At 66.2% G+C, this 113,614-nt stretch carries 108 protein-coding genes and 2 tRNA genes (2 of these 110 running past the window's edge); 53 read left to right on the top strand and 57 right to left on the bottom strand.

The window, feature by feature from the left end; genetic code table 11:
• The 3 genes from rpsP to rimM form a co-directional block, all read left to right on the top strand.
• Positions 1-82, top strand: partial view of a 30S ribosomal protein S16 gene (rpsP, locus tag C8J44_RS08035; protein ID WP_107961785.1) — the final stretch only. It extends 365 nt beyond the left edge of the window; 82 of the gene's 447 nt are visible here — the last part of the coding sequence; the start codon falls outside the window, past its left edge; it ends in the stop codon at positions 80-82.
• A gap of 205 nt (positions 83-287) precedes the next feature.
• The gene (locus tag C8J44_RS18430; RefSeq protein ID WP_183128741.1) at positions 288-428 is read left to right on the top strand and encodes a hypothetical protein; all 141 of its coding nucleotides are present in this window, start codon (positions 288-290) and stop codon (positions 426-428) included.
• Positions 406-906 (top strand): ribosome maturation factor RimM, encoded by a 501-nt coding sequence (gene rimM / locus C8J44_RS08030; protein WP_121904105.1) that lies wholly within the window; start codon positions 406-408, stop codon positions 904-906. The genes C8J44_RS18430 and rimM overlap by 23 nt, the downstream gene beginning before the upstream one ends.
• Positions 907-984: 78 nt before the next feature.
• Here the strand turns inward: rimM and C8J44_RS08025 are convergent, their stop codons facing one another.
• Positions 985-1,890 carry an NAD(P)/FAD-dependent oxidoreductase gene (locus C8J44_RS08025; protein WP_121904104.1) on the bottom strand — a complete coding sequence of 302 codons (906 nt, stop codon included), beginning with the start codon at positions 1,888-1,890 and terminating at the stop codon, positions 985-987.
• A gap of 108 nt (positions 1,891-1,998) precedes the next feature.
• On the opposite strand from C8J44_RS08025, the gene trmD reads away from it, so the two are divergent.
• The 3 genes from trmD to C8J44_RS18425 all read left to right on the top strand — a co-directional run bounded on the left by trmD (position 1,999) and on the right by C8J44_RS18425 (position 3,835).
• Positions 1,999-2,730 carry a tRNA (guanosine(37)-N1)-methyltransferase TrmD gene (gene trmD, locus C8J44_RS08020; protein WP_056052865.1) on the top strand — a complete coding sequence of 244 codons (732 nt, stop codon included), beginning with the start codon at positions 1,999-2,001 and terminating at the stop codon, positions 2,728-2,730.
• Entirely contained in the window at positions 2,727-3,119 is a 393-nt protein-coding gene (rplS, locus tag C8J44_RS08015) for a 50S ribosomal protein L19 (protein WP_031395442.1), read from the top strand. Before trmD ends, rplS begins: the two co-directional genes overlap by 4 nt.
• Before the next feature lie 530 nt (positions 3,120-3,649).
• A complete protein-coding gene (locus tag C8J44_RS18425; protein ID WP_183128740.1) occupies positions 3,650-3,835 on the top strand; it encodes a hypothetical protein in 186 nt (61 codons plus the stop codon).
• A gap of 284 nt (positions 3,836-4,119) precedes the next feature.
• On the opposite strand, the gene C8J44_RS08005 is transcribed toward C8J44_RS18425, so the two are convergent.
• On the bottom strand, positions 4,120-4,659 hold the full coding sequence (locus C8J44_RS08005) for a pseudouridine synthase (protein ID WP_121904102.1): 540 nt from the start codon (positions 4,657-4,659) through the stop codon (positions 4,120-4,122).
• Between the two features lie 461 nt (positions 4,660-5,120).
• Here C8J44_RS08005 and C8J44_RS18205 point away from each other — a divergent pair, with 461 nt between their 5' ends.
• The gene (locus C8J44_RS18205; RefSeq protein ID WP_147453159.1) at positions 5,121-6,050 is read left to right on the top strand and encodes a hypothetical protein; all 930 of its coding nucleotides are present in this window, start codon (positions 5,121-5,123) and stop codon (positions 6,048-6,050) included.
• 105 nt (positions 6,051-6,155) lie between these two features.
• On the opposite strand, the gene rpoD is transcribed toward C8J44_RS18205, so the two are convergent.
• From rpoD to C8J44_RS07980, 4 genes are read right to left on the bottom strand one after another with little or no spacing between them, the layout of a single operon-like run.
• The gene (gene rpoD, locus C8J44_RS07995) at positions 6,156-8,183 is read right to left on the bottom strand and encodes an RNA polymerase sigma factor RpoD (RefSeq protein ID WP_121904100.1); all 2,028 of its coding nucleotides are present in this window, start codon (positions 8,181-8,183) and stop codon (positions 6,156-6,158) included.
• Entirely contained in the window at positions 8,183-10,042 is a 1,860-nt protein-coding gene (gene dnaG, locus C8J44_RS07990; RefSeq protein WP_121904099.1) for a DNA primase, read from the bottom strand. The genes rpoD and dnaG overlap by 1 nt, the downstream gene beginning before the upstream one ends.
• The gene (locus C8J44_RS07985) at positions 10,043-10,432 is read right to left on the bottom strand and encodes an endonuclease domain-containing protein (RefSeq protein WP_310886161.1); all 390 of its coding nucleotides are present in this window, start codon (positions 10,430-10,432) and stop codon (positions 10,043-10,045) included.
• A gap of 42 nt (positions 10,433-10,474) precedes the next feature.
• Positions 10,475-10,927 (bottom strand): GatB/YqeY domain-containing protein, encoded by a 453-nt coding sequence (locus C8J44_RS07980; protein WP_107952276.1) that lies wholly within the window; start codon positions 10,925-10,927, stop codon positions 10,475-10,477.
• A gap of 140 nt (positions 10,928-11,067) precedes the next feature.
• Between C8J44_RS07980 and carA the strand changes: the two genes are divergently transcribed.
• The 5 genes from carA to C8J44_RS07960 all read left to right on the top strand — a co-directional run bounded on the left by carA (position 11,068) and on the right by C8J44_RS07960 (position 17,102).
• Positions 11,068-12,282 (top strand): glutamine-hydrolyzing carbamoyl-phosphate synthase small subunit, encoded by a 1,215-nt coding sequence (gene carA, locus C8J44_RS07975; RefSeq protein WP_121904098.1) that lies wholly within the window; start codon positions 11,068-11,070, stop codon positions 12,280-12,282.
• Position 12,283: 1 nt separating this feature from the next.
• Complete coding sequence (locus C8J44_RS18200) at positions 12,284-12,562, top strand: hypothetical protein (RefSeq protein ID WP_147453158.1); 279 nt, start codon at positions 12,284-12,286, stop codon at positions 12,560-12,562.
• The gene (gene carB, locus C8J44_RS07970) at positions 12,562-15,894 is read left to right on the top strand and encodes a carbamoyl-phosphate synthase large subunit (RefSeq protein ID WP_121904097.1); all 3,333 of its coding nucleotides are present in this window, start codon (positions 12,562-12,564) and stop codon (positions 15,892-15,894) included. The genes C8J44_RS18200 and carB overlap by 1 nt, the downstream gene beginning before the upstream one ends.
• Positions 15,895-15,969: 75 nt before the next feature.
• Positions 15,970-16,446, top strand: a complete 477-nt coding sequence (gene greA, locus C8J44_RS07965; protein ID WP_056052861.1) for a transcription elongation factor GreA — start codon at positions 15,970-15,972, stop codon at positions 16,444-16,446.
• A 5-nt stretch (positions 16,447-16,451) separates the two neighbouring features.
• On the top strand, positions 16,452-17,102 hold the full coding sequence (locus C8J44_RS07960; protein ID WP_121904096.1) for a rhomboid family intramembrane serine protease: 651 nt from the start codon (positions 16,452-16,454) through the stop codon (positions 17,100-17,102).
• Positions 17,103-17,573: 471 nt separating this feature from the next.
• Here the strand turns inward: C8J44_RS07960 and C8J44_RS07955 are convergent, their stop codons facing one another.
• The 5 genes from C8J44_RS07955 to C8J44_RS07935 form a co-directional block, all read right to left on the bottom strand.
• On the bottom strand, positions 17,574-17,801 hold the full coding sequence (locus tag C8J44_RS07955; protein ID WP_056051043.1) for a DUF4170 domain-containing protein: 228 nt from the start codon (positions 17,799-17,801) through the stop codon (positions 17,574-17,576).
• A 64-nt stretch (positions 17,802-17,865) separates the two neighbouring features.
• The gene (locus tag C8J44_RS07950) at positions 17,866-18,345 is read right to left on the bottom strand and encodes a hypothetical protein (protein WP_121904095.1); all 480 of its coding nucleotides are present in this window, start codon (positions 18,343-18,345) and stop codon (positions 17,866-17,868) included.
• 102 nt (positions 18,346-18,447) lie between these two features.
• A complete protein-coding gene (locus C8J44_RS07945) occupies positions 18,448-18,720 on the bottom strand; it encodes a hypothetical protein (protein WP_056486297.1) in 273 nt (90 codons plus the stop codon).
• On the bottom strand, positions 18,717-19,070 hold the full coding sequence (locus C8J44_RS07940) for a phage holin family protein (RefSeq protein WP_235529837.1): 354 nt from the start codon (positions 19,068-19,070) through the stop codon (positions 18,717-18,719). The genes C8J44_RS07945 and C8J44_RS07940 overlap by 4 nt, the downstream gene beginning before the upstream one ends.
• A gap of 4 nt (positions 19,071-19,074) precedes the next feature.
• Complete coding sequence (locus tag C8J44_RS07935) at positions 19,075-19,563, bottom strand: hypothetical protein (protein ID WP_121904094.1); 489 nt, start codon at positions 19,561-19,563, stop codon at positions 19,075-19,077.
• Between the two features lie 175 nt (positions 19,564-19,738).
• Between C8J44_RS07935 and eno the strand changes: the two genes are divergently transcribed.
• Positions 19,739-21,019 (top strand): phosphopyruvate hydratase, encoded by a 1,281-nt coding sequence (eno, locus tag C8J44_RS07930; protein WP_121904093.1) that lies wholly within the window; start codon positions 19,739-19,741, stop codon positions 21,017-21,019.
• A gap of 200 nt (positions 21,020-21,219) precedes the next feature.
• Entirely contained in the window at positions 21,220-21,546 is a 327-nt protein-coding gene (locus tag C8J44_RS07925) for a septum formation initiator family protein (RefSeq protein ID WP_055878455.1), read from the top strand.
• A 98-nt stretch (positions 21,547-21,644) separates the two neighbouring features.
• Here C8J44_RS07925 and C8J44_RS07920 read toward each other — a convergent pair whose 3' ends face one another.
• Positions 21,645-22,469 (bottom strand): alpha/beta fold hydrolase, encoded by an 825-nt coding sequence (locus tag C8J44_RS07920; RefSeq protein ID WP_121904092.1) that lies wholly within the window; start codon positions 22,467-22,469, stop codon positions 21,645-21,647.
• Positions 22,470-22,594: 125 nt separating this feature from the next.
• Between C8J44_RS07920 and C8J44_RS07915 the strand changes: the two genes are divergently transcribed.
• The gene (locus tag C8J44_RS07915; protein WP_121904091.1) at positions 22,595-24,334 is read left to right on the top strand and encodes a DUF885 domain-containing protein; all 1,740 of its coding nucleotides are present in this window, start codon (positions 22,595-22,597) and stop codon (positions 24,332-24,334) included.
• 348 nt (positions 24,335-24,682) lie between these two features.
• Here the strand turns inward: C8J44_RS07915 and C8J44_RS07910 are convergent, their stop codons facing one another.
• Positions 24,683-26,098, bottom strand: a complete 1,416-nt coding sequence (locus tag C8J44_RS07910; RefSeq protein ID WP_121904090.1) for an MFS transporter — start codon at positions 26,096-26,098, stop codon at positions 24,683-24,685.
• A 58-nt stretch (positions 26,099-26,156) separates the two neighbouring features.
• Between C8J44_RS07910 and C8J44_RS07905 the strand changes: the two genes are divergently transcribed.
• Positions 26,157-28,286 (top strand): prolyl oligopeptidase family protein, encoded by a 2,130-nt coding sequence (locus C8J44_RS07905; protein WP_121904089.1) that lies wholly within the window; start codon positions 26,157-26,159, stop codon positions 28,284-28,286.
• Positions 28,287-28,418: 132 nt separating this feature from the next.
• On the opposite strand, the gene C8J44_RS07900 is transcribed toward C8J44_RS07905, so the two are convergent.
• Positions 28,419-28,961: a glycine zipper 2TM domain-containing protein gene (locus C8J44_RS07900; RefSeq protein ID WP_056051024.1), complete on the bottom strand. Its 543-nt coding sequence runs from the start codon at positions 28,959-28,961 to the stop codon at positions 28,419-28,421.
• A gap of 102 nt (positions 28,962-29,063) precedes the next feature.
• Positions 29,064-29,357, bottom strand: a complete 294-nt coding sequence (locus C8J44_RS07895) for a hypothetical protein (protein ID WP_060526871.1) — start codon at positions 29,355-29,357, stop codon at positions 29,064-29,066.
• A 185-nt stretch (positions 29,358-29,542) separates the two neighbouring features.
• Here C8J44_RS07895 and C8J44_RS07890 point away from each other — a divergent pair, with 185 nt between their 5' ends.
• Positions 29,543-29,830 carry a type II toxin-antitoxin system RelE/ParE family toxin gene (locus C8J44_RS07890; protein WP_060526872.1) on the top strand — a complete coding sequence of 96 codons (288 nt, stop codon included), beginning with the start codon at positions 29,543-29,545 and terminating at the stop codon, positions 29,828-29,830.
• Positions 29,830-30,126: a HigA family addiction module antitoxin gene (locus tag C8J44_RS07885; protein ID WP_060526873.1), complete on the top strand. Its 297-nt coding sequence runs from the start codon at positions 29,830-29,832 to the stop codon at positions 30,124-30,126. The genes C8J44_RS07890 and C8J44_RS07885 overlap by 1 nt, the downstream gene beginning before the upstream one ends.
• Before the next feature lie 31 nt (positions 30,127-30,157).
• On the opposite strand, the gene C8J44_RS18195 is transcribed toward C8J44_RS07885, so the two are convergent.
• Both C8J44_RS18195 and C8J44_RS07880 read right to left on the bottom strand, forming a co-directional pair.
• On the bottom strand, positions 30,158-30,436 hold the full coding sequence (locus C8J44_RS18195; protein WP_147453157.1) for a hypothetical protein: 279 nt from the start codon (positions 30,434-30,436) through the stop codon (positions 30,158-30,160).
• A 124-nt stretch (positions 30,437-30,560) separates the two neighbouring features.
• Positions 30,561-32,840, bottom strand: coding sequence for an ATP-dependent helicase (locus C8J44_RS07880; protein WP_121904641.1), 2,280 nt, complete (start codon positions 32,838-32,840; stop codon positions 30,561-30,563).
• A gap of 219 nt (positions 32,841-33,059) precedes the next feature.
• Here C8J44_RS07880 and C8J44_RS07875 point away from each other — a divergent pair, with 219 nt between their 5' ends.
• Together C8J44_RS07875 and C8J44_RS07870 are read left to right on the top strand one after the other, a co-directional pair.
• The gene (locus C8J44_RS07875) at positions 33,060-33,389 is read left to right on the top strand and encodes a UrcA family protein (RefSeq protein WP_121904088.1); all 330 of its coding nucleotides are present in this window, start codon (positions 33,060-33,062) and stop codon (positions 33,387-33,389) included.
• A gap of 280 nt (positions 33,390-33,669) precedes the next feature.
• Positions 33,670-35,307 (top strand): inorganic phosphate transporter, encoded by a 1,638-nt coding sequence (locus C8J44_RS07870; RefSeq protein ID WP_404969207.1) that lies wholly within the window; start codon positions 33,670-33,672, stop codon positions 35,305-35,307.
• Positions 35,308-35,399: 92 nt separating this feature from the next.
• On the opposite strand, the gene C8J44_RS07865 is transcribed toward C8J44_RS07870, so the two are convergent.
• From C8J44_RS07865 to C8J44_RS07840, 6 genes are all read right to left on the bottom strand, one after another.
• Positions 35,400-35,828 carry a DUF6628 family protein gene (locus C8J44_RS07865; RefSeq protein ID WP_056051010.1) on the bottom strand — a complete coding sequence of 143 codons (429 nt, stop codon included), beginning with the start codon at positions 35,826-35,828 and terminating at the stop codon, positions 35,400-35,402.
• 68 nt (positions 35,829-35,896) lie between these two features.
• Positions 35,897-37,210, bottom strand: coding sequence for a folylpolyglutamate synthase/dihydrofolate synthase family protein (locus C8J44_RS07860; RefSeq protein WP_121904086.1), 1,314 nt, complete (start codon positions 37,208-37,210; stop codon positions 35,897-35,899).
• Positions 37,211-37,326: 116 nt separating this feature from the next.
• Positions 37,327-38,178: an acetyl-CoA carboxylase, carboxyltransferase subunit beta gene (gene accD, locus C8J44_RS07855; RefSeq protein ID WP_121904085.1), complete on the bottom strand. Its 852-nt coding sequence runs from the start codon at positions 38,176-38,178 to the stop codon at positions 37,327-37,329.
• Positions 38,175-39,002, bottom strand: coding sequence for a tryptophan synthase subunit alpha (gene trpA / locus C8J44_RS07850; RefSeq protein ID WP_183128739.1), 828 nt, complete (start codon positions 39,000-39,002; stop codon positions 38,175-38,177). The genes accD and trpA overlap by 4 nt, the downstream gene beginning before the upstream one ends.
• A 124-nt stretch (positions 39,003-39,126) precedes the next feature.
• A complete protein-coding gene (trpB, locus tag C8J44_RS07845) occupies positions 39,127-40,365 on the bottom strand; it encodes a tryptophan synthase subunit beta (protein ID WP_121904083.1) in 1,239 nt (412 codons plus the stop codon).
• Between the two features lie 162 nt (positions 40,366-40,527).
• The gene (locus tag C8J44_RS07840; protein ID WP_121904640.1) at positions 40,528-41,163 is read right to left on the bottom strand and encodes a phosphoribosylanthranilate isomerase; all 636 of its coding nucleotides are present in this window, start codon (positions 41,161-41,163) and stop codon (positions 40,528-40,530) included.
• Between the two features lie 21 nt (positions 41,164-41,184).
• Between C8J44_RS07840 and C8J44_RS07835 the strand changes: the two genes are divergently transcribed.
• Positions 41,185-41,589 (top strand): hypothetical protein, encoded by a 405-nt coding sequence (locus C8J44_RS07835; protein WP_147453156.1) that lies wholly within the window; start codon positions 41,185-41,187, stop codon positions 41,587-41,589.
• 24 nt (positions 41,590-41,613) lie between these two features.
• On the opposite strand, the gene pyrF is transcribed toward C8J44_RS07835, so the two are convergent.
• The 9 genes from pyrF to C8J44_RS07790 form a co-directional block, all read right to left on the bottom strand.
• Positions 41,614-42,288 carry an orotidine-5'-phosphate decarboxylase gene (gene pyrF / locus C8J44_RS07830; protein WP_121904081.1) on the bottom strand — a complete coding sequence of 225 codons (675 nt, stop codon included), beginning with the start codon at positions 42,286-42,288 and terminating at the stop codon, positions 41,614-41,616.
• A complete protein-coding gene (locus C8J44_RS07825) occupies positions 42,285-42,647 on the bottom strand; it encodes a LapA family protein (RefSeq protein WP_121904080.1) in 363 nt (120 codons plus the stop codon). The genes pyrF and C8J44_RS07825 overlap by 4 nt, the downstream gene beginning before the upstream one ends.
• Positions 42,648-42,751: 104 nt before the next feature.
• A complete protein-coding gene (locus tag C8J44_RS07820; RefSeq protein WP_121904079.1) occupies positions 42,752-45,040 on the bottom strand; it encodes a patatin-like protein in 2,289 nt (762 codons plus the stop codon).
• 36 nt (positions 45,041-45,076) lie between these two features.
• On the bottom strand, positions 45,077-45,772 hold the full coding sequence (locus tag C8J44_RS07815; protein WP_121904078.1) for an endonuclease/exonuclease/phosphatase family protein: 696 nt from the start codon (positions 45,770-45,772) through the stop codon (positions 45,077-45,079).
• Positions 45,773-45,881: 109 nt separating this feature from the next.
• A complete protein-coding gene (locus C8J44_RS07810; protein WP_121904077.1) occupies positions 45,882-46,190 on the bottom strand; it encodes a hypothetical protein in 309 nt (102 codons plus the stop codon).
• A 14-nt stretch (positions 46,191-46,204) separates the two neighbouring features.
• Positions 46,205-47,083: a type 1 glutamine amidotransferase gene (locus C8J44_RS07805; protein WP_121904076.1), complete on the bottom strand. Its 879-nt coding sequence runs from the start codon at positions 47,081-47,083 to the stop codon at positions 46,205-46,207.
• A gap of 85 nt (positions 47,084-47,168) precedes the next feature.
• Positions 47,169-48,056, bottom strand: a complete 888-nt coding sequence (locus C8J44_RS07800) for an alpha/beta hydrolase (RefSeq protein ID WP_121904075.1) — start codon at positions 48,054-48,056, stop codon at positions 47,169-47,171.
• A complete protein-coding gene (locus C8J44_RS07795) occupies positions 48,056-50,563 on the bottom strand; it encodes a glycoside hydrolase family 9 protein (protein WP_259466771.1) in 2,508 nt (835 codons plus the stop codon). The genes C8J44_RS07800 and C8J44_RS07795 overlap by 1 nt, the downstream gene beginning before the upstream one ends.
• Before the next feature lie 98 nt (positions 50,564-50,661).
• The gene (locus C8J44_RS07790) at positions 50,662-51,636 is read right to left on the bottom strand and encodes an alpha/beta hydrolase (protein ID WP_121904073.1); all 975 of its coding nucleotides are present in this window, start codon (positions 51,634-51,636) and stop codon (positions 50,662-50,664) included.
• Between C8J44_RS07790 and C8J44_RS18190 the strand changes: the two genes are divergently transcribed.
• From C8J44_RS18190 to pbpC, 3 genes are read left to right on the top strand one after another with little or no spacing between them, the layout of a single operon-like run.
• Entirely contained in the window at positions 51,635-51,886 is a 252-nt protein-coding gene (locus C8J44_RS18190; RefSeq protein ID WP_147453155.1) for a hypothetical protein, read from the top strand. The two genes, C8J44_RS07790 and C8J44_RS18190, sit on opposite strands and share 2 nt — an antisense overlap.
• Before the next feature lie 39 nt (positions 51,887-51,925).
• Complete coding sequence (locus C8J44_RS07785; RefSeq protein ID WP_121904072.1) at positions 51,926-57,694, top strand: alpha-2-macroglobulin; 5,769 nt, start codon at positions 51,926-51,928, stop codon at positions 57,692-57,694.
• Positions 57,691-59,796 (top strand): penicillin-binding protein 1C, encoded by a 2,106-nt coding sequence (gene pbpC, locus C8J44_RS07780; RefSeq protein ID WP_121904071.1) that lies wholly within the window; start codon positions 57,691-57,693, stop codon positions 59,794-59,796. Before C8J44_RS07785 ends, pbpC begins: the two co-directional genes overlap by 4 nt.
• A gap of 62 nt (positions 59,797-59,858) precedes the next feature.
• Here the strand turns inward: pbpC and C8J44_RS07775 are convergent, their stop codons facing one another.
• The 8 genes from C8J44_RS07775 to C8J44_RS07740 form a co-directional block, all read right to left on the bottom strand.
• Positions 59,859-61,082 carry a hypothetical protein gene (locus C8J44_RS07775; protein WP_259466770.1) on the bottom strand — a complete coding sequence of 408 codons (1,224 nt, stop codon included), beginning with the start codon at positions 61,080-61,082 and terminating at the stop codon, positions 59,859-59,861.
• Positions 61,083-61,170: 88 nt separating this feature from the next.
• Positions 61,171-61,581 carry a cupin domain-containing protein gene (locus C8J44_RS07770; protein ID WP_121904070.1) on the bottom strand — a complete coding sequence of 137 codons (411 nt, stop codon included), beginning with the start codon at positions 61,579-61,581 and terminating at the stop codon, positions 61,171-61,173.
• A gap of 109 nt (positions 61,582-61,690) precedes the next feature.
• Positions 61,691-62,986 (bottom strand): MFS transporter, encoded by a 1,296-nt coding sequence (locus C8J44_RS07765; RefSeq protein ID WP_220683100.1) that lies wholly within the window; start codon positions 62,984-62,986, stop codon positions 61,691-61,693.
• Between the two features lie 16 nt (positions 62,987-63,002).
• Positions 63,003-63,890, bottom strand: a complete 888-nt coding sequence (locus C8J44_RS07760) for a LysR family transcriptional regulator (RefSeq protein ID WP_259466769.1) — start codon at positions 63,888-63,890, stop codon at positions 63,003-63,005.
• Positions 63,891-64,029: 139 nt separating this feature from the next.
• Positions 64,030-64,314, bottom strand: a complete 285-nt coding sequence (locus C8J44_RS18185; protein ID WP_183128738.1) for a hypothetical protein — start codon at positions 64,312-64,314, stop codon at positions 64,030-64,032.
• A 356-nt stretch (positions 64,315-64,670) separates the two neighbouring features.
• Positions 64,671-64,746 (bottom strand) — tRNA-Thr (locus tag C8J44_RS07750).
• Between the two features lie 49 nt (positions 64,747-64,795).
• Positions 64,796-65,704 carry a hypothetical protein gene (locus C8J44_RS07745; RefSeq protein WP_121904066.1) on the bottom strand — a complete coding sequence of 303 codons (909 nt, stop codon included), beginning with the start codon at positions 65,702-65,704 and terminating at the stop codon, positions 64,796-64,798.
• A 6-nt stretch (positions 65,705-65,710) separates the two neighbouring features.
• On the bottom strand, positions 65,711-66,484 hold the full coding sequence (locus C8J44_RS07740) for a hypothetical protein (protein ID WP_121904065.1): 774 nt from the start codon (positions 66,482-66,484) through the stop codon (positions 65,711-65,713).
• A gap of 152 nt (positions 66,485-66,636) precedes the next feature.
• Here C8J44_RS07740 and C8J44_RS07735 point away from each other — a divergent pair, with 152 nt between their 5' ends.
• On the top strand, positions 66,637-67,710 hold the full coding sequence (locus tag C8J44_RS07735; RefSeq protein WP_147453153.1) for an endonuclease/exonuclease/phosphatase family protein: 1,074 nt from the start codon (positions 66,637-66,639) through the stop codon (positions 67,708-67,710).
• On the opposite strand, the gene C8J44_RS07730 is transcribed toward C8J44_RS07735, so the two are convergent.
• Positions 67,707-68,627 carry a hypothetical protein gene (locus C8J44_RS07730; protein WP_121904063.1) on the bottom strand — a complete coding sequence of 307 codons (921 nt, stop codon included), beginning with the start codon at positions 68,625-68,627 and terminating at the stop codon, positions 67,707-67,709. The genes C8J44_RS07735 and C8J44_RS07730 overlap by 4 nt on opposite strands.
• Before the next feature lie 86 nt (positions 68,628-68,713).
• A complete protein-coding gene (locus C8J44_RS07725) occupies positions 68,714-70,027 on the bottom strand; it encodes a replication-associated recombination protein A (RefSeq protein ID WP_121904062.1) in 1,314 nt (437 codons plus the stop codon).
• Between the two features lie 255 nt (positions 70,028-70,282).
• On the opposite strand from C8J44_RS07725, the gene C8J44_RS07720 reads away from it, so the two are divergent.
• The 4 genes from C8J44_RS07720 (at position 70,283) to C8J44_RS07705 (ending at position 72,683) form a co-directional block, all read left to right on the top strand.
• Entirely contained in the window at positions 70,283-70,867 is a 585-nt protein-coding gene (locus C8J44_RS07720) for a PadR family transcriptional regulator (protein WP_259466768.1), read from the top strand.
• The gene (locus C8J44_RS07715) at positions 70,864-71,169 is read left to right on the top strand and encodes a DUF2218 domain-containing protein (protein WP_121904060.1); all 306 of its coding nucleotides are present in this window, start codon (positions 70,864-70,866) and stop codon (positions 71,167-71,169) included. Before C8J44_RS07720 ends, C8J44_RS07715 begins: the two co-directional genes overlap by 4 nt.
• Positions 71,170-71,367: 198 nt before the next feature.
• A complete protein-coding gene (locus C8J44_RS07710) occupies positions 71,368-72,276 on the top strand; it encodes a hypothetical protein (protein WP_121904059.1) in 909 nt (302 codons plus the stop codon).
• Positions 72,276-72,683: a hypothetical protein gene (locus tag C8J44_RS07705; RefSeq protein WP_121904058.1), complete on the top strand. Its 408-nt coding sequence runs from the start codon at positions 72,276-72,278 to the stop codon at positions 72,681-72,683. Before C8J44_RS07710 ends, C8J44_RS07705 begins: the two co-directional genes overlap by 1 nt.
• A gap of 244 nt (positions 72,684-72,927) precedes the next feature.
• On the opposite strand, the gene C8J44_RS07700 is transcribed toward C8J44_RS07705, so the two are convergent.
• Positions 72,928-73,269 carry a hypothetical protein gene (locus tag C8J44_RS07700; RefSeq protein ID WP_121904057.1) on the bottom strand — a complete coding sequence of 114 codons (342 nt, stop codon included), beginning with the start codon at positions 73,267-73,269 and terminating at the stop codon, positions 72,928-72,930.
• A 55-nt stretch (positions 73,270-73,324) separates the two neighbouring features.
• Positions 73,325-74,476 (bottom strand): glycosyltransferase family 1 protein, encoded by a 1,152-nt coding sequence (locus tag C8J44_RS07695; protein ID WP_121904056.1) that lies wholly within the window; start codon positions 74,474-74,476, stop codon positions 73,325-73,327.
• Positions 74,477-74,591: 115 nt separating this feature from the next.
• On the opposite strand from C8J44_RS07695, the gene radA reads away from it, so the two are divergent.
• The 7 genes from radA (at position 74,592) to C8J44_RS07660 (ending at position 80,459) form a co-directional block, all read left to right on the top strand.
• Positions 74,592-75,962, top strand: a complete 1,371-nt coding sequence (gene radA, locus C8J44_RS07690) for a DNA repair protein RadA (protein ID WP_056052850.1) — start codon at positions 74,592-74,594, stop codon at positions 75,960-75,962.
• 375 nt (positions 75,963-76,337) lie between these two features.
• Positions 76,338-76,670, top strand: coding sequence for a hypothetical protein (locus C8J44_RS07685; protein WP_121904055.1), 333 nt, complete (start codon positions 76,338-76,340; stop codon positions 76,668-76,670).
• A gap of 48 nt (positions 76,671-76,718) precedes the next feature.
• Positions 76,719-77,279 (top strand): YkgJ family cysteine cluster protein, encoded by a 561-nt coding sequence (locus C8J44_RS07680; RefSeq protein ID WP_121904638.1) that lies wholly within the window; start codon positions 76,719-76,721, stop codon positions 77,277-77,279.
• A gap of 96 nt (positions 77,280-77,375) precedes the next feature.
• Positions 77,376-77,942: a CvpA family protein gene (locus tag C8J44_RS07675; protein ID WP_121904054.1), complete on the top strand. Its 567-nt coding sequence runs from the start codon at positions 77,376-77,378 to the stop codon at positions 77,940-77,942.
• Positions 77,939-78,370, top strand: coding sequence for an iron-sulfur cluster assembly scaffold protein (locus C8J44_RS07670; protein WP_121904053.1), 432 nt, complete (start codon positions 77,939-77,941; stop codon positions 78,368-78,370). The genes C8J44_RS07675 and C8J44_RS07670 overlap by 4 nt, the downstream gene beginning before the upstream one ends.
• Positions 78,370-80,133, top strand: a complete 1,764-nt coding sequence (locus tag C8J44_RS07665; RefSeq protein WP_121904052.1) for a cation:proton antiporter — start codon at positions 78,370-78,372, stop codon at positions 80,131-80,133. Before C8J44_RS07670 ends, C8J44_RS07665 begins: the two co-directional genes overlap by 1 nt.
• Positions 80,130-80,459 (top strand): DUF423 domain-containing protein, encoded by a 330-nt coding sequence (locus tag C8J44_RS07660; RefSeq protein WP_121904051.1) that lies wholly within the window; start codon positions 80,130-80,132, stop codon positions 80,457-80,459. The genes C8J44_RS07665 and C8J44_RS07660 overlap by 4 nt, the downstream gene beginning before the upstream one ends.
• A gap of 84 nt (positions 80,460-80,543) precedes the next feature.
• On the opposite strand, the gene C8J44_RS07655 is transcribed toward C8J44_RS07660, so the two are convergent.
• From C8J44_RS07655 to C8J44_RS07645, 3 genes are read right to left on the bottom strand one after another with little or no spacing between them, the layout of a single operon-like run.
• Positions 80,544-80,684: a DUF2256 domain-containing protein gene (locus tag C8J44_RS07655; protein WP_121904050.1), complete on the bottom strand. Its 141-nt coding sequence runs from the start codon at positions 80,682-80,684 to the stop codon at positions 80,544-80,546.
• Positions 80,684-81,784 carry a 3-dehydroquinate synthase gene (gene aroB, locus C8J44_RS07650; RefSeq protein ID WP_121904049.1) on the bottom strand — a complete coding sequence of 367 codons (1,101 nt, stop codon included), beginning with the start codon at positions 81,782-81,784 and terminating at the stop codon, positions 80,684-80,686. Before aroB ends, C8J44_RS07655 begins: the two co-directional genes overlap by 1 nt.
• Positions 81,781-82,344, bottom strand: coding sequence for a shikimate kinase (locus C8J44_RS07645; protein ID WP_060526913.1), 564 nt, complete (start codon positions 82,342-82,344; stop codon positions 81,781-81,783). The genes aroB and C8J44_RS07645 overlap by 4 nt, the downstream gene beginning before the upstream one ends.
• A gap of 103 nt (positions 82,345-82,447) precedes the next feature.
• Between C8J44_RS07645 and C8J44_RS18755 the strand changes: the two genes are divergently transcribed.
• Genes C8J44_RS18755 through C8J44_RS07630 form a run of 4 tightly spaced genes read left to right on the top strand, consistent with a single transcriptional unit; the run spans position 82,448 to position 86,310 of the window.
• Positions 82,448-82,582: a hypothetical protein gene (locus C8J44_RS18755; protein WP_258191373.1), complete on the top strand. Its 135-nt coding sequence runs from the start codon at positions 82,448-82,450 to the stop codon at positions 82,580-82,582.
• Positions 82,566-84,413, top strand: coding sequence for a hypothetical protein (locus tag C8J44_RS07640; RefSeq protein ID WP_259466766.1), 1,848 nt, complete (start codon positions 82,566-82,568; stop codon positions 84,411-84,413). Before C8J44_RS18755 ends, C8J44_RS07640 begins: the two co-directional genes overlap by 17 nt.
• Positions 84,410-85,309, top strand: coding sequence for a tyrosine-type recombinase/integrase (locus C8J44_RS07635; RefSeq protein ID WP_259466765.1), 900 nt, complete (start codon positions 84,410-84,412; stop codon positions 85,307-85,309). The genes C8J44_RS07640 and C8J44_RS07635 overlap by 4 nt, the downstream gene beginning before the upstream one ends.
• A gap of 53 nt (positions 85,310-85,362) precedes the next feature.
• Complete coding sequence (locus C8J44_RS07630; protein ID WP_121904048.1) at positions 85,363-86,310, top strand: acetyl-CoA carboxylase carboxyltransferase subunit alpha; 948 nt, start codon at positions 85,363-85,365, stop codon at positions 86,308-86,310.
• A 101-nt stretch (positions 86,311-86,411) separates the two neighbouring features.
• Here C8J44_RS07630 and C8J44_RS07625 read toward each other — a convergent pair whose 3' ends face one another.
• Both C8J44_RS07625 and C8J44_RS07620 read right to left on the bottom strand, forming a co-directional pair.
• Positions 86,412-86,585 carry a Flp family type IVb pilin gene (locus C8J44_RS07625; RefSeq protein ID WP_055879343.1) on the bottom strand — a complete coding sequence of 58 codons (174 nt, stop codon included), beginning with the start codon at positions 86,583-86,585 and terminating at the stop codon, positions 86,412-86,414.
• A 160-nt stretch (positions 86,586-86,745) separates the two neighbouring features.
• Complete coding sequence (locus tag C8J44_RS07620) at positions 86,746-86,949, bottom strand: Flp family type IVb pilin (RefSeq protein WP_121884600.1); 204 nt, start codon at positions 86,947-86,949, stop codon at positions 86,746-86,748.
• A 31-nt stretch (positions 86,950-86,980) separates the two neighbouring features.
• Between C8J44_RS07620 and C8J44_RS07615 the strand changes: the two genes are divergently transcribed.
• Positions 86,981-87,403 carry a (deoxy)nucleoside triphosphate pyrophosphohydrolase gene (locus C8J44_RS07615; protein WP_060526916.1) on the top strand — a complete coding sequence of 141 codons (423 nt, stop codon included), beginning with the start codon at positions 86,981-86,983 and terminating at the stop codon, positions 87,401-87,403.
• A gap of 99 nt (positions 87,404-87,502) precedes the next feature.
• On the opposite strand, the gene C8J44_RS07610 is transcribed toward C8J44_RS07615, so the two are convergent.
• The 3 genes from C8J44_RS07610 to C8J44_RS07595 form a co-directional block, all read right to left on the bottom strand.
• The gene (locus C8J44_RS07610; protein WP_121904047.1) at positions 87,503-88,501 is read right to left on the bottom strand and encodes a 2-keto-3-deoxygluconate permease; all 999 of its coding nucleotides are present in this window, start codon (positions 88,499-88,501) and stop codon (positions 87,503-87,505) included.
• Positions 88,502-89,159: 658 nt separating this feature from the next.
• Complete coding sequence (locus tag C8J44_RS18180; protein WP_147453152.1) at positions 89,160-89,561, bottom strand: hypothetical protein; 402 nt, start codon at positions 89,559-89,561, stop codon at positions 89,160-89,162.
• Between the two features lie 453 nt (positions 89,562-90,014).
• Positions 90,015-90,088, bottom strand: a tRNA-Cys gene (locus tag C8J44_RS07595).
• A 578-nt stretch (positions 90,089-90,666) separates the two neighbouring features.
• Here C8J44_RS07595 and C8J44_RS07590 point away from each other — a divergent pair.
• From C8J44_RS07590 to C8J44_RS07565, 6 genes are all read left to right on the top strand, one after another.
• Complete coding sequence (locus C8J44_RS07590) at positions 90,667-91,296, top strand: protein-L-isoaspartate O-methyltransferase (RefSeq protein WP_259466827.1); 630 nt, start codon at positions 90,667-90,669, stop codon at positions 91,294-91,296.
• Positions 91,297-91,304: 8 nt separating this feature from the next.
• Positions 91,305-92,831: a TolC family outer membrane protein gene (locus C8J44_RS07585; protein WP_121884603.1), complete on the top strand. Its 1,527-nt coding sequence runs from the start codon at positions 91,305-91,307 to the stop codon at positions 92,829-92,831.
• A gap of 36 nt (positions 92,832-92,867) precedes the next feature.
• Positions 92,868-93,428, top strand: coding sequence for a DUF2497 domain-containing protein (locus C8J44_RS07580; RefSeq protein ID WP_183128737.1), 561 nt, complete (start codon positions 92,868-92,870; stop codon positions 93,426-93,428).
• 123 nt (positions 93,429-93,551) lie between these two features.
• Positions 93,552-95,156 carry a histidine kinase famiy protein gene (locus tag C8J44_RS07575; RefSeq protein ID WP_121904044.1) on the top strand — a complete coding sequence of 535 codons (1,605 nt, stop codon included), beginning with the start codon at positions 93,552-93,554 and terminating at the stop codon, positions 95,154-95,156.
• A 54-nt stretch (positions 95,157-95,210) separates the two neighbouring features.
• Positions 95,211-98,144, top strand: a complete 2,934-nt coding sequence (locus C8J44_RS07570) for a valine--tRNA ligase (protein ID WP_121904043.1) — start codon at positions 95,211-95,213, stop codon at positions 98,142-98,144.
• A 388-nt stretch (positions 98,145-98,532) separates the two neighbouring features.
• On the top strand, positions 98,533-100,044 hold the full coding sequence (locus C8J44_RS07565) for an MATE family efflux transporter (protein ID WP_310886160.1): 1,512 nt from the start codon (positions 98,533-98,535) through the stop codon (positions 100,042-100,044).
• A 125-nt stretch (positions 100,045-100,169) separates the two neighbouring features.
• On the opposite strand, the gene C8J44_RS07560 is transcribed toward C8J44_RS07565, so the two are convergent.
• The 4 genes from C8J44_RS07560 to C8J44_RS07545 form a co-directional block, all read right to left on the bottom strand.
• A complete protein-coding gene (locus C8J44_RS07560) occupies positions 100,170-100,934 on the bottom strand; it encodes an NYN domain-containing protein (protein ID WP_056050921.1) in 765 nt (254 codons plus the stop codon).
• 10 nt (positions 100,935-100,944) lie between these two features.
• Positions 100,945-101,325, bottom strand: a complete 381-nt coding sequence (locus C8J44_RS07555) for a DoxX family protein (RefSeq protein WP_056050920.1) — start codon at positions 101,323-101,325, stop codon at positions 100,945-100,947.
• A 235-nt stretch (positions 101,326-101,560) separates the two neighbouring features.
• On the bottom strand, positions 101,561-102,037 hold the full coding sequence (gene greB / locus C8J44_RS07550; RefSeq protein WP_121904042.1) for a transcription elongation factor GreB: 477 nt from the start codon (positions 102,035-102,037) through the stop codon (positions 101,561-101,563).
• A 90-nt stretch (positions 102,038-102,127) separates the two neighbouring features.
• A complete protein-coding gene (locus C8J44_RS07545) occupies positions 102,128-104,149 on the bottom strand; it encodes a lytic transglycosylase domain-containing protein (RefSeq protein WP_121904041.1) in 2,022 nt (673 codons plus the stop codon).
• Positions 104,150-104,239: 90 nt separating this feature from the next.
• Here C8J44_RS07545 and dapA point away from each other — a divergent pair, with 90 nt between their 5' ends.
• Entirely contained in the window at positions 104,240-105,124 is an 885-nt protein-coding gene (dapA, locus tag C8J44_RS07540) for a 4-hydroxy-tetrahydrodipicolinate synthase (protein ID WP_121904040.1), read from the top strand.
• Positions 105,125-105,133: 9 nt separating this feature from the next.
• Here the strand turns inward: dapA and C8J44_RS07535 are convergent, their stop codons facing one another.
• Complete coding sequence (locus C8J44_RS07535; RefSeq protein ID WP_121904039.1) at positions 105,134-105,784, bottom strand: hypothetical protein; 651 nt, start codon at positions 105,782-105,784, stop codon at positions 105,134-105,136.
• Positions 105,785-106,092: 308 nt separating this feature from the next.
• Here C8J44_RS07535 and smpB point away from each other — a divergent pair, with 308 nt between their 5' ends.
• From smpB to C8J44_RS07505, 5 genes are all read left to right on the top strand, one after another.
• Positions 106,093-106,575, top strand: coding sequence for an SsrA-binding protein SmpB (gene smpB / locus C8J44_RS07525; RefSeq protein WP_055879372.1), 483 nt, complete (start codon positions 106,093-106,095; stop codon positions 106,573-106,575).
• A gap of 40 nt (positions 106,576-106,615) precedes the next feature.
• Positions 106,616-107,164: a DUF2062 domain-containing protein gene (locus tag C8J44_RS07520; RefSeq protein ID WP_404969206.1), complete on the top strand. Its 549-nt coding sequence runs from the start codon at positions 106,616-106,618 to the stop codon at positions 107,162-107,164.
• 83 nt (positions 107,165-107,247) lie between these two features.
• Positions 107,248-109,326 (top strand): M13 family metallopeptidase, encoded by a 2,079-nt coding sequence (locus C8J44_RS07515; RefSeq protein ID WP_121904038.1) that lies wholly within the window; start codon positions 107,248-107,250, stop codon positions 109,324-109,326.
• A gap of 120 nt (positions 109,327-109,446) precedes the next feature.
• Positions 109,447-111,492 (top strand): M13 family metallopeptidase, encoded by a 2,046-nt coding sequence (locus C8J44_RS07510; protein WP_121904037.1) that lies wholly within the window; start codon positions 109,447-109,449, stop codon positions 111,490-111,492.
• 414 nt (positions 111,493-111,906) lie between these two features.
• Positions 111,907-113,614, top strand: the 5' portion of a protein-coding gene (locus C8J44_RS07505; RefSeq protein WP_121904036.1) for a response regulator. 668 nt of this gene lie beyond the right edge of the window; the window shows 1,708 of its 2,376 coding nt (coding positions 1-1,708); its start codon is at positions 111,907-111,909; the stop codon falls past the right edge of the window.

Here is a 113,614-nt window from a genome sequence, read left to right as displayed (position 1 = left end):
GGCAGCACCTGCTACGGGCAGCAACGAAGAGACCGAGCAGGTCGTCGCTGCCGAAGTCGAAGACGCAACGAGCGCTTCGTAAGATCCGGGGGCGGTCGGGACATCCCGGCCGCCCTTGTTCCGTCAGCCCGGGCTCGACCCAGGATCCAGAGCTGGGAACGACCGCGTTCGTGACCCTGGATCCTGGGTCGAGCCCGGGCTGACGGAAGCTGACGACGGGCGCGCAACCGCACCCGAACCGGACTTCATGCGTTCTCTCAATCGGTAACCCCGAACAGGAGCGCATGATGGCCCCCGAATCCGACCCCCGCACAGCCCCCGCACCCGAGGACATCGAAGATGCCACCAACCAAGGCGTCTCCGCCGACGAACCCGCCGAAGGCTACGACGACACTCCCGATCGCGATGAAGGCTCCGCGCAAGGCTGACGTGACGCTCGCCGTCGTCATCGGTGCGCACGGCATCGGTGGCGAAGTGCGGCTGAAGGTCTTCGCCGAGAATTTTGGCAGCTATAAGAGCTTCAACAATGGCGCGCTGTCGCTGAAGTCCGCGCGCAACGGCAACAACGGTATGATCGCGCGCTTTGCCGAAGTCGCTGATCGCAACGCCGCCGAGGCGATGCGCGGAACCGAGCTGACTGTGCCGCGGTCGTCGCTGCCGCCGCTGGAAGATGGTGAGTATTATCACACGGATGTGATCGGGCTCGATGTTGTCTCGACCGATGGCGAGGCGATCGGGCGCGTCGTTGCGATCGATAATTTTGGTGCGGGCGACGTGATCGAGATCGAGCGGCCATCCGTGGATGACAAGCCCGGCAAGCGGTTCATGATACCGATGCGGCCCGAGGCCGTTCCTGAATGGGATGCCGACCGGCTTATCGTCGAGGCTTCGTTCGCCGCCGAGTAAGCCTTGTTCTCCCGCGAAGGCGGGAGCCCAGTCTGGGTCCCCGCCTTCGCGGGGAAACAATCTCCTTCGAGCGTGCGATTACCGCCGCAGCGGGCGCTGCTCAGCGAGCAGATTGCGGATCGTCGTGGCAGCGACGCCGGCTTCCCCCATCGCATGGCTGATCTGATCGAGGCCCTTCACGACGTCGCCGGCTGCGAACAGGCCGGGGATTGAGGTTCGCTGGTGCGAGTCGACTTCCAGGCACCCGTCCTCGGATGCGCGTGCGCCTGCCGCGACGGCCAGTTCCGAACGGATGACTGATCCGAGCGCGGGATAGATGCTGTCGAACGACAACCGCCCTTCGACCGTGTCGAGTGCGAGCTTGTCGCCCTCAATTGCATAGTTGCCGCAGGGGCCTCCGACGCGGATAATTCCGGCTTCGTCTAGTGCCGCTTCGCATGCCGGATCGAGATCGTGGCCGCCCTCGGGCGCGATCAGCGTTACGTCCTTTGTGTAGCCGCGCAGGAACAGCGCCTCGCGCATGCCGTGGTCGCCGGTGCCGATGATGCCGACGCGCTTGTCGGTGACTTCGTAGCCGTCGCAGATCGGGCAGTAGCGGAGCAACCCCGCCTCCAGCGCTTCGTCGTGGAGGGCGTCGGGCATGTTTGGACGGTTGTTCACGACGCCGGTGGCGAGCAGCACGCTGCGAGCTCGCGCGCGGCGATCGCCGAGCCGTACGGTGAAGCCGTCGTCCTCCACCTCGATCGCATCGACTCTCACACCCTCGCGGACTGCGCCATAGGTCTCCGCCTGCGCCAGCATCCGGGCTAGCAGGTCCGTGCCGCGGATACCTTCGGGATAGCCGGCATGGTTGTGCGTGCACGGGATCAGCGCGGCGCGGCTGCTGCCGCAATCGAACAGGCGGATCGAGAGGTGGAACCGCGCGAGATAGATCGCCGCGGTCAGACCTGCCGGGCCGGCGCCGATGATGATGCAATCGTCCATTCGCCGCGAGCGTTTCGCCAGCGTAATTGTTCCACTGCGCCGATCCGTATAGGTGCTGGGCGCATTCGGCGCCGCACGATGGCGCAACCGCATAGAGAATTGGACGCCGTGACTTTCGCTGCCACGATATTGACGCTGTATCCGGAGATGTTTCCGGGGCCGCTGGGGACGTCGCTTGCGGGCCGGGCGCTGGGGGAGGGGCGGTGGTCCTGCTCGCCGGTGCAGATCCGGGACTTCGCGACGGACAAGCACAAGTCGGTGGACGATACGCCGGCGGGGGGCGGGGCCGGGATGGTGCTCCGGGCCGACGTGGTGGCCTCGGCGATCGACAGCGTTGCGGATGGGCGGCCGGTGCTGGCCATGACGCCTCGGGGTAAGCCGCTTACCCAGGAGCGGGTTCGCGAGCTCGCGCAGGGGCCGGGCGTCACCATTCTTTGTGGCCGGTTCGAGGGGTTCGACGAACGGCTGTTCGAGGCGCGCGAGATCGAGGAGGTCTCGATCGGCGACTACATCCTGTCGGGCGGCGAGATGGGGGCGCTGGTGCTGCTCGATGCTTGCATTCGGCTGCTGCCCGGCGTAATGGGCGCGGCTTCTAGTGGGGATGACGAGAGCTTCGAAACGGGGCTGCTCGAATATCCGCATTATACCCGACCTCAATCATGGGAAGGGCGCACGATCCCGCAGGTGCTGCGATCGGGGGATCATGCGAAGATCGCTGCATGGCGCAAACGCCGCGCGGAGATCGATACACGGTCACGGCGACCGGACCTTTGGGAGCGCCATGAGGGCGTTCGGGTCCAGTCGCCCTCTGGCGCGCAGCGACACGAGGACGAGACATGAACCTGTTGCAGACGATCGAAGCCGAGAACATCGCGAAGTTCCTGGCCAACAAGACGATCCCCGATTTCCGCCCTGGCGACACGCTGAAGGTCGGCGTGAAGGTCGTCGAAGGCGAGCGCACGCGTATTCAGAACTACGAGGGCGTGTGCATCGCGCGCTCGAACAAGGGCATGGGCTCGAACTTCACCGTGCGGAAGATGAGCTTCGGCGAGGGCGTCGAGCGCGTCTTCCCGCTCTACTCGCCGAACGTCGATTCGATCGAAGTCGTCCGCAAGGGCGCCGTGCGTCGCGCCAAGCTGTATTACCTGCGTGGCCGCACCGGCAAGGCAGCGCGTATCGCCGAGCGCCGCGACATGCGCCCTGCCAAGGGCACTGCAGCCGCCGAGTAATCGGAGACTGTTCGATTTGAAGAAGGGCGCGGGGGCGATGGTCCCCGCGCCCTTTTTCGTTGTGCGTGGGGTGGGGGCTGGTCGGGGCGGCAAGCTGTTGGAAGTGTTGCCGATTGTTGGTGTCTCGCGTTTATGCTGCAGCACGGAAGTATAGGAAGTGTAGACGCTGGGAAGCTTTCTTGACGTAGGGGTGGCGTCGGGGGGTGGGAGTGGTGTCAAGGTAAAGGGGGTGGGCGCGGGCATTCGGTGACGGTGCGCTTCTCCGGGTGTGTAGGACAGTTGATTAGCTCGCCGGCCAGTGATGCCTGCGGGGTCTCCACGCTTCGTTTGTCCATCGAGGCGTGGGAGGCGGTTATTCGGTCGGACAGGGACGCGCGGTCCTGCGCAGGCCGACTTGCGCTTCCTTGTTCTCCCGCGAAGGCGGGAGCCCAGTCTGGGTCCCCGCCTTCGCGGGGAAACACGTCTTGCTGGCGGATTGCGATGGCTGCCTGCCTGGATTGAACGGACCTTGCCACGCTGAGCGCGCTCGCGTGGACATGCCCCACCCCGACCCTCCCCTGAAGGGGAGGGAGTTTTCGTCGTGCGCCATCATCGCCATCATCGCCATCATCGCCATCGCCATCGCCATCGCCATCGCCATCATGCAACTCCCGCGCGTCATGCAACGCATCGTCATCCCCGCGCAGGCGGGGATCCATATCCTCGGGGGCCGGTGATCATGGTGCGATGCCAGCCAGTCTGGGTTCCCGCCTCCGCGGGAATGACGAGGCTAGGGCGAGCGTGACGTAACCCCCGCCGCCCCGTCATCCTGACGAAAGTCAGGACCCAGGATCACGAACGCCGCGCTGCTTGGCTCTGGGTCCTGACTTTCGTCAGGATGACGGCGTGGGTGGGGAGGCGTTCCGCTTGCAGTCGCGAACGCTGTCGTCTGAAGGGTGCCCATGAGGCGCACGCGCCTCAGGCGGCCCACAGGCGGTCGTGAGCCCGCCTCAAGCGCCCGTCAGGCGTCGCGCCACGTGCCGGGCGCCAGATCCGCCACGGTCCAGTCGCCGATGCTCCACCGGACCAGCCGCAGCGTGGGGTGGTCGATCGCGGCGGTCATGCGGCGGACTTGGCGGTTGCGGCCTTCGCGGATCGTTATCTTCAGCCAGCAATCGGGGATGCTCGCGCGGACCCGGATCGGCGGCACGCGCGGCCAGAGGTCGGGGGTGGCGATCCGCTCGACGTCGGCGCGGGCAGGGCCATCCTTAAGCAGGACGCCGTCGCGCAACCGATCGAGCGCGACCTCGCCGGCATCGCCCTCGACCTGCACCAGATAGGTCTTGGCCAGCTTGAACTTCGGGTCCGCGATCCGCGCCTGGAGGCGGCCGTCGTCGGTCAGCAGCAACAGCCCTTCGCTATCGCGGTCGAGCCGCCCCGCCGGATAGACGCCCGGCACATCGACGAACTGCGACAGCGTGGCGCGCGGCGTCGGACTGTTCACGTCGGTGAACTGGCTGAGCACATCGTACGGTTTGTTGAACAGGATCAGGCGGGGCATGGCGGGGCTTTAGAGCGATTGTCGACCGGGTTCGACCGTAATTCCTCCCCTGCTAGGGGAGGTGGCAGCGCAGAGCGCTGACGGAGGGGTGACCCGCTCACGATGGTCGACACCCCTCCGTCGCTTCGCGACACCTGCACTTATAGGGGAGGATCAGGTGTTCGGAGCGCGGCAGTGCGTACCATCATTCCCGAACGTCGAAGCCAACGATCCTCCCCCGCCAGGGGGAGGTGGCTGGCTCTTGCCAGACGGAGGGGGAGGCCAGGGATAACCTCGGTTCCGTATCCTCCCCCTCCGTCACCTTCGGTGCCACCTCCCCCTGGCGGGGGAGGATCGCAAAGTCCGATGCCGACTCTTGCCATTAAGATTGACGCCAATAGCGATCGGATAGCGTCGCCGCCGGAATCCGTATTCAAACTATCGATTGACCGCTTTTGCTACGGGTAATCTATAGTAGCGGAATGAGCAGCGAACGCATCTTCAACATATTCATATTCTTTGATGACGGAACTGCTAGCGAATTTGGCATACGGCATTGCCGTCGTGACGGATCGGATGTTGAGAAGCTTGCGTTTCTGCAATCGATAGTAGTCGAAGAATATCCGAAGGCGCGTCGTTTTCCATTAAGACGATCTTTTACCTCTGCGCAGTGGCTATCTCAGCAGCGCCTCGGAATGGACCTCGGACTTTTCGAGGAAGGATTTTCTTATTACAATGCGCCAAAAGCGCCGGTCGTATGTCTAACAGCCATTGTCGATGGGCTTCCACAAATCGATCTTTCAACCGACCTTTCTCCGTTCTGGGGTAATAAAATCGGTAAGGAATTACCAGGCGACATGGAAGACTGGCTAATCAAGTACACGGAAGGAAATTCATTCCGTTTTGACAAATTGATCCGTGATGACTATTTCATTGCAATTAGGACATTATTTAATATTCGGCATCTCGCTTCGGCCTCGAAGCTATTGATGTCGTGTATCGATACAATTGCCTTTGTCGAGTACGGCGATGCTAACGGGAATTTTGTTCGCTGGATCGACTCATATGTCGATATCGCTCGCGTCGGGATCACATCCGCAGAGCTTTGGGAGTTCCGCAATTCCATAGTTCACATGACCAATATCGCATCGCGTAAGGTTCTTGCCGGAAAAGTAGCTGCGATAATGCCATACATAGGCTCGGATGATATGGCGTCGAAGATGGCTCCAATGGAATTTAAGCCATTCAATATCTACAATTTGATATTGGCAATCAATGGTGGCGTTGGAAAGTGGGCCGAAACATACAATACCGATCGCGATAAGTTTCTAGTTTTTATCGAACGATACGATTCGATTATCTCGGACAGCAGACTTGCTGAATTTACTACTGCTCCAGTGGCTGCATGTTAGTAGCCTTGGTATCTAGCTAGATAATGAACAATCCATGTTAACGAGAAAGGGCTGCGGTGTTTCTACCACAGCCCTCTGATACATTCGATCGGCTTATACCCACCCTTACTGGTCGAGAAAGCTCCGCATCTTCCGTGACCGGCTCGGATGCTTCAGCTTCCGCAGCGCCTTCGCCTCGATCTGGCGGATGCGTTCGCGGGTGACCGAGAATTGCTGGCCGACTTCCTCGAGCGTGTGATCGGTGTTCATGCCGATGCCGAAGCGCATGCGCAGCACGCGCTCTTCGCGCGGCGTCAGCGACGCCAGCACCCGCGTGACCGTCTCCTTCAAGTTCGCCTGGATCGCGGCGTCCACCGGGATGATCGCGTTCTTGTCCTCGATGAAGTCCCCGAGATGCGAATCCTCCTCGTCGCCGATCGGCGTTTCGAGGCTGATCGGCTCCTTGGCGATCTTCATCACCTTGCGCACCTTCTCCAGCGGCATGGAGAGGCGCTCGGCCATCTCCTCCGGGGTCGGTTCGCGGCCCTGCTCGTGGAGGAACTGGCGGCTGGTGCGGACCAGCTTGTTGATCGTCTCGATCATGTGGACCGGGATACGGATGGTCCGCGCCTGGTCCGCGATCGAGCGGGTGATCGCCTGGCGGATCCACCACGTCGCGTAGGTGCTGAACTTGTAGCCGCGGCGATACTCGAACTTGTCGACCGCCTTCATCAGGCCGATATTGCCCTCCTGGATGAGATCCAGGAACTGCAGGCCGCGGTTCGTGTATTTCTTGGCGATCGAGATCACCAGCCGCAGGTTCGCCTCGACCATCTCCTTCTTGGCGATACGCGCCTCGCGCTCGCCCTTCTGGACCATGTTGACGATCCGGCGGAACTCGGTGAGCGCCATGCCGGTCTGCTGCGTGATGTCGGCGATCTCTGCACGGATGCGCTCGACCGCCTCGCCCTCGTTGGCGACGAACGCGGTCCACCTCTTGTCGACCTTGTTGACCGTCGTCAGCCAGTTCTCGTCGATCTCGTGACCGATATAGCGATCGAGGAAGTCCTTGCGCGGCACCTTGTGGCGCTCGGCGAGGCGCAGCATCTGGCCGCCCAGCGCGGTCAGGCGACGGTTATAGGCATAGAGCTGATCGACCAGATATTCGATCTTCGCGTTGTGGAACTGGACGCTCTCGACTTCCGCCGTGAGTTCCTCGCGCAGCTTCTGGTATTTCCGCTCGTCGGCAGCCGAGAAATCGCCGCCGATGCCCATCGCGTCGACGCGGCTCTGCTGGATCTTGCTGAACTTCTTGTAGAGCGCGGTGATGCTGGCGAACCGCTCGAGCGCGATCGGCTTGAGCTGCTCCTCCATCTGCGCGAGGCTGAGGGTGTTGTCCTCCTCCTCGTCGTCCGATGCGCGCGGGGCACGACGCTCGCCGTCCTCGTCCTCGTCAGCGGACGGCTCTTCGGGCTCGGCCTCTTCCTTGAACGAGGGGCCGGCGTTCTTCTCGCTGATCTCGCCGTCGTCGGCCTCGCCGTCCTCGGCCATCGCTTCGGGCGCAGGGTCCTTCGACAGCATTGCGTCGAGATCCATGATCTCGCGCAGCTGCATCGTGCCCTCGTTCAGCGCGGTCGACCAATCGATGATCGCGTTGAAGGTAATCGGCGATTCGCACAGACCGAGGATCATCGTGTCGCGACCCGCCTCGATACGCTTGGCGATCGCGATCTCGCCCTCGCGGCTGAGCAGCTCGACCGCGCCCATCTCGCGCAGGTACATGCGGACCGGATCGTCGGTGCGATCGATGGTCTCTTTCTTCTTCTCGATCGCAGGCCCTGTGTCGGCATCCGCGTCGGCGGCCTCCGGCTCGTCCTCGTCGTCCTTGGCGGGCTCGGTCTCGCCGTCCTCGCCGGCTTCGTCGTTCTCGACGATGTTGATGCCCATCTCGCTCAGCGCGGCGCTGATGTCCTCGATCTGGTCGGACGACATCTCGCCCTGCGGCAGCGCTTCGTTGAGCTGCTCATAGGTGATGTAGCCGCGCTTCTTGGCGCGCGCGATGACCTTCTTGATCGACGCATCGTTCATGTCGATCAGCGGCGCATCGCCGGTTTCGTTCGTCTCGGCGGGTTCCGCCATGTTCGCCTTAGCCATCAATCGCCCTCGGTACCCAACGCTCGGGCGTCTTCGTTCGACTGTACAAGATTTGCAAGTCGGACTTCCAACGCCAGTTTTTCTTTCACCAATGCCATCTGTCGCTCAAACGCGGCCGCAGAAAGAGTGACCTCTTCCTTATTAACCCCAGCCAACGCCGCATCTACCTCAGGTCTAGCCACCATAATCATGATGGCCTCGTCGAGATCGGATCGGACACGTGCTGGATCAGCTACGGTCTGCGTAAACGAAAAAGGCATCGTATCGGCTCTCAACAGGTCACTCGCGACTGATTTGAAACCGGACCCTGCCAATATGGTAAGCAGTCGTCCGCTATCAAGCTTTTGGTCCTCAAGTGCAACATCTACGACCGTTTCGAACAGCCGCCCGAGCTCACCATCTAGCAGGCGAAGCGATCCTAGAACCTCCATGTGGCGAGTAATCTCGGCTGGATGGCGGATAAGGCCGGCGAGAATGGGCTTTGCCAGCGCGTGGTCAATACCGATTGCCCGGAAAGCCTTCGCGTCGGCGGTGACCGGCGCAGCGGGGGGCTTCCAGCCGCCACTGGGCCGCTCGCCGCGGGGAGTGAACGGAACACGCGCGGGTTTGAAATGTTCGTAGAAGCGGTTCTTGAACTCGGCGTGATATTGCTGCTTCACCGACGGGTCGGCGATGCCCTCCGCAAGTTCGTGGAGGCGGCGCTTGAGGCCGGCGCGCTGTTCGGGGGTGTCTAGCGCCTCGGCGGCGACTTCGGACGCCCAGAGCCGGTCGACGAGCTGTTCGGGGGTCTTGAGCAACGCCTCGAACGCGCCGGGGCCGCCGGCACGGACGAGGTCGTCGGGGTCCTGGCCTTGCGGGAGCGTGACGAAGGCGAGGCTGCGGCCGGGGGCGAGCAGGGGGAGCGCGCGGTGGGCAGCCCGGAGCGATGCCTTCTGGCCGGCGCCGTCGCCGTCGAAGCAGAGCAGCGGCACGTCGACCATCCGCCACAGTCGTTCGAGCTGCGCTTCGGTGAGCGCGGTGCCGAGCGGGGCGACGGCTTCGCCGAAGCCCGCCTGCGCGAGCGCGATGACGTCCATATAGCCCTCGACGACGAGCACGCGGCCCGACTTGCGCGAGGCGGGGGCGGCCTTGTCGAGGTTGTAGAGCGTGCGGCCCTTGTCGAAGAGCGGCGTGTCGGGGGAGTTGAGGTATTTCGGCTCGCCACCGTCGAGCACCCGCCCGCCGAACGCGATCGTCCGACCGCGGGGGTCGCGGATCGGGATCATCAGGCGGCCGCGGAACCGGTCGTACGGGTCCTTGCCCTCGACCGAGATGAGCATGCCGGACTCGACCAGCATCGGGTCGCCGTAATCCTTCAGCGCGGTCTTGAGCTTGCCGCGGCTGTCGGGGGCGAACCCCATGCCGAACGCGCGCGCCGTCTCGGGCTTGATCCCTCGGCGGTCGAGGAGCGCGCGGGCGTCGGTGCCGGGGAGGCCGTTGAGCTGCTCGGTGAACCAGTCGGCGGCGTCGGACATGACCTCGTGCAGGCCCTTGGCGCGCTCGGCCTTGGCGGCGGACTGGCGGTCCATCGCGGGCATGTCCATCCCGGCGGCCTGGGCGAGCTCCTTCACCGCGTCCATGAAGGGCAGGCCGCGCTGATCGGTCATCCACTTGATCGCGTCGCCGTGCGCCGAGCAGCCGAAGCAGTGGTAGAAGCCCTTGTCGTCGTTGACGTAGAAGCTGGGTGTCTTCTCGTTGTGGAACGGGCAGCAGCCCTTATGCTCGCGACCGGCTTTGGTGAGCTTGGTGGTCTTGCCGACGAGCGCCGAGAGCGACGTGCGGCCGCGGAGTTCGTCGAGGAATTGCGGAGTTAGGGCCATCTAACTCCCCTCCCGCTTGCGGGAGGGGCTGGGGGAGGGCGTGTCCGCCAAGACGCGCTCGATTTCGAAGACCACGCCTTCAAGTCGCTCCATGACATCGTTGTTCCAGAAGCGAATCACGCGGTAGCCCATCGTCTCGATGTAGCGCGTTCGGTGTTGATCGGCACGTTCGCTGTGGCCGTGGCTATCGCCGTCGATTTCGATCACCAGCTTTGCCCCGCGCGACACGAAATCGCAGATGAAGGGACCGATCGGGAATTGCGTGTTGAAGCGTATTCCGGCGACTTTGCGCGCGCTCAGGCATTCCCACAGACGGCGTTCGGGCTGCGTCATGTTGACGCGCAATTCGCGGGAGCGGGCTGTCGGACGTTTGTAGCCTTTGTCCAACATGCCCTCCCCCGACCCCTCCCGCAGGCGGGAGGGGAGCAGAATTTACGACAGCGCTGCCTTTACCAGGCCGCTCGCCTTGCTCATGTCCAGCTCGCTGGCGTGGCGCGCCTTCAGCTCCGCCATTACGCGGCCCATGTCCTTCATGCCCGTGGCGCCGAGTTCCGCCTTGATCGCCTCGATCGCCGCCGATGTTTCCGCCTCGCTCATCTGCTGGGGGAGGAAGCGTTCGATCACCGCGACCTCCGCCGTTTCCGCATCGGCGAGCTCCTGGCGGCCACCCTTCGAGAACATCTCGATCGACTCGCGGCGCTGCTTGACCATCTTCTGGAGGACTTCGACCACCAGCGCGTCGTCGCTCTCGGGCGCCTTCCCCGTCCGCGCCTCGATGTCGCGGTTCTTGATCGCGGCCTGGATCAACGAGATAGCGTTGCGGCTCTGCTTGTCGCCGGCCTTCATGGCGGTCAGCTGCGCAGCCTTGATGTCGTCGCGAATCATGTACTGGTCTTTCAGGCGGTTCGGGATAGCCCGACGGGATAGCGCGTCCGCCGTCCGTTTAACAGATTGACGCTGCGGCACGCCGGCCTTAGCGGACACCACTTAGCGACATCGTCAACGTAAAGAGAGTGCCCAGCCTGATGGCCGACACCAATCCTACACCCATGTCTTTGGCAATGCCTGCTGGCGCCACCGGCGTGTTGGTCCTCGCCAATGGCGACGTGATCTGGGGTCGCGGGTTCGGCGCAGAGGGCAGTGCGGTCGGCGAAGTGTGCTTCCACACCGCGATGACCGGCTATCAGGAGGTGCTGACCGACCCGTCCTTCGCCGGGCAGATGATCTGCTTCACGTTTCCGCACATCGGCAATGTCGGCGCGAACCCCGACGACGTCGAGGCGGACGACCCGCACGCGCTCGGCATTATCGTGCGCGAGGACGTGACGCAGCCGTCGAGCTTCCGCGCGGTCGAGGGGCTGGATGGCTGGATGAAGCGGCATGCACGGATCGGCCTGTCGGGCGTCGACACGCGTGCGCTGACGCGGCGGATCCGGGCGGTGGGGGCGCCTAATGGCGTGATCGCGCATTCGGCTAGCGGCGAGTTCGACGTGGCGGCGTTGCTGGCGATGGCGCGTTCGTGGCCGGGGCTGGAGGGCATGGACCTCGCCAAGGACGTGTCGACCGAGATGCATTATGGCTGGGGTGAGGATGCTCCGGGCGGTGTCTGGAAGCTGGGCCTTGGGTATGATGCGCCGGCCAAAGGTTATGAAGGTGTCACCAAGGACGGTTTGCGCCCGCATGTCGTTGCAATCGATTATGGCAGCAAACGCAATATCTTCCGCAACCTTGTTGAGGCTGGGGCTCAAGTATCGGTCGTAAGTGCGACCGCGACGTTCGACGAAGTTATGGCGCTCAAGCCCGATGGCATTTTTCTGTCGAACGGTCCCGGCGATCCCGCGGCGACCGCCGAATACGCCGTGCCGGTGATCCGCCAGCTGCTGGAGACGGGCAAGCCGCTGTTCGGCATTTGCCTCGGCCACCAGTTGCTCGGCCTCGCGGTCGGCGCGACCACGACCAAGATGTTCCAGGGCCACCGCGGCGCCAACCACCCGGTCAAGCGCCTGTCCGACGGCGCGGTCGAGATCACCAGCATGAACCACGGCTTCGCGGTCGAGCGGGAAAGCCTGCCGGCAAACGTCCGCGAGACGCATGTGTCGCTGTTCGACGGGTCGAATGCAGGGCTGGAGCTGACCGACAAGCCGGCGTTCTCCGTGCAGTATCATCCGGAAGCGAGCCCGGGGCCGCAGGACAGCTTGTACCTGTTCGAGCGGTTCGTCTCATCGCTGAGTGATAAATGAGATGCTGCTGGCGCTCGTCATTGCGATGCAGGTTGCTACGTCAGGCACGCCGGAAACAACGCATCCAAACCAAACCTTGCTCGATGCGATGTCAGCCAAATGCCACACACCCAAAAAGTGGCTAAGGTACGTCGGCAGCGATGAATTTCGCTTCAGACCCCCGGCAAGCGCAAAGTACGGAAAGATCGAGTGTCTTCTCGCACAGCTACGGAAATCTAGCGTTCCAATGAACCTAGGTTTCGTTGGAAACGAAGCCCTCCCCGAGAGCAAAAAGAAATAATGCCAAAACGCACCGACATCTCCTCGATCCTCGTCATCGGCGCAGGACCTATCGTCATCGGCCAGGCGTGCGAGTTCGATTATTCGGGCACGCAGGCGATCAAGGCGTTGAAGGAGGAGGGCTATCGTATCGTCCTCGTCAATTCGAACCCCGCCACGATCATGACCGATCCCGAACTGGCCGACGCGACCTATGTCGAGCCGATCACGCCCGCGATCGTCGCCAAGATCATCGAGAAGGAACGCCCGGACGCGATCCTGCCGACGATGGGCGGGCAGACCGCACTGAATACGGCGTTGGCGCTATTCCATGATGGGACGCTGGAGAAGTTCGGCGTGACGATGATCGGCGCGGATGCCGACGCGATCGACATGGCGGAGGACCGGCTGAAATTCCGCGACGCGATGGACCGCATCGGGCTGGAAAGCGCGCGCTCGGCGATCGCACATACTGTCGAAGAAGCCTTGGAAGGCCTTGAGAAGACGGGGCTTCCGTCGATCATCCGGCCGAGCTTCACGATGGGCGGCTCGGGCGGCGGCATCGCGTACAACCGCGAGGAATTCATCGCGATCGTCCGCAACGGGCTCGATCTGTCGCCGACCACTGAGGTGCTGATCGAGGAATCGCTGCTCGGCTGGAAAGAATACGAGATGGAGGTGGTGCGCGATCGCAACGACAACGCGATCATCATCTGCTCGATCGAGAACGTCGATCCGATGGGCGTCCACACCGGCGACTCGATCACGGTCGCGCCGGCGCTGACGCTGACCGACAAGGAATACCAGATCATGCGCAACGCATCGATCGCGGTGTTGCGCGAAATCGGTGTCGAAACAGGCGGTTCGAACGTCCAGTTCGCGGTGAATCCGAAGGACGGCCGGCTGGTCGTCATCGAGATGAACCCGCGTGTCTCGCGCTCGTCGGCGCTGGCATCGAAGGCGACTGGCTTCCCGATCGCGAAGGTCGCGGCGAAGCTGGCGGTCGGTTACACGCTCGACGAGATCGAGAACGATATTACAGGGGCAACGCCCGCCGCGTTCGAGCCAACGATCGATTATGTCGTGACCAAGATCCCGCGGTTCGCGTTCGAGAAGTTCAAGGGCGCGTCGAACACGCTCGGCACCGCGATGAAGTCGGTCGGCGAGGTGATGGCGATCGGTCGCAACATCCACGAGTCGATGCAGAAGGCATTGCGTGGGCTCGAGACAGGCTTGTCGGGGTTCAACCAGGTCGATCATCTGGTCGGCGCGCCACGGGCGGAGATCGAGGCGGCGCTGGCCGTCGCGACGCCGGACCGATTGCTGGTGGCGGCTCAGGCTTTGCGCGAGGGTTTCACGGTCGCTGAGGTGCATGCGATCGCCAAGTATGATCCGTGGTTCCTGGAGCGGATCGCCGAGATCATCGCGGCCGAGGCCGAGGTGATGAAGGACGGCCTGCCGATCGACGCGCCCGGTATGCGCCGCCTGAAGAGCATGGGGTTCAGCGACAAGCGGCTCGCGTGGCTGGCGCTGCAATCCGCCAACCTGCGCGGGATGAACCGCGGGATCGCGCGTGGCTCGGGGCTGATCCACGAGGTCGTCAAGGCAATGACCGGCGGCGTGACGGAGGAGGAGGTGCGCCAGCATCGCCTGAAGCTCGGCGTGCGGCCGGTGTTCAAGCGGATCGATACGTGCGCGGCGGAATTCGATGCGAAGACGCCGTATATGTATTCGACTTACGAGGCGCCGAGCTTTGGCGAGCCCGAGAACGAGTCCGAGCCGACCGACCGCAAGAAGATCGTGATTCTCGGCGGCGGGCCGAACCGGATCGGGCAGGGGATCGAGTTCGATTACTGCTGCTGCCATGCGTGCTTCGCGCTGGCGGATGCGGGCTATGAGACGATCATGGTCAACTGCAACCCGGAGACGGTGTCGACCGACTACGATACGTCGGACCGGCTGTATTTCGAGCCGCTGACCGCCGAGGACGTGCTGGAGATCCTGCATGTCGAGCAGCAGAACGGCACGCTGGTGGGCGTGATCGTGCAGTTCGGCGGGCAGACGCCGCTGAACTTGGCGCGGGCGCTCGAGGCTGCGGGCATTCCGATCCTCGGGACGACGCCGGACGCGATCGATCTGGCGGAGGACCGTGAGCGGTTCGCGGCGCTGATCACCAAGCTCGGGTTGCTTCAGCCGGCCAATGGTCTGGCGCGGAGCCGGGACGAGGCGGTCGCGGCGGCTGAGCGGATCGGCTATCCCGTGCTGATGCGGCCTTCGTATGTGCTGGGCGGACGGGCGATGGAGATCGTCGACACGATCGGGCAGCTCGAGCATTACATCGCGACCGCGGTGCAGGTGTCGGGCGACTCGCCGGTGTTGATCGACCAGTATCTGCGCGATGCGATCGAGGTCGATGTCGACGCGATCTGCGACGGCACCGACGTGGTGGTCGCGGGCGTGTTGCAGCATATCGAGGAGGCGGGCGTCCATTCGGGCGACTCTGCGTGCTCGATCCCGCCATATTCGCTGTCGGCTGAGATCGTCGCCGAGATCGAGCGGCAGACGGTGGCGCTTGCGCATGCCTTGTCGGTGGTCGGGCTGATGAACATCCAGTTCGCGGTGAAGGACGGGCTGGTCTATCTCATCGAAGTCAACCCGCGCGCGTCGCGCACCGTGCCGTTCGTCGCCAAGGCGATCGGCGCGCCGATCGCCAAGATCGCCGCACGCGTGATGGCGGGCGAGAAGCTGGTCAACCTCCCGAAAATCGACCGGCATATCGACTATTATGCGGTGAAGGAGGCGGTGTTCCCCTTCAACAAGTTCCCAGGTGTCGATCCGGTGCTGTCACCGGAAATGAAGTCGACCGGCGAAGTCATGGGAATCGATCCCGATTTCACGATCGCGTTTGCGAAGGCTCAGCTTGGCGCGGGGACGATCCTGCCGACCAAGGGCAATGTCTTCGTCAGCGTGAAGGACGGCGACAAGGCGATGATCGTCGAGGCGGTGAAGGCGTTGGTCGATACGGGCTTCTCGATCGTCGCGACCGGTGGCACCGCGGATCATCTCGCACTTGCCGGCTTGCCGGTCGAGAAGGTCAACAAGGTGGCGCAAGGCCGGCCGCATATCGTCGACCGGATCAAGGACGGCGACATCGCGCTGATCTTCAACACCACCGAGGGGTGGCAGAGCCTGAAGGACTCGCAGCCGATCCGCGCTTCCGCGCTTGGCCAGCGTATTCCGTACTTCACGACCGCGCCCGCTTCGCTCGAGGCGGCGAAGGCGATCGCCAAGCTTTCGACGCACAGCCTTGAAGTACGGCCGCTGCAATCCTATTATTCGCAGTCGCACGACTGATCCCGACATGAGAATGATGTGTGGGCGGGGCTGGTACAGGGCCTCGCGCGGGGAAATGGATTTGGGGACGAGATGATGGCGACCGTCGAAAAGATGCCGATGCTGCAGGAAGGCTATGAGACGCTGAGCGCGGATCTGAAGCGCCTGAAAGCCGAACGTCCGACGATCGTCGACGCGATCGAAGAGGCGCGCGCACACGGCGACCTGAGCGAGAACGCGGAATATCATGCCGCGAAGGAGCGCCAGGGCCAGGTCGAGGCATCGATCTCCGACATCGAGGACAAGCTGTCGCGCGCGCAGATCATCGACCCGAAGGACCTGTCGGGCGACAAGGTCGTGTTCGGCGCGACGGTGACGTTGCTCGACGAGAACGACAAGCCGGTGAAGTATCAGATCGTCGGCCAGACCGAGGCTAACGCGAAGACCGGGCGCATTTCGTACAATTCGCCGCTGGGGCGCGGGCTGATCGGGCGCAAGCTCGACGAAGAGGTCGAGGTTACGGTGCCGGCCGGCGAGCGGTACTACGTCGTCTCCAAGATCGAGTTCATCTGAGCCTTATGCAATTCTTCGAGACGCGGGCGACGGCGATCATCACGATCGTGACGGTCATCGTCTCGGGATTTTTGGTCCTGAGCGGGTCGCTTGGCTATTGGGCGGTGAACGCCGGGTTCATCCCTTTGCGGATGACCGATCTCGGTATTCCGAGCGAGCATATGTTTGTCGTGCCGTCCTGGGCGACGCCGCTGACCGCGACGTTGATCCATGGCGGCTGGGCGCACATCGCGCTGAACCTCGTGATGCTGGTGTATTGCGGGCAGTTCGTCGAGAAGGCGCTGGGGACGGCCGGGTTGGTCGTTCTGTACGTGCTGGGCGCGTATGCGGCGGCGGCGGGGCATTGGGCGTTCGGGCCTGACTCCACTGCGCCGATGATTGGCGCTTCCGGGGCCATTTCCGCCGTCGTTGGGGCTTACGCGCTGCTGTATGGCGAACGGCGGGCGCAGGCGATCGGGCCTGTACCGGCTGGGGTCGTGCATGTTGTGTGGCTGGCTGCGGCGTGGATCGGGATCCAGCTGCTGATGGGGCTGGCCGGGTTTGGGGCTTCGGTTGGTGCTAGTGGGCCGATCGCCATTGGCGCGCATATCGGTGGGTTCTTGGCGGGGCTGGTGCTGGCTCGGCCGTTGTTGCTCTGGCATTACCGGGCGGCTTGAGCCTGCCGGCTCCTAACTACCGCCACTCGATCCACGCAAACCCCGTTCGTCCTGAGTAGCTGCTGAGCTTGTCGAAGCGGCGTATCGAAGGATGGGTTGGCGCGCTGGGCCTGTGCTTCGATACGAGCCCTCGATACGCTCCTTGCGGAGCTATTCGGTCTCTACTCAGCACGAACGGGGGTGGGGGAAAGGGCTAATGCTCCAAGCCGCGAACTGGCGAGGCCGCGGGAGCACGTTGCCGTAGTCCTGCTTGGCGTGCCCTCACCCATCGCCGCCTTTGGCGTCTCTCCCTTCCCGAACGGGAGAGGGGCGGGGGGCGCCGTTTCATGCGAAATTGATCGTCAGATCGGCCTTGCCAAAACCGTCATCCCCGCGAAGGCGGGGATCCATAGCCTATGTCGTTGCGATCAGATCGCTACGGTAGCCGGTATGGGTTCCCGCCTTCGCGGGAATGACGGTAGGTGGCGGCCGTTACGCTACGGTCGCGCCCAGGTTAGGTTCGAGCATCCGGTGCAGGTGCACGACCACAAACTTCATCTCGGCGTCATCGACGGTACGCTGCGCCGCAGCACGCCAGGCCTTCTCGGCGCTGGCATAGTCGGGGAATACGCCGACGAACTCGATCTTGCTCAGATCGTTGAAATCCAGGGTGCGCGGGTCGCTGACGCGGCCGCCGAATACGAGGTGGAGCTTGCTCATGCGCTTGCTTTCCTAGGGAGGTGGTTGCCGCCTCCCTAGCGTGTTCGACCCGCGGTTTGAACCCTTAGACGGTAGGCTTTTGCGAAACCGCCTTCGCACCTGCGGTACCGGCCGTCGTGACCGCCTTGACGATACCCTCGAGCAAGCCCTTGGCCTGATCGCGTGCATTGTCCTTGGTTAGGCCGAGTTCGCCAAGTTCCGAGCGGCCGGCGTCCTTTGCCGCCGCGGTCGCTGCGACAAGGGTTTCGCTGAGGCGCTTGCCGACGGGGGCGAGCAGTTCCTTCTCACGCGCGGAACGCGGAAGCAACGCGCCGGCTAATGCACCGACAGCTAGGCCGCCGACGAGGATGCCGAGCGGGTTGGATTCGAGGTTGCTGACGACGCGCTTGGTCTTCTCGCGCGAGACTTCGAGAACCTCGGAGGCCTTGTCGCCGGCGTCGTGATAGACCTTCGAGGCGGTCTCGCGGACGGTGTCGAGGCCTTCGCGCAGGCGGCTCTCGGTCTCGTGGGCGGCTTCGTTTGCAGTGGTCTTTGCGTCGGTCATGGAATTGTCCTTCTGGTGGCAAGCTGCTCGCCGTTCAATGCAATGAGGGTTCAACGCGAGCCGGGACTTCTAGATTCAATACGGTGACCGTGGTCAGGGCGGTCACCGCCCGCGGCGGAAGAGTCCGACGATCCGGTGGCGCGCGAGGAACAGTCCGGCGACCGCGGCAAATCCCGCGGTCGGTCCCGGATTGCGCTTCACGGTCTCGACGCTGGCGCTGAGCGCGGCGGTGCCGGCATCGGCGACGTCGCGGCTGGCGTTCAGCGCGAGCTTCCGCGGATTGAGCCGGTCCTGCAACTGCCCGAGCGTCATCATGACGCGCTGGCGGGCGAGGGCCGATTCGATCTCTGCGGCGGCGACTTTGGCGGATGTCATGATACGGGCTCGCTCTTCGTCTGAAGCTTCGACTTGCCGATCATCGCCAGGATCGCCGCCACTGCGAGGACGGCCACCACGACGATGGCGGTCGCCCATCCTGGCCCCACCAGCGTCGCCACCGTCAAGATCGCACCGACCAGCAGTGCGATCAGCGCGGCGAGAGCCAGTACGCCGGCGACCGCGAAGAACATCGCGGCCGACTTGTACGCACTGGCGGTCTCACCGAACTTCGCCTTGTAGACAGCGACTTCCGCGGTCGCGAGACTCTTCGTCTCGGTCGCGAGGCGACCGACGATCGACACGAGGCTCTCGTCCTCGCCGGTCGCGAACGTCAGTGGATCGACCAAGACGTCAGACCTTCGAGTTGGCATCGACGCCCGACTGCACCAGTCGCGCGACGACGAAGCCGATGGCCGCTGCTGCACCCACCGCGATCGCGGGCGACTTCCGCACGAGCTCGCGCGCGTCGTCGAACAGCTCGTCGATGTCCTTCGCCTTCACCTGGTCGGCAAAGCCCGAGACGCTGTCGGCCGCGCTGCGGGCATAGCCGCCATATTGCGAGCCGAGCTTCTCATCGACCTGGCCGGCGGCGTCGGTCAGCAACTGCGCGACCTGCTCCAGGGCGCCGCTTGCACGTGCCTTGCCGTCCTCGGCGAAGGTGCGGACCTTGTCGGTCGCCTGCGCGGTGTACTTGTTCGCGCCATCCTTGATCGCCTGCTTGGCGTCGCCGGCCTTGGCCGAGACATCGCCGTTATCGATCGTCTTGCTGAGCTCGGTCCCGACCTCGTTCGCGGTCGTTTTCAGGTCGTTGACGGTGTCGTTTACGCTGGTGTCGGCCATGACGGTCCCTTTCAGAATTGTTACGCCCTCAACACCGTCGTTGGAGCACGGTTCCCGAACCGCCGCGCGATTGCACGACACTATTCTCGGATGTCCGCGCGATTGCCCGATATGGCGTGAGACGGTAGAGGCGGCGCGAACGACCCGGCACCGGGATTTGTAGGAGCATCGTTACGTGACCGCAATCATCGACCTTCATGCACGCCAGATCCTCGACAGCCGCGGCAATCCGACCGTCGAGGTCGACGTGCTGCTCGAAGACGGCAGCTTCGGCCGCGCCGCCGTGCCCTCGGGCGCGTCGACCGGCGCGCACGAGGCGGTCGAGCGCCGCGACGGCGATAAGACCCGTTGGGGCGGCAAGGGCGTCGATGGCGCGGTCGACGCGGTCAACGACGAGATCACCGACACGGTGCTCGGCATGGACGCGGAGGACCAGTCGGATCTCGATCGCGCGATGATCGAACTCGACGGCACCGAGAACAAGGGCCGGCTGGGCGCGAACGCGATCCTCGGCGTCAGCCTCGCGGTTGCCAAGGCCGCGGCCGAAGCGCGTGGCCTGCCGCTGTACCGTTATGTCGGTGGCGTGCAGGCGCACCTGCTGCCGGTACCGATGATGAACATCATCAACGGCGGCCAGCATGCCGACAACCCGATCGACTTCCAGGAGTTCATGGTCGTGCCGGTCGGCGCGTCGAACATCCTCGAAGCGGTCCGCTGCGGCTCGGAAATCTTCCACACGCTGAAGAAGGGCCTGAGCGAGAAGGGCCTGTCGACCAGCGTCGGCGACGAAGGCGGCTTCGCGCCGAACATCGGCAGCACCACCGAGGCGCTCGACTTCATCATGTCGAGCATCGAGAAGGCAGGGTACAAGCCCGGCGAGGACGTGATGCTCGCGCTCGATTGCGCGGCGACCGAGTTCTACAAGAACGGCAAGTACGACATCTCGGGCGAGGGCCGGATCCTCGAAAGCGCCGAGATGGCGGAATATCTTGCGGACCTGACGCGCCGTTACCCGATCTTCTCGATCGAGGACGGCATGGGCGAGGACGATTGGGAGGGCTGGAAGACGCTGACCGACCTGATCGGCGACAAGGTCCAACTGGTCGGCGACGATCTGTTCGTGACCAACCCGAAGCGTCTGAAGCGCGGCATCGACCAGGGCATCGCGAACTCGCTGCTGGTCAAGGTCAACCAGATCGGCACGCTGACCGAGACGCTGGAGGCGGTGTCGATGGCGCAGCGGGCGAAGTACACCGCGGTGATGTCGCATCGGTCGGGCGAGACCGAGGATTCGACGATCGCCGATCTGGCGGTCGCGACCAACTGCGGTCAGATCAAGACGGGCAGCCTTGCGCGGTCGGACCGGTTGGCGAAGTACAACCAGCTGATCCGGATCGAGGAAGAGCTGGGCGATGCGGCGCGTTATGCGGGTCGCGACATCCTGATCGGGGGGTGACGGTAAGCCCTTTCGATATCCAACTCTTGTCATCCCCGCGGAGGCGGGGACCCATATTCTCGAACGGCCGTGTTCCTGATGCCAGGTCTGCCAATATGGGTTCCCGCCTTCGCGGGAATGACGGTTGGGTGTATGAGGGTATTAGTATCTGATCGGTCCGGAGTGATCGACCGATCAGGGCGCGAGTACCGGAGGACGACATGGCACGCGTGACGACGAAGACCAGCAAGTTGCGGAAGACGATGCGCAAGGCCGCGTGGCCGGCGCTGGGGCTGACGCTGATGGCGTTCTTCGGCGCGTATGCCGTGCTCGGGCCGAACGGGATGTTCGCGTATGGCGATTACAAGCGCCAGCTTGCGAAGCGTGAACAGGATTACGCCGCGCTCGATCGCAAGCGCGAGGTCTTGAAGAACCGGGTGGCGTTGCTGAACCCGGATCATGCGAACCCGGATATGGTCGACGAGATGGTCCGCAAGGAACTGAACGTCGCGCATCCGGACGAGGTTATCGTTCCGCTGGGGAACTGAGCGCGCCGTCATCCTGGACTTGATCCAGGATCCAGAGCCATTTGCGATTCCGCTCGTGGCTCTGGATCCTGACTTTCGTCAGGATGACGGGCGGGGCGTTACCGACCCAGGAACGTCAGCAGGTCGTTGGTGAAGCGATCGCTTTCGGTGATCGTCAGGCCGTGCGGGGCGCCGTCATATTCGACCAGCTGCGAGTCCGCGATGCCCTTGGCGGCGGCGCGGCCGGTGGCGTCGATCGGGACTGTCTTGTCGCTCGTCCCGTGGACGACCAGCGTCGGTACGCGGAAGGCCGCCAGGTCGCCGCGGAAGTCGGTGTGGCCGAATGCCTTGGCGCATTCCAGCGTCGGGTGAAGGCCCGCCTGCATCGCTAGGCTCCACACCCAGTCGACGACCTCGTCGCTGACCGGCGAGGTGATGAACCCGACGCCGAGGAATTGCTGGAGGAAGGTCTTGAAGAACGCCGGGCGGTCGTCCTCGATGTTCGCGCCGATGCTGGCCAGCGTTTCCTCGTCGACGCCGTCGGGATTGTCGTCGGTCTTGAGCATGTACGGCACCACCGACGAGATGAGCCCGGCGGCGACCACGCCCTTGCCGTCGTAGCGGCTCATGTAGCGCGCGATCTCGCCGCCACCCATCGAGAAGCCGACGATCGTCGCGTCGGTGTTCGCGCCGGTGGCTTCCATCACGTCGGCCAGATCGTCGGTCAGCGTGTCGTAGTTGTAGCCGGTCCAGGGCTGGCCCGAGCGACCGAACCCGCGGCGGTCATACGCGATCGCGCGGAAGCCGGCGTGCGCGAGCGCCATCGCCTGCGCGTCCCAGCTGTCGGCGTTGAGTGGCCAGCCGTGCGTCAGGATCACCGGGCGTCCCGTGCCCCAATCCTTGACGTAAATATCGGTACCGTCACGGGTTTTTACGTAGGGCATCAAGCTATCCAGTCTCTCTAGGGAGGTGTGCGCTCAACGGCTCATCGCGCGCGCCGTTCCGCACGCTGGCGTACCGAGGCTTCGACTGGCAGCATGGTCCCAGACGAATCGGAATTGGAGACAGGATGCGGATCGGACTTTTGACGACGGCGCTCGGCGCGGTCCTCGCCTTGAGCGCGTGCGGCCCTGCGCAGACGACCGCGAACACGCAGGCTTCTGCCGCGCCGACCACCGCTGCGAAGGGCGACTGGGCGGGGTTTCGCGATGGCTTCATCGACGGCTGGTTCAAGATCGATCCGGCGAATGCGGTCTATCAGGGCAAGCACGAATATGACGGCGGCTTGGGCGACTGGAGCGCGGCGGGGCTGAAGCGGCAGGCGGACTTCCTGCATGGCGCGATCGACAAGGCAGGGGCGTTCAAGAATCTGAAACCCGCCGAGGCGTTCGAGCGCGACTATCTGGTGCAGGTCGCGAAGGGGAAGCTGTTCTGGCTGGAGGATGCCGACCAGCCGCACCATAATCCGGCCTGGTATGTCAGCGCGGGGCTCGATCCGAACACGTACATCGCGCGCAACTATGCCGATGCGCCGACCCGGATGAAGGCGCTGACCGCGTTCCTGCAGAAGATCCCGGCGGCGGCGGGGAACATCAAGGCGAACCTCAAGACGCCGATGCCGCTGAGCTACGTCAATTACGGGACGGCGGCGTTTAACGGGTTTGCCGATTATTATGCGGGCGACGCGGTGAAGGCGTTTGCCGGCGTGAAGGATGCGGCGGCGCAGAAACAGCTGACCGATGCGGCGCAGGCGGCGTCGAAGGCGATGCGCGATCTGGGGACGTGGACCGAGGGCCAGCGCGCGACCGCGACGCAGGATTTTGCGCTCGGGGCGGACAAGTTCTCGCGGATGGTGGCGATGACCGAGGGCGTCGATACGCCGCTCGACCAGCTCGAGGCGGCGGGTGTCGCCGACTTGAAGCGCAACCAGGCGGCGCTGGCGCAGGCGTGCGGGGTGTTCGCCAAGGGGCAGACGATCCTCGCGTGCATGGATAAGATGAACGCTAACAAGCCGGTCGGCGGGCCGGTTGCGGAGGCGCGGCGGCAGATCCCGATTTTGCGGAAATTCGTGATCGATCATGACCTGGTGACGATCCCGGGGACCGAGCAGGCGCTGGTCGAGGAATCTCCGCCGTATAACCGGCAGAACTCGGCGTATATCGATCCACCGGGGCCGTTCGATAAGGGCGTGCCGTCGATCTATTACATCTCGCCGCCCGATCCGAGCTGGACCAAGGCGGTGCAGGACGCGTTCGTGCCGGGCAAGAACGACCTGCTGTTCACGTCGGTGCACGAGGTCATGCCGGGGCATTTCGTCCAGTTCCTGCATGCGAACCGCTCGCCGTCGCTCTTCGGGCGGCTGTTCGTGGGGTATGCGTTTGCGGAAGGGTGGGCGCATTATGCCGAGGAAATGATGTGGGAGGCGGGGCTCAACAACGGCGATCCTGAGACGCATGTCGGGCAGATCTCGAACGCGTTGCTGCGGGATTGCCGGTATCTTTCGGCGATCCGCATGCATGCGAAGGGGATGACGCAGGAGCAGTCGTTCCGGATGTTCGTCGACGAATGCTACCAGGACGAGGGGAACGCGAAGCAGCAGGCGGCGCGGGGGACGTATGATCCGGCGTATCTGAATTATACGATGGGTAAGTTGATGATCCGGAAGTTGCGGGCGGATTGGACTGCGACGCGGGGTGGAAGGAAGGCTTGGAAGGCGTTCCATGACCAGTTCCTGAGTTATGGGGGGCCGCCGATTCCCTTGGTGCGGGCGGCGATGATGGGGGAGGCCAAGGCGACGGCTGCTTTCTGAGGGGGGAGCGCAATCGGTTCCCCGTCCACCCCGGCGAAGGCCGGGGCCCAATTGGGGAGCGTCGCTAACGAAGCGCAGTCCTCCGTTACGCCGACCTTTCCAATTGGGCCCCGGCCTCCGCCGGGGTGGTAGCTCTCGGTGTTAGGGCGTCCCAAACCAAAGCATGTGTCCCCGCGAAGGCGGGGACCCAGACTGGGCACCCGCCTTCGCGGGTGAACATTCTTCTTCTTCTCGTGCTCCCTCTCCCCCTTCCGGGGAGAGGGCTGGGGTGAGGGGGAGCCAAGCAGTGTGGCGTTTGGGGCTTCCCCTCACCCCGACCCTCTCCCCGGAGGGGAGAGGGAGCAGCGGTCACCGCGTTTGTTGCGCCGGCTGGACGTCCTGCGTTTCTTCGGTTGGTGGATTGCGGATCGAGGGGCGGAGGCGGCTTAGGCTGCATAGGCCTGCCACTAGCGCTAGACCGGCAGCTACGAGCGGCGGGGTCATGCCCGCGCCTACGCCCATCGCCAACAACGCGGCGACCAGGGTGGCGCCGGTGGTCTGGCCTACCAAGCGGACCGTCGAGACGAGGCCGCCTGCCGCTGCGGCGCGTTCGCGGGGGGCGGAACCGATGATGAGGCGCGCGTTCGGGGCCATGAACATTCCGAACCCCGACCCGCACAGGGCCATCCGCCATGCGATGTCGAAATACCCGGGATCGGCCGGCATGTACGCGATCAGCAGCAGCGCGCAGATCGACACGCCCATGCCGATCCCGCCGAGCAGCCCGGCCGGATAGCGATCCGACAACCAGCCCGAGAGCGGCGCGACGAACATGTTGGCGAGCGGCCACGGCGCGATCGCCGCGCCGACTTCCGCCGCGCTGAACCCGTAGGCGTGCGTCAGGCGGAACGGGGTCGAGAGCAGCAGCGTCATTTGCGCGATGAACGCGGTGTAGGCACCGATCGCGGACAGCGCGAGCACCGGGCGGGCGAGCAGGTCGATCGGCAGGATCGGCTTGGTCTCGCCTTGCTCGCGCTTCACGAAGAACCAGCCGATCACCGCGCCGGTCAGCACGATCGCGGCGGAGACGATCGGGCTGTCGCCGTGGACCGCGCTCTCCGCACCGCCGATGACGAGGCCGATCATCGCCGCACACATCACTGCGCCGAGCACGTCGAAGGGTTCGTCGTGTTTGCGCGGTTCGGGCAGTGCGCGACCGAGCAGGAGCGACGCGATCGCGAACGGTACGGCGCTGGCGAACACCCAGGGCCAGGGGGCGATGGCGAGGACGAGGCCGCCGATCGTCGGGGCGAGTGCCGCGGAACTGGAGACGACGACCGAGTTGATACCGAGCCCGCGGCCGAGTTGCTTGGTCGGGTAGATCGAGCGGATCAGCGCCGACGAGACGCTCAGTGCCGCCGCCGCACCCAGGGCCTGCGCGGCGCGGACGACGAGCAGGAACGGCAGGCTCTTGGCGAAGAAGCAGAGCAACGTCGCGACGGTGAAGAGCAGCTGGCCATATTGGTACATGCGTTTCAGGCCGATCCGGTCGCCGAGCCCGGAGAACGGGAGCAGCGCCATCGCCAGGATCAGCTGGTAAACCGTGACCACGGTCACCACCGCGCTGCTGCCGACGTGCAGGTCGCGCGCGATCGTCGGGAGCGCGACGGTGGCGATGCCGCCGTCGATGATCGTCAGCGCCGTGCCTGCCGAGATCGCGGCGATGGCGACGAAGCGGCGCGGCTTGGGGAGGCCGTCGGCCGCTGATATCTGGTCCGGTTGCATTGCGGACCGCGATAGACCCCGGCATGTATCGCGCCAAGCAAATCAGGGAGATACGGTGATGCGGGTTCTGGCTTCGATGCTTGCGGCGACGATATTGAGCGGTGGCGCCGGACTTGCGGGCGGCGCGGCGCTTGCCCAAGTCGCACCGATGACCAAAACGAACACCGCCGTCGACCCGTATATCTGGCTCGAGGAGAAGGATGGCGCGAAGCCGCTGGCCTGGGTCGAGGCGGAGAATGCGAAGACGTTGCCGCGGCTCCAGAACGATCCGCGCTACAAGACCTTCTACGCCGAGGCGCTGGCGATCGCGTCGGCGAAGGATCGCATCCCGATGCCGAACCAGATGTTCGGGCGTATCTATAATTTCTGGCGCGATGCCGATCATCCGCATGGGCTTTGGCGCTGGACGAGTGCTGCCGATTACGCGAGCGCGACGCCGAAATGGACGACCGCGCTCGACCTCGATGCGCTGGGCAAGGCGGAGGGCAAGCAGTGGGTGTGGAAGGGCTCGACCTGTCTCGAGCCCGAGCAGCGGCTGTGCCTGGTCGCGCTGTCGGAGGGCGGCGAGGACGCGGTGACGTATCGCGAGTTCGATCTCTCGACCGGACAGTTCGTCGAAGGCGGTTTCCTGCTACCACGGTCGAAGCAGGATGCGGCGTGGGTCGACAAGGATACGCTGCTGGTCGCGCGCGACTGGGGGGCGGGGACGACCACCCAGTCGGGCTATGCGTTCGTAATGAAGACGCTCAAGCGCGGCCAGCCGCTGACCGCCGCGACTGAAGTCTATCGCGGGGCGGCGACCGACCAGGGCAGCACCGCGACCAATGTGCTGACCGACGAGAGGGGCAACCGCCTGATCGTGATCCAGCGGCGCAAGACGTTCTTCGGCGCGGACAAGCTGGTGTGGACGCCGACGGGTACGCGGCCTCTCGCGCTGCCCGATCGGACGTTTCCGGCGGGGATGATCGACGGGCAGGTGATCTTCTCGACCAGTGACCCATGGGGCAAGATCCCGGAGGGGGCGGTTGCCTCCGCGCCGCTTGCCGAGGTCGAGAAGGGGACGATCAACCCAACGATCGTGTTCGCACCGGGGCCGCGTCAGTCGGTCGATGGGATGGCGCTGACTAAGTCGAAGCTGTTGCTGGTCGTGTCGGACAACGTCCGTGGGCGCGCGTCGGTCTATTCGCACGGCGGAAGCGGCTGGACCGCCAAGCCGATCGCGCTGCCCGACAACGCCTCGATCGATGTGGCGAGCACGACCGATCGCAGCGACGACGCGTATCTGACGGTGACCGGGTTCCTGACTCCGACCTCGCTCTATTCGCTGGATGCGGCGACGGGTGCTGCGCCGAAGCCGATCAAGACTTTGCCGGCGAAGTTCGATGCGTCGAACGATGTCGTCGAGCAGTTCGAGGCGACCTCGACCGACGGGACGAAGGTGCCGTATTTCGTCGTCCACAAGAAGGGCATCGTGCTCGACGGCCGCACGCCGACGATCATGACCGCCTATGGCGGTTTCGAAGTGTCGATGACGCCGAGCTATTCGGGCAGCACCGGCAAGCTGTGGCTGGAGCGGGGCGGGTCGTACGTGCTCGCCAACATCCGCGGCGGCGGCGAGTTCGGGCCGAAGTGGCATGACGCGGGGCGCAAGACCAAGCGGCAGGTGATCTATGACGACTTCGCGGCGGTGGCGAAGGACCTGTTCGCGCGGAAGCTGACGAGCCCGGCCAAGCTCGGCATCTATGGCGGCTCGAACGGTGGTCTGCTGATGGGGGTCGAGTTCAACCAGCATCCCGATCTCTGGAAGGCTGTGACGATCCAGGTGCCGTTGCTCGACATGATCCGGTATGAGGGGATTGCGGCAGGGGCCTCGTGGGTCGACGAATATGGCTCGGTGACGGTCCCTGCGGAGAAGGCGTTCCTCGAGACGATCTCGCCGTATCAGAACATCAGGAAGGGCGTCGCGTATCCGGAGCCGTATATCTGGACGACGACCAAGGACGACCGCGTCGGGCCGCAGCATGCGCGCAAGTTTGCGGCGCGGTTGAAGGAATATGGACTGCCATATCTGTATTATGAGGACACGGCGGGCGGGCATTCGGGCGATGCGGATATCGAGCAGGGGGCCCGGTTGCAGGCGTTGCAGATGACGTATTTCACGCAGAAGCTGGTCGGGCCGGCTAAGTAGGGGCGCGGCTCCTGCCGTCATCCTGGACCTGATCCAGGATCCAGAGCCACGAAGCGTTATGCTTGTGGCTCTGGATCCTGACGTTCGTCAGGATGACGGAGGTTCGTCAGGATGACGGGATGGGGGTGCGGATCAGCGGCAGCGGACCTGGCTGTTGTTCTGGTCGACTGCACGCCCGGCGAGGCCACCGACCGCTGCACCCAGCAGCGTACCCACGGTCCGCGAACGACCGCCGTCGATCACGTTGCCGAGGATACCGCCACCGGCTGCGCCGATGATCAGCCCGGTGGTGCCGTCGCTGCGCTTGCAGTAATATTTGCCGTCCTGCCCGGCGTAGACGCGGTCGTTGGTCGACAGCGTGCGTTCCTGATAGTTCGGGCCCGCGCGATAGTAGCGCGAGGGGTCATAATTGCCTTCGTCGCGCTCGTCCGGATAGGCTTCCTGATAACCACGGTCGGGTGCGGTGCGATAGCCGCCCTGTGGCGCATAGCCGCCGCGATTGCGGACCGACTGGTAGCGATCGAATTCCTGGCGGAAGATCTGCAATTCGCTGTCGAGGCGTGACTGGGCGGCGGCGAAACGGGCGTCGTCGGCGCTGCTCTGCGCGAGCGCGGGTGTCGCAACGGAAAGGCACGTCGCCGCAATCACTGCAACCGTACCGAACAAACGCTTCATGACTGAAATCCTTATCGAGGGTCGAACGCAACGGCGGACGGCAGCACGATACCACCGTCCACCTTTCCCGGCGCGCGATTTCACGCGCCGGATCGCCTTACATCAGCGGCAGATCTGCACGCGACGATGGTTGCGCCATTCGGTGCGGCAGCGGCGATTGTTGTTCCAGTTGCGACGATCATGGTCGCGACCACGATAGCGACGGTCGTCGTGACGATCGCCGCGGTGGTCGTTGCGGCGGAAATCACGGCGGTCGCCGCGATGGTCGCCACGGTGGTCGTTGTCGCGATACTGCTCGCTATGGCCGCGATCGCGCTGCGCCTCGGCCGGTGCGGCGGCGCCGAGACCGAGCGTTGCAAGGGCCAGCCCGGCGGCGATGAGATGGGTAAACTTCATGAGATGTCCTCTCGAACCCGACAATCGGGATGTGCCAGTGATACGGCTATCGAGTGACATCGTTCCTGAACGAATTTGTCGGCCGCGGTACAGGTTTGGCATCATTCTAGTCCCCGATTGCAGTTCGTGATCGTAAAGCGACAAGCGACGGTTGACGCACCGTCTCGAATGGCGTACGTTCCATCATGGTGATCGAAAGCATTCGGCATAAGGCGTTGCGGTCGTTCGCCGAGACCGGCCGGTCGAGGGGATTGCCGGGCAATCTCGTCGATCGATTGCGAAATATGCTGGCGTATCTCGCCGCTGTCGAAGCCGGGGACGAACTGACGGTGCCACCCAATTTCGGCGCGCATCGCTTGGCGGGTGATCGGGCAGGCCTATGGTCGCTGACGGTGACGAAGAACTGGCGGATGACGTTTTGGATCAACGATGCGGGTGGCGTCGAGGATCTCGATCTGGAGGATTATCACTGATGGCGATCAAGCTTCATGCGAGTTTTGCGGTTCACCCAGGCGCTTGGTTGCGGGCTGAAGTTGTCGCGCCGCATGGGTTGAGCGTGACCGACGCGGCCGCCAAATTGCGCGTGACGCGGCAGGCGATGAGCAACTTGCTTGGCAGCCGGGCCGGGTTGTCGGCTGAAATGGCGATCCGGTTCGAGAAGGCGTTCGGTCTGCAGGCTGAAACGTTGATGCGGATGCAGGCGGCGTATGATCTGGCGCAAGCTCGGACGCGTGAGGGCGAGATCGAGGTGGAGCGAGTGGCGGCTTAAGCGGCTCAACATCGATCACATCAGGATTGTTTTACATCTGGTGGGTCAACGCCTCGGATACTCGTCCCGGATTTACGTTGAATTTCTGTGCCACGTCACGTTGATGTAGCTTTGGATACTTGGCAACGAATGCCCTGATATCCTCCGCGAGTTCTGGCGTGAAGTGTGCGCTTCGCGCCGAGGCACGCGTGACTGGCGAATTTCGATACGTTTCGTCGGCTAGATCGTGAAGTTCTTCGATTCCGGACTCGTCCGCAATCTCGCGAAGTCGAGAACGGATCTCAGGAATCGTTCGCTTGTTGTCCGACATGTACCCATCCTCGACTCGAAGTCTTGGAGGGATGATCTCAAACTTGACCGAAAGTTGCAAATTTACGGGAACGTGCAAAAAATTCCTGTTCAGTTCGGCATCGGGCGCCTCTCGACGCTTTACTTCATCCTATCGTAACAAAGCTGTCCATCACCCGCTTGCGCCCGGACTGTTCGAAGTCGATCTCCAGCTTGTTGCCCTCGATTTCGGCGATCGCGCCGTAGCCGAACTTTTGGTGGAACACGCGCATGCCGAGCGAGAGGTCGTCGCGGCCCTTGTTGCCGAGGCTGATCGCGCTTGATCGGCTTTCGACGACGCGGGCGGGTTTGGTGGAGAAGGTGCTGCCGGTGCCCGAGGCGCGCTGCCAGCCGGGGCCTCGGCCGGTGCCGCGGGCGACGTCGGCGAAGGGGTCGGCGCGGTCAGACCAGTTAGCCTGCCAGAGGCTCGCGCCGCCGGACATCGTGGTTTCCGTGTCGATATGCTCAGGCGGAAGTTCGGCGACGAAGCGTGAGGGGATCGACGAGTTCCACTGGCCGTAGATGCGGCGGTTGGCGGCGTGGATGATCACCGCGAGCCGGCGGGCGCGCGTGATCGCGACATAGGCGAGGCGGCGTTCCTCTTCGAGGCTCTTCACGCCGCCTTCGTCCAAGGAACGCTGCGACGGGAACAGGCCTTCCTCCCAGCCGACCAGGAACACGGTGTCGTATTCGAGGCCCTTGGCGGCGTGGATGGTCATGATCGTGACCTGCGGATCCTGCGCGCCGCCCTCGTTGTCCATCACCAGCGACACGTGTTCGAGGAATGCGCCAAGCGAGTCGTATTCCTCCATCGCGCGAACGAGTTCGCTTAGGTTCTCCAGGCGGCCGGTCGCCTCGACCGACTTCTCGGCCTGGTACATCGCGGTGTAGCCGCTCTCGTCGAGCAATTGCCGCGCGAGTTCGGCGTGCGGCAGGCCGGTCGCCATGTCGCGCCAGCGGGCGATGTCGCCGACCAGCCGGCCGAGCGATTTCTTCGCCGCCCCGGTCAGTTCGTCGGTGTCGAGGATGCGCGCGGCGGCGGTGGTCAGCGGTGTGCCGGTGGCGCGCGCGAGCTGGTGGATGCGTGCGACCGCCTTGTCGCCGAGGCCACGCTTTGGGACGTTGACGATGCGTTCGAAGGCGAGGTCGTCCGCCGGCTGGTTGACGACGCGGAGATAGGCGAGCGCGTCGCGGATCTCGGCGCGTTCGTAGAAGCGGAAGCCGCCGACGATCTTGTACGGCATGCCGATCGCGATGAAGCGGTCCTCGAACTCGCGCGTCTGGTGCTGCGCGCGGACCAGGATCGCCACTTCGTCCAAGGACTTGCCCGAGCGGCGGACGATGTCGATCTCCTCGCCGACGCGGCGCGCTTCCTCGGGGCCGTCCCAGACGCCGATGACCTTCACCTTCTCGCCGACATCGCGCTCGGTCCAGAGCTGTTTGCCGAGCCGCCCGCCATTGTTGGCGATCACGCCCGATGCAGCGCCCAGAATGTGCGGCGTGCTGCGATAATTCTGCTCGAGGCGGATGACCTTCGCGCCCGGAAAGTCGCGCTCGAACTTCAGGATGTTCTCGACCTGCGCGCCGCGCCACGAATAGATCGACTGGTCGTCGTCACCGACGCAGGCGATGTTTTTGCGCTCCTGCGCGAGCAGCCGCAGCCAGAGATATTGCGACGAGTTGGTGTCCTGATACTCGTCGACCATGATGTATTTGAAGCGCTGCTGATACTGCGCCAGCACGTCGCGATGCGTCTTCAGGATGACGAGCATGTGGAGCAGCAGGTCGCCGAAATCGCACGCGTTGAGCGCGATCAGGCGCGCCTGATATTGCTGGTACAACTCGCCGCCGCGACCATTGGCGTAGCGCTCGCTCTCGCCCGCATCGATGTCGGCAGGGACGAGGCCCTTGTTCTTCCACTGGTCGATCAGCCCGGCGAGGCTGCGCGTCGGAAAGCGCTTCTCGTCGATGTCAGCGGCGAGGATCAACTGCTTCAGCAACCGCAACTGGTCGTCGGTATCGAGGATCGTGAAGTTCGATTGCAGCCCGACCAGTTCGGCATGACGCCGCAGCATCTTGGCGGCGATCGCGTGGAACGTGCCGAGCCACGGCATGCCCTCGACCGCATCGCCGACCAGACGACCGACGCGCTCGCGCATCTCGCGCGCGGCCTTGTTAGTGAAGGTGACGCTGAGGATTTCGGACGGCCACGCCTTCTTCGTGAAGATCAGGTGCGCGAGCCGGGCGGTGAGCGCCGCGGTCTTGCCGGTGCCGGCGCCGGCGATGATCAGCACCGGGCCGTCGGTGGTCAGCACCGCCTCGCGCTGCGGCGGATTGAGGCCGCGCAGATAGGGAGGCTCTGCTTGCGGCGCGGACGTTTGGGCGATCTGGTTCACCGGTGAACAGGTAGGGAACGCGGCGCGATCGGGCAACCTTTGAAACGTCGCCGAATCGTCGCGCGGGCGTCATGAAGCGCGCCTAGAGACGGCGCAGCGACGTGGTTCGTGGTCGGAGTAGCCCCATGCAGAAAGGCTGCCCGACGCACTGGCGCCGTCGTCCCGCAGGCAGCGCCCTGCGGACCGCAGGACCATTTGAGGACCATCATCATGAAGCTTTTCAACAGCGTCGTTTCGGCGGCGATCCTTGGCGCGTGCCTGTTCTCGGCGGGGGCATCGGCCAGCGCGGTGCGCGAGCCAGTGTCGGTGCGCGTGTCGCATCGCGGACTCGACCTGACCAGCGACGCCGGGCGCACCGCGTTCCAGCGCCGCCTGCGCTCGGCGATCGCCAGCGCCTGCCAGCCGCGTACCAACGGTCTCGATGCGCTCGCCGACGCGCGCCAGTGCCGTCAGGAGATGACCGACGATGCGCGCGTCAAGTTCGCCGCGATCCTCGGCCGCAACGGGACGCAGCTCGCCAGCATCGGCGCGGGGCGGTGAGCTGTAGCGGTCGTTGAGGAGGTCGGCGCCTAGCGACCCTCCCCGGCAAGGGGGAGGTGGCGCCATAGGCGACGGAGGGGGAGGACGCGGAACAGGATTTACCCCTTCCTCCTCCTCCGTCTGGCAAGAGCCAGCCACCTCCCCCTGACGGGAAAGGATCAGTGACGGCCTCGTCCCAAATCAGGGCGGAACGTCGCTTGATTTACATCTGTCATAAGATTGTCATCGTTAGGGCCGACTGCACATCCTCATGGCAACCTCCACATTTGCACCCGATGCGATGACGGCTGATTCGAGCGCTACGGCGTCGGCCCCGCGCACCGGTCCCAAGCTCGATCATGCGATTCATCCGTCCGGCCGCTGGATTTTCCTCGCGGTCCTGATCGGCGGGCTCGCTTATGCCGGGTTCAGCATCGCGATCGATACCGCGCAGGTCGGCGAGTCGCTGGCGGGCGGCGCGTTCGCATTCCTGGCGCTCGCGCTGCTGATCGCGCTGGGGTTCGAGTTCGTGAACGGGTTTCACGATACCGCCAACGCGGTCGCCACCGTCATCTACACGCATTCGATGCCCGCGCCGCTCGCGGTGGTGTGGTCGGGGTTCTTCAATTTCCTCGGTGTGATGCTGTCGTCGGGGGCGGTCGCCTACGCGGTGATCACGTTGTTGCCGGTCGACCTGATCCTCAACGTCGGCAGCGTGGGCGGGTTCGCGATGATCTTCGCGCTGCTGCTCGCGGCCATCGTCTGGAACCTCGCGACCTGGGCGGCCGGACTGCCCAATTCGTCGAGCCATGCGCTGATCGGCTCGATCCTCGGCGTCGGCCTTGCCAACCAGATGATCAAGGGCGGCGCTGACGGCACGTCGGGCGTCGACATGGCGCAGGTGTGGAAAGTGTTGTCCGCACTCGCGTTCAGCCCGGTCGTCGGCTTCGTCGGTGCGCTGCTGATGCTGCTGGTGATGAAGCGGTTCCTGCGCGATCGCGCGCTATATGAGGCGCCCAAGAGCGATACGCCGCCGCCGCGCGGCATCCGGGCGCTGTTGATCGGCACCTGCACCGCGGTCAGCTTCGCGCATGGCAGCAACGACGGGCAGAAGGGGATGGGGCTGATCATGCTCATCCTGATCGGCTGCGCGCCGACCGCCTATGCCTTGAACCGGACGATGCCCGAGAGCGCGACGCCGGCGTTCGTGCAGGCCGCGCACGACGCGTCGACCGCGTTCGTGGCGCATGCGAATGGCGCGCCCGGCGACGTCGCCGCCGCGCGGATCGACGTGACGCGCGCGCTGAAGACGAAGCAGGTCGCCGATCCGGTCGTCTATGGCGCGTTGGCGACGCTGTCGGACGACGTGTCTACGCGGATCGCGGGCTATGGCTCGCTCGGCAAGGTGCCCGCCGCGGCGACGCCGAACCTGCGCAACGACATGTATCTGCTGCTCGATACGACCAAGCTGATCACCGCCGATACGGCCGCGCAAAGCCGCTTCACCGCGCAGGAGATCACGACGCTCAAAAGCTATAGCGGGCAGCTTGAGCAGGGCACGCGCTACATCCCGACCTGGGTCAAGATCTCGGTCGCGCTGGCGCTTGGGCTCGGGACGATGGTCGGCTGGAAGCGGATCGTCGTCACGGTCGGCGAGAAGATCGGCAAGTCGCATCTGACCTACGGCATGGGCGCATCGGCCGAACTGGTCGCGGCGGCAACGATCCTGCTGGCGGTCCGCTACGGCCTTCCGGTGTCGACAACGCACATCCTGTCGTCGGGTGTCGCCGGGGCCAGCGTCGCCAATGGCGCCGGGTTGCAACGCCGGACGGTGATGAACATGGCACTGGCCTGGGTCATGACGCTGCCGGTGGCGATGCTGCTGTCGGGCGGGCTGTACTGGCTGCTGCTGACGCTGGCGCACGCGCTGGGATATTGATCGAGGACCGCAACGATCCTTCGATTTTGCCGCACCGTGGATGCCGGCACTCGTTCGGCATCAGTAGATCGATCGCCGCAGACTGACCCGCGCTAGGCGGTGACGGGGCGCCCTTCGTCGGCAAAGGCTGCGGCGACGGCGGCGGCGCTCGCCAGGACGCCATCGACGCGACGTACGCCGAGCAGATCGGCCATCAGCAGGCGGGCGGTCTCGGGCGCGGTCTCGATACGCGCCAGGATCGACAGCATCGCTGCCTCCGCCGGCGTCATCCGCGCGCAGCAGCACGGCGCGATCGCGATCGTTCCCGCCGACGTGCCCGCGAGATCCGCCATCAACGCGCGCAGCAGGACGAGCGGCCGCCGGAAGCTCTGGCCGAACGCGGTGAACAGGGTGTGCGCGGCGCGCGCATCGGCAAGGCCGTTCGCGCCCATCCGCCGCATCGCGAACAGCGCGATCCGCGCGTTTTCACAGTCGGGCAACGCGTGCGGAAGCAGGGCGGTGGCGGTTCGAACATCGGTCATTCACGCGACTCCGTGGTGGTCGCGCCAAACTCGCCTGTTGGTTATTGATAGTCAATAGCAATAAGAGATCAGTCCGGCGGCTGGTCGTTTCCGACGAGCGCTTCGCCTGCAATGTAGAGCGATCCCGCGATCAGTACGACGCTGGGGCCTTGCTGCGACAGGCGATCGAGCGCGTCTGCGATGCCCGGTGCGCCATCGCCGGGAACGCCGTAGCGCGCGGCGATCTCGACCAAGGCGTGCGGAGGATAATGCGCATGGCCCTCGACGGGGATCGCGACGATGCGTGCCAGCGACGGCGACAGGATGCGGAGGACGGCGTCGGCATCCTTGTTCGCCAGCATCCCCATGACGAGCGTGACGGGGCGTCCCTGCGCGATCCGGCGCAACGCGGCCTCGACGGGCTTGGCGGCGTTGGGATTGTGCGCGCCGTCGAGCCAGAGTTCGCTGCCGGCGGGGAGCCGCGCGACCAGCGGGCCGTCCGCCAGCCGCTGCATCCGCGCGGGCCAGTGCGCCCAGTCCGCGGCGGCGCGCATCGCGGCTTCGGGGACGTGCAGCGCGCCCTGATGGCGGAGCATCGCGATCGCGAGCGCGAGGTTACGCGACTGGTGCGCGCCGACGAGGCGGGGGCGGTTGGTGACGAGCGAGAAGCCGGTGTCCTCGTAGCGGACGGTCGAGCGTGCGGTCTCGCTGGTCCAGGCAACGCCGCGGGCGTGGACGGGCGCGCCGACGGCCTCGGCGATCGCGGCGATCCTGGCGCGGAGGGCCTTGGGATAGTCCATCGTCACCAGCCGCACGCCGCGCTTGGCGATTCCCGCCTTCTCGCCGGCGATCTCGAGCAGCGTGTGGCCGAGGAACGACTGGTGATCGATGCCGAGCGCGGCGATGCCGGTGACGACCGGGTTCGGGATGACGTTGGTTGCGTCGAGTCTGCCGCCGAGGCCGACTTCGACGATCGTTGCTGCCGCCGGCGTGCGGGCGAAGGCGAGGAAGGCGGCGGCGGTGGTGACTTCGAAGAAGCTGGCCTGGAGGTCGGCGGCTTGGTCGAGCACTTCCGACAGCAACGCGGCGAGCAGGTCGTCGTCGATCAGCTTCCCCGCGAGGCGGATGCGTTCGTTGAAGCGGACGAGGTGCGGTGAGGAATAGACGTGGACGCTGTGCCCGGCGGCCTCGATCGCGGCGCGCAGGAAGGCGCAGGTCGAGCCCTTGCCGTTGGTGCCGGCGACGTGGAACACCGGGGGTAGATCGAGGTGGGGGTCGCCGAGGCGGCTCAGGAGCGCGGTGATGCGCTCGAGGCCGAGGATGTCGGCGCCGGGCGACAGCGCGGTAAGGCGGTCGAGCTGGGCTTGCACTGCGGGAGACGAGGACGTCGCGTGGTCGGGCATTCTTCTAGGCTCCCTCTCCCCTCCGGGGAGAGGGCTGGGGTGAGGGGTAGTTCCGAGCACCGCGTCTGTGGCTGCCCCTCACCCCGACCCTCTCCCCGGAGGGGAGAGGGAGTGCGTCACGCGGTCTCGCGCGCGCTGAGATACCCGATCACCGTACCGAGCTGTTCGCGCAGGTCCTTCCGGTGGACCACCATGTCGATCATCCCGTGCTCGAGATAATATTCCGACGTCTGGAAATCCTCGGGCAGCTTCTCGCGAATGGTGCTCTCGATCACCCGGCGGCCGGTGAAGGCGAGCGTCGCCTTGGGTTCGGCGATCTGGACGTCGCCGAGCATCGCATACGCCGCCATCACGCCGCCCGAGGTCGGGTCGGTGAGCACGACGATATACGGCAGGCCGGCGTCGTGCAGCATCTGGATCGCGACCGTGCTGCGCGGCATCTGCATCAGGCTGAGGATGCCCTCCTGCATGCGCGCGCCGCCGCTCGCGGTGAAGATCACGTAGGGCACGCGGTCCTCGATCGCCGCCTCGACACCGCGCACGAACGCTTCGCCGACCGCGAGGCCCATCGAGCCGCCCATGAAGCCGAAATCCTGCACGCCGACGACGACGCGGTGGCCGTCGATCGCGCCGCGTGCGTTGATCAGCGCGTCCTGCTCGCTGTTGTCGGTACGCGCGGCCTTGAGGCGATCGGTGTAGCGCTTCTGGTCGCGGAATTTCAGCGGATCCTCGGGCACTTTCGGTGCGGGGAGTTCGCTGCAGCTGCCCTCGTCGAACAACTGGGCGAAGCGGATCTTCGGCCCGATGCGGTCGTGGTGATCGCATTTCGGGCAGACGTAGAGGTTGTCCTCGAGCTCCTTGGTGAAGATCATCTGCCCGCAGCCCTTGCACTTGTGCCAGAGATTCTCGGGCGTCTCGCGCTTCGCGACGAAGGGCAGGACGTTGCGGACGCTGTTGAGCCAGCTCATGCGCCAATCTCCATAGGGGCGACCTTCCGTGCGGACGCGACGGCGTCGGCGAGAGACTTGATATAGGCGCGGACCGGCTCGGCCGCAGCGGCACCGTGCTGCGCGACCAGCTCGACGATCGCCGAACCGACGACGACGCCGTCCGCGACGCGTGCGACGTTGGCGGCCTGCTCGGGCGTGCGGATGCCGAAGCCGACCGCGATCGGGATGTCGGTCTGTGCCTTCAAACGGGCAACGGCGTCCTCGATCGAGGATTGCTGCGCCTGCTGGAGCCCGGTGATCCCTGCGACCGAGACGTAATAGAGGAACCCGCTGGCGCCATCGAGCACGGTCGGCAGGCGGGCGGCATCGGTGGTCGGGGTGGCGAGGCGGATCAGGTCGATCCCGGCGGCGCGCAACTGGGGCCCGAGCGCGTCGTCTTCCTCGGGCGGCACGTCGACGCAGATCACGCCGTCGACACCGGCGTTGGCGGCGGCCTGTGCGAACCAGTCCGCGCCGCGCCGGAGCATCGGGTTGCCGTAGCCCATCAGGACCAGCGGCACGTCCGGATGCCGCGTGCGGAAGGCGGTGGCGGTCGCGAGGATGTCCGAGGTGCGCGTACCTTGCGCGAGGCTGCGGATGTTCGCGGCCTGGATCGCGGGACCGTCGGCCATCGGATCGGTGAACGGCATGCCGAGCTCGATCGCATCCGCACCGCCCGCGACGAGCGCGTCGAGGATCGGGCCGGTCGCCTCGGTGGTCGGATCGCCCGCGGTGACGAACGCGACGAGCGCGGCGCGGCCGGCGGCGGCGGTGCGCGCGAAAGTGGCGGCGAGGCGGCTCACAGCTCCCCTCCCGCTTGCGGGAGGGGTTGGGGGAGGGGCTGACATAGCCGCATGTCCGAGGTCTGAGGAGCGTTCAGGCCCTCCCCCGACCCCTCCCGCAAGCGGGAGGGGAGCAGAAGCGAAGTCATATCGCTACCCCAAGCGCTTCGGCGACGGTGAAGATGTCCTTGTCGCCGCGGCCGCAGAGGTTGGCCAGGATGATCTGGTCCTGCCGCATCTCGCGCGCCTTCTTCGTCACCGTCGCGATCGCGTGGCTTGGTTCGAGTGCGGGAATGATGCCCTCGGTCCGGCACAGCAACTGGAACGCGTCGAGCGCTTCGGTGTCGGTCGCGCTGTCATACTGGACGCGGCCGATATCGCGTAGCCAGGCGTGCTCCGGCCCGATTCCGGGATAATCGAGACCCGCCGAGATCGAATGCGCCTCGGTGATCTGGCCGTCCTCGTCCTGCAACAGGTACGTCTTGTTGCCGTGGAGCACGCCGGGGAAGCCGCCCGCGAGGCTCGCTGCGTGCTGCTTGTCGAGACCATGACCCGCGGCCTCGACGCCGAGCATCTGCACGTCGGCATCGTCGAGGAACGGATGGAACAGCCCGATGGCGTTCGAGCCGCCACCGATCGCCGCGACCAGCATGTCGGGCAGGCGTCCGACGCGCTCGAGCATCTGTGCGCGTGCCTCGGTGCCGATCACGCTCTGGAAATCGCGGACCATTTCGGGATACGGGTGCGGGCCGGCGGCGGTGCCGATGATGTAGAAGGTGTCGTGGACGTTCGCGACCCAGTCGCGCATGCCCTCGTTCATCGCGTCCTTCAGCGTGTGTGCGCCGCTCGTCACGGGGCGGACTTCGGCGCCGAGCAGCTTCATGCGGAACACGTTGGGCGCCTGACGCTCGACGTCCTTCGCACCCATGTAGATCACACACGGCAGGCCGAAGCGCGCGCAGACCGTGGCAGTCGCGACGCCGTGCTGGCCCGCGCCGGTCTCGGCGATGATCCGCGTCTTGCCCATCCGCATCGCGAGCAGGATCTGGCCGATGCAGTTGTTGATCTTGTGCGCGCCGGTATGGTTCAACTCGTCGCGCTTGAACCAGACTTGCGCGCCCATGCCCTCGGGAGCGGACTCGCGGAGCGCCTCGGTCAGGCGTTCGGCATAATAGAGCGGGCTCGGGCGGCCGACATAATGTTCGAGCAGATCGTCGAACTGCGCCTTGAAGGCGGGGTCGGCCTTGGCGGCGCGGTACGCCTCGTCGAGTTTGAGGACGAGCGGCATCAGCGTCTCTGCGACATAGCGGCCGCCGAAGTCGCCGAAATGGCCGCGCTCGTCGGGCTGGGCGCGGTAGGAGTTGGGGGCGAGGGGAGCATTCATGCAGGGGCGTTTAGCACTTCGTAAATCGCTGTCACCCCTTCCGTTTCCGCTAAAGACCACCCCGGCGGAGGCCGGGGCCCAATTGGGAAAGGCTTTTTGGCGAGTCGGATGCTCTGTTACCTCGACCTTTCCAATTGGGCCCCGGCCTTTGCCGGGGTGGTGCTAGCGCGCGGCGACCGCCTTCAGAAACGCCGCGATCCTGGTTTCGTCCTTGGTACCGGGTTCGCTTTCGACCCCGGAGGACACGTCGACGAGTTCCGCGCCGGTGCGGCGGATTGCCTCGGCCACGTTCGCCGGATCGAGCCCGCCCGACAGCGCCCAGGGCAGCGGATGCTTGAACCCGTCGAGCAGGTCCCAGTCGAACCGCAAGCCCATCCCGCCCGGCAGCGCGGCCGAGTCCGGCGTCTTCGCGTCGTACAGTATCCGGTCGGCGATCCCGACGAACCCGTGCGCCGCATCCAGATCGCCGCGCGTGCGAACTGCCACCGCGACCCAGGTCTCGATCCCGAATTTCGCGCGGATTGCGGCGGCGCGTGGCGGTGTCACCTTGTGGAGTTGGAGCACGTCGAGCGCCGCAGACCCGACCGCCTGTTCGAGCATGTCGTCCTCCGGATCGACGAATACGCCTACCTTGGAGACGTGGCTCGGTACGCGCGCGGCAAGTTCGGCCGCCTTCGCAAACGTCACGTGACGGGGTGAGGCGGGAAAGAAGACGAACCCGACATGACTCGCCCCGTGCCGGATCGCAGCGTCGAGCGTGGCGGGCGTGGAGAGGCCGCAAATTTTCGTTTTCTTCATGCGCGTCTTGCTAGTGCGTTCGTGGAGGCCAAACCAGTGCAGTCTGATCCAGACCATTCCACCGACCTGTCCGAATATCGTCAATTCGCGATGGGCGCGGGGCGCTGGATACCGCCGGTCGTCATCATCCACCTAGCCGTGATCAATGGATTGGTGCGTATTTATACCGGCTATTCGCTGACGTCATGGTTGCCAACCGATCGGCTGGTACCGTGGGCATGGGTGAATGGCGGTATGTTCACGATCGCCGCGTTCGCGGTTCGGCGGGGCCGCTGGAACGTCGGCGCTGGGGCGTTGCGAGGTTGGCGGGCGCGGATGGTGGCCATCACCTGGATCGCACTCTCGGCCGTGTGGTTCTGCCTTCCCGAGATACTGACTGCTATTCGCGCGATTGCCGTCCCAACTGGTAACGGCGGCGAATGGTAAAGGGGGCCAGGTACGCCCCCCTCGTCATAGCGTCGCGCCGATCGCGCGGGCGGCGGTGTCGGGGTCTTCGGCTTGCGTGATCGGGCGACCGACCACCAGGATCGACGCGCCTGCGTCCATCGCCTGGCGCGGCGTTACGACACGCTTCTGGTCGCCGATGTGGCCGTCGGGCAGGCGTACTCCCGGCACCACGAAGAAGCCCTTCGGCCAGATCTTCTTCGCCGCCGCGACCTCCGCGCCCGAGCAGACGATACCGTCGACCCCCGCCGCGCAGGCCAGCTCGGTCAGCCGCGAGACCTGGTCGTGCGCGCTGCCGACGACGCCGGTCGCGGCGAGATCGGATGCGTCGAGGCTGGTGAGCATCGTCACCGCGATCACCTTCGTGCCGATCGGCGCGGCCGCCTTGGCATCCTCGAGCATCGCCCGGCCGCCGCTCGCATGGACGGTAAGGATCGCGGGTTCGAGCGCGCCGAGCGCCTGCACCGCTTTGGCGACGGTGTTGGGGATATCGTGCAGCTTCAGGTCGAGGAAGATCGGCAGGCCGAGTTCGGCCATCGCGTGGACGCCGGCCTGGCCGTGTGCGGAGAAGAATTCGAGCCCTAGCTTGATGCCGCCGACGTGATGACGGACGCGCGATGCGATCGCCTTTGCCTTGGCGAGATCGGGCGTATCGAGCGCGACGTAGATGCGGTTGCTCACAGGAGCGAGCCCGGCGGGGTCGTGGTCGACAGGTCGGAGGCGGGGCCAGCGGCGGTGATCGGCGCGACCGGCGTCTCGGCGTGTGCGAAGGCCACCGGCTCGGGCCGCGGCGCGCGCAGTTCGACCAGCTCGCGTTCGCACGTCGCGAGGCGTTGCCGCAGCCGCCACCGGATCGCGTGATTGTACAGCATCGTCGGCACGAACCCGATCAGGAACGTGACGAACAGCAGCAGCGGCAGGTTCACGTCGGCGATCAGCCCACCCCAAAGCTGGATCTGGACGGCATTCCAGTTCGATATCGTGAAGACTGCGGCGATGAACGCCAACAGACACCAGAACAGGATTTTCAGGAACTGCATGCGGCCACCTCTATCGCGTCCCTCCGCGCCGAAGCGCCGATGGGTGTGCCAGAGCTACCGCCAAGCGGCCGGTTTGGCCAGTCTTGTGCCGAACAAGTCGGGTTTCAGCCGATTTCGGTCCTGATCTGCGCGATCAGTGGCAGGACCGCGGTGAGCCGGGGTTCCTCCTCGTCGAGGATCGCGACGAACGCGGCGCGCTTGATCGCGGCGACCCGGCCGGGCTTCATCCGCACCGTCTTCGGCAGCGTCGAGACGGTGATGTCGATCATCCGCTCGGCGCCGTGGAGGCGGCCCCAGAGATAGTCGTTCTCGCGGTAGGCACGGCTGAAGAACGCGCCGAACGTGCCGAACTGGATTCCCTTCAACGTCGCGTCGGCACCGCCCGAGCGGATCGCGGTAGCGTCGTCGGGGGCGATCCGGTCGACCTTGATCGGGTCGAACTCGTCGAGTCCTTCGCCCTGCAACAGCGGCAGCGTGGCGGTGTCGAAATACGGAAAGCCGAGATAGGCAAGCAACATCGTGCGCCGTGCGGGCTTGGCGAGTTGCGCGAACGCCGCGGCGAGGCGCTGGTCGGTCTCGGCGTCGAGCCGACCGAGGTCGAACGTCCGGCCGAGCGTCGCCAGCACCTCGGTCGCATCGCCGCGCATCGCGCGGACCGCGTCATGCTGTCCGGCATGCATCTCGCCGCGCATCCGATCGAGATACGGCGACAGCGATTCGTAGATCGCGTCGCGCATCGGCGCGAGTTCGGGCTCGTCGGCCTGCGTCTCGACCTCCGCCAGCCGGCGCGCCATGAGCCGCAGCCGACGAATGCGAAAGCCGATGTCGAAGGTGCGCAGGAACGCGATCGACGCGGGGCTGGCGCCGCCGGGATAGTTCGAGCCGAGCTGATCGGCGCCGGTCGCGACGACGCTCGCCACGATCGCCGACCTGATCTGGGCGAGGCGGCGTGGGCGATGATGACGGCCCGCGTGAAACAGCAGGCTGGCCATCGTCTCGATCACCGCGCTGCGTTTGACGTGCCCGTAGGCGACGAAGCCGTACCCTGCCTTCGACGCGGCCGCCTTTTGCGCGCGCCGTCGCCAAGCGATCAGCCGGGGGGCGGTCGGGCGGTCGAGAAACAGCGTGTGGCCGAACAGCGATTCGACATCGGTCTCGACATCGGGGCGGATCGCGGTGACGATCCCGCGCATCCGGTCGATCCGCGCGGAGCGTTCGGCGATCGCCTCCAGATTGTCGCGGATCGGCTGCTGGCGCGGGATGTCGCTGATCGCGGCGATGATGGTCTGGAAGAAACCCGGCGTGCCTTCGCCCCGATTGAGCCGCAGCTTGATGCCTGGCGAGGGGTCGATGTAGATGAAGCGTCGGTCGATCTGGCGCCGTGCCGGCCGCTCCTTGAGCGCATCGAGCGCCGGCCGGAACGGCGCGTTGGCGAGCACCGATCCGTCGATCAGCACCGCGGTCTCCGCCGCTTTCGCCGCGGCATGACGTGGCAGAACGCGCTTGAGGAAGGCGCCACGCCCGGGCCATGCGATCTGGCGGGTCTGGAGAACGGTATCGAGTTCCGCGACGGTGAACGGCGGGAACGCGCCGGGAAAACTCGACGTCGCGCGGGCAGCGAACGCGAGTTCCGCGCGCGGCGCGAGCGTATCGGTCGCGCCGCCATTGTCGGTGAAGTCGACCACCAGCCGATGCTCGGTCTCGACCACCTCGGCGGGCGAGTTGAGCTGCAACCGCTCCGGGTGGCCAGAGAAATCGGTGACGGTCACGAACAGGTCGAGCGGTTGCCCGGGCGGCAACAGGCGGGGGCCGCGCGTGCTTGCCGCCATCGCGTCGAACGCGTCGAGCAGCAGGTTGGTGAAGGTCTTCCCCCCGAACGGCGGCTCGAACCAGCGCGAGCGGATGAAGTGCGACAGCTTGGCCCGCACCTCTTCGCGCGTCGGCTCGTCGAGCTCCTCGACCTTGTCGGTGCTGCGTCCTGCCGCCATCCAGGCGAGCGGCATCGCCCAGACCTTCGACAGCCGCGATTTCGGCGCCGCTTCGGTATCGATCAGCGCCTCGACATCGGCCGAGGTCATCCAGAGATCGGTCAGCGGATCGAGGCTCTGGCCGGTGGCGATCGCCTGCGCGAGGAAGATGCCGTTGATCCCGCCCGCACTCGCGCCGGCGATGATGTCGGCAAGCACGCGGACGCGGATCGACGCGTGCTCTTCGATTTCCTGGAGCAGCGCGTGATAGACGCCCTGGCTGCCGCCGACCGCGGTTTCGCCGTCGTGGAACGCGCGGCTGGCGCAGACGAGGCGCCAGATCTCCTTGGTGATGCCGTGCATGTAGACCGCCAGGCTGATCCCGCCATAGCAGACGAGCGCCAGTCGCAGTTCCTTCTCGCGCATCCTAGATCCCGTCCCGCATCGTCGTTCGCATCGCGCTTATGTCGGCTGCAGAATAGCCCAGATCGGCAGATGATCCGATGCCTTCCGCGCCGCCGGGCTTGCATGCACGCCGCAGTCGGCGACGTGCAAGTCACGCGAGACCATGATCCGGTCGAGCCGTGCGATCGCCCGTCTGGAATGGAAACTCGCGCCGGTCTCGGCAAATGCGTAGTCTCGCCCGAAATCGCGCAGGCACCCGGCGCCGGCGCTCCATTCGTTGAGATCGCCCATCATCACGGTCGGATGGCGGTGCGCGCAGGCGTCGACGTGGTTCATGATCGCGGCGGCCTGCTTGCGGCGCCAGAGGCCCGACAGGTCGAGGTGCATGCCGAGTACGCGCAGCGTCGCGCCGGCGAGTTCGATGTCCGCCATCACCGCGCCGCGGGGTTCAAGCGCGGGCAGATGCAGCGGTTCGCACGCGACGATACGCGCCGACTTGCGGACGAGGATGACGTTGCCGTGCCAGCCCATGCTGAGCGCGCGGAGGCCGAAATCCACCGGTTTCCAGTCGCTATGTTCGTCGAGAAGATGGTGCGGGAGGACGCAGGCCTTGGCGCCGAAGCGTCGATCCGCCTCCTGCAGCGCGATCACGTCGGCATCGATTTCGCGCAACACCTCGACCACGCGCTCGGGGTTGCGCCGCCGGTCGAGCCCGATGCCCTTGTGGATATTGTAGCTGGCGACCTTGATCATGCGTGGGGGCTTAACGCGGCGTCCGGGAAATGGGTTGCGGCGTTATGCTCGCGAAACGACAAAGCGGTAGGTGGGCCGACGCGGGATCGACCCGCGTCGGCGTGCGCGTTCAGCCTTGCGCGATGTCGCTCGCGTCGAACTCGGCGAACGCGGCCTTGACCTTGGCGGCCTTGGCCTCGTCCGCGATGTCGACCGAGACAACGATCTTGTCCTCCAGCGCCGCGTCGTCGCGCGATGCGGGCGAGGGGTCCTGGCCTTCTGTGTCCGCGCCCGCCGTCTCGCTGCCGACGCTGTTGGCGGGGCCGTCGGTGGTGATGAAGATGTCGGTCCGCTCGATATGCTGCTCCTGGACGAGGCGCTCGACGGTCATCTCGGCCTCGCGGCGGGTGTCGAACTTGGCTTTGAGGGTCGTGGGCATGGGAACTCCTTGGGTTAGGCGGGAAGGGGGGTGGGGTGATTCGGACGATCGGCGCTCGTCGCGGCAACGAAATGATCGAGGAAATTGGTCAGCTCGATCCGCCGACTCGCTTCCTGCGCGAACTCCTTGTCGACGCCGAGCGCCCAGAGGATCGATCGGCGACCGGGGTCGTCGTGCAGCGCGTCGAGTTGCGCGGCGCGGCGTTCGACGTCGTCGGGCGTGTCCGCGAGACCCGCCTCGATCAGGTCGTCGGACTGGCGGCGTAGCGCCACCGCGATCTCGCCGGGCGCCAGTTCGGGATGGTATTGCACGCCCCAGAAGATCCCGCCGTCGTGACGAATTTCCGCCGCCTGGATGGTCGTGACGGCGTTGCTCGCAAGCAGGGTGGCATCGTCGGGGAGGTGCTCGACCTCGTCGCCGTGGATCGCGGGCGCATCCCAGCTGGGCGCCCGGCCCGCGAGCAACGGATGGCTGCGCCCCGCATCGGTCGGCGTGATCCGACGGGCCAGCCCGGCCTCGAGCTTGCCGGGCATTTTCCGCACCGCGCCGCCCGCTGCGGCCACCGCGAGTTGCAGGCCGGCGCAGGACCCGAACGACGGCGTGCGCGATGCGAAGACGTTGCGCATGAAGCTCAGCTGGCGGCGGACTTCGGGGGTGTCGTCGTAGACGTGGAGCGGCGAACCGGTGACGAACACTGCATCGAACGCCGCGATCTCGGTCGCGTCGTAGACCTCCGCATCGTCGTCCGCCGGGGCGACGATCGTGATACTGGCATCGGGACGAAGCTGTTCGAGCGTGGCGGCGTAGCTTTCGCCCGAACTCTTGCCGGTATGCCGCCGACGCGCGTCACGCTCGTCGGCGGTTTCGCTCTCGGCGACGAGAAAATGCGGCACGCTGCGTCCTTCGTCCAGTATCAGACATCCCCCAACGCATGGCCCGGCGTTTGGTCCGCGCGTCCGCGAACAAATATGGATCGCGCTACTTCTGCGGTGCCGCGGATTTGGCGGACAGCCAGCCGCTATCGGCGAGCCAGTCGTTCAACCGGTCGGGCCAGTGCAGGATCGAGATGCGGTCGGACTCGTCGAGATTGAATGCGTGATCGCTGTCCGCATACATGTGCAGTTCGGCCGAGACGCCTGCCTTGCGCAACTGTTCGTACAGCGCGACCGGCGGTGCGGCACAACAGGCGTCGCGACTGCCGGCGATCAGGAAGGCGGGGGGCGCGGTGCTGATCGCCTTTGCCGGAATGCCACGCGGTCCGGGGAACACCAGGACCTGGAAATCGGGGCGCGCGGACTGGCGGTCGATCGCGTCGACCACGGGCCGGGCAGGTGGCTCTGGATTGTCGGCGATCAGCGATACGAGTTCGCCGCCTGCGGAAAAGCCCATCACGCCGACGCGGTGCGGATCGATTCCGTAGTCGGCAGCGTGCGCTCGGACCCAGCGCACGGCACGCCGCGCATCGTCGGCAGCGTCGCCTTCGACCGAATAGTGCGAGCCCGGTTCGTTCGCCAACCGGTACTTCAGGACGAACGCGGTGACGCCCATGCGATTGAGCGCGGTGGCGACTTTCGTTCCCTCGTTGGTCCAGACGAGCAGCTTGTGGCCGCCGCCGGGGATGACGACGATCGCCGCGCCGTTGCGGTGCGCAGGCGCGGCGGGGAAGGCGATCAGGGAGGGATCGTGGATGTTGCGGACCCAGTAATCGCGGCCGACCTCCGCCTCCTTTCGACGTCCCGTCGAACCGGGCGCGCCGTTCGGCCAGAGCGGGATCGACCGATAGGTCGGGGCCGGCACCGGCGCGGGGTCCTGTGCCGCCGCGGGCCCCGCCATGACCACCGCCGCAATCGCCCAGACGGCGCGCATCACTTGGCTTCCGCCGCGGCGGCCATCGCCGCGCGCGCGGCGAGGATATAGGCCGAGGTCGTGCTGACGGTGTATTCGTTCTCGAACCACAGGAACGGCCAGTCGGTCTTCAACTCGGGAAAGTCGGGTTTGACGATCAGCACGCCCGGCACCATCCCGCCCGGGATGAAGCTGTAGTCGGCGCGGTTGTGACCATAGCCGATCAGTTTCGAATCGGTGCCGACGGTCGACACCAGCGACAAATTGTTGGCGGGGTGGCGCCCGAGCACATAGTCGAGCGCATCGAGCGTGTAGCCCGTACCGATCAGCTCGGGGAACGCCTTGTGCATGAGGTACATCGAGGTGCCGAAGCTGACGACCTTGTTCGATCCGGCCCAGGAGCCGTCGCTGATCGGCACCCCGAACGGATTGCGCGCCCGGTCGCCGTCGGCCTTCGCCTTGAACTGCTGGACCAGCGGCGCGAGCTGCGCGCGATAGTCCGCATCCATGAACGGGATCGCGCGCACCGCGACGCCGCCGATCCAGCCGAAGTTCTGGCGGATCACGGGCAGCAACTGGCGCAGGCGATCGGCATAGGCCTTGTCGCCCTTGCTGGTGATCAGCAGTTCGATAGTCGCCGCGACGTTCGCCGCCTCGGCCGAGCGCGGCGAGGAGGAATCGTCGCGCCCATCGCCCGACTTGGCGATGCCGCGCTGCTGTTTGGCCCACATCGCCGTCGCCGCGGTGAGCGCGTCCTTGGCCATCGCCGGATCGCTGGCTGCCAGTGCGCGCGACGAGGCGGCGAGCGCGGCGGCGACGAGCAAATTGTTGGCGGGCAGGTCGGTGGTGAACGCCCAGCGATCATCGGGAGCGCCCGACGTGCCGCCCTTGCGCTCGACCGGCTTCAGCGCGGCGTCGTAAAGCAGGCCATCGGTCTGCGATCCCGCTTCGCCGAGATGCGCGTATTGGCGCAGCGCCGGGTCGACGATGCCGACGATCGCGTGCCCGAACACCTTGTACTGCGCGAGCAGCTGGAGCGTGCCGTGGCGGATCTGCTGGGCCGCGTCCTCGACGCCGTCGGGCTTGCGGATCTCGACCGCTCGCGCCGCCTCGTCGACGCTGGTCTCATCCCAGTCGAGCCCGAACAACTCGCGCGCCCAGACGAGATCGCGCACCACCGAGGCGTTCTCGGGAGTCTGGATATCGTAATCGCCGGCATCCTGGAAACCGCCGACCGCGAGGCCGGGGATGTGCTCGCCCGCCTTGAACGGCGAGTCGAGGTTCGCGCCCATCTTGTAGCCGTCGAAATGCGTGATGTTCGGCGGCGCCTGGCGCGCATCGTCGAGATGCGACGGCGCCGACCAGACGCGATACTGCTCCCTGATCCCGACATGATCCATCTGTTCGGCGATGAAGGTGTCGAGCGAGGTCTGCCAGATCCGGTCATACGCGTCGGCGGCGATCCGGAACGGGTTGGTCGTCTTGCCCGCGTACGAAATCGCGTAGATGCCGGGCTCGCGTACCGTCGAGAAATCGAACGCCGCGTAATCGTAGCGCGTCCAATGGCCGCGCGATTGCGTCCGGGCGCGCAGCACGGTCTGCTGGCCGCCATCGGCGGTCAGCCTGACGAGCGCGGCGTCGGCGGGCGCCTTGAACTTGGGATCGAGCTCGATCAGCGCGATCTTGGGCCGGTTCGGCGTATACCCCGCCTGGTTGAACGACACGACCGGCTCGCGCACCCAGTTCTTCACGACATTGGGCCGGACATGCCAGACGACCGCATTCTCCTTCGCACCCACGGCGATCATCGAGCGGACGACGAACCAGCCGTTCTGCGCACGATTGCGCGCGTCGTAGAGCGACAGCGGCCCCTGATCCGAGGTGATCGTCACGCGGGTCAGCGGATCCTCGGGCGACAGCGTTACCGACTTGCCACCGCTCGCCATCGGCAGCGGATCGCCCGAGCCGTCCTTCGCCATCGGTCCGGTCGGATGGCGCGGGAACAGGCCCGGCGCGGCATCCATCAGATAGGTCTTGCCGAAATAGGCGGTCGGCAGGAAATCGAGGTTGAAGCCCGCCTTGCCCGCGAGGCTGGCGGGCAAAGGCTGATCGAGATCGACGGCTATCCGGAAGCCGTCGCCCTCAGCCGTCACCTTCACCGCATAAGCGAGGTTCACGTCCTTGTAGGTCGAGCGGACGACGATCTGGTTGGGTTCGCTGCCCTTGATGCGGCTGACGAACGCGGGCACGCGCGCCCATTGTTCGGGGGTGGGATCAAGCCGGACGGCGCCGTCGGTCGCGAGGCGATTGCCGTGCAGGACGATCTGGATACCCGCATTCTTCTCGTCGAAGAAGATCGGGCTGAACTGGTTCTGGTCGATGATCACCGACAGCCCTTGAGTCTCCAGCGTCCCGGCAGGCGTCGCGGTGAGCGATTGGGCGGAGGCCGTTCCGGCGCCCCCAAATAATGCTGGAACGACGCACGCACCGACGGATGCGAGCAAAGCGATAAACGCCGATCTTGGCACAGGCCTCTCCCTGATGATGTCTGCAGTTTCGTCCGGCGGCGGCGCTTCTATCGAGCGCTCGCGGGGCCGCCGGGTATTGGTGTCAGGCGTTGGTGGGGTTACTTCGCGGGCTTGAGCAGGCCGTGCATCGCCATCCAGCGGACGAACTCGTCGAACCAGCCGGTGCTGGTGGTGGTCTTGGGGTACATGCCGAAGCCATGGCCGCCCTGTTCGAACAGGTGGAATTCGACCGGACGCTTGGCCGCATGCCAGCTTTCGATCAGCCCGAACCCGCTATTGCCGAAGAACGGATCGTCCGCGGCGAGCGCGACGAACAGCGGCGGGGCGCTGGCGGGAACGGTCATCGCCGCGAGCGGCCCGTAGATGTTGCCGATGAACGCGGGTTTCGCGTCGCCGCCCGCGACGGTGGTCGCCATCGTCAGCATCGCGCCGGCGGAGAACCCGACCATGCCGATGCGAGTCGGATCGACATGCCATTCGGCGGAGCGTTTGCGGACCAGCGCGAAGGCGGCGCGTGCATCGGCGATCTGCGGCGCGAGTCCAGCCATCATCGCATCGGGCTTGGGGCGGGGCGCCCGCGCGATCGAGGAGAACATCGCGGCCATCGACTTTTCGAACGCGGGCATCGCCTCGGGCGTCGGGTTGAGCCGGTATTTGAGCACGAACGCGGCGACGCCCTTGGCGGCCAGCGCGCGCGCGACGTCATAGCCTTCGTTTTCCATCGACAGCGTCTTGAAGCCGCCGCCCGGCGCGACGATCACCGCGGTGCCGGTCGCCTTGGACGGATCGGGCAGGAATGGGGTCAGCGTGGCGATCGTGACGTTGCGCGCGAACACGCTGCCATATTGGCTGTGCCAGGCTTCGGGTGCAGTCGCGCCGGGCAGCTTGCCGGTGCCGAGAACGATCGCGCCGGTCTGCGCGGGAATCGCGATCGGGGTCATCTGGTCGGACTGCGCCTGGACCGGAGTCGCCAGGATCATCGCTGCGGCGAAACCGAGTCGCGCCAGCCCGAATCCCGAACGGCGACGGCGCACGTCCCCACCTGACGCGTTGTTGCTCATCACGTGTAACATGATCGCTCTCCCCTGTTTTATCGTTATTGGTCGTCACGATAAAGAGAGCGCTACCATTGCGCAATTTATACTTTCGATCCCGCGCGTTGCCGTCGAACATACTGAGTTATCGGGACGCTCCGGCGATGCCAGCCCAAGAATCCTGCGTTTATTCAATGCCATCATGGCCATCCACGCCCCTGCCGAACGGGCTATTCTTGGGTACAGCGCGGCGCCGTATTCCAATCTCGATGGGAACGGTCTGGACTAGCGCTCCCGGATCCCTATTCTGGCGGCGGGGAGAGCGGGGATGCGATTTGCTAGACTGTGGGCGGCGCTAGCGATCGTCGTCGCGCCGGTTGCCGCGTTCGGGGGCGATACGCCGCACGTCACGCTTGCCACGCCCAACATCTCGGACGGCGCGATCACGCGCTTTACCGTGCGGTTCAGCGACGCGATCGTACCACTCGGCGATTCGCGCGCCGCCTCGCCGCTGAAGGTCGAGTGCGCGGTGCCGGGCGAAGGGCGCTGGGCCGATCAGCAGACCTATGTCTGGGACTTCGCGCAAGGCCTGCCCGGCGGAACGCGCTGTACTCTTGCGACGCGCGAAGGGCTCAAGAGCGCGGCGGGCTACGGCGTCGATGCGGAGAGCTTCACCGTTGACGCCGGCGGTCCGATCGCCCGCGCGGTACTGCCCGGCGAAGGCGATATCGAGGAGGACCAGGTGTTCCTGGTCGCCGCGAATATGCTCGCGACCCGTGAATCGATCGCCGCCAACGCGTATTGCGCGGTCGACGGGATCGGCGAGAAGATCGCGGTCGACGTGCTCGCGCCCGACTTGCCGGGCAAGCTGCTCGCCGGGTTGGGAAACAACTACTCGGTCACCAATTTCCTCGAAAGTGCCGGACTGCCCAAGGCGGTCCCCGCCGATGCCGCATCGCGCCAGCGCGCGCTGGCCGGCATTACCGCGCTGAAATGCCGTCGCCCCCTGCCGCCGGGCCGCGACATGGCGCTGGTGTGGGGCGCGAACATCGCCAGTGCCGGGGGCAAGCTAGCCGGCGCCGATCAGCGGTTCGATTTCACCGTTCGGAAACCGTTCACCGCGCGGTTCGAATGCTCGCGCGTCAACACCGCGGCGGGATGCAGCCCGGTCGAGAAGGCGTATCTGCGGTTCTCCGCGCCGGTGCCGATGAGTGCGGCGACGCAGGTCCGCCTGACGCTCGCGGACGGCAAGTCGATCGCGCCGGTGTTCAGCGATGAAGAGAAAAACCGAGCGACGATAGAACAGGTCACGTTCGCCGCACCGTTGCCCTTCGCGACGCGTGGCAACGTGTCGATCCCCGCCGAGCTCAAGGACGAAAGCGGCCGGATACTCGCCAACCGCGAACGCTTTCCGCTCGAGGTGAAGTTCGACGAAGCGCCGCCGCTCGTCAAGTTCGCGGCCGATTTCGGCATCCTCGAGGCGAAACAGGGCGGCGTGCTGCCCGTCACCGTCCGCAACGTCGAGCCTTCGCTGCAAGGCCAGACCGCGGGCATCGGCGGCCAGCGGCTGCGCGTGGGCGGTACAGACGGCGAGATCGCCGCGTGGCTGCGGCGCGTCGAGGATGCGAGCAAGACCGACTATCAGACGATCGAGCGCAAGGGGGCAGAGCCGCTCCAGATCAACCATACCGGTGAGAAGCCGCTGCTGTTCGGGAGCGGGGGCGGCGGGGATAGTGGCGGGGCGGGCGATCCGTTCAAGCTCGACCTGCCGGGCAAGGGCAAGGACTTCGAGGTCGTCGGCCTGCCGCTCGGCAAGCCCGGCTTCTACGTCGTCGAACTCGCCAGCCCGACGCTGGGCCGAGCGCTGCTCGGTCGCGACGTGCCGCGCTATGTCGCGAGCGCCGCGCTGGTCACCGATCTGGCCGTGCATTTCGAATGGGGGCGCGATCGCTCGCTCGCCTGGGTCACGCGGCTGTCGACCGGCAAGCCGGTCGCGAACGCGGTGGTGCAAGTCAGCGACAGTTGCACGGGGAAGCCGCTCGCGCGCGGCGCGACCGACAGGAGCGGCGGGCTGATGGTCGCGCGCGGACTGCCCGAACCCGAGACCTATGGCAGCTGCAAGGGCGAGGGTTCGTCGCATCCGCTGATGATCTCGGCGCGTACCGGCGACGATTTCAGCTTCACGCTGACCGATTGGGGCGAGGGCATCCGGCCGTTCGATTTCGACCTGTCCTATGGCTATTCGGCGGCGACCGATATCATCCACACCGTGTTCGATCGCGCCTTGGTCCGCCAGGGCGAGACGATCCACATGAAGCACATCCTGCGCCGCCCCGACGCGCGGGGCTTCTCGTTGGCGCCGGGCTTTACCGGCACGCTCCGGCTGTCGCATCGCGGCTCGGACACGCAGTTCGAAATACCCGTGACGATCGGCGCCAACGGCACCGGCGAGACGGTCTGGACCGCCCCCAAGGGCGCGCCGATGGGGGATTACGACCTCGTCTTCGTGGTCGGCGACACCACCACCGAATCCACGCAGTCGTTCAAGGTCGACGAATACCGCCTGCCGACGATGCGCGCGAGCGTGACCGGGCCCAAGACCGCGCTCGTCAAGCCGCGCACCGCGCAACTCGACCTGTTCGCGGGGTATCTCTCGGGCGGCGGTGCCCCCGGCTTGCCGGTCGACGTCCGCATCGGCTGGTTCGCGCACAGTGCGACGCCTGTCGGCTACGACAAATTCAGCTTCGGCGGCGAACCGATCAGCGAAGGCGTCAAGCCGCTCGATGGCGAGGGCGAGGATGCGAAGACGCCGTTGCCGCCGACGCAGATGCTGCCCGCGACGCTCGGCAGCGACGGCACGCGGCGGATGACGGTCGACATGCCGCAGACCCTACCCGGCACGACCGATATGCAAATCGAGATGGATTACCGCGATGCGAACGGCGAGACGCTGACCGCCTCGAAATCGATCCCGATCTACGCCTCGGGCGTGCAGCTCGGCGTCGCCACCGATGGCTGGATGATGCGCGCGGACGATCTTCGCCTGCGCTTCGTCGCGCTCGATACCGACGGCAAACCGATCAAGGGCCAGAAGCTGTCGGTCGCGCTCTACAGCCGACAGATCCTGACCGCGCGGCGGCGGCTGATCGGCGGGTTCTACGCCTATGACAACCGGATGCGGACGACCAAGCTGTCGGCGTCGTGCAGCGCGACGACCGATGCGCAGGGGCTCGCGCAGTGCAAGGCCGATCCAAGCGTCTCGGGCGAGATCTACGCGGTCGTCACCACCACCGACGCCGACGGCAACGTCGCGCGCGCGGTGAAGTCGGTGTGGCTCGCGGGGAACGACGACTGGTGGTTCGGCGGCGACAATGGCGACCGGATGGACGTCGTGCCAGAAAAGCTCACCTATGCGTCGGGCGAGACCGCGCGGTTCCAGGTACGGATGCCGTTCCGCTCGGCGACCGCGCTGGTCAGCGTCGAGCGTGAGGGGGTGTTGTCGAGCTTCGTCACCGAATTGTCGGGCAAGGACCCGGTGATCGAGGTGCCGATGGACGCCGCCTATGCGCCCGACGTCTATGTTTCTGTGCTGGTCGTGCGCGGTCGTGTCGAGAGCGGCTTCTGGAGCTGGATCCACCGCATCGCGCGGACGCTGGGGCTGTCGGATACGCCGGAGGACGCCGCCGAACCGACCGCGTTGGTCGATCTCGCCAAACCCGCCTACCGCCTCGGCATCGCCAAGGTGAAGGTCGGCTGGGAAGGCCATACGCTCGCCGTCGCGGTCAAGGCGGACCGCGAGCGTTATGCGCCGCGGGGCACGGCCAACGTTGCGATCCAGGTGCGGAAGCCCGATGGCAGCCCGGCGCGCGAGGCCGACGTCGCGTTCGCCGCGGTCGACCAGGCGTTGCTGCAACTTGCACCGAACGACAGCTGGAACATCCTCGACGCGATGATGGGCGATCGTCCGCTCTCGGTGCTGACCGCGACCGCGCAGATGCAGGTCGTCGGCAAGCGGCATTATGGCCGCAAGGCACTCGAAGCGGGTGGCGGCGGTGGTGGCGGCGACCTTTCGGGACTCAATCGCGAAAATTTCCAGCCGGTGCTGCTGTGGAAGGGCCATGTCCCGCTCGATGCGCAAGGGCGTGCGCGCGTTTCGGTGCCGCTGTCGGATGCGCTGTCGTCGTTCAAGCTCGTCGCGATTGCCACCGACGGCGCGCAGGCGTTCGGCACCGGCAGCACCGACATCCGTACCGCGCAGGATCTGTCGCTCTATGCCGGGATGCCGCCGCTGGTCCGTTCGGGCGATTTCTACGGTGCGCGGTTCACGCTCAGGAACGGATCGGACCGCGCGATGACGGTCACGGCGAACGTCGACGTCTTTCCACGGATTGCACAAGGCAAACCGCTGACCGTCACCATTCCCGCGGGTGGTGCGGCACCGGTGGCGTGGAACCTCACCGCGCCGTCCGGAGTCGATACGCTGCGCTGGACGGTGCGGGCGAAGAGCAACGACGGCCGTGCGACCGATCAGGTGACGGTGACGCAGGACGTCATCCCGGCGGTGCCGACCGAGATCTGGGCGGCGACGCTCGCGCAAGTCGGGGAGAATACGCTGATCCCGATCGCGCCGCCGATGGGCGCGCTGCCGGGGCGTGGCAGCGTCGACATCCACCTTGCCGATACGCTGGCGCCGTCGCTGGCCGGGGTCCGCGACTATATGAGCCGCTATCCGTTCAACTGTTTTGAGCAGCGGCTGTCGCGGATCGTCGTGCTTGGCGACATGCCGGGCTGGGCGACGCTGGCGGGCGAGATCCCGACCTATCAGGCACCCGATGGGCTGCTCCGGTATTTCCCCGGCGACAGCCTGCAGGGGTCGGAGGCGTTGACCGCCTATGTCCTGTCGATGGCGGGCGCGGCGAACCTGTCGCTACCGCCGGTCCAGCGCGCGCGGATGATCGAGGCGATGAAGGCGGTGCTCGACGGACGCTTGCGACACGAGGATTACGGCGATGTCCGCCTGACCAAGGTCGCGGCACTGGCGGCATTGGCGCGGCAGGGCGAGGCGACGGCAGCGATGCTGGGCCAGATCGGCATGACGCCCGCGGAGATGCCGACCGCGAGCCTCGCCGACTACATCACCGCACTGACCGCGATCCCCGGCGCGTCGACCGAAGCGAAGGCGCAGGCCGAGGCGGTGTTGCGGACTCGCCTCGTGTTCGAGGGCACGCGGCTCGATCTGTCGGACTCGGCCAACGCGTCGTGGTGGCTGATGTCGTCGGCGGACGAAGCCGCGAACAAGGCTACCGCGGCGGTGCTTGGACGGCCGGGGTGGCAGGACGATGCGCCGCGCCTGATGGTCGGGACGGCGCTGCGCCAGTCGCGCGGGCATTGGGATACGACCACCGCCAACGCGTGGGGTGCGATCGCCGCGCGGCGGTTCGCGCAGGTCTATCCGGCGCAGGCGGTGACGGGGACGACGATGCTCTCCTATGCAGGACGCAGCGTCGCGCGCGGATGGCCGCTGGCGGAACCCGCGCGAACGGTGTCGTTCCCGCTCGCCGCCGCCGGACCGCTGCGCTTGGCGCAAGGCGGCGGGGCGGGGCCGTGGGCGACCGTGTCGATCTCGGCGGCGGTGCCGCTGCGGCAGCCGCTGTTCGCCGGCTATCGCCTGACGCGGAAAGTCGACGTCGTGCAGGCGCGCAACCCAGGGCGGCTGACGACGGGCGACGTGCTCCGCGTGACGATGTCGGTCGAGGCGACCGCCGAGCGCAACTGGGTCGCGATCAGCGATCCGGTGCCCGCCGGCGCGACCGTGATCGGCGACCTCGGCGGCCAGTCGCAATTGCTCCAGCAGGGCGGTGCGGTAGATGGGGAGGGCGGCGGTGAGGGCGGGGGGCCGAGCTATGTCGAACGCGGCCGCGATACGTGGCGCGCCTATTTCGCGTGGCTGCCCAAGGGGACCACCACCGTCTCGTACACGCTGCGGCTCAACGGTGCCGGCCGGTTCCAGATGCCGCCTAGCCGGGTCGAGGCGATGTATTCGCCCGCAATTCGCGCCGCGGTGCCGAACCAGACGATGGTCGTCGCGGATCGATGAAGCAGCGCGCGGCGCTCGCCGGACTGCTGGTGTTGATCCTCGCCGCGGTCGGGTTCGACTGGGCGACGTTCCCGCCGCCTTTGCCGGGCTATGCGCAGGTTCGCGCTGCGTGGAAGCCGTCGGAGGCGTGGCTGTACGACCGCCACGGCGTGCTGATCGACAGCGCGCGCGTCAATTTCGCCGCGCGGCGGCTGGCATGGGTACCGCTCGACCAGATCGCCCCGGTCGTGCCCGCCACCGTCGTTGCGGCGGAGGACGCCCGCTTCCGCAGCCACGGCGGCGTCGACTGGCTGGCGATCCTCGGTTCCGTTGGCGCGCGCGCGAAGGGCGAGCGGGGCAGGGGTGCCAGCACGCTGTCGATGCAGGTCGCGGCGTTCCTGTCGCCGACGCTAGCCATGCCCGGCGCGCGCGGCTGGCGCGACAAGCTTCGCCAGATGCGCGCGGCACGAGCGCTGGAGATGACCTGGAGCAAGGACCAGATCCTCGAGGCGTATCTCAACCTCGCGCCGTTCCGCGGCGAGGCGCAGGGGATCGGTGCGGCGGCGCTGTCGCTGTTCGGCAAGACCCCCGCGGCGATGGCGCGCGACGACGCGCTGCTGCTGGCCGCGTTGCTCCCCGATCCCCAGGCGCCCGCTCCCCGTATCGCCGTGCGGGCCTGCCGATTGGGGGGCGTGGGCGATTGCGCACGGTTCGCGAGCGAGGCCGCGTCGATGCTCGGGCCGGTGCGAACGCTGGCGCTCGATCCGGGGCTCGCGCCGCATCTCGCCGATCGCCTGCTGACCAAGCCCGGCCTGCGGATTACCACCACGCTCGATGCCGCGCTCCAGCGTACCGTCGCCGCTGCGCTGCGCCGCCAGCTGCTCGGGCTCGGCGGATCGCGCGCGCGCGACGGGTCCGCGGTGGTGATCGACAATGCGAGCGGCGACGTCCTCGCCTATGTCGGCGGGATCGGCGGCGCATCGACGGCGCCCGCGGTCGATGCCGCCAACGCCTATCGCCAGGCCGGGTCGACGCTGAAACCGTTCCTCTACGCGCAGGCGATCGAGCGCGGCTACCTGACCCCGGCCTCGGTGCTCGACGATTCGCCGGTGCAGCTCGATACCGCGTCGGGGCTGTACGTGCCGCAGAATTACGATCGCGGGTTCAAGGGGCGCGTGTCGGTGCGCAGTGCGCTGGCGGGGTCGCTCAACGTGCCCGCGGTGCGCACGCTGCTGCTGGTCGGGGTCGAGCCGTTTCGCGATCGGCTGTGGGATACGGGGTATCGTGGTCTCGTCGAGGACGGCGATTATTACGGGTTCAGCCTCGCACTCGGATCGGCGGAGGTGACGCTGCTCGAACAGGCCGACGCGTACCGGTCGCTCGCGAATGACGGCCGCTGGTCTCCGCTGCGGCTTACGGCCGATGCGCCCCGCCGCGCACCCCGCCCGGTCACCACGCCCGCCGCTGCGTGGATCGTCGGCGACATGATGGCCGACCCCAACGCCCGCGCCGCCACCTTCGGCCTCGATTCGGCGCTACGCCTGCCGTTCTGGACCGCGGTGAAGACGGGCACCTCGAAAGGCATGCGCGACAATTGGTGCGTCGGGTTCTCGCGCCGCTATACGGTCGCGGTCTGGGTCGGGAACGTCGAGGGCGATCCGATGCGCGCGGTCTCGGGCACCAGCGGCGCGGCGCCGGTGTGGCGCGACGTGATGCTGGCGCTCGGACGCGACGACGAACGTGGGCCCCCCATGCCCGCTGGCGTCGAGCGCCGCCGCATCGCGTTTGCCGACTCGATCGAGCAGCCACGCGTCGAATACTTTCTCCGCGGCACCGGCCAGTCGCTGATCGCCGCGGCGCCAGCCACCGCCCGGCGCGCGCGGATTGTCAATCCCGCCTCGGGCAGCGTCTACGCGATCGACCCCGACATCCCCGCCGACCGCCAGCGCCTCGCGATCGAGACAACCGGCGATGTCCGCGCGCACCATGTGTTCCTGGACAATCGCGACCTCGGCCCCGCCGCGCAGCAACTGCTGTTCTTCGCGCCCCCCGGCCGCCACCGCCTCCGCTTGGTCGACGCGGCCGGGCGCGCCACAGACCAGGTGATCGTCACGATCCGCTGAGCGGGCTGCATGTTCGGACGCGCGGGCGCGCAGGGATCAAGCGCGAGCCTGCCGTTCGCCGTTCATAGGGCCTGCTTGCCCGGCGTGTCCGATCCTCGCGCCGGTCCCAAGTCGATCACCCGCAACCGATAGCGTCCTGCCGGCAGCATCAGCGCGACATCATCGCCCGCGCGGATCGCGATCCGGTCCAGCGGCACGGAGGCGGCGGGTTCGCCGACCGGGCGGGCCTCGACGACGCGCCAGCCGCTTGCCGGATACAGCCCGCGCGGGATGCTGACCGGCAGGTCGCCAGCCCGCTGCCGCCATAGGGGGCGCCCGCGGACGAAGCGCGCGGTGGGGTGATCGACGACCAAGTCGAACGTGCCGGGCGGCTCGTCGTTCGGCAGCGCGGACAGCCGCACCTCGCCGCCGCCGCCGCGACACGTCGTCTGCGAGATCGTGAGCGGATCGATTCCGGTCGTCGCCTTGAGCCGCGCGGCCATCCACCGGGTGCCGTCGGCGCGTGGCACCTCTGCGGCGTGCGAGTAGCCGACATGGACCAGCAGCTTGGCACCGGGATGATCGTGTACGTAGGCGGCGAGGTTGCGCGCCTGCCCTTCCTCGCGCGTTGCGATCCGCTGGTCCATCGTCGCTTCCGCCGCCGGATGTTCGTCGATGAACTCGTAGGCCAGGAGATGATAGCCGAGCGCCTTGGCACGTCGACCGAGCCGCCCGTATCCCGCCTCCGAGAGATAATGGCCATCGCCGTCCTCGAAATACGGCAGCGCCGGCTGTCGGACGAACGCTGGCAGATATCGCGTCGGCGTGCCGGGCATCGACGCAGACAGCGTCTCGATTGCCAGCGTATCGTACCCGAGCGGCCGCAACCGCGTCGCGACCGCGGTGCTGAACCCGCGATGGTCGGTGCGTTCGTGGCTCTCGGTGATGATGACGATTGAGGTCGTCCGCGCGCGTCGCTCGATCTCGGTCAGGACGTCCGTCGCGGCCTCGACCGGCGCGCATCTCTTCGCCTGATAATCCTTGCTGCTCGCCGCGATCAGGTCTTCCCGGCCGAACAGGCTCAGCGTCTGTGCGGTGCCCCCGTCGCCCAGCGGCTGCGCCGGATCGATCGCTGCCAGCCGGGCCAGACTAGAGGACAAGTCGGGGAGGCTGGCGGCGGTAACCCGCTCGACCGGTCCCACGAAGCGGACGCTGCGCACCGGACGTTCTTCCCTGGCCATGACCGATGCGCCGAGCGTCGTGAGCACCAGCAGGGAAGCGATGCGCGTGGCGGGAATTATAGGCATTGCCCAAGCTATCAAGCCGGGCATCCGTGTTCCACACCTTTAGCCGTTTCGCGATCCTGGTGGATGGGTCGAGCGGCGCGGCACGGTCTCAGGCATCGTCCCGAACGCCGGCATATTGCGCATCCGTGACGGGTTCGAGCCACTCGACGTTCTTGCCGTCGAGCGCCTCCTGAACGGCGATGTGGGTCATCGCCGTCGTCGGGGTCGCACCATGCCAGTGCTTGTGGCCTGGAGGACACCAGATCACGTCGCCGGCGCGGATTTCGACGATCGCCTCGCCCTCGCACTGCGTCCAGCCGCAGCCGGCGGTGACGATCAGCGTCTGGCCGAGCGGATGGGTGTGCCAGTGCGACCGCGCGCCGGGCTCGAACGTCACCGCCGCGCAGGAATGACGGGCGGGAGCGGGCGGCACGTTCAGCGGGTCGATACGCACGCTGCCGGTGAAATACTCGGCTGGGCCGGGCTGCGACGGTTGCGATCCTGCGCGCTTGAGGTGCATCGAACGACTCCTTTGTGGGTTATCTTGACGAGATATCGCCGCATGTCTCGCGGGCTTCGGTGGGTTCGTCGGCCGTGAGAGATAGTGCGCGTACGGGCGCGGGACGCGGTCAGGCGGCGGCGCGGTCGGTGCCGCAGAACAGCGCGACCGCTGCTGCCGCGCCGAGGATCGCCGCGCAGCCGAGAAACTCCGTGCTCGGTCCGGTGGCATCATACGCCAGGCCGCCGATGGTCGCCCCGGACATGATCGCGAACTGGACCACCGCGACCATCAGTCCGCCACCGGCTTCGGGATGGTCGGGGGCGGCGCGGGTCAACCAGGTCCACCATCCGACCGGTGCCGCGGTGGCGACGAAGCCCCACACGGCGAGCAGGACCGCGACGATGGCGACCGATGTCCCGAAGATCGCCAGGCCAACCGCGACGAGGGCCATGACCGCCGGAATTGCCGCGAGCAGGAGGTGGAGCCGGCGGCCGATCAGGCGTCCGATCAGCGTCGTGCCGACGAACCCCGCGACACCGACCACGAGCAGCAGCGTCGACAGCGTGCCCAGCCCGACGCGCGTCACCTGTTCGAGGAACGGACGAAGATAGGTGTAGAGCGCGAACTGGCCCATGAAGAGCAACACCGCGCCGGCCAGCCCGAGCAGGACCGTCCTGCGCCGCAACAGGACCAGCATGCCGCTGCCCCCAACGCTTCGTTCGGCGGGTAGCGACGGCAGGGCAAAGGCCTGCCACGCGGTAGCGGCGATCGCGATCGGCACCACGCAGAAGAAAGCGCCACGCCAGCCGATCAGGCCACCGAGAAAGCTGCCCAGCGGCGCGCCGATCACCGTGGCGAGCGCGTTGCCGCCGTTGAGCATGGCGAGCGCCTTGGGCACCGACTCCGCCGGCACCAGCCGCATCGCGATCGCCGCGGACATCGACCAGAAGCCGCCGATGGCGATCCCGAGCACCGCGCGTCCGAGCATCAGCATCGCGTAGCCCGGCGCGCCGGCCACCACGGCGCCGGACACGATCAGCAGGGCGGTCAGCCCGAGCAGGACGAGGCGGCGATCGATGCCGTTGATCACCCGGCCGAGCGTCAGGCTGGCGATCATCGCGAACAGGCCCGAGATCGCGATCGCCTGGCCCGTCTGGCCTGTAGTGAGCCGGAGATCGGCTGCAATGGGGCTTAGCAGGCTGACCGGCATGAACTCGGATGCCACCAGCACGAAGGTGCAGAGCGTCATCGCGTACACGGCGCCCCATGCGGGGGCTTGCGACGCGTGGCCGTGCTCGGCGTCGATCAGGGTTGCGGTGGTCAGCGAAGCTCTCCTCGGAACGCGGCGGCGTCTTTCCCGGGCGAGATAGGCCTGTTCACCGGCGGCGATTAGCCCCGATGCGCTCCAAGGACCTGTGAACAACGCTCAACGTTGCGTATCACCGCCCGAGCGGCTGCAACTCCTTGATCAGGTCGATCAGCGCCCGGAGCCCGGTCGGCACATGGCGGCGGCTCGGGTAATATAATTCGTAGCCGGGGCCGGTCGTCGACCAGGACTCCAGCACCAGCGACAACGCACCGGATGCGACATGGGGCGCGAAGATCGGCGCGATGCCATAGACCAGTCCGGTGCCGCCGAGCGCCATCGCCAGCATGGCGCGGCCATCGTCGGCGGTGATCCGGCTCGCGACCGGCACCGCGAACTCTCCGTCCGGTCCCTCGAATTCCCAGCGATAGATGCGATCGTCCCCCAGCCGCACGCCGATGCAGCGATGCCGAACGAGATCGGCGGGGGTCGCCGGCGTACCAAACCGCGCGAGATACGCCGGCGCCGCCGCGACCACCCAGCGCAGGTCGGCGGACAGCCGCTGCGCGATCATGTCCTCCGGCACGGTGCCGCCATGACGAATGCCCGCGTCGAACCCGGAATCGATCACATCGATCATTCGGTTGCTGGCGACGATGTCGACCTCGACGTCGGGATAGCGGTCGGCGAACGCCGACATCACCGGCCCGAGCAGCAAGGTCGCAGCGTCGGCGACGACGTTGAGGCGTATCCGCCCGGCCGGCGTGTCGCGAAAGCGGTTGAGGCCTTCCACGGCCACAGCGATCTCGGCGAACGGTCCTTCGACCGCATCGCGCAGCGCTTCCCCGGCCGCGGTGAGCGTGACGCTGCGGCTGGTGCGGTTGAGCAGACGCACGCCAAGCCGTCCTTCCAGCCCCTTCAGCGCATGGCTCAGGCCCGAAGCGGTGACGCCGAGTTCGAGCCCCGCGCGACTGAAACTGCGATGTCGCGCGATCGCCAGAAAATAGGTGAAATCGGCCATGTCGGGTCGGCTGGAAGGCATGGCTTACGGTGTGAAGCGTCCCCCCGGCGAAGACAATATGCGCCGGGGGCAGAGGGATCAGGTACGCGGCGCGGCCCGTGGCTCGCCGAGCCGGGTGGCGTGGATGTCCGATTCCGGGTCAGGCCGCCGAGGACAAGATGCAATACACCAGCACCGGCACGCCGATCAAAAGGATTAAAAGCAGAAGGTTCAGCTCCATAAGTCTACCGAGCCAGTTCCGCTTCCCCTCCGGTGCGCCCGCAGCATCGGCTTTCGAATAGTCCTCGACGATTTCCATGTCGAATTTGTTCGAGAAGAAGTGTTTGGGGCGCATTCTGAGAAAAGGCTGGGGCGACGGGCTGCGAACCGGCGGCTTATGGTCGTTCGCAGAAGGATCGTCGGATTTCGAGATATTGTCTGCCATTTTTACGGTTTCCGCACATTCGAGATCATGGGCGCGCAGCACGCGTCCCAAAGGTCAGATCGAATAAAGCCCGAACTCGAGCGGCATTGGCCGCGAGCTCGGGCTAACCGCGTGCGGCGAGTTGGCCAGCGTGGTCGCGAAAACGCTTATGTGTCGCAGGTGCGTACATGCGAATACCATCGTGGACCCACGCCGTAATGTCAACGCGCGCAAGATTCCGGCGCAACCATATTGTCTTCGACCGGTGAACTCTTCGGTTCGACGAGGCGGGGCGGGCGCTTTGGCGCTCGGCTTCAGGGCGTTGAGATATAGGCCGTGTCCGTCGAAGAGTTTCGACTTCCCGTGGCGGTGAAAAGTGGTGCCGGTTGCAGGAATCGAACCCGCGACATCCAGTTTACAAAACTGGCGCTCTACCAACTGAGCTAAACCGGCCCACGTGCGCGGTGGCGACAAGGCGCCAGCGACGTTGCGCTCCAATGCTTCAAGAAACGCCGAAGGTCCAGCCCTCGGTGCGGGCGATATCGCGCGTCATGCCTGCCGGCGCCCAGAGATCGGCGCGATCCGCGTTCGCGCGCAGCCACGCCGCGGTCAGGATCGCGTCGGTGGCGTGATCGTCGTAGCGCGGCAGCGGCGTATGCGGATCGCTGCCGAGCCCTGCCAGCGCGGTATCGAGCGCGGTGGCATCGCGCATCTTGCTCAGGCCCTTGCGGATCCCGGCGGCACGCGCGGCGATGGTGGTGTAGATTTCAACGATCGCCGGACCGTGATCGGGCAGCGGATCGAACGGCCATACCGGGATCCGGCCCGCCAGCCGGTGCAGCACGCGCATCCCCGTCAGGCTCGATTTGCCGACCTGCGCCGCGCCGACCAGGTTGAAGCAGCTCGTCGGCGCAAAGCCCATCGCGCGCTGGCCCAGCTCGCACACGCGCATCCGGCCCGCACCGCCCGCGAACAGATCGCCGCAATCGCGGTGCTGGCGGAAATGGCGGCGGATGTCGGGATCGCGCAACACGCTGTCGACCGCGAGATGCGGGTCGCTCGCCGACAGCGAATCGACCACGTCCCACAGCGCGCGCGCATCGCCGGGGCTTTGTTGCCAGCCGGGGAAATAGCCGCCCTGATCGACGAACGGAAACGCCGGCGAGAGATCGAGCCCGATGAGCATCGCTGAACCGCGCTGATCGAGCAGCCACTCCAGCACGTCCGCGCGTGACCAGGCCGCCGAGTCGGGGGGCGACACCAAGATCGGCGCTGCATCCCCGACCCCGCAGGTCGCCACCGCGATACCCTTGTGGCGATGGCCCTGCGCACCCGACCAGTCGATCGCGGTGAACCGGGTGAACCGCGTTGCCTTGCCGAAGTCGGAATTTACAGGCGGCGGGCTCGGCATCGCGGTTCAGGTGGCGCGGCGTTCCGATGGGTACAAGGGTTTGAGCAGCACCAGGACGACGATCGCGATCACCAGCGCCGCGGATGCATAGGGGCGGCTGAAGGCGAGTCCGCCATGATCGATCGGCTTGTCGAGAAAATCGCCGACCGCGGCGCCGAGCGGGCGGGTGAGGATGAACGCGCTCCAGAACAGGACCACCCGGTCGACCGCGGTCCATAGATACAGCGCGGCTACCCCTGCGAGCACGATGCCGAACAGGATTGCGGCACCGCCGTAGCCGAGCCCGCCGGTATCCGCGGTCCAGTCGCCGAGCGCGGTGCCCAGCGTCTGCGAAAACGTGATCGTCAGCCAGTAGAACAGTTCGGCGCGCGGCTCGTGCACGGTCGCGACCGACACCGAGCCGAGCCGGGTGTGCCATAGCGCCAGCGACGCGACGACGCAGCCGAGGAGGAGCAGCGATCCGCCGGGATAGCCGATCCCGAGCGACCGGGTGGCGAAGTCGGCGAGCGTCGTGCCCGCGGTCGTCGAGGCGATGATCGTCGCCCAGTAGAGCGCCGGGCGGTAGCGGTCTGCCGCGACCTGTCGCCACACCAGCAGCAGCAGGATCGCGACGAAGACGATGGTGGCGGTGAGGTAACCGAGGTTCAGCGTCATGCTGACCGTGTCGCCCGCGGTTTCGCCGAGCGTGGTGGCGAGGATCTTGATGATCCAGAACGCCATCGTCACCGCCGGCACCTTGGCCAGATCCTTGGCGAGCGTGGCGCGATCGCGAGCCGTCATGATGTTCTCCCCCTCTTTGCTTGGGAGACGCCGACGAGGCGATCGATCCGCAGTGTCGCACACCGGAAAATCGCGGAAGTTTTACTCGGGACATGTGGAACTGATGCTGCGGCGGCGTCTCGTCGTCGAAGCAAGAGCAGGGAGATCGCACGGTGTCGGTACGGATCGCGAGTTTGGGTGTTGGTATCGCAGCGCTGGTCGGAAGCGCTGCACCCGCCGCCGTTGCACCGTCCCCAGCCGTGATGACCGCGCCCGGCACGAGCGTATCGGTGATGACCTACAACGTCCACGGCGTGCCCTGGCCCGTCGCGGAGGACCGACCGAGCGCGTTGTCGGCGATCGCCGCGCAGCTTCGCACGATGCGCGCCGAGGGGCGGCAACCCGGAATTGTCGCGTTGCAGGAGTCGTTCGTGCCCGAGGCCAAGGCGATCGGTGCCGCGGCAGGCTATCGCTACGTCGCGTTCGGCGCGCCGGCCGAGGCGACCGCGGACCCCGCAACCGCGCAGGACCGGCAGTTCGTCGCGGATGGCAGCATGCTGCGCGGCGAGCGGGTCGGCAAGCATGTCGGCAGCGGTCTCGCGATCTTCTCCGACTACCCGATCCTGGCGGTGCGGCGGATCAGCTATCCGGTCTGCGCGGGCTATGACTGCCTTGCGAACAAGGGCGCGATGGCCGCTCTGATCGCGGTGCCCGGTGTCGCGGGCCCGGTCACGGTGATCGACACGCATCTCAACTCGAACGGCGCGACCGGCGTGTCCGAGCCGCGCGCGCTGTACGCGTACCGGCGCCAGATCGACGTGCTCAGCGGGTTCATCGGTTCGATGGCCCGGCCCGGTGGGACGATGCTGGTGGCGGGCGACTTCAACGTCGGCCGCGACATCGCACGGCGCGCCTATTTCGCGCAGCACATGTTCGGGGGCGCGACCGCGCTGACCGGCGGGTCGCTGAAGTGCCGGGAGTCGCGGACTTGCCTGGTGACGCAGCCCGCCGACATCGCCTACTCGACCGGTCGCGCGAGGGATTTCCTGCTGTATCGTCCGTCGACGGCCGCCGCCATCCAGCCGCTCGCGCTCAGCGCGCCGTTCGGCCGCGGTCCCGACAACGCGATGCTGTCGGATCATATCGGCGTGATGGTGCGCTATCGGATCGACGGCTCGGCCGGGCGTTCGGTGCCCGGCAGCACGCTGGCCAGCCGCCGGGCAAAGGGTGCCGCGACCCGGGCCTAATCCTCAAGGCGGCCTGTGAAGAGCAGGTGGCGGGCGTCGTCGGCGACCTGGTTGGCGGCGCCGAGCCGTTCGATCAGCTGCGCGGGGCGGCTGCCGCGCAGACCCGCGACCGTCAGCGCCCCGTCGCGGACATAGGTGTACACTCCGCTGACCGCGAACGCCGAGGTGTAGGCGATATGCGCCTTCTGACCCTCAGTGGTGCGCTGGAACGCGTCGGACGCGTAGAATGTGCGGCGCGTCATCGGCGTGGCGAACGCGATGTCGAGGATCGCGACCCGCGCGCGTTCGGGCGGCACGCTGTGGTTTACGTTCGGCGCGGGCGGGGCGGGATCCGCATTGTCGTAGCGCTCGGGCAAATGGAGCCGCACCTTCAGCACCGCCGGATCGCCCGCCAGCGTCTCGGCGAACTGCGTCATGTACGCGGCAAAGTCCGCCGCGTCGTCGTGGCGCGCGCCGAAATGGACATGGAGGCGGTCGAGACCGTCGTCGCTGTTCGGGATCGGGTCCGGGGCGCGGTCGACCAGCGTCCGCGACCCCTGCGGCAGCGCATAGGCGACGGTCGCCGCGAACATGTTCTGTTCGTCCGCGAACAGGATCGCGCAAGCATCGTTGAAAATGTCTTGGTCCTCGGCGGAGGCGAAGCCGATCTCGACGCCGCCATCCAAGACATAGTCGTCGAACGGCGCGATGCCGTCGATCGCCGGCCACAGATGCGCGTCCTGCTCGCGGTCCAGATGCGTCTGGACGTACCAGCCGAGCCCCGGGATGCGCGAGCACAGCGGGCCGTGCACGTCGCGCCAATAGGTCGCGAACACCTCGTGCGGAACGCCGGGGCGGCGGAGGACGGTGGTGTAGCTGTTGACGACGATGCTGGCGTCGCGCGTCGCATAGTCGCGCGCGGGGTCGATGATGGACATGAGGATCTCACGGCTTGGGGATGGCAGGACGAGCACCCCCAACGCATCGCCGCGCAGATCGGCGCGCGCCGCTGCCCAATCGCCCGTCAGTCCTTGGCTTCGGGCGCCTGTTTCCGGCGGCGGTTCCAGAATTCGAGGCGCTTCTTCACGTCGCGCTCGAAGCCGCGCTCGTTGGGTTCGTAGAGCACCGGATGATCGTGCCCGCCGAGTTCGTCGGGGAAGAAGCTCTGCCCCGCGAACGCATCGGGGTGATCGTGGTCGTAGCGATACCCATCGTGGTAGCCGAGTTCCTTCATCAGCTTGGTCGGCGCGTTGAGGATGCGTTTGGGCGGCGCGATCGACCCGGTCGATTTCGCCAGCGCGCTGGCCTTGTCGAACGCGCGGTACGAGGCGTTCGATTTCGGCGCGGTCGCGACATAGTTGATCGCCTGCGCGAGGAACAACCGCGCCTCGGGCAGGCCGACTCGCTCGAACGCCTGCCAAGCGGTCATCACCTGGACCAGCGCCTGCGGATCGGCCATCCCGACATCCTCCGACGCCGCGCAGCACAGCCGGCGGAACACGACCGACGGGTCCTCGCCGCCCGCGATCATCCGCGCCGCCCAGTACAGCGCCGCATCGGGATCGCTGCCGCGCAGGCTCTTGTGAAAGCAGCTGAGCAGGTTGAAATGCTCTTCCTGCCCCTTGTCGTAGAGCGGCGCGCGTTGCTGCACCAGGGTGGCCAGCGCGATCGTATCGAGATCGGACGGGTGATCGGTCGCGACGATATCCTCGCACAGCCCGAGCAGATAGCGCGCATCGCCGTCCGCCATCGCCACCAGCGCGTCGCGCGCATCGTCGGTGAGGGGCAGAGGGCGTTCGAAATGCGCTTCCGCCCGCGCGATCACGCGGTGCAGGTCGGCGGCGGCGAGGCGGTTGAGCGTGTAGACCTTCGCGCGCGACAACAGCGCGGATACCAGGCTGAAGCTCGGATTCTCGGTGGTCGCGCCGATCAGTACGATCGTCCCGTCCTCGACCGCGGGGAGCAGCGCGTCCTGCACGGGTCGCGAGAACCGGTGAAGCTCGTCGACGAACGCGACGGTCGGTTTCGACGCCGATTCGCGCAGCCGCGTGGCCTCGGCGAGCGCCTTGCGCAGGTCGGCGATACCGGTCGACACCGCCGACAGCTGGATGAAGTTGTAGCCGACCTCATCCGCCATCAACCGCGCGATCGTCGTCTTGCCGACCCCGGGCGGGCCCCAGAGGATGAACGACGACAGCCGCTTGGCCGCGATCATCCGCGCGAGCGCGCCCTCGGGGCCGACGAGGTGCTCCTGGCCGATGATGTCCGAAAACCGGCGCGGACGCAGGATTTCCGCGAGCGGTCGCGGTGCGTTGGCGCTGAAGAGCGTGTCGGACATCGGGTCTCGGGTTCCACGGATCGAGGGGGGGCGCAGCGGGCGATACCGCGGCGCACGATAGTCGCCGACATCGCTGCGGCAGGTCTTTCTCTGCAAGAACATAAGGGGTGTGGCGCCGACATTGAACCCTCGGCGGCGCGGTGCGGCCTCTGGACTGCTGCTAGGCGAGATCGAACAAAATTCAGCCCATCCCTTGAATTCCGAATATTCTGCGATATATCTCAGATCATCTTAGAGATATCGGAGAACACTCAAATGCGTAACGAAATGGGATTTGGACCGTGGAGCGGTGGCCCCCGGCATGGTGGCCACGGCCGTCGCGAGCATGGTGACGATCATGCCCATTGGAAGTCGGGCGGGGGGCCACGCGGTCGCGGCCGCCGGGTCTTCGACGGCGGCGAGATGAAGCTCGTGTTGTTGAAGCTGATCGCGGATGCGCCGCGGCACGGCTACGACCTGATCCGCGAGATCGAAGGACTGGCGGGTGGCAGTTATGCGCCGAGCCCGGGCGTGATCTATCCAACGCTCAGCACGCTCGACGACATGGGACTGATCGACGAGCAGAAGTCGGAGGGCGCCAAGAAGCGCTTCGCGGTGACCGACGAAGGGCGTCAGTTGCTGAAGGACAATGCCGAGATCGTCGAGGCGCTGTTCACCCGGTTGGCAGCCGTCGGCGCCGAGTCCGAACGGACCGACGGCGCGCCGATCCGCCGCGCGATGGGCAATCTGCGCCAGGTGCTCCAGACGCGGCTGATGCGCGAGGACGTGAACGAGGATACGCTGCACACGGTCGCGGGCCTGCTCGACGAGGCGGCACAGAAGATCGAGCGGCTCAAGTGAGCGTCTCGCCCATCATTTCGGTCGCGCGCGTGCCGACGCAGTCCGCCAGCAAGTATCTCCAGCAGCTCGCCAAGCACTGGAGCCACAAGATGGAGGTGACTTTCTCGGCCGAAGAAGGGCGCATCGCCTTCCCGAACGGCGCGGTGCTCGACATGCGCGCCGACACCGACACGCTCGACATCGCGCTGACGGTCCCGGCGGGCGAGGATGTCGACCGCATGCGCGACGTGGTTTCAAGCCACCTCGACCGCTTCGCCTTCCGCGAGGCGCCGCTGACGTTCGACTGGACGGAGGCGGTCTGAACGTAAAGCTCTCTGCGGGGGGGGACGCCGCTACAGGCCTTCGCCAGCAGACAAGTATTTTAGCAGAATGATATTCCAATTGAGGCATTGCATCGATTACACGACCGCAGCGCCTTCTAAAGGCGCCCATTGAGGCTGTGTGCGCCGCTGATCGTGTTTATCGCTGCGTAAGATCGGAAAAAGCGTGGGAGAAAGTATATGGCCAGCGCTGCTCAGAATATCGGGGTAGATACGCATCGTCAGAGCAGCCTGTCGAACCGAGCCGTATTGTCGCGGCATCTGTTGCAGGTAGTCGATAGAGTTCCAGAGACGCGCGGGCTGGGCGTAGTATTGATCGATTTCGGACGGATGCAGCGGCTGCGCGCACCGTCTCCGGGCACGGCAACGGTAGTGTTCGAACGGCGCATGAAGCCGGTGGTGGTGCCTCCGATGCTCGCGAAGCCCGGCACGGCTGCCCCGCGCCAGGCGCAAGCTCCCCAGCGTCAGCGCACGACGGAAACATCTCCGGCGACGGAATGGATCAATCTTGGGCTGAACTGCGGCGGTGCTGCGCTCGCATGGATAGGTGTGGCGGGTCTCACCTCGCTTGCACCGGCTACTGGTGGTCTTAGCGGGTGGGGCGCCGCAATTCTCTATGGGGGCGCGGCGGCATCCACCGGCCAGTGCGTGGTTTCCGTCGCGCGCGTTGCCAACGTCCAGCGGGGCCGCACGGACGTGAACCAAAATTGGGACGCGAACCGCTGGTATGTCCGCACCATGTTGGCCGCAGATGTAGTCGGCTTGGTGGGTGCGGGTGGCGCGTTGAAGGAACTCAAGGCGACCAACGCCGTGCTACGCGAGGGCGGCTTCTCCTTCATCCGTTCCACTCGCGGTGAGACGATCAGTCGTCCGATGCGCCGCGCTCTAACGACGGCGCTGGAGTTGCAGGGCGGGCGCCGCGTGCCCGGGGTTGTGATCAACCACGTCGTGCGACAGCGGCTGATGGACGGCGTTGGCGGAGTGATCGGGCTGTTCGCTAGCAGTTATTCCGGTGCCCTCGGCGAGACGGGTTCCGGCTTCTGGGACGTGGTGGTTTGGATCACAGAGGAAATGGAGCAGCGTTCGTGATGCGGCGGGATCAGGATTATTGGCAGCGCCTTCGCAAGGACCGGCGTTCCAACTGGGCCGCCGGTTTCGCGGGGGTCGCGACCATCACCGCGACGGTGTCGCTGATCGGCCTGTTGGTTGATGGAAGTCAGTACCAAGCACGGGGCAATCCGCTCTACTGGGTGCTGATGCTACCCGTAGTGTGGTGGTTGAGCGGATTGGGCGGATTCGAGCCACGCGCAGTCCGCTGGTGGAAGCCTATCCTGTTATTTAGCGTGCTGATCGCTGCCATTGCCCTGTTCGTTGCGGTAAGGCGCGCCGATTGGGCGCCGGAGGCCGTCGGGTTTGCGGTCACCCTTCTAAGTGCGGCGACAAGCCTAAGCCTGCTTCGCGGCAGCTTGGTAGCGCGCGAAGGCCCCGCGCGCTGAACGTCACGCCACATGATGCAGGTGCGAGCGGAGGGGCACACGATCGGGCTTTAGGCTGACCTATGCATGATGCCCGGCGGGTGCGGCCGATACTTTTGCCTTTAGCGCGCGGCTAGTATTCTGGACGGAGGGGCGCGAGGTTCGGGGGCAATCGATCGTACGTTGCGAACCAATGCCGTCTGTTAGCTGGCGCTGGAACAGACAAGTGTCCGCAAGATCGCTTCAGTTGAATAACCAGACTTCGTTATTTGGCATTCCTGTGAAGCGTCTTCTCGATCATCCAGAGGTGGAAAGCTTCGATGGCGAGGAACACGATCCCGATTCCGATGACTGTCGGAAGCACCATGCCGTCTTGACCTGGGCTAGGCTGCATGCAGAACGACAAGATAATCAGGCTCGTAAAGACGAGGAAAGCCAATACAGGCAAGAGGGTGAGGGCCATTCGACGCGGGGCGGACCACGTCACTTCGCCGGTGAGCCACCACTGCATCGGTAATCGATCTTCGTCGCAAAATCGGGTGTTCGCGCGCAATGCTAGACCAGCGAGCGCGGCGATGAAGACAATGGCGGTGACGATCAGGGTCATGAGCTACCTCCGGAACCGGAGATAACACAGATCGCGACGTCCGCACATGAGCGAACTACGCCCCTCGGCGGGCCATCACCTGCAGATACGTGTCGAGCACGGCCTGGTTGATCGTATCCCACAGATAGCCCGCGGCCTTGTCGTGGCCGGCCCAGCCCATCGTCTCGCGCAGGCCCGGTTCGGTGACGATCCGGCCGATCGCGTCGGCGTAGCCCGCGATGTCGCTCGGCGGCACGAGGAAGCCGGTGACGCCGTCGTCGACCAGTCCGACTGCGCCCGAGGCCCGGGCAGCTACGACCGGTACGCCCGAGGCCATTGCCTCCAGCGTGACGTTGCCGAAGGTCTCGGTGACGCTGGGGTTGAAGAACACGTCCATCGACGCGACCGCGCGGCCTAGATCGTCGCCCGACTGGAACCCGGCGAAGACCGCGCCGGGAACGCGCTCGGCGAACCAATTGCGCGCCGGACCTTCGCCGATCACCAGCACCTTGTGCGGCACGCCGCGCGTCTCGAGCGTGCGGATCACGTCGGCGAAGACGTCGAGACCCTTTTCCTTCACGAGCCGGCCGAGGAACCCGACCGCGACCTCGCCGTCGGCGATGCCGTGTTCGCGGCGCCAGCCGAGATCGCGGCGGGTCGGCGTGAAGCGATCGTGGTTCACGCCGCGCGACCAGATCGCGGTCGGTGTCGTCACGCCCCAGTCGTGGACGATCTCGGCCATGCCGCGCCCCGGCACCAGCACTTCGTCGACGCGGTTGTAGAAGCGCGTCAGGATCCTGATCATGACGGGCTCGAAGAACGCCATCTTGTAATAGCGGAAATACGTCTCGAAGCGGGTGTGCAGCGACGCGACCGTGGCGAGGCCGTGGCGGTGGCCATAGGCGATCGCGCGGTGGCCGAGGAAATCGGGCGCGGAGACGTGGATCAGGTTCGGCGCGAACGCATCGAGATCGCGGCGAATCGCGGCGGGCAGCCCGCGCGCCATCTTGTACTCGCCGCGCCCGGCCGGCAGCGGCAGCGACGGCACCGCGACCAGGTCGCCGGTCGGCGGGAAGGCAGGCTTGGCGTTGGTTGGCGAGTAAATGCGGACTTTTGCGCCCTGCGACAGCAAATGGCCGACGAGCAGGTTCAGCGCCTGGTTGGCGCCGTCGCGAACATAATTATAATTGCCGCTGAACAGGGCAATACGCAGGTCGGTGGCGTCCATCGCCGCGCGGATAACGCCGGGTGCGGTGAAGCGCCACTAAATCCGCACGATAGCGTGATCACCGTACACCCCGGCAACCATTGATGTTCCCGTATCGTTCTCGTACATCGTCGATATGGCGAAACCTCAGAAGCGTTATGTATGTCAGGCCTGCGGATCGGTGTCGCACCGCTGGGCGGGGCAATGTGCCGACTGCAACGAATGGAACACGCTGGTCGAGGAGGCGAACACCGCCGCGACGCCGTTCCATTCGAAGCACAATCTGCAGACCGGCGGGCGGGCGATCCAGCTCGTCGGGCTCGATGCGGAGATCAAGCTGCCCGATCGGATGGCGACCGGGATCGCCGAGCTCGACCGCGCGCTGGGCGGCGGTTTCGTCGAGGGCTCGGCGACGCTGATCGGCGGCGATCCGGGGATCGGCAAGTCGACGCTCCTGCTTCAGGCGGCGGCGAAGATGGCGCTTGCGGGGCAGTCGGTCGCGTATGTTTCGGGCGAGGAGGCGGCGGATCAGGTACGCCTGCGCGCGCGCCGGCTGGGCTTGGGCAACGCGCCGGTGCAACTCGCGGCGGCGACCTCGACGCGGGACATCCTGACGACGTTGCAGACCAAGCCGCCGGCGATGCTGGTGATCGATTCGATCCAGACGATGCACTCCGACCTGATCGAGGGCGCGCCCGGCACGGTCAGCCAGGTCCGCGCGTCGGCGCAGGAGCTGATCCGTTTCGCCAAGGAGCGCGGGACGGCGGTAGTTCTGGTCGGGCATGTAACGAAGGACGGCTCGATCGCCGGCCCGCGCGTGCTCGAGCATATGGTCGACACGGTGCTGTCGTTCGAGGGCGAGCGCAGCCACCAGTATCGCATCCTCCGCGCGATCAAGAACCGGTTCGGTGGGACCGACGAGATCGGCGTGTTCTCGATGCAGACCGAAGGGTTGGCGGAGGTCGGCAATCCGTCGTCGCTGTTCCTGACGCACCGCGACGATGCGATGACGGGGGCGACGGTGTTTCCGGCGCTGGAGGGGACGCGGCCGGTGCTGGTGGAAATTCAGGCGCTGACCGTCCGGTTGGCGTCGGGCGCGACGCCGCGGCGTGCGGTTGTCGGTTGGGATTCGGGCCGGCTTGCGATGATCCTGGCGGTGCTCGAGGCGCGCTGCGGGCTGAGCTTCTCCAACGCCGAAGTTTATCTCAACATCGCCGGCGGCTACCGGGTGCAGGACCCGGCGGCTGATCTCGCGGTGGCGGCGGCGCTGATCTCGGCGATGTCGGAGCGGCCCGTGCCGGTCGACGCGGTGGCGTTCGGCGAGGTCGCGCTGTCGGGCGAGATACGCCCGGTCGCGCATGGTCCGTTGCGGCTGAAGGAGGCGAGCAAGCTCGGCTTCGAACGCGCGTTGGTGCCGGCGTCGATGACCGGCGAGAAGAGCGGGATGAAGCTTTCGGGCTTCAAGACGCTCGCGTCGTTCGTCGATCACATGATGGGACGGGGGTAGGCGCTCAAAACCTTGTTTCCCCGCGAAGGCGGGGACCCAGACTGGCCTCCCGCCTTCGCGGGAGAACAAGGCAGCGTTAGTGACCGCGTTCGGCTTTGCTTTTGCGGCCGGTCGGGCAACTGGCGCTCAAAGCAGCGTACCTAGTCACCCTTTGATTGTTCGGCACGGTTTATCCAAAGGACCACCCCGGCGAAGGCCGGGGCCCAATTGGAAAGGTCGCGGTGGCCACGCGCAACGATCGCCAGCAGCGTTTCCCAATTGGGCCCCGGTCTACGCCGGGGTGGTGCTCTGACTGCGTTCATCACGCACCGATCGGCATCCCAGGATGCAAATTCGCCGCAACGTCAACGCATGGCCTCTCGCGACAGCCATGCTATGGCCGCCGCCATGGCGAACACCAAAAGCAACACCGGCACTGTCGAGGTCGACGGCACCAGATACGACTGGAACCTGGAGCGCGAGCCGCAACACACGGATGCCAACGGGTGGAAGGGTATGACGATCTCGCTGTTGCAGGACGATGCGCAGCGCGAAGCCCTGCTCGAATTCCCCGCGCCGAAACGCCTGTTGAAGGGGTTGCCGCGCGGGCGGCTTCAGATCGACGACGCGACGATCGCGCGCGGCGTGCGGGCGGCGTTGGCCGCGGGATGGGAGCCGATGTCGCGCGGCAAGCCGATGGTCTTCACGGTGGATTCCGAAGGGAACTGAGTCTTGGATCGGCGTGACACCCCGACCCCGGTGGACCCACGCGCGCAGATGCAGCCTCAGGCCGACGTGGAAACGACGTTGCTGGGGCCGATCCTGCCCGATCGAGAGTGCGGCGATTGCACCGCGTGCTGCACCGAACTGACCGTGGACACGCCCGAGTTCGCCAAGCCCGCGGGAACGCCGTGCATCCATCTCTCCGGCCAGGGCTGCGGTATCCACGCCGTCCGCCCGCGCATCTGCCGAACCTGGTTCTGCGCGTGGCGACGCGTCGCGAGCTTGCCTGACGAAGCGCGGCCCGACCGGTCCGGGCTTCTCGTCTCGCTCAATTTCGTCGACAGGCCACAGAACTGCCTTGAGGGCGTCTCGATCCATGTACGCATGCTCGCTGGCAGCGACGCGATCGGCAACGGTATGGCGGCCACCGTGTTGGACGCGGTTTGCGATCAGCTAGTTCCGGTCTGGTTCAGCGATGGGTCGAAGAAGATGCTGATGCATCCCGACAACGACGTTGCGCGCTTCGTTCTCTCGGGAGGCTCGGCACCCGCACATTTGCAGGACGAAGTCGCCGCATGGCGCGAACGCTACGCTGTCTTTGGTTCGAACCGCTAGGATTCCGGTTTTCGCGGTCAGCGGAATGACCGGTCTGAACACGTCGCTCGCCGCGTGCACTAGCGGTTCGCGCGCCGCGTCCCTATTCCAGAGACCATGAACCTGACCGCCCTAGACATCGTCGTCCTGATCGCCGTCGCCGGGTCCGCGGTGCTCGGGCTGATCCGCGGGTTCGTGACCGAAGTGCTGTCGATGTTCGCCTGGGTGGCTATGGTGGCGATGTTGAAGCTGTTCCACATCCCGCTTGCCGCCGCGCTGTCGCCGATGATCGGCACGGTCGGTGGGGCGGCCGTACTCGCCTTCGCGATCATCACCGGCGTCACCTATATAGGCGGCCGGCTCGTCGCGAACGCGATCGGCGCGCGGACGCGGACCTCGATCCTCGGCCCGGTCGATCGTGCGCTCGGCTTCGGGTTCGGCGCGCTGAAGGGCCTGATCCTTGCAAGCCTCGTCTTCCTGCTCGCGACGCTCGTCATCGACACGATGAGCGGCGGACCGTCGCGCCGCCCCGAATGGATGACGCGGTCGCGGACCTATCCGCTGCTCAACGCGACCAGCGCGGGAATCGCCGATTTCGTCGACCGCCGTCGCCGCGGTCAGCCCGTGTTCGGCGCCCGCACGCCGCCTTCCCGATCCGACAACGCAAGCGACCCGAAATCATGAGCGCGCCCCTCTACAATGCCGAGATCCTCCGCCTTGCCGCGACGATCCCGCATCACGAACGCCTGGCCAAGCCGATGGCGACTGCGGAGAAACGCTCGCCGATCTGCGGCAGTCGGGTGACGATCGACGTCGCGGTCGATGATGAGGGCCGGGTCAGCGAGGTCGGGCTGCTGGTTCGTGCCTGTGCGCTCGGCCAGGCTTCGTCATCGTTGCTGGCGTCGAACATCCTCGGTCGCACCCCCGCCGAACTCGCCGCCGCGCGCGATGCGCTGACGGCATGGCTTGCGCGCGAGGGCGATGCGCCCGATTGGCCGGGGATGGATATCTTCACCCCCGCGCTCGACTACACCGCGCGGCATCCGTCGATCCGGCTCGCGTTCGAAGCCGCGGCCGAAGCTGCCGACATCGCTGCAAAGGCGAAGGTCTGATGGCGGAGGGTACGGCCCCGTCGCTGCTCCGCGACGGCGTCGTATTGCTCGGCTTCGGGCTGATGTTCGTGCTGCTGTTCCGGCGGCTCGGGCTCGGCGCGACGCTGGGGTATCTCGTCGCGGGTGCGGTCGTCGGGCCGCATGTTCTCGGTCTGGTCGGCGATGCGGAGTCGAAGCTCGGGTTCGCCGAACTCGGCATCACGCTGCTGCTGTTCATCGTCGGTCTCGAGCTGAACCCGTCACGGCTGTGGAAGATGAAGGAGGAGATCTTCGGTCTCGGCCTTCTCCAGGTCGCGATCTGCGGCCTCGCGATCACCGCGATCGTCTGGATCGGCGCGAAGTTCTCGCTGCCCGCCGCGCTCGCGCTTGGCCTCCCGCTCGCGCTGTCGTCGACCGCGCAGGTGCTGCCGATGTTGCGGTCTTCCGGGCGGATGCGGACGCCGTTCGGTGAACGCGCCTTCTCGATCCTGCTGTTCCAGGACCTCTCGATCGTTCCGCTGATCACGATCGTCGCCGCGATGAGCCGCAACCCTGCCGACGCGAATGCGCCTCCCGGCTGGCTGCTCGCGATCTATACGGTGCTGGCGGTGGTCGGGCTCGTCGTCGCAGGGCGCTTCCTGTTGCGCCCGTTTTTCCGGCTGATCGGCAATCTCGGCGAGCGCGAGATGTTCGTGTTCGCGGGGCTGTTCACGGTCATCGCCAGCGCCGCGATCATGGAATGGCTAGGACTGTCGACCGCGCTCGGCGCGTTCATCGCTGGCGTGATGCTCGCGGACAGCCCCTATCGGCATGAACTCGAAGCCGACGTAGAGCCGTTCCGCTCGATCCTGCTCGGGCTCTTCTTCCTCGCGGTCGGCATGGTGCTCGATCTCAACGCGATCGCCGAGCGGCCGGTGTTCGTCATGGCGATGGCGGCCGCGCTGATCGCGACCAAGACCGGCGTCATCATGCTGATCGGCATGGCGTTCAAGATGACGTGGCGGCAGGCGTTCGCGCTGGGGCTGCTCCTCAGCCAGGGCGGCGAGTTCGGCTTCGTGCTGTTCGCGCAGGCGCAGGCCGGGCTACTGATCGAACCGCAGGCGGCGAGCCTGTTCGGCGCGATCATCACGCTGTCGATGGCGACGACGCCGTTCCTGATGGGGATCACGCGGCGCTTCCGCACCGAACCGCTGGCGAAGAACCAGGAACGCGACGGGCCCAAGACCGATGGCTCGAATGCGATCATCGTCGGCTATGGCCGGTTCGGGCAGACGGTCGGGCAGATGCTGCTGACTCAGGATATCCCGGTGACGCTGATCGACACCGATATCGAGATGATCGACATCGCCGGCGAGTTCGGCGCGAAGGTCTATTACGGCGACGGCACGCGGCTCGACCTGTTGCGGCAGGCTGGGGCGGCGGAGGCCGAACTGATCTGCTTCTGCATGGATGGCGATCAGCTCGAACCCGACACGATCGAGGGCGTGCACGAGGCGTTCCCGAACGCGGCGATCTATGTGCGCGCGTTCGATCGGCGCGCGCTGGTCAAGCTGAAGAACACGTCGGCGCAGTATGTCATCCGCGAGGTGCTCGAATCGGCGGTGAAGATGGCGCGGCTGGCGATGGACGGGCTGGGCGTCGCGAGCGCGGATATCGACCGTGCGGAGGACATGTACCGCGCGCGTGACAAGGAGCGGTTGCAGCTCCAGATCGATTCGGGCGACATGCGCGCGGCGCGTGCCGAAACCGCCGAACGCTTTCCGTGGGGGAACGACGCGACATGATACTCGTCATACTGGCCGCCTTGTCGGGCGCGATCGCGGTCGCGGCGGGAGCATTCGGCGCGCACGGCGCGAGTGGCTCGGCGGCGGAGTGGTTGAAGACCGGCGCACAGTATCAGCTCGTCCATGTCGTGGCGGCGCTGGTTGCGGTGCGGATGGAGGCGCGCGGGCCGGCATGGCTGTTCTTAATCGGCGCGGCGATCTTCGCGTTGACGCTCTATGCGATGGCGCTGGGCGCGCCGCGCTGGTTCGGCGCGATCACGCCGATTGGCGGGGCGTTGCTGATCGGCGGCTGGTTGTGGCTGGCTTGGAGCGCGGCTCGCCCCTAGCAGAATTGTTTCCCCGCGAAGGCGGGGACCCAGTCTGGGCACCCGCCTTCGCGGGTGAACAAGCTTGTTTCTGGTTCTCGGGTTCTACCGCTTCTTCCGACACGCGTCGGAGCAGTAGATCACGCTGTCCCAGTCGCGCGCCCATTTCTTCCGCCACGTGAACGGCCGCTCGCACGCCGGACACATCTTCGTCGGCAAATTCTGCTTGGCGACACCGTTGGGCATTAGCGGGGCTGCGCGTCGAGGAAGGTCTCGACGTCGGCGAGGTCGACCGTCTTGTCGAGATACGTCTGGCCGATCCCGCGCGCGAGCAGGAAGGGGAGAGTGCCCGCCGCCATCTTCTTGTCGTGCCGCATGTGATCGACCAGCCGCGCACCGTTCGCGCCGACTTTCGCCGCCGCGAGACCGTCGGGAAGCCCTACGTCCCGCCAGTGCGCCGCAACGCGCTGAGCATCTTGCCCCGAACAAATCCCCTGCGATGCCGAGAACCCGAACGCCAGCGAACAACCCGCCGCGACGCCCTCGCCGTGGATCAGCGCCTGCGAGAACCCGGTCTCCGCCTCCAGCGCATGGCCGAAGGTATGGCCGAGATTGAGCAACGCCCGGATGCCGTTCGTCTCATGCTCGTCCGCCGCGACGATCCGTGCCTTCGCCGAAACGCTGTGCGCGATCGCGTACTCACGCAGGCCGATGTCACCGCCCAGCAACGCGGCGCCATTCGCCTCACACCATTCGAAGAACGCGAAGTCGTCGATCAGGCCGTATTTGACGACCTCGGCGTAACCCGCGCGCAGTTCCCGGATCGGCAGCGTGCCGAGCACCTGCGGATCGATCAGTACCATCACCGGCTGGTGGAACGCGCCGATCAGGTTCTTGCCGGCTTTCGTGTTGATCGCCGTCTTGCCGCCGACCGAGCTGTCGACCTGCGCCAGCAGCGACGTCGGGATCTGCACGAAGCTGCACCCGCGCTTCAGGATCGAGCAGGCGAACCCGACCAGGTCCCCCATCACGCCGCCACCCAGCGCAACGACGTGATCGCCGCGCTCGACGCCGAGTTCGAGCAGCCGGTCGCACAGCATCTCCAGCGTCGCCCAGCTCTTGCTGCCTTCGCCGGGTGCCAGAACGATCGCCTCCGACGCGATCCCCGCCGCGGTCAGCGAGGTTTGCAACGTCGCAAGATGAATCGCCAAATTCTCGTCGGTAACAATCGCCACCCGCCGACCCTTCGCGAGCGGCGCGAGAAACTCGCCAGCCCGCGCGAGCAACCCAGCCTCGATATGGATCGGGTACGTCCGCGCACCCAGTTCGACAATAACGGTCTTCATCGGCCAAGCGCTCTCAGGATAGCGGCGACGGTCGCTTCGTGCGGCGTCTTGTTGCTGACAATATGGATGTGCGCCTGCGCGTAAATCGGGTTGCGGACGCGCGCCAGTTCGGTGAGCACTTTCCCCGCATCGCGGTTGCGCAGCAGCGGGCGGCTGTCGCGGCGGCCGACCCGCTCGACCAGGATGTCGGGATGCGCGCTGAGCCACACCGACACCGTATCGCGCAGGATCAGCGCGCGCGTGTCGTCGTTGATGAACGCGCCGCCGCCGGTCGCGATGACCTTCGGCGTGCCGTCGATCAGCCGCGCGATCACACGGCGCTCGCCGTCACGGAAATACTCTTCGCCGTATTTCGCGAAGATCTCGGCAACGGTCATCCCCGACGCCGCCTCGATCTCGTGGTCGGCATCGACGAACGGCAGGTTCATGCGAAGCGCGAGGCGGCGGCCGACGGTGGTCTTGCCGACGCCCATCAGCCCGACGAGCACGATCGGGCGATCGATCGGGGCAGGGCGTCGACTGCCCGAGGGCCCGCCTGAAGGGTTGTGGCTTTGCAACATCGTAGCCCGCGCTATACAGCGGCTCCGCGCGAGGGCAAAAGCTCTTGGCGTGCGATCTGTCATTGCCCGTTCACTACCCCCGTTCACTACAAGGTTACGTCGTATGTCCCGTTTCATCGTCTCGGTCGTCGTCGTTCTTGTGGTCGTGGTCGGCGGCCTGTTCCTGCTGGCGGGCCGCGCGACGGAGCGTCCGCAGAGCCACGTCGAGAAGGCCGTGACGCTTGCGAACCTCTCTTAAGGCCACGCTGGCGGCGGCCGTCGCCGTCGGGGCGCTCGTCGCGCTGGCACCCGCGATCGGGCAGGATCGCCCCGAATCGATCCTGCCGCCGGGCTTCGGCGATACGACCCCGTCGCCGGCCCCCGCGTCGCGACCGAACGCGCCTGCAAACGCACCGCAGCCGACGCGCCCGACCACGCCTACGCAATCATCGCCCCCCTCATCGACAACCCCATCGCCTTCCAGCGCGATGATCCAGCCACTGCCGTCGACGACGCCGGACGGGCTGCCGGTTCCACCGCCCGTCGCCGCGCCCGCACCGGTCGATCCGAGCGTGCTCGCGCGCTACGAGATGCCCGAATCCGCGCGGCGTTCGCTCGAGACGGTCGGACCGGTCACCGCGAGCGAGGGCGGGCTGGAGACGGATGCGTTCGGCGATGCCGATGGTCAGTATGTCGAGACGCTGATGCGCCGGCTGACCGCGCCGCTGCCGTCGCGGTGGATGTCGATCCTGCTGCGGCGCGCGCTGGTGTCGCATGTCGATACGCCCAGCCGCACCAACGGCGCGGACTTCGCCGCCGAGCGGGCGTGGCTGCTGTTGCGGATGGGCGAATCGGTTGCCGCGCGCGCGGTCACGCAGAACGTCGATACCTTCAACTACACGCCGAAGCTGTATCAGGTCGCGATGAACGCGTCGCTGGCGACCGGCGATCCTGCCGGGTTCTGCCCGCTGGTTCCCGGCGCGATGCGCTATGCCCCGTCGCGCGGCTGGACGATGGCGCAGGCGATATGCGCCGGGCTGTCGGGCAATCCGGCGCAGGCGACCCCGCTGATCGCGACCGCCAAGCGCCGCAATGTCGCAAGCGGCGTCGACATGCTGCTCGCGCAGAAGGTCGTCGGTGCCGGGGCGCAAGGACGCCAGGCGGTGACGATCGAATGGGACGGCGTCGACCAGCTGACCGCCTGGCGGTTCGGCCTGGCGATGGCGACCGGCGTTGCGGTGCCCGATGAACTCTATGCGAGCGCCGGGCCGCAGGTGCGGTACTGGCAGGCGCTCTCGCCATCGGTCGCGCTGGGTGACCGGCTGGCGCCTGCCGAGGCGGCGGCGGGGCAGGGCGTGCTGTCCAGCGCCGCGCTGGTCGACCTGTATGCGGCGACCGCGACCGACGACGACGCGCAGAGTGGCGCGAGCGCGACGGCGAACGATCTTCAGACCGCCTATGCCGATCGCAATGCCGAGACGCGACTGACCGCGCTGCGTCAGTTGTGGGGCGGCAAGGACGCGGAGCCTGCCTATGCGCGGCTGGTGCTGACCGCGCGGGCGGCGGCGCGGATCGACCCGACCTCGGGCAAGGCGGATGCCGATCATCTGGTCGCGTCGATGCTGACCGCCGGGCTCGACCGGACCGCGGCGCGCTGGCTTGGTACGGTGCCGAGCGGGAGCGACGCCTGGGCGATGATCGTGCTGAGCGATCCCGATACGTATCGCCGGCTGAGTTATGGCGACCTCGCTTCCTATTCGGGCGGCGCGGGCGATTCGGCGCTGAAGCAGCGGATGCTGTTCGCGGGCCTCGCCGGGATGGGCCGGCTTTCGCAGAGCGACATCGAGCGCGCCGCGCAGACGCTCGGCGTGCGGATCGGTGCCGCCAATGCCTGGACGCGCGCGCTGGATCGTGCCGCGCGCGACGGTCAGGCGGGGACCGTCGTCCTGCTTTCGGCGATCGGCATGCAGGCGCCGAACTGGAAGGGCATCCCGCCCGAGGCGCTCTACCGGATCGTCGGCGCGCTGCGCGCGGTCGGGCTCGACGGCGAAGCGCGGATGATCGCGGCCGAGGCGATCGCGCGGGCGTGACGCACGGTCGGGATCGCGCGCTGATCGATCGCTTCCTGGAAATGATGACGGCGGAGGCCGGCGCGGCAGCGAACACCGTCGCGGCGTATCGCAGCGACCTGTCGCTCGCGTCGCAGGCACTCGAAGGCGGGCTGGTCGAGGCGAATGCGGATGCGCTGGCGACGCTCGCGGGTGAATGGTCCGCGCTGTCGAACGCGACCGTCGGACGAAAATCGGCATCGCTCCGGCGTTTTTTCGCGTTCCTTGCCGATGAGGGACACCGTCCCGACGATCCCGGCAACGCGCTTCCTCGGCCCGGCACCGTCCGCGCGTTGCCCAGGATATTGAGTCACGCCGATGTCGACCGGCTGTTCGCGGCGATCGCCGAACGGGCAGCGCGCGATCCGCTCGATCCCAACGACCTGCGCCTGTCCGCGCTGTTCGAACTCCTCTACGGCTCCGGACTGCGCGCGACCGAACTGGTCAGCCTGCCGCGCAACGCGGTGCATCCCGATCGCCCGTTCCTGATCCTGCGTGGCAAGGGCGGGCGCGAGCGGCTGGTGCCGATCTCCGACCGTGCGCGCGCCGCCGTCGCGCTGTGGCGGACGTATGTCGCGACCGATCGCGCCTGGCTGTTCCCGTCGGGCAAGGGGCACCTCTCGCGCATCCGGCTGTACCAGATCGTCAAGGCGCTCGCCGCCGAAGCTGGCATCCCGCCCGACCGCGTCAGCCCCCATGTCCTGCGCCATGCGTTCGCGACGCACCTGCTCGCTGGCGGTGCCGACCTGCGCGCGCTGCAATCGATGCTCGGTCATGCCGATATCGCGACGACCGAGATCTACACGCACGTCGATTCGAGCCGCCTCGTCGAGCTCGTCAACACGCATCACCCCCTCGCGGATCTGCCCCCGCGCTGACGCGAACGGGGCGGCGCGTTGACGCGGACGGCGCCGCGCCGTAACCGCCGCACATGCCTAGCTTCCTCGACTTCGAGAAACCGATCGCCGAACTCCAGGGCCGGATCGACGAACTCCGCGACACCGCCGCCGAAGGCAGCGTCGACCTGTCGGTCGATATCGCCCGTCTGCAAGCCAAGTCCGACAAGCTGCTGAAGGACACCTTCGCGCGGCTGACGCCGTGGCAGAAGACGCAGGTCGCGCGCCATCCCGAGCGCCCGCACTTCAAGGATTACGTCGCCGCACTGTTCGACGAGTTTGTGCCGCTCGCGGGCGATCGCGCGTTCGGCGACGACCAGGCGATCATCGGCGGCTTCGCGACGTTCCGGGGCCGCAAGATCATGGTGCTCGGCCACGAGAAGGGCGACGACACCGCCAGCCGGCTCCGCCACAATTTCGGCATGGGCAAGCCCGAGGGCTACCGGAAAGCGATCCGTCTGGTCGAACTCGCCAACCGATTCGGCCTGCCGATCGTCACGCTGGTCGACACCTCGGGCGCGTTCCCCGGTATCCAGGCCGAAGAGCGCGGCCAGGCCGAGGCGATCGCCCGCTCGACCGAAGCGTGCCTCAACGCCGGCGTGCCGATCGTCGCGGTGATCGTCGGCGAGGGCGGTTCGGGTGGTGCGGTCGCATTGGCGGCGGGCAACCGCGTGCTGATGTTCGAGCATGCGGTCTATTCGGTGATCAGCCCCGAAGGCTGCGCGTCGATCCTGTGGCGCACCTCCGACAAGGCCCCCGAGGCCGCCGAAGCGATGCGGATCACCGCACAGGACCTCAAGGCGTTCGGCGTGATCGACGAGATCGTCGCAGAACCGCTCGGTGGCGCGCACCGCGACTCGGTGGTGGCGATCGAGTCGCTCGGCAACGCGGTGTCGTCCGCGCTTGCCGAGCTGGCGCCGCTCGATCCCGCCGACCTGCGCAAGGATCGCCAGGCGAAATTCCTCAAGATGGGCCGCCTCTGACGCGGTCGCTCGCCCGGCGGCATTTCGCCGAACAGCGCAACGAAAAAGGGCGGCGAAACCGAAGTTTCGCCGCCCTTTTTCGTACGCTACTGGTAACTCGATTACGTGGTCGAGGTGTTCAGCTTGGTCGAAACGTTGTTGAACGTCTTGTTCAGGCTGTTGCCCAGGCCCTGCATCGCGGCGATGGCGGCGACGGCGATCAGCGCGGCGATCAGGCCGTACTCAATTGCGGTTGCGCCCTTGGAGTTCTTGAAAAACTTGCGGATCGTCTTCATTCCGGTCTCCATTGTTGGATTGCTTCAGTGTCACCCGGCTGGCCGGATGGACCGGAACAGCGCATCGACAGATACAAGTGTCTGGTTGAGAAAGGTTTAAGGCCGCGATCGATAGTTTTGGCGGTGCCGATACAGGGGGGCCGCGATGGCGCCCCGCGGGTCAGCGCGCCTGCGAAACCTTGGCGTCGACGGTGTTCCACATGCCGATCGTCGAGCCCGCCATGGCGGACAGCCCGACGATCATCGCGATCACCACGAGACCGAGGATCAGGCCATATTCGATCGCCGTCGCACCGCGTGAATCGCGGACGATGCTAACGACGGTGCGGGGCACCCGGTTCGATCTGGACGACAGGAAACGCATGCTCGCACGTGTAGGTGCAGGAGATTAAAGAATGACCAACGACGACAGTGTTCCCGTGCGATTGTTACCCGTGGTGGCCGCGGCGCTGGTCGATTTTGAGGGGCGGGTGCTGCTCCAGCAACGGCCCGAGGGAAAGTCGCTCGCCGGCCTCTGGGAATTCCCCGGCGGCAAGGTCGAACCGGGGGAGACGCCCGAAGCCGCCTTGATTCGCGAACTCGAGGAGGAACTCGGGATCGCGGTCCCGCACGCCTGCCTGGCCCCGGCGACGTTCGCCAGTGCGCCGCTGGGCGATCGCCACCTGCTGTTGCTGCTGTACGTCACCCGCAAATGGAGCGGTGTCCCGCGTGCGCTCGAGGCGACCGCGTTGCGCTGGGTCAGGCCGGTCGAGATGCACGCGCTGGCGATGCCCCCCGCGGACCGTCCGCTGATCGGCCTGCTCGACGCGCTGATCTGACTCGGCAGTCCGGTACGGTCAGCCGCATCGGCGAACGGGCTGCAACCGCCGGGCAAACGTCACTGCCGTCGTATGGCGTCCGACCGACCCAGGGGACGTCTAGGGAAGAAGACCTAGAGAATGTTGGACGCCCTTTGCGGCGTTGCTGCCCTGGCCGAACCGCTTGTGCCAAAGCCCGGTAATGATCGGCACTATGATCGATGTCATGATCACGCAGATAGCGACCAACGTCGTGGCATCTTTCGCGACCGGCATGAATTCCGGTGCGACGGCTGCGATTGCCAGAGGATTGGCTACTGCGGCGCCGGCAGTCGACGATGCGGCGATGCCAGCAGTACCGGTGCCTCCGCCGACCAGGATGTCCGCAACGATCAGCGGCACGCCGGTCGCGACGATTACGAAAAGCGCGAAAACGATACCAAGCGCAGCCAGTGGTGACATGAGCGTATGCAGATCGATGGTATTGCCGAGCGCAAACGCGAAGAAGGGGATCAAGATCTTGCATCCCGGCGAAAAGAAATCGCGTAACTTCGGATCGAGGTTCCCGAGAGCAAAGCCCACCACAAATGGCAATACGGCGCCGATAAACACCGCCACTTTGAAATGCGCTACTCCCGTTGCGCCGAGTATGAGCATGCTCATCAGCGGACCGGACTCGATCGAGAGCAGGACGAAAGCCCCGGATTCCTCGCTGCTTCCGAAACTTTGCATCAGCGATGCGTACAGCCCACCATTGGTCATATCGACCGCGCACACGAGGGCGAGAAGCGACATGCCCGCAAAAAAGCCTGTCTGAACACCGTCCGGTGGAATGTACCGGGACGCGATGGCGACGATCACCCAAGCCGTAAGAAGCTTGGTCAGCAGCAGAGAACCGGATTTGCGGAGCACTGTCGTGGTCGTGCTGAGATGGACGGACGCGCCGATGCAAAAGAACCAGATCGCAAGGATGGGGATGATCCCGGTCATGAGCCCCTGGGTAAAGCCGCTGAAATACGTCGGCGCGCCTGGCGCAAGCGTTCGGCACAACGCGCCAATGAACAGTGGCACTATCATCATGCCACCTGGAATGCGGTCGACGCAGTCCTTGATATTCATCGGGGCACTGCCACCGTAGCCTTGCCTAGCTCGATCTTCCGACGGTCGTAAGCGTCGAATTTCTTGAGAATGCTGGTCATGTCGGGAGCACCTCGTTCGGTCGCCGCGGGAGAAAATGGCCCCGGCGGCGAGCAGAGCACGGAGCAGGCTTCTACAGGGCAACTACCCCGGCCGCATCTGGCCGAATCGGTACTTTATCGCGAAGCCCAACCGTTTCGACTGGCCTCGCCAATCCTGCATGAGCCGAAGGTCCAAGGCTGTGGCAGCCAGTAAGGGTGATCGATCAGCACTGCGAGAAAGGCGGCCCCGCCGCGCAGTGGCAGCGATCGCCGCTGACGTGTTCGAAAGCGGCCCTTCCGCTTACTTCCCACACCGGCCATTCCGCTTAAGGAACGCCCACTTGCAGACATTCGAGAGACGTTCGATGATGCTCGAATGGCCTCTACGGAAAGAAGCGACCTAATCCCTACTCTACGAGCGCGGCACAGGGATGCGGCGGAGCAACTCAAAAAGGCCCGTGACGATGGCGATCGTGCGCAAACACGAGCTTGGGAAGCCGCGTTCAAACGGATTAGCACGTTGAGATATGAGGCCGGAGACGATTTGAATGCACCGATCTGGTAATGTGCGCTTTCGCCCACACCCGGTCGTTCCATACTTATGGCCGGGGCGTGCGGGCTTGGCGGGCAAAGTACTCGCCGTAGTCGCCTCGACCTTCGAATGCCTCTGCGTGAAAGCCAGTTGGTTGCAGAACCAGTGATCGTGTCTCCATCGCTTTGGCAAGATTTTTCGAAACGGCGTCATCTTCGAAGATCCACGGTGTTATCGCGACCATGATAGCTCCCACAAACAGGAACTCCGCGTCCGATGAGGCTTCACCCCCGAAGTGGTCGAACACATCTCGCCATAGTTTGGGAGCGGCCGGATCATGAGAGAGTCCGGTAAGAAAATCGGGCTCCGCCCAATGCCACCAAGTCAGGAATAGCAGATGCAGGGCTGATCCTCGATCGCGATCGCCCGCGTCCCATCCCGCGCGAAGGCGTTGATACGTCTCTTCCATGGCTTGGCCGCACCCCAAACTAAGGGTGCGTTATGGCCGAAGGTAGTTATGTCCGCTATCCTCCCCATTCCGGCCGTCCGCTTTCGCCCACAAGCGGACGTTGCGCGAGGCGGGGGGCGGTGGCAGTCTAACCCGATGCTGGCCGTAACAATCCTCATCGTTTGTGTCGCAGTCTTCTCGGCTGCCGCGATCAATGCCGTCGTTCAACAGCGGCTTCTGGAACAAGGCGGACGCTGGTTCCCTAGCACGGTTAAGTCAGGCCTATCTGGGATTGCCGTTATGGTCGGCGTCTTGGCTCTTTATTTCGGGATAGGCAGCATCATCGTTCGCCTGGCGGCCTAACGTCCGCTTTCCTCTCCATTTCAGACATTCCAGCCGACCAGCAGTCGACGAAATTCGCGATTAGAACTAGTTAGCCAGCGCTAAGTAACTGAAAATCAAGGTTAGACAATTTGGAGGCCCGACCGGGAATCGAACCCGGGTGCGAGGATTTGCAGTCCTCTACGTCACCACTCCGCCATCGGGCCCCGATGCGTGAAGGCGGCGCAAATGCTTCGTTTTGCGCGGCGGGTCAACCGGGAGTTTGCGGATCGCGTCGAATTGTCGGGATCGGCGTGGCAGGGGCGTGCAAGCAGACCGGCCGTTGCTCGATGCGCGGTCTGGTCGCGACGGTCGCAGGGCAGTGGATGCGGTGAGCCGCAGCGCGCGAGGGCGATTTGCGCGGGACGACGGTCGGTTTGCTTGCTAGAGGAGCCGCAGAGGTGTTGCCGTGGACTTCCGCATGCGCCCTCGACGTCCCGCCCGCGGCATCTCGGTGTCACACGGGCGGGCGGGGCGTCACCCTCCCAGCATTGGTCATCTTCCGCACTTCGTCGCGTCGTGCGGGGGCTTCCGCCTGTTTTGAACCAAACGCGCGCTTGGCGTAGCGCGGGGCGCGCGATATCAGGTCATCACGACAACTAGTGTATTGCACATGTAAAACAGCTGTGCGACAGGATAAGCCATGACGACGATGAGCATCGACACCGCCCCCCTCGCAAGCCAGGCCGCCACCCCCCCGATCGGCGGCGCAGACACCGGCCCCACCGCATCGGCATTCGACGGCATGCGCCACGCGATGGTCGCCAGCCAGTTGCGCACCAACGCGGTCAACGACCAGCGCGTGGTCGCGGCGATGGCGCGGGTGCCGCGCGAGACGTTCATGCCCGAGGCCGTCCGGTCGATCGCGTACCGCGACACCGCGATCCCGCTCGGCGGCGGTCGCTATGCCAACCTGCCGATGGCGACCGGCCGGCTGCTGACCGAAGCGTATCTGACGGCCAGCGACCGCGTGCTGCTGATCGGCGCGGCGAGCGGCTACACCGCTGCGGTGTTGTCCGAGATCGTCGCCTCGGTGGTCGCGGTGGAGAGCGATCCGGGCTTGGTCGCGACCGCACGTACGGCGCTGGCCGGGGTCGGCAACGTCGAGCTCGTCGAGGGGGCGATGACGGACGGCAGCGCTGCCGGGGCGCCCTATGACGTGCTGATCGTCGACGGCGCGGTCGAATCGGTGCCCGAGGCGCTGATCGCGCAGGTCCGTCCGGGCGGCCGTGTCGTCGCCGGGATCGCCGAGCGCGGGCTGACCCGGTTGGCGGCAGGACGAAAGACCGACGGCGGTTTCGCGCTGGTGGCCTTCGTCGACGTAGAATGCATCACGCTACCCGGCTTCGACACGCCCAAATCCTTCAAGTTCTGAGGCAGACCATGCCGCGCACCGCTCATATTCGTCGTTTGTTTCTGGGTGTTGCGCTGGTTTACGGCGCTGCACCGGTTGGCGCCGAAACGCTGCGCGAGGCGCTGGTCAAGGCGTACAACACCAACCCGACGATCACCGGTCAGCGCGCCGCGCTGCGCGCAAGCGACGAGAACGTGCCGATCGCGCGCGCGACCGGACTGCCGTCGGTCAACGCGACCGGCGACTATACCGAGTTCGTCGTCACCGCGCAGAACAGCTTCATCGCGCCCCCTCGGCAGGCGGTGGCGCGCGCGAACGTATCGATCCCGTTGTATCTTGGCGGTCAGGTCCGCAATTCGGTCGCGGCAGCCAAGACGCGCGTCGAGGGTGGTCGCGCGACGCTGCGCGGGACCGAGGCGGATCTCTTCACCAACGTCGTCAGCGCGTACATGAACGTGATCCGCGACGAATCGATCGTCGGGCTCAACACGCAGAACGTCCGCGTGCTCGACGTCAATCTCCAGGCCAGCCGCGACCGATTCCAGGTCGGCGACCTGACCCGTACCGACGTCGCGCAGTCCGAGGCCCGTCTCGCGCTCGCCCGCGCGCAGCTCCAGTCCGCCCAGGCGCAGCTAATCTCCAGCCGGGAAAATTACATCCAGCTGGTCGGCACGCCGCCCGGCACGCTCGAGCCGCCGCCGGTATTGCCGCATCTGCCCGACAGCCCGGCATCGGCGGTGACGGTCGCGATCGACAATAATCCGACCCTGCTCGCCGCCGCCAAGGAGCGCGACGCGACCCGCTACGACATCGGCGTGGCGCGCGCGACTCGCCTGCCGCAGATCAGCGCGACGGGTGGTGCTGGCTACACCAACTATCTGGGATCGATCAGCAAGACCAACGGCGTCGCCGCGTTTCCCAACGCGAACAAGACGGTGCAGGGCGGGCTGTCGCTGACCCTGCCGCTGTTCCAGGGCGGGCGTCCCGCGGCGCAGGTCCGGCAGGCCGAGGCGCTCAGCTCGCGCGCGATCGAGAACGTGACCGCGACCGAGCGCAACGTCATCTCGCAGGCGCGCTCGGCCTATGCGGTGTGGCGGTCGTCGGAGCAGGTGATCCAGTCGTCGGAGACCGCGGTCAACGCGAACAAGCTGAGCCTCGAAGGTGTCCGCGCCGAGAACAGCGTCGGGACTCGGACGATCCTCGATATCCTCAACGCGGAGCAGGAATTGCTCAACAGCCAGGTCACGCTGGTGACGGCGCGGCGCGATGCGTATGTCGCGGGCTTCGCGTTGCTTGCCGCGATGGGGCAGGCCGAGGCGCGCGACCTGGGTCTCGACGGCGGCGTGCTCTACGATCCGGTCGCCAATTACAAGCGGGTCAGCCACAAGATCTGGGACTTCGGCGGCGACGGCGAGCCTGCCGCGGTGGCGACCAGCACCGCGCAATCGCCCGCGCAGGACGCACATGTACAGCCGCAAAGCGATCCGTTGCTCGCAACGCCAGTTGACAGGAACCCGGCATTGACGACAGGTATGGACGCGCCGAGCCGCCGATAGGGGCGTCGCGCGGCCATGGGGTTTGGGATGGTCCGGATGGGGGATATCAGTGCGGAGCCGTCGATGGAGGAAATCCTCTCGTCGATCAAACGGATCATTGCCGAAGAGGGCGATACGATGCCCGGTCGTAACCGCCGTCCGTCGCGGCCGATGCCGTCGCCGGTCGATCGCGACGCCTACCTGGACGGCGGCGCCGATGCTGACGACGACGAAATCCTCGAACTGAGCGATCCCATGCCGATGGTCGACCGTACGCCCCGCACGCCGAAATCTCCGGTGCTGTCTTCCGTCGATGCGGTCGCCGAGTCGCGTCAGTCCGCGCCGAAGGCGCAGCCTGCTGATGCACCCTCGGCCGCCGCCGCACCGACCGATCGGCCGATCGTGTCGCGCGAAACCGCCGCTGCAACGCGCGCGCCGCTCGAAGCGTTGACGCGGATGATGGTGAAACCCGATGCCAACAGCGACGGCACGCTCGAAGGCCTCGTCCGCGAAATGTTGCGGCCGATGCTGCGCGAATGGATGGACGCGAACCTGCCCGGCCTGGTCGAGGACATGGTCGCGCGCGAGATCGCCAAGATCATGAACCAACAGCCCTGATCGGAACGGCGGACGCGCGCGTCTGCCGTTCATATCGCTTAACACCCCAAGTGGGTTGCCGACGCGGCCGATCTGGTTTTATCGCTGCGGAACAACGCCGTGCGATGCGGTGTTTGACTATCCATGTCCGATACCGAGAGCGTTAGCCCCGCCGAAAAACCGGCAATTCCTGCGTCGCACGGCGGGCAGAACGACTTTTCGTCCGCGGACACCAACAGCGATATTTTCTTCGCCGCGGTGAAGACCACGCGGATGCCGATGGTCGTCACCGACCCGCACCGCGACGACAACCCGATCATCTTCTGCAACGAGGCGTTCTCGTTCATGAGCGGCTATTCGCAGGACGAGATCCTCGGCCGCAACTGCCGTTTCCTGCAAGGCCCCGAGACCGACCGCACCGCTGTCGCGGAAGTACGCGCGGCGATCGCTAACCGCGAGGAGGTCGCGGTCGAGATCCTCAACTACCGCAAGAACGGTTCGACCTTCTGGAACGCGTTGTTCGTGTCACCCGTGTTCGGCGAGGACGGCACACTCAAATATTTCTTCGCCAGCCAGCTCGACATCTCACGTCGGCGCGAGGCCGAAGAGGCGCTGCATGAGGCGCAGCGGATGGAAGCGGTCGGCAAGCTGACCGGTGGGATTGCACACGACTTCAACAACCTGTTGCAGGTCATCCAGGGCTATGCCGACATCCTCGACGCGCGGATCGATCCCGACGACAAGTCGGCACGCCGCGCGGTCGATGCGATCTCCACCTCGGCGACGCGCGCCGCGACCCTGACGCAGCAATTGCTTGCGTTCGCGCGGAAACAGGAATTGCGCGACCGGTTGATGAACCTCAACCAGCTGATCGGCGACTTCCGTGTGATCCTCGAACGCAGCGTGGGCAGCGGCATCACGCTCAAGCGCGATCTGGCGGAGGATCTGTGGAACTGCCGCGTCGACCCGGTCCAGGCCGAGATGGCATTGCTCAACATCATCGCCAACGCGCGCGATGCCACCGGCGGCGCGGGCAAGGTCACGATCGCGACGCGCAACGCGGTGCTGCCCGAGGATGCCAGCCTCGCCAAGCTCGAACCCGGCGAATATGTCGTGGTCAGCATCTGCGACGACGGCCCCGGCGTCGACCTGACCACCGCCGACAAGCTGTTCGAACCGTTCTACACCACCAAGGAAATGGGCAAGGGCGCCGGGCTCGGCCTCGCGATGGTGTACGGCTTCATGCGCCAGTCGGGCGGCCTCGCGACCGTCCGCAACGGCGCTGGCGGCGGCGCGGAGTTCTCGCTGTATTTTCCGCGCGCGAGTGGTGCGGTCGAGCGCAAGCCTGCCGCACCACTCGCGCCGCGCACCGGCGGCGCCGAGCGCGTGCTGATGGTCGAGGATCAGATCGAGGTCGGCGAACTCGGCCGCACGATCCTCGAGGATCTCGGCTACGAGGTCGTGCTGGTGAACAGCGCGCGCAGTGCGCTCGACACGCTGGCCGGCGATTCCGATTTCAAGTTGCTGTTCACCGATATCCTCATGCCCGGCGGGATGAATGGCGTCGCGCTCGCGCAGTCGGTGCGGCGCGATTATCCACATACCGCGGTGCTGCTCACCACCGGGTTCGCCGACGAGGCGATCGACGAAGGCAGCCGGTCGTTCGAGCTGATCCGCAAGCCGTATCGCCGCAACGAACTGAACGAGCGGATCCGGCAGGTGCTCGACAAGCCGGGCGCGCGTACCTGACGTTGGCGTACCTGAGGCTGGCCTAGCGCGGGCACGCTCGCTAAGGCTCGGCGCATGAGCGAGCTTCCCAAAACTTTCGACCCGGCCTCCATCGAATCGCGCTGGTATGCGCATTGGGAGGCGAGCGGCCAGTTCCGCCCCGACCGTCCGAACGCCGAGCCGTGGACGATCGTCAACCCGCCGCCCAACGTCACGGGCTCGCTGCACATTGGCCACGCGCTCGACAACACGCTGCAGGACATCCTCACGCGCCACGCGCGGCTGAAGGGCAAGGATGCATTGTGGGTGGTCGGCACCGATCACGCCGGCATCGCGACGCAGATGGTGGTCGAGCGCCAGATGGGTGCGCTCACCCCCCCGCAGAAGCGTACCGACCTGACGCGCGAGGAGTTCGTCGCGAAGGTCTGGGCGTGGAAGGAAGAGAGCGGCGGCGAGATCACGCAGCAGCTCCGCCGGCTCGGCTGCTCGATGGACTGGAAGAACGAGCGCTTCACGATGGATCCGGGCTTCTCGAAGGCCGTCCTGAAAGTGTTCGTCGACCTCCACAAGCAGGGGCTGCTGTACCGCGACAAGCGCCTCGTGAACTGGGATCCGGGCCTCGGCACCGCGATCAGCGACCTCGAGGTCGAGACGCGCGAGATCAAGGGGAGCTTCTGGCATTTGCGCTATCCGCTCGCGGATGGATCGGGCTTCGTCGAAGTCGCGACCACGCGGCCTGAGACGATGCTCGCCGACATGGCGGTGGCGGTGAACGGCGCGGACGAGCGCTACACCGCGCTGATCGGCAAGCAGGTGAAGCTGCCGATCACCGGCCGTCTGATCCCGATCATCGCCGACGACCATGCCGATCCGGAACTCGGCTCGGGCGCGGTGAAGATCACCCCGGGACACGACTTCAACGATTTCGAGGTCGGCAAGCGGGCAGGGATGGCCGCGGGATCGATGCTCAACATGCTCGATGCGAAGGCGCGTGTCGTGCAGGTATCGGACGGGCTGATCCCCGCCGAGCTGCTCGGGCTGACGACCGCGGAGGCGCGGAAGGCCGTCGTCGCGCGTCTGAAGGACGAAGGCTTCCTGATCGCGCATGTCGACAAGGACGGCGAAGAGCACGACGCCGAGCCGCGCATGATCCAGACGCCGTATGGCGACCGCTCGGGCGTGGTGATCGAGCCGTGGCTGACCGACCAATGGTATGTCGATGCCAAGACGCTAGCCCAGCCGGCGATCGAGGCGGTGCGCACCGGCGCGATCGATATCGTCCCGAAGACCTGGGAGAAGACGTTCTTCAACTGGATGGACAACATCCAGCCCTGGTGCGTGTCGCGGCAGCTGTGGTGGGGGCATCGGATTCCGGCTTGGTTCGGGCCCGCGATCGATGAGAACGGTCTGGTTAGCTACATCGACCACGATGTGGATGCTGATGGGCTTCTAGTTGAGACCATTACTGGTCAGAATAACTCTTTCGTCGCCGAAACAGAGGAAGAGGCCATTGCTGCGGCGCAGGCCCTCTACGGCGACCGATACAAAATTGCAGTTGATGATCGTTTTCCACGCGGGACAAACGACACTGTTTATATTGTCCGCGATCCCGATGTGCTCGATACCTGGTTCTCTTCCGCCCTCTGGCCCTTCGCCACGCTCGGCTGGCCCGAGGAAGCCACTGTTCCCTCTCCCCTCCGGGGAGAGGGCCAGGGTGAGGGGCAGCCAAGCAGCGCAGCGCCCGGTACGACCCCTCACCCCGACCCTCTCCCCACAGGGGAGAGGGAGCAGAAGCAGTTGGGCGGCCGCTACCCGAACGACGTGCTCATTTCCGGCTTCGATATCCTGTTCTTCTGGAACGCGCGGATGATGATGCAGGGGCTGCACTTCATGAAGGACGTGCCGTTCCGCACGCTCTACCTCCACGGCCTCGTCCGCGCGGCGGACGGTGCGAAGATGTCGAAGTCAAAGGGCAACGTCGTCAATCCCCTCGGCCTGATCGACACCTACGGCGCCGACGCACTGCGCTTCTTCATGGCGGCAATGGAGAGCCAGGGCCGCGACATCAAGATGGATGAGAAGCGCGTCGAGGGCTATCGCAACTTCGCCACCAAGCTGTGGAACGCCGCCCGGTTCGCGCAGGCCAACGGCATCGTCGCCAGCACCAATCTGGAGGCGCCGCGCGCGGAACTGGCGGTTAACAAGTGGATCATCGCCGAGACGATCGCGACCGTCCAGACGGTCGACCTCGCGCTCGCCGACTACCGCTTCGACGGCGCTGCCAACGCGATCTACCAGTTCGCGTGGAGCCGCTTCTGCGACTGGTATCTCGAACTGATCAAGCCGCAGATGATCGGCGACGATCGCGGCGTTATCGACGATGAGTCTAAGGCCGTAGCAGGCTGGGTGCTCGACCAGATTCTGGTCCTGCTGCACCCGTTCATGCCGTTCATCACCGAGGAACTGTGGCACGCGATGGGCCCGCGCGATCACGACCTAATCGTCTCGCAGTGGCCAATGGCGGACGCGCGCGCGCTCGATCCCGAAGCGAGTAAGGAAGTCGACTGGCTGATCCGTCTGGTTCAGGAAATCCGCACCGCGCGTAACGAACTGAACGTGCCCCCGGGCGCGCGCCTGCCACTCCACGTCCGTGATGCGAATGCAGCAACCTTGGCGCGGCTCGAACGCCAGGCGCCAGCGCTCGCGCGTCTCGCCCGCGTCACGCATGCCGACGGCGAAGCCACCGGCGGCGCGGCGCAGGTCGTGGTCGACGAGGCAACGTTCGTCCTTCCCCTCGAAGGCGTCATCGACCTAGACTCCGAACGCGCCCGCCTGACCAAGGCGATCGCGGCGGCGGAGAAGGAGCGCGACGCGCTGTCGGGCCGCTTGGGCAACGCCAGCTTCGTCGAACGCGCCAAGCCCGAAGCGGTGGAAAAGGCCAAGGCCGACCACGCCGACAAGGCCGCCGAAGCCGCGCGGTTGCAGGCGGCGCTAGGCCGTTTAGGCTGACCTGCTCCCCTCCCGCAAGCGGGAGGGGAATGCGTGGTTGAAGACCTCGTCGCTCCTACCGAGGTCCGCCCCCAGGTTCCGCCGGGATGGCGAATCAGCAAGCATAGGCGAGGGAGCCTTCGACCCTCAAATCAGCAACGCCGTTTCCCCCGCTCCCCCCCGGCGAAGGCCGGGGTCCAATTGGGTGACGTGGCTGACTGCGACAGCGCTCCATTACTACGACCTTCCCGATTGGGCCCCGGCTTTCGCCGGGGCGGCATAGTTATTCGGGGCAGGGACCTACCGGCTTGTTCCGGAGTTCACTCCGCGGCTAGGCAGTCGACATGACAGGACGCCTGACCGTTCGCCGGTGGTTGCCGGACCGAGTTCGGCCTAACGGAGAGACTGTGTGAGCGACCTTCCACCCGACGTCGACGCCACCGCCGTTTCCCAAGACCTGTCCAGCGCAAAGTCCGACGGCCGGCGCGGCAAACCCGGCCAGCGCGACCTCACCGCCGGCCACATCGGTCGCACGCTACTCGCCTTCGCGCTGCCAACGCTGGGCTCGAACATACTCCAGTCGCTCAACGGCTCGATCAACGCGATCTGGGTCGGGCGCTATCTCGGCGAGGGCGCACTTGCTGCCACCTCGAACGCCAACATCATCATGTTCCTGACCTTCGGCGCGGTATTCGGGTTCGGCATGGCCGCGACGATCCTGGTCGGCCAGAGCTTCGGCCGCCACGATCTGGAGGGCGCACGCCGCGCGTTCGGCTCCGCAGTCGGGCTCGTGCTCGGCGGGGCGATCGTCATCGCCGCGCTCGGCTGGGTGTTCGCGCCCGAGATCCTGCACCTGCTCGCCACGCCCGGCGACGCGATGCCGCTCGCGCTCGCCTATCTGCGGGTGATCTTCCTTGGGTTGCCTGCGTCGATGATGATGGTGCTGCTGATGATGGGCCTGCGCGGGACCGGCGATTCGATGACGCCGCTGTGGTTCATGCTGCTGAGCGCGATCCTCGACAGCGGGCTCAACCCGTTGCTGATCGCCGGTATCGGACCGTTCCCGCAGATGGGGATCGCCGGTTCGGCAATGGCGACGCTGGTCGCGAGCCACGTCTCGCTGCTCGGGCTGATCGTCTACATCTACAAGCGCGACCTGCCATTGCGGCTGCGCGGCAACGAACTCCGCTACCTGATCCCCGAGCGCGCACTGACCGGCACGATCGTCCGGAAAGGCCTGCCGATGGGCGCGCAGATGCTCGTCATGTCGACTGCCGGCCTCGCGATGGTCGGGCTGGTCAATCGGCTCGGCGTCGATACCGCGGCGGCCTATGCCGTCTCGCAACAGCTGTGGACCTATATCCAGATGCCCGCGCTGGCGATCGGCGCGGCGGTCAGTTCGATGGCGGCGCAGAATATTGGAGCTGGCCGCTGGGACCGGGTCGGCGACATCACGAAGTACGGCCTGCTCTTCAACGTCGTGCTGACCGGCGCGATGGTCGGGGTTGTCATCCTGTTCGACCGATCGGTGATGACGTTGTTCATCGGCGCAGCCAGCCCCGCGCTGCCGATCGCGCGGCATGTTCAGTTGATCGCGAGCTGGAATTTCATCCTGTTCGGCATGACGATGGTGCTGTTCTCGACCGTCCGCGCGAACGGCGCCGTGATCGCGCCGCTGATCGCGCTGATCGTCGCGCTGTATCCGGTGCGGATCGGCTTTGCGTTGTTGGCCAAGCCATGGCTCGGCGCGGATTCGCTGTGGTGGAGCTTTCCGCTAGGATCGCTGACGACGCTGGCGATCGCGGCGTGGTATTATCGCTACGGGAACTGGCGCAAGGGCGCTCTGGTCGTGCCCGACGAGGGTGAGGAACAGGCGCACGGCATGAGCGAGCCGGGCGGGCGGTTGCAGCCGACGGGGTGAGTCCAAACGCGTTCCCTCCCTGAAAGGGAGGGGCTGGGGGTGGGTAGGTCGGCTCGTGTCCCCACGGTTCGGATGTGCGGAAGCCAACCCACCCCCGACCCCTCCCTTCCAGGGAGGGGGAAAGCCTACCGCAGACGTTTCACGAAAGACCGCCCACCTTCGCGGCGCTCATGCTGGAAGTTCGGGATTGTCTCGATCAGGTCCGATAGCCGGTTGAACCCATAATTCCGCGCGTCGAAGCTCGACCGGTTCCCCGCAAGCTGCCCCAGTTCGGCAACGCTGGCATACCCCTTCTCGTCGCGCTTCACCGCGTTGTACGCGTCGATCAGCAGCTTGATCACCTGCTCGTCGATCGGCTGCGCGGTCTTTGGCCGAGCGACCGGCGCTGGCGTAGCGGGCTTCTCGCCAGCCACCGGAGCAGGCACTGGCGCGGGCATAGCCTGCGACGTCTCGTTCAGCGCGCCGACGTCGATGAACCGCGTGCAGGCCTGGCGGAATCCCTCGGGCGTGCGGCTGGTGCCGAAGCCGTAGACCGGTATCCCGTCCTGGCGGATGCGCGTCGCGAGCGGCATGAAGTCGCTGTCCGACGACATGATCCCGAACCCGTCGATGCGCCCGCGGAACAGCAGGTCCATTGCGTCGATCGTCATCTTCATGTCGGTCGCGTTCTTGCCCTTGGTCAGGTCGAACTGCTGCTGCGGCTCGATGCCGTGCTTGATCGACATGTCGCTCCACGCCTTCAGCGCGGGCTTCGACCAGTTGCCATAGACCCTCCGGACGTTGACCGTGCCGAGCTCGGCAAGGACGGTCAGCACCGGGTCGAGGGTCGCCGCGGACGCATTGTCCGCGTCGATCAGGAGGGCGACGTTGCGCGTTGTGGTATCGATCATGCGCGCAAGGTTAGCCCCGCGCGCGCGCCGCGTCCACGCTCCACGCGCCACCACCGGCCGCAGCGAGGTACAGGAAGACGAAGCAGTAGAGCACCGCGGCCTCGCCGCCATTGGCGATCGGGAAGGGGCCCTTCGGCATGTGCGCCATGAAATACGCGACCGCGGACATGCCCGACAGCACGAACGCGACCGGCCGCGTGAACAGGCCGACGATCAACAGCCCGCCGCCAACGACTTCGAGCACGCCCGCGATCGTCAGCAACGGGTTCATCGGCATCGGGAAGGGCGGCAGGCCAAAGAATTTCGAGATGCCGTGGCTGAAGAACACCAGCGCGACGACGATGCGCATGACGCTGAGCAGGCGGGCGGACCAGGTGGCGGGTATCGGCATGGGGTATCCTCGAGTGTCGTTGCGTGGGCGAAACGTCACACGGGGGCGGCGCGAGGTCAATTCGCGTAGATCGAAACGGATCGTTGACAGGACGCGCTCTCACAATCCTCCCCCGCCAGGGGGAGGTGGCTGGCGCTTGCCAGACGGAGGGGGAGGTAGGCGCCAACCGTCGGTCCGTATCCGCCCCCTCCGTCACCTGCGGTGCCACCTCCCCCTGGCGGGGGAGGATCGTAAATTACGGATACTCGATCGACGTTACCTCATATTCGCGCTCGCCGGCGGGAAGGTCCACGCGCCGCACGTCGCCTATCGCAGCGCCGCGCAAGGCGCGCGCGAACGGCGAGTTCCAACCGATCCGCCCATTGCTCGCGTCGGTCTCGTCGTCGCCGACCAGCGTCAAGACCCGCTCGACATCATCCTCGTCGGCAACCGTGACGCACGCGCCGAACCACACGCGCGAGCGGTCTTCCTGCACCGCCGGGTCGACGACCTTCGCCGCCTTCATCCGCTTCGACAGCCAGCCAAGCCGCCGGTCGATCTCGCGCAGGCGCTTGCGGCCATAGATATAGTCGCCGTTCTCGGACCGGTCGCCGTTACCTGCGGCCCAAGAGATGACTTCAACCAGCTTCGGCCTTTCGCCAGCGAGCAGGTGCTCATATTCCTCGCGAAGAATCGTGTAGCCGGCGGGGGTGATGTAGTTGGGACGGTCCATGCGTTTGCCTACCATGTTCTCCCGCGAAGGCGGGAGCCCAGTCTGGGGTCCCGCCTTCGCGGGAGAACAATCGTATGAGGTAGCGAGACCTCAACCCGGCCGATTCTTCCCCAGATACCACGACAACCGCGCCGCCCCCCGGCTCTTCGCCCGCGCGGGGTTCATCAAATCGTACACCACCGCATTTTCCAGCACGCGCTGCACATAGTTGCGCGTCTCCTGGTACGGGATCGCCTCGACCCAATCGACCATGTCCACGGCCCCGGTCCGCGGATCGCCGTTCGCGCGGAGCCACTTGTTCACGTTGCCGCCGCCCGCATTATACGCCGCCACCGCCAGTGGATAACTGCCGTAATTGGCATACACCCGCTGGAAATAGCTCGAGCCAAGCATGATCGACATGTTCGGATCGGTCGTCAGCGCCGCCTGATTGTACGCGAGGCCGATCTTCCCCGACTGCTCGCGCGCGGTCGCCGGCATCAGCTGCATCAGCCCGCGCGCGCCGGCGTGGCTCACTGCGGCGCGATCGAACTGGCTCTCCTGCCGCGAGATGGCGTGGATGATCGTCCAGTTGTCTTCATACCCCGCAGGCACCGCGACCATAGGGAAGCCGACCGCGGAATAATCGCTGAGGCCGTTCGCGAGCGCACTGCGCCCGACCATCACGCCGAGATCGGGGCGGTTGATCGTCTTCGACAGTTCGGCGGCGAGCAGATGATCGGTATCGCTCGTCGCATCCGCGGCAATCTGGCGCACGAATGCGGTCTGGTCTTGCCAGTCGCCGATTTGCCCGAGGAACTTCACCGCGCGCACCACCTCGCGCCGGTCGAACGCGGCGCGTACCGACGGATCGACGGCGATCGACGCGACCGACGGTGGCGCCACCAGCGCGCGCCCGGTGCGCTCGTTGGCGAGCTGCCCGTAATATTGATCGCGGTACCCCGCCGCCTGACCATAGAACGCTGCTGCCTGCGGGGCGAGCCCAGCCGCCTCCGCCGCACGCCCCGCCCAGTAATACCCCTTCGACCGCACCTGCGGCGACCGCGAGCCGCGCGCGTACCGGTCGAACAGCGTCATCGCATCCGCCGGCCGCCCGAGCTGCTTCATCGCCACCCGTCCGCCAAGCCAGGCGAGATTGGTATATTCGTCGCGCTCGGCGTAGGATTTCGTCGAGACATCCGCGCCATACGGATACGCGTCGTCGATCTGCCGCGCGATATCGTAGGCCGTCTGGTACTGCCCGTCGTTCGCCGCGCCGTTCGCGTTGGTGACGAGCACCTCGTACCATTCCGCCGCATTCCCCGGCCTCGTCACCAGCGACCGAGGCCGCGCCAGCCACGCGCGGGCGGACGGGCTTGCCCCCGAATTGCGCAACCACTGCGCCCGGTCCGCGACGTAGCCCGCATCGTTCGCATACAAGGTCTGCGTCGCGGCCGAGATATCCGACGCGTTCGGCGCATTAGTCCGGAACGCCAGCCGCGCCTCGAAGATCGGCCGCCGCGCCGGGCTCGTCCATGCCAGTTGCCGTTGCGCGGTGCCTGTCTGGCCCGCCCACAGCAGCGCATCCATCCGCGCATCCTGATCGTCCGGCGTCAGCGCACCCGGAAAGCCCGACAGCACCATCGCCTCGTCTGTCGGCGTCAGCCCGCTGCTCCGCCACGCCGTCCGCACCGCCGCATACGCCTGATCGCGCGCACCCGTCGCCATCAACGCCCGCGCGTAACCGACCCCGCCCGACGCCGACTGCGGCGGATAGCGACGGAAAAACGCGACGACGCTCGTTGGCGATCCGGTGGCCGCCTTGCGCTCGGCTGCCCGCCGGTTCGCGGCTTCGTTCGGCCAGCCCGGATGCGCCATCAGGAAGCCGGCATAGCTGTCGAACGGCAACGCATCGGTCTGCTGTAACGCGCGCCACTGCGCGATGGTCGAGGCGATCGCGCCGTCGCTCATCGTCGGGTTCGCGACCGGCTGAGCCTGTGGCCCCATATTGGCGAGCTGCGTGCTGTAGCGATCCAGCGTCTGCTCGCCGCCCTGGCCCAACACGCCGGACGAAACCGCCGTCCCCGCGACCACGGCTAGAAGAAGGCTCGTCTTGAACATCGATGCTACCATGTGGACAGCATACGCATCGAACCCGTATCTGTCCTGAACGAAATCCAGATACGTCCCAGGATCTGGCGAATTAGGACCGCAGGCCACCGCATGTTTTCAGGATCGATTCCCGCGCTCGTCACGCCGTTCGCCGCCGATGGCAGTTTCGACGAACCCGCCTATCGCGATTTCATCGAGTGGCAGATCGTCGAGGGCTCGTCGGGGCTGGTCGCGTGCGGGACGACCGGCGAGGCGGCGACCCTGTCGTACGACGAGCATTTCCATGTCGTCCGCGTCTGTGTCGACCAGGCGAAGGGCCGCGTCCCCGTCATCGCCGGCGCCGGCTCGAACGACACGCGCGTCGCCTCGGCCAACCTGCGCGCCGCCAAGGACGCCGGCGCCGACGCCGCGCTGATGGTGCCGCCCTATTACAACCGGCCGGGGCAGGAGGGCATCTTCCGCCACTTCGAAGCGCTGGCGCAGACGACCCCGCTGCCGATCATCCTCTACAACGTCCCCGCGCGGACGGTGACGGATATCCAGCCGGCGACGCTGGCGCGGATCGTCGCGGCGTTCCCGGACGTGTTCGTCGGCGTGAAGGATGCCAGCGGCGTCCTCGCGCGCGTCTCTCAGCATCGCGCGTCGTGCGGGCCGGATTTCTGCCAGCTGTCGGGTAACGACGATATGGCGCTGGCGTTCAACGTGATGGGCGGCACCGGCTGCATCTCGGTGAGCGCCAACGTGGCGCCGAAGCTGTGCGCGGAATTCCAGGCGGCGTGCCAGGCGGGCGATTTCGTCAAGGCGCTGGCGTATCAGGACCAACTCTACCCGCTGCACGAGGCGCTGTTCACCGACGCCTCGCCGGGGCCGGTGAAGTACGCGATGACCAAGGTGCGCGCCGGCTTCCCCGAAACCCTGCGGCTGCCGATGACTCCCGCCGGCGAAGCCTCGCGCGCGGCGGTCGACGCGGCCCTCGCGCACGCCCGGCTGGTCTGAAGCCCACTGCTACAAGGCGAGATTGACGGGCCGCGTCGCCGCATGGTTGCCATCGAAGGCGAACGCGGCGTTGGGCCCGTCGCGCTCGACCCAATGCAGAAACAGGTGCGCGGACCACGCATTGGGGTTGGGCATGATCCGGCCATGCCGACGGTGCACGCCCTGATACAGGACGCCGTCGCCGGGCTCCATGCTGACCGAGGCGAACCCCGCCGAACCGAAATCATCCTCGACCACGGGTTTGGGCACGGCGATGTGGTCGGTGCCGATTTCCAGGTCCCACGCCACGCCGTCGCTGTAATCCAGCGTCAGCGACAGGCTATGTTCACACGATGGCCGATCGCTGTGCACGCGGCAGATGTCGCCTTCCTGGTAGATCCGGAAATAGCTGTATGCCGGCAGCAGGTCACGCCCGATCGCGGTGGCGACGAACGGCGTCAGGCCCCACAGGAGCCCCAGCATCGGCGGGTAGTGAAACCCGTAGACCTCGATCGCGTCGCGCCGCAGCAACGCCGAGCCGTTCTTCTGCGCCGTCAACGGCGTGCCCCGAGCCTCCATGTCGGTGATGAGTTGGCGGAGGAAGGCGTTGGCGACCGACGGCGCGATCAGGCGCGGAACGGCGGCATAGCCGTCTTGGTCGTAGCGTTCGGTGACGTTCATGGCATGAGCTAACCCAATGGTCGGGGGGCGGCAATCGCCCGCTAGTCAATCGTAGGGCAACGTCCGCCGCAGCCGCCTCCGCCCTGACGAGCGCGAACTTCGTCTAGTCTGGCCACAACAGGCTCCCCTCCCTGGAAGGGAGGGGCAGGGGGTGGGTAGGCCAGCTTGAGCCGCCACGGTTCGGATATGCGGAACCCGACCCACCCCCAACCCCTCCCTTCCAGGGAGGGGCGGAGAAGAGGAGGGGCACGTAATAACGTCCACCACCGCTTCCCCTAAGCGCTCCGACCTCCTACATCGCGCGTCCCATGGCACGTCCCAAACCCCCGACCTTCGAGAAGACCAAGATCGTCGCCGAGAACCGGCGCGCGCGGTACGACTATTACATCGAGCAGGTGTTCGAGGCGGGCATCGCGCTCACCGGCACCGAGGTGAAGGCGCTGCGCGGCGGCGAGGGCTCGATCGCCGAGGCCTATGCCGAGGTGAAGGGCAAGAACGTCGTCCTGGTCAATTCGAACATCCCCGAATTCAGCCATGGCAACCGCTTCAACCACGAGCCCAAGCGGCCGCGCAAATTGCTGCTGCACGAGCGCGAGATCAACAAGATGTTCGGGGCGGTCGCGCGCCAGGGCATGACGCTCGTGCCGCTGATGATCTACTTCAATTCGAAGGGCCGCGCGAAGATCGAACTGGCGCTCGCCAAGGGCAAGCAGAACCACGACAAGCGCGATTCGGTGAAGGAACAGGACTGGAAGCGCGAGCAGGGCCGGATCATGCGGGATCGCGGATAACCGACGTGGCGCCGGTGTCGATGACCCTATCGTCTTGAGCATATTCGGGCGTCTCGCGGCGTGGTCGCGTCGTAACCTGCCGACCCGCGAGTCGATGGAGCGGAACCGCCTGCTGCGGCCCGTCGCGCACCGCGTGCTCGCGCCCGAACTGTGGCGTTTCACGCGCCGCTCTGTCCCGCGTGGCGTCGCGCTCGGAATGGTCGCGGGTATCCTGATCCCGGTCGCGCAAACCCCGGTCGCCGCGATCTTCGCGCTGCCGTTTCGCGCCAACGTGCCGACCGCGGCGCTGACCACTTTCATCACCAACCCGCTGACCACGCCGCCGCTCTGGATCGCCGCCTATTGGATTGGCTCGTCGCTGCTCCGCCTCGACGCGCACGTCCCCGGCCAGCCCGTCGCAGATGCTGCGGCGCGCACCGAATGGATCCCGTGGCTGATGCAGGCTGGCCCCGCCACCGCGCTCGGCCTGCTGGTCATAACGGTCGTGTGTTCGATCGGCGGCTATGCGCTCAGCGCGCTTGGCTGGCGGTTGTGGATCGCGCGCAAGTGGCGGCACCGGCATGATAATCGCCACGGTCATATTTCGTAACATTTGACACCGGTTGGAATTGACGGACCGTCCTATCGGCGTAGAACACACCGCATCCTGACGATCTTTCTCCGAGGTTCTTGATGCGCAAGTCGATTGTTACCGTGATCCTGCTCGCGTCCGCGGCGTCGGCTTTCGCCCAGACGAAACCCAGCACCAACCGCCCATCGCCTGTGCTGGCGAAGGCCGCGAAAGGCCCCGTCGCCGCCAAGGATGCGAACAAGCCCCAGATCGGCGATTTCGGCTTTGATATGGCAGGCCGCGATACCAGCGTGACGCCGGGCACCGACTTCTTCGACTACGCGAACGGCGGCTGGGTGAAGACCACGCCGATCCCCGCCGATCGCTCGTCCTACGGGATGTTCCACGTCCTCCAGGACCTGTCGCTCGCTCGTACCCGTACGATCCTCGATGCCGCAGCGACCAAGCCCGGCGACAAGGTCGGCGATTTCTACTCGAGCTTCATGGACGAGGCCGCGGTCAACGCGAAGGGCGCGGGCCCGGTCAAGCCGATGCTCGCCGCGCTTAAGGCGTCCAAGGACAAGACCGCGCTCGTCACCGAGATCGCCAGGCTCCAGCGTCAGGGCGTCGGTGGCCTCGTCGGCGTAGGCGTGTCGCAGGACGACAAGGACCCGACCACCTATGTCGTCCAGTTCGGGCAGAGCGGCCTCGGCCTCCCCGACCGCGACTATTACCTGAAGGACGACGCCAAGCTCGCGACCGTCCGCACCGCGTACCAAGCGTATCTGGCGCGGATGCTGACGCTAGCCGGCGAGCCAAACGCCGCCGCCCGCGCCGCCGCCGTCTTCAACATGGAAAAGGGCCTCGCGACGGCGCACTGGACTCGGATCGAGAGCCGCGACGCCGACAAGACCTACAACAAATGGACCGCCGCCGACTTCGCCGCGAAAGCGCCGGGCTTCCCCTGGGCGCAGTACATGACCGCAATGGGCGTCACCGGCCGTCCGTTCTACCTCGTCGCACAGCCCAGCGCAGTGACCGGCGAGGCCAAGGTCTTTGCCGACACGCCGGTCAACGTCCTCCAGGACTATGCGATGCTCAAGGTGCTGCGCGCCTACGCGCCGTATCTGTCGAGCGATTTCGACAAGACCAACTTCGCGTTCTACGGCACCACGCTGTCCGGCACGCCCGAGCAGCAGGTCCGCTGGAAGCGCGGTGTCACGACCGTGTCGGGCGCGATGGGCGAGGCGATCGGCCAGCAGTACGTGGCCAAGTATTTCCCGCCCGCGTCGAAAGCTGCGGCGGATGATCTCGTCAAGAACGTCATCGCAGCGATGGGCGAGCGTCTCAAGAACCTCGAATGGATGGCGCCGGAAACCAAGACCAAGGCGCTCGCCAAGCTCGCCGCCTTCACCCCGAAGATCGGCTATCCGGACAAGTGGCGCGATTATTCCGCGCTCCAGATCCAGCGCGGCGATCTCGTCGGTAACGTCGCGCGCGCCAACGCGTTCGAATACGACCGCGACCTTAGGAAGCTCGGCCAGCCGATCGATCGCGGCGAGTGGTTCATGACGCCGATGACGATCAACGCCTACGCCAATCCGACGATGAACGAGGTCGTCTTCCCGGCTGCGATCCTCCAGCCGCCGTTCTTCGATCCGAAGGCGGACCCGGCGGTCAATTACGGCGGCATCGGCGCGGTGATCGGCCACGAGATCAGCCATCACTTCGACGACCAGGGCCGCAAATACGATCTCAACGGCAAGCTCACCGACTGGTGGACGCCGCAGGACGTCGCGCGCTTCAAGGTGTTCACCGACGCGCTCGTGAAGCAGTACGACGCGTACGAACCGCTTCCCGGCCAGCACATCCAGGGCGGCCTGACGCTCGGCGAGAACATCGCCGACTTGGCGGGCCTGACGGTAGCCTACGACGCGTACCACAAGTCGCTGGGCGGCAAGAAGGCACCAATCATCGACGGCACGACCGGCGACCAGCGCTTCTACTACGGCTGGGCGGGCGTCTGGCGCACCAAGTTCCGCGACGCCGCGCTCCAGCAGACGCTGCTGTCCGACCCGCACTCGCCAGGCCACCAGCGCGTCCTGACGGTCCGCAACCTCGACCCCTGGTACGCCGCGTTCGGCGCCAAGCCCGGCGAGAAGAGCTACCTCGCCCCCGCCAACCGCGTCCGCATCTGGTAATTCCTGCCGTTCCATAGAGCCCCGTCATCCTGGGCTCGACCCAGGATCCAGAGCCATGCAGGCAACGCTGCGGGCTCTGGATCCTGACTTTCGTCAGGATGACGAAGTCTGGAGAGAAACATGAAGTCCTTCATCGTCGCCGGCCTGCTAGCCGCAACCGCCATCACCGGCGTCACCGCCGCCATCTCGCAAACGGCTGAGCCGACCCCGCCAGCCGCCGCTTCCACCGGCGCGCAATACGGCACGTTCGGCTTCGACGAGAAGGGCATGGACAAGACCGTTCAGCCCGGCGACGATTTCTACAGCTACGCAAACGGCACCTGGGCGAAGAACACGCCGATTCCGGCCGACAAGGCGGCGTATGGCGCGTTCAACTTCCTCTCCGACCTGTCCGAGAGCCGCACCCGCGGCATCCTCGACACCGCCGCGAAGGACCCTAAGTCGAAGATCGGCCGCGCCTACGCGACCTACCTCGACACCGGCACGATTGAGGCGAAGGGCCTCGCGCCGATCCGCCCGTGGCTGAAGAAGGTCGCCGCGCTGAACGACCGTGCGGGCTATCCGGCCCTCCTCGCCGAGGCGGACCGCGCCGGGATCGGTGGCCCGTTCGGCGGCGGCGTCGGCCAGGACGACAAGTCGCCTGAGCAATATGCGCTGTCGCTCGGCCAGTCCGGCCTCGGCCTCCCCGACCGCGACTATTACCTCAGCACCGACGCGAAACTGGTCGAGGCACGCAACGCCTACCGCGCACACATCGTCAAGATGCTCACTCTCGCCGGCGAACCCAACGCCGAGGCGCGCGCCACAGCGTTGCTCGCGTTCGAAACCGAGATCGCCAAGGTCAGCTGGACCCGCGTCGACAGCCGCGACGCCACCAAGACCTACAACAAGATAACCGTCGCCGATCTCGCCAAGCGCGCGCCCGGCTTCGATTTTGCCGCGTATTTCAAGGGTATCGGCACGCCCGTCCCGACCGTCATCGTCGCGCAGCCATCGGCGATCACCGGCATCGCCAAGCTCATAGCGACCGCCCCGATCGGCGTGCTCAAGGACCAGCTGATCCTGCGCTCGCTCGACGGTTACGCCGACGTCCTCCCCAAGGCGTTCGACGCCGAGCAATTCGCGTTCTTCGGCACCGTCCTCGGCGGCACGCCCGAGCAGGAGGCTCGCTGGAAGCGTGGCGTCCAGTTCACCTCGGGCGCGCTCGATGACGAGGTCAGCAAGCTCTACGTCGCACAGTATTTCCCGCCCGAGACCAAGGCGGCGGCCGACAAGCTCGTCAAGAACGTGCTCGCCGCGATGGGCCGCCGGATCGACAAGCTCGAATGGATGGCGCCCGAGACGAAGGTGAAGGCGCACGCCAAGCTCGCCGCGTTCACGCCGAAGATCGGCTACCCCAGCCAGTGGAAGGATTTCTCCGGGCTGACGATCACGTCCGGCGACGCGTTCGGCAACGAATGGCGCGCGAACGAATGGCAGCACCAGGACAACATCGCCAAGCTCGGCAAGCCGCTCCAGCGCTGGGAATGGGGCATGACGCCGATGGAGGTTAACGCCTACGCCAATTTCGGCATGGTCGAGATCGTCTTCCCCGCCGCGATCCTGCAACCGCCGTTCTTCGATCCGAAGGCGGATGACGCGGTCAATTACGGCGGCATCGGCGCGGTGATCGGCCACGAACTGAGCCATCATTTCGACGATCAGGGCTCGAAGTATGACGCCAAGGGCCAGCTCACCGACTGGTGGACGCCGCAGGATGTGTCGCGCTTCAAGGCGCTGACGGGCAAGCTCGGCGCGCAGTACGACGCCTACGAACCGCTCCCCGGCATGCACGTGAAGGGTCAGCTAACGATGGGCGAGAACATCGCCGATCTCGCTGGCCTGACGGTGGCGTACGACGCGTACCACACCGCGCTCGGTAGCAAGACTGCTCCGGTGCTCGACGGGTTTACTGGCGATCAGCGCTTCTATCTCGGCTGGGCGCAAGTGTGGCGCCGCAACTACCGCGAAGCCAACCTTCGCAACCGCTTGCTGACCGATCCTCATTCGCCGTCGCAGCAGCGTGCGTGGGTCGTGCGCAACCTCGACCCCTGGTACGCGGCGTACAAGCCGACGCCCGGGCAGAAGCTGTACCTGACGCCGGAACAGCGCGTTCGGATCTGGTAAGGGCCAGCTTCCCTTGCGACTGCGGGGAAGCAGGAGCGCAGTAAGGAAAGCGCCCAGTCCGCCCAACTTGCAACGGCCCCCATCCCTGAAAGGGAGGGGCAGGGGGTGGGTAGGCCGCTTGGGAGGAACGACGTCCGCCAACAGGCCGACCCACCCCAACCCCTCCCTTCCAAGGAGGGGAGCAGGATCAACCTTACCCTAGGCACAACAACCACCCCGGCGAAGGCCGGGGTCCAGTTGGGGGACGTTGCTGACGGCGGTCCGCGCATCGTTATTACCACCTCTCCAACTGGGCCCCGGCCTCCGCCGGGGTGGCGATTTCTTGGGGGAACGTCGCCTGCGATACGAGTAACCACGGCAATACCCCCGCAACCCGCTTGACGCCCAGCCCCGCTTGAGCGGATGACCCACCCGATGGCATCGCTCGCTTTACCCACACCCGCCCGCAACGCCGCGCTCGTCGCCATCGCGTCCGGCATCGCCGCCGCGGCGATCGTGCTCCTGCTCGTCGGCAGCTGGATCGCCGCCGCGGGGTTCTTCGCCGCGGCCGTCATCGTCATCGGTGCGCTGATCGCCTGGCGTCTGTTGAACCCGGTTGCGAAGGACGCGCCGCGCCCGGTCGACTGGGACCTCACCCGCACCGTCGCCGAAGCCGGCACCGACGCCGTCGCGATCACCGACCGCGCCGGCCGACTGGTCTGCGCCAACGACGCATACGATGCGCTGTTCGCAGGCTTTCCGACACCCCCGGGATTGCCGCTCGACGATGTCGGCACGGCGGCGCTCGCCGATGCCGGCCGAACCGCCTGGCGCGATGGGATCGCGAGGGTCGAGCGCCTCAACGCCCGCGGGATCTGCCTGTCCGCGCACATCGCACGCGCCGGCGATGAAGCGGACATGCTCGTCTGGCGATTCGTCACCGCGCAGGATCACGATCTCGCCGAGACGCTGGCGGCGCTGCTGCCTGGCTCGACCGGCGACCGGCTCGGCGGCAGCGGCATCATGGCGGCGTTGCTCTCCACCGACGGCCGCGTGCGGACCGCCAACCGCGTGCTGCGCGCGCGCGCCAGCGGCAACGATCACGAATCGATCGACGGACGCGATTTCGCGAGCTTTCTCATCACCGACAGCCGCGGCTTCGTCCGCTTCGAACGTGAGGGTCTCGAAGGCACGCCGCTTCGCGTCCTCCAGGTGCCGTTTCTCGAGGGCGACGACGCGCCGGTTCTCGTCGCGCTGCTCGACGACGAGGAGGCCGCTCCGCCGGTCGGCGCGAGTGCGTCGGCGCACGTCCGCAGCTTGGTCAGCCTGATGCCGTTCGGGATGGCGTTGGTCGACCGTGACGGCCGGTTCCTTCAGATGAACACGTCGTTCCTGCGCGCGGCGGGCGTCAATCCGGTCGCCCCGCCCCTCTATCCGGGCGATCTGGTCGTCCGCGAGGACAAGGCCGCGGTCGCCGACGCGATTCGCAAATTCGCGAACGGAGCGACACACTCCGCCGACATGGCGGTCCGCCTCAAGGATCACCCGGACGAGCCGGTCGCGCTGACGATCGCCGGTGCGCGTGGATTGGGCGACGCCGCCGTGCTGCTCAGCCTCAAGGACAATAGCGAGGAGAGCCGCCTCAAGCGCGAGGTCGCGCAGGCCACCAAGATGCAGGCGGTCGGCCAGCTCGCGGGCGGCGTCGCGCATGATTTCAACAACATCCTGACCGCGATCATCGGCCACTGCGACCTGATGCTGATGCGCCATTCGCCCGGCGACAGCGATTACGACGACATCCAGCAGGTCCGCACCAACTCGAACCGCGCCGCCAGTCTCACGCGCCAGCTGCTCGCCTTCTCGCGCCAGCAGACGTTGCGCCCGCAGATTCTGCAGCTCCCCGATGTCGTCTCCGAAGTCTCGAACCTGCTCAAGCGCCTGATGGGCGAGAACGTCCGCCTCGACATGACGCACGGCCGCAACCTAGGCCCGGTGCGCGCGGATCCAGGCCAGCTCGAGCAAGTCGTCGTCAACTTGGCCGTCAATGCGCGCGACGCGATCGTCTCGGCCAATGCACGCGGTGGCGGCGTGCTGACCATCACCACCCGCGCGGTGTACGCGTCCGAAGTTCGCGCGATGGCCT

Origin of the sequence: Sphingomonas sp. PP-CE-3A-406 (genome assembly GCF_003688625.1) — a bacterium.
In the GTDB taxonomy this organism is placed as follows: Bacteria; Pseudomonadota; Alphaproteobacteria; order Sphingomonadales; family Sphingomonadaceae; genus Sphingomonas.
The sequence above is the reverse complement of the archived record's forward strand: the minus strand, read 5'-3'. Positions and strand labels throughout refer to the sequence as shown.

Bases quoted from the DNA above. Each gene is read 5' to 3' on its own strand.
- C8J44_RS18430 (WP_183128741.1), top strand. From the start codon at position 288: ATGGCCCCCGAATCCGACCCCCGCACAGCCCCCGCACCCGAGGACATC.
- rimM (WP_121904105.1), top strand. From the start codon at position 406: ATGAAGGCTCCGCGCAAGGCTGACGTGACGCTCGCCGTCGTCATCGGT.
- C8J44_RS08025 (WP_121904104.1), bottom strand. From the start codon at position 1,890: ATGGACGATTGCATCATCATCGGCGCCGGCCCGGCAGGTCTGACCGCG.
- rplS (WP_031395442.1), top strand. From the start codon at position 2,727: ATGAACCTGTTGCAGACGATCGAAGCCGAGAACATCGCGAAGTTCCTG.
- C8J44_RS08005 (WP_121904102.1), bottom strand. From the start codon at position 4,659: ATGCCCCGCCTGATCCTGTTCAACAAACCGTACGATGTGCTCAGCCAG.
- C8J44_RS18205 (WP_147453159.1), top strand. From the start codon at position 5,121: ATGAGCAGCGAACGCATCTTCAACATATTCATATTCTTTGATGACGGA.
- rpoD (WP_121904100.1), bottom strand. From the start codon at position 8,183: ATGGCTAAGGCGAACATGGCGGAACCCGCCGAGACGAACGAAACCGGC.
- dnaG (WP_121904099.1), bottom strand. From the start codon at position 10,042: ATGGCCCTAACTCCGCAATTCCTCGACGAACTCCGCGGCCGCACGTCG.
- C8J44_RS07985 (WP_310886161.1), bottom strand. From the start codon at position 10,432: ATGTTGGACAAAGGCTACAAACGTCCGACAGCCCGCTCCCGCGAATTG.
- C8J44_RS07980 (WP_107952276.1), bottom strand. From the start codon at position 10,927: ATGATTCGCGACGACATCAAGGCTGCGCAGCTGACCGCCATGAAGGCC.
- carA (WP_121904098.1), top strand. From the start codon at position 11,068: ATGGCCGACACCAATCCTACACCCATGTCTTTGGCAATGCCTGCTGGC.
- C8J44_RS18200 (WP_147453158.1), top strand. From the start codon at position 12,284: ATGCTGCTGGCGCTCGTCATTGCGATGCAGGTTGCTACGTCAGGCACG.
- carB (WP_121904097.1), top strand. From the start codon at position 12,562: ATGCCAAAACGCACCGACATCTCCTCGATCCTCGTCATCGGCGCAGGA.
- greA (WP_056052861.1), top strand. From the start codon at position 15,970: ATGGCGACCGTCGAAAAGATGCCGATGCTGCAGGAAGGCTATGAGACG.
- C8J44_RS07960 (WP_121904096.1), top strand. From the start codon at position 16,452: ATGCAATTCTTCGAGACGCGGGCGACGGCGATCATCACGATCGTGACG.
- C8J44_RS07955 (WP_056051043.1), bottom strand. From the start codon at position 17,801: ATGAGCAAGCTCCACCTCGTATTCGGCGGCCGCGTCAGCGACCCGCGC.
- C8J44_RS07950 (WP_121904095.1), bottom strand. From the start codon at position 18,345: ATGACCGACGCAAAGACCACTGCAAACGAAGCCGCCCACGAGACCGAG.
- C8J44_RS07945 (WP_056486297.1), bottom strand. From the start codon at position 18,720: ATGACATCCGCCAAAGTCGCCGCCGCAGAGATCGAATCGGCCCTCGCC.
- C8J44_RS07935 (WP_121904094.1), bottom strand. From the start codon at position 19,563: ATGGCCGACACCAGCGTAAACGACACCGTCAACGACCTGAAAACGACC.
- C8J44_RS07925 (WP_055878455.1), top strand. From the start codon at position 21,220: ATGGCACGCGTGACGACGAAGACCAGCAAGTTGCGGAAGACGATGCGC.
- C8J44_RS07920 (WP_121904092.1), bottom strand. From the start codon at position 22,469: ATGCCCTACGTAAAAACCCGTGACGGTACCGATATTTACGTCAAGGAT.
- C8J44_RS07915 (WP_121904091.1), top strand. From the start codon at position 22,595: ATGCGGATCGGACTTTTGACGACGGCGCTCGGCGCGGTCCTCGCCTTG.
- C8J44_RS07910 (WP_121904090.1), bottom strand. From the start codon at position 26,098: ATGCAACCGGACCAGATATCAGCGGCCGACGGCCTCCCCAAGCCGCGC.
- C8J44_RS07905 (WP_121904089.1), top strand. From the start codon at position 26,157: ATGCGGGTTCTGGCTTCGATGCTTGCGGCGACGATATTGAGCGGTGGC.
- C8J44_RS07900 (WP_056051024.1), bottom strand. From the start codon at position 28,961: ATGAAGCGTTTGTTCGGTACGGTTGCAGTGATTGCGGCGACGTGCCTT.
- C8J44_RS07895 (WP_060526871.1), bottom strand. From the start codon at position 29,357: ATGAAGTTTACCCATCTCATCGCCGCCGGGCTGGCCCTTGCAACGCTC.
- C8J44_RS07890 (WP_060526872.1), top strand. From the start codon at position 29,543: ATGGTGATCGAAAGCATTCGGCATAAGGCGTTGCGGTCGTTCGCCGAG.
- C8J44_RS07885 (WP_060526873.1), top strand. From the start codon at position 29,830: ATGGCGATCAAGCTTCATGCGAGTTTTGCGGTTCACCCAGGCGCTTGG.
- C8J44_RS18195 (WP_147453157.1), bottom strand. From the start codon at position 30,436: ATGTCGGACAACAAGCGAACGATTCCTGAGATCCGTTCTCGACTTCGC.
- C8J44_RS07875 (WP_121904088.1), top strand. From the start codon at position 33,060: ATGAAGCTTTTCAACAGCGTCGTTTCGGCGGCGATCCTTGGCGCGTGC.
- C8J44_RS07870 (WP_404969207.1), top strand. From the start codon at position 33,670: ATGACGGCTGATTCGAGCGCTACGGCGTCGGCCCCGCGCACCGGTCCC.
- C8J44_RS07865 (WP_056051010.1), bottom strand. From the start codon at position 35,828: ATGACCGATGTTCGAACCGCCACCGCCCTGCTTCCGCACGCGTTGCCC.
- C8J44_RS07860 (WP_121904086.1), bottom strand. From the start codon at position 37,210: ATGCCCGACCACGCGACGTCCTCGTCTCCCGCAGTGCAAGCCCAGCTC.
- accD (WP_121904085.1), bottom strand. From the start codon at position 38,178: ATGAGCTGGCTCAACAGCGTCCGCAACGTCCTGCCCTTCGTCGCGAAG.
- trpB (WP_121904083.1), bottom strand. From the start codon at position 40,365: ATGAATGCTCCCCTCGCCCCCAACTCCTACCGCGCCCAGCCCGACGAG.
- C8J44_RS07840 (WP_121904640.1), bottom strand. From the start codon at position 41,163: ATGAAGAAAACGAAAATTTGCGGCCTCTCCACGCCCGCCACGCTCGAC.
- C8J44_RS07825 (WP_121904080.1), bottom strand. From the start codon at position 42,647: ATGCAGTTCCTGAAAATCCTGTTCTGGTGTCTGTTGGCGTTCATCGCC.
- C8J44_RS07820 (WP_121904079.1), bottom strand. From the start codon at position 45,040: ATGCGCGAGAAGGAACTGCGACTGGCGCTCGTCTGCTATGGCGGGATC.
- C8J44_RS07815 (WP_121904078.1), bottom strand. From the start codon at position 45,772: ATGATCAAGGTCGCCAGCTACAATATCCACAAGGGCATCGGGCTCGAC.
- C8J44_RS07810 (WP_121904077.1), bottom strand. From the start codon at position 46,190: ATGCCCACGACCCTCAAAGCCAAGTTCGACACCCGCCGCGAGGCCGAG.
- C8J44_RS07800 (WP_121904075.1), bottom strand. From the start codon at position 48,056: ATGCGCGCCGTCTGGGCGATTGCGGCGGTGGTCATGGCGGGGCCCGCG.
- C8J44_RS18190 (WP_147453155.1), top strand. From the start codon at position 51,635: ATGATCGCTCTCCCCTGTTTTATCGTTATTGGTCGTCACGATAAAGAG.
- C8J44_RS07790 (WP_121904073.1), bottom strand. From the start codon at position 51,636: ATGTTACACGTGATGAGCAACAACGCGTCAGGTGGGGACGTGCGCCGT.
- C8J44_RS07785 (WP_121904072.1), top strand. From the start codon at position 51,926: ATGCGATTTGCTAGACTGTGGGCGGCGCTAGCGATCGTCGTCGCGCCG.
- pbpC (WP_121904071.1), top strand. From the start codon at position 57,691: ATGAAGCAGCGCGCGGCGCTCGCCGGACTGCTGGTGTTGATCCTCGCC.
- C8J44_RS07775 (WP_259466770.1), bottom strand. From the start codon at position 61,082: ATGCCTATAATTCCCGCCACGCGCATCGCTTCCCTGCTGGTGCTCACG.
- C8J44_RS07770 (WP_121904070.1), bottom strand. From the start codon at position 61,581: ATGCACCTCAAGCGCGCAGGATCGCAACCGTCGCAGCCCGGCCCAGCC.
- C8J44_RS07760 (WP_259466769.1), bottom strand. From the start codon at position 63,890: ATGGCCGATTTCACCTATTTTCTGGCGATCGCGCGACATCGCAGTTTC.
- C8J44_RS18185 (WP_183128738.1), bottom strand. From the start codon at position 64,314: ATGGCAGACAATATCTCGAAATCCGACGATCCTTCTGCGAACGACCAT.
- C8J44_RS07745 (WP_121904066.1), bottom strand. From the start codon at position 65,704: ATGCCGAGCCCGCCGCCTGTAAATTCCGACTTCGGCAAGGCAACGCGG.
- C8J44_RS07740 (WP_121904065.1), bottom strand. From the start codon at position 66,484: ATGACGGCTCGCGATCGCGCCACGCTCGCCAAGGATCTGGCCAAGGTG.
- C8J44_RS07730 (WP_121904063.1), bottom strand. From the start codon at position 68,627: ATGTCCATCATCGACCCCGCGCGCGACTATGCGACGCGCGACGCCAGC.
- C8J44_RS07725 (WP_121904062.1), bottom strand. From the start codon at position 70,027: ATGTCCGACACGCTCTTCAGCGCCAACGCACCGCGACCGCTCGCGGAA.
- C8J44_RS07720 (WP_259466768.1), top strand. From the start codon at position 70,283: ATGCGTAACGAAATGGGATTTGGACCGTGGAGCGGTGGCCCCCGGCAT.
- C8J44_RS07710 (WP_121904059.1), top strand. From the start codon at position 71,368: ATGGCCAGCGCTGCTCAGAATATCGGGGTAGATACGCATCGTCAGAGC.
- C8J44_RS07705 (WP_121904058.1), top strand. From the start codon at position 72,276: ATGCGGCGGGATCAGGATTATTGGCAGCGCCTTCGCAAGGACCGGCGT.
- C8J44_RS07700 (WP_121904057.1), bottom strand. From the start codon at position 73,269: ATGACCCTGATCGTCACCGCCATTGTCTTCATCGCCGCGCTCGCTGGT.
- C8J44_RS07695 (WP_121904056.1), bottom strand. From the start codon at position 74,476: ATGGACGCCACCGACCTGCGTATTGCCCTGTTCAGCGGCAATTATAAT.
- radA (WP_056052850.1), top strand. From the start codon at position 74,592: ATGGCGAAACCTCAGAAGCGTTATGTATGTCAGGCCTGCGGATCGGTG.
- C8J44_RS07685 (WP_121904055.1), top strand. From the start codon at position 76,338: ATGGCCGCCGCCATGGCGAACACCAAAAGCAACACCGGCACTGTCGAG.
- C8J44_RS07680 (WP_121904638.1), top strand. From the start codon at position 76,719: ATGCAGCCTCAGGCCGACGTGGAAACGACGTTGCTGGGGCCGATCCTG.
- C8J44_RS07675 (WP_121904054.1), top strand. From the start codon at position 77,376: ATGAACCTGACCGCCCTAGACATCGTCGTCCTGATCGCCGTCGCCGGG.
- C8J44_RS07670 (WP_121904053.1), top strand. From the start codon at position 77,939: ATGAGCGCGCCCCTCTACAATGCCGAGATCCTCCGCCTTGCCGCGACG.
- C8J44_RS07665 (WP_121904052.1), top strand. From the start codon at position 78,370: ATGGCGGAGGGTACGGCCCCGTCGCTGCTCCGCGACGGCGTCGTATTG.
- C8J44_RS07660 (WP_121904051.1), top strand. From the start codon at position 80,130: ATGATACTCGTCATACTGGCCGCCTTGTCGGGCGCGATCGCGGTCGCG.
- C8J44_RS07655 (WP_121904050.1), bottom strand. From the start codon at position 80,684: ATGCCCAACGGTGTCGCCAAGCAGAATTTGCCGACGAAGATGTGTCCG.
- aroB (WP_121904049.1), bottom strand. From the start codon at position 81,784: ATGAAGACCGTTATTGTCGAACTGGGTGCGCGGACGTACCCGATCCAT.
- C8J44_RS07645 (WP_060526913.1), bottom strand. From the start codon at position 82,344: ATGTTGCAAAGCCACAACCCTTCAGGCGGGCCCTCGGGCAGTCGACGC.
- C8J44_RS18755 (WP_258191373.1), top strand. From the start codon at position 82,448: ATGTCCCGTTTCATCGTCTCGGTCGTCGTCGTTCTTGTGGTCGTGGTC.
- C8J44_RS07630 (WP_121904048.1), top strand. From the start codon at position 85,363: ATGCCTAGCTTCCTCGACTTCGAGAAACCGATCGCCGAACTCCAGGGC.
- C8J44_RS07625 (WP_055879343.1), bottom strand. From the start codon at position 86,585: ATGAAGACGATCCGCAAGTTTTTCAAGAACTCCAAGGGCGCAACCGCA.
- C8J44_RS07620 (WP_121884600.1), bottom strand. From the start codon at position 86,949: ATGCGTTTCCTGTCGTCCAGATCGAACCGGGTGCCCCGCACCGTCGTT.
- C8J44_RS07615 (WP_060526916.1), top strand. From the start codon at position 86,981: ATGACCAACGACGACAGTGTTCCCGTGCGATTGTTACCCGTGGTGGCC.
- C8J44_RS07610 (WP_121904047.1), bottom strand. From the start codon at position 88,501: ATGAATATCAAGGACTGCGTCGACCGCATTCCAGGTGGCATGATGATA.
- C8J44_RS18180 (WP_147453152.1), bottom strand. From the start codon at position 89,561: ATGGAAGAGACGTATCAACGCCTTCGCGCGGGATGGGACGCGGGCGAT.
- C8J44_RS07590 (WP_259466827.1), top strand. From the start codon at position 90,667: ATGCGCCACGCGATGGTCGCCAGCCAGTTGCGCACCAACGCGGTCAAC.
- C8J44_RS07585 (WP_121884603.1), top strand. From the start codon at position 91,305: ATGCCGCGCACCGCTCATATTCGTCGTTTGTTTCTGGGTGTTGCGCTG.
- C8J44_RS07580 (WP_183128737.1), top strand. From the start codon at position 92,868: ATGGGGGATATCAGTGCGGAGCCGTCGATGGAGGAAATCCTCTCGTCG.
- C8J44_RS07575 (WP_121904044.1), top strand. From the start codon at position 93,552: ATGTCCGATACCGAGAGCGTTAGCCCCGCCGAAAAACCGGCAATTCCT.
- C8J44_RS07570 (WP_121904043.1), top strand. From the start codon at position 95,211: ATGAGCGAGCTTCCCAAAACTTTCGACCCGGCCTCCATCGAATCGCGC.
- C8J44_RS07560 (WP_056050921.1), bottom strand. From the start codon at position 100,934: ATGATCGATACCACAACGCGCAACGTCGCCCTCCTGATCGACGCGGAC.
- C8J44_RS07555 (WP_056050920.1), bottom strand. From the start codon at position 101,325: ATGCCGATACCCGCCACCTGGTCCGCCCGCCTGCTCAGCGTCATGCGC.
- greB (WP_121904042.1), bottom strand. From the start codon at position 102,037: ATGGACCGTCCCAACTACATCACCCCCGCCGGCTACACGATTCTTCGC.
- C8J44_RS07545 (WP_121904041.1), bottom strand. From the start codon at position 104,149: ATGGTAGCATCGATGTTCAAGACGAGCCTTCTTCTAGCCGTGGTCGCG.
- dapA (WP_121904040.1), top strand. From the start codon at position 104,240: ATGTTTTCAGGATCGATTCCCGCGCTCGTCACGCCGTTCGCCGCCGAT.
- C8J44_RS07535 (WP_121904039.1), bottom strand. From the start codon at position 105,784: ATGAACGTCACCGAACGCTACGACCAAGACGGCTATGCCGCCGTTCCG.
- smpB (WP_055879372.1), top strand. From the start codon at position 106,093: ATGGCACGTCCCAAACCCCCGACCTTCGAGAAGACCAAGATCGTCGCC.
- C8J44_RS07515 (WP_121904038.1), top strand. From the start codon at position 107,248: ATGCGCAAGTCGATTGTTACCGTGATCCTGCTCGCGTCCGCGGCGTCG.
- C8J44_RS07510 (WP_121904037.1), top strand. From the start codon at position 109,447: ATGAAGTCCTTCATCGTCGCCGGCCTGCTAGCCGCAACCGCCATCACC.